This window comes from Nocardiopsis synnemataformans, from assembly GCF_965343085.1.
GTDB lineage: Bacteria > Actinomycetota > Actinomycetes > Streptosporangiales > Streptosporangiaceae > Nocardiopsis > Nocardiopsis alborubida.
Genome location: NZ_CBDRFA010000001.1, coordinates 114384 through 229726, shown reverse-complemented (window position 1 = coordinate 229726; position 115343 = coordinate 114384). Strand labels below are relative to the sequence as shown.

Annotated in this window: 100 protein-coding genes, 3 tRNA genes, 2 CRISPR repeat arrays and 1 riboswitch (2 of these 106 cut by a window edge); of the genes, 65 read left to right on the top strand and 38 right to left on the bottom strand. The window is 71.5% G+C overall.

Annotated features, from left to right (window positions below):
* Together ACSIH6_RS00975 and ACSIH6_RS00970 are read left to right on the top strand one after the other, a co-directional pair.
* Positions 1-531 carry the 3' portion of an ABC transporter permease gene (locus ACSIH6_RS00975; protein ID WP_435105550.1) on the top strand. It extends 147 nt beyond the left edge of the window, so the window shows 531 of its 678 coding nt (coding positions 148-678); its start codon lies beyond the left edge, outside the window; it ends in the stop codon at positions 529-531.
* Between the two features lie 86 nt (positions 532-617).
* Positions 618-1517 (top strand): ABC transporter substrate-binding protein, encoded by a 900-nt coding sequence (locus tag ACSIH6_RS00970; protein WP_435105548.1) that lies wholly within the window; start codon positions 618-620, stop codon positions 1515-1517.
* Positions 1518-1645: 128 nt separating this feature from the next.
* Here ACSIH6_RS00970 and ACSIH6_RS00965 read toward each other — a convergent pair whose 3' ends face one another.
* Positions 1646-2104 carry a flavin reductase family protein gene (locus tag ACSIH6_RS00965; RefSeq protein ID WP_435105593.1) on the bottom strand — a complete coding sequence of 153 codons (459 nt, stop codon included), beginning with the start codon at positions 2102-2104 and terminating at the stop codon, positions 1646-1648.
* Positions 2105-2118: 14 nt separating this feature from the next.
* On the bottom strand, positions 2119-3828 hold the full coding sequence (sppA, locus tag ACSIH6_RS00960) for a signal peptide peptidase SppA (protein WP_435105546.1): 1710 nt from the start codon (positions 3826-3828) through the stop codon (positions 2119-2121).
* A gap of 126 nt (positions 3829-3954) precedes the next feature.
* Between sppA and ACSIH6_RS00955 the strand changes: the two genes are divergently transcribed.
* The 4 genes from ACSIH6_RS00955 to ACSIH6_RS00940 all read left to right on the top strand — a co-directional run bounded on the left by ACSIH6_RS00955 (position 3955) and on the right by ACSIH6_RS00940 (position 8995).
* Entirely contained in the window at positions 3955-4623 is a 669-nt protein-coding gene (locus ACSIH6_RS00955) for a hypothetical protein (RefSeq protein WP_150250659.1), read from the top strand.
* Positions 4624-4765: 142 nt separating this feature from the next.
* Positions 4766-6094 carry a M16 family metallopeptidase gene (locus ACSIH6_RS00950; RefSeq protein WP_435105543.1) on the top strand — a complete coding sequence of 443 codons (1329 nt, stop codon included), beginning with the start codon at positions 4766-4768 and terminating at the stop codon, positions 6092-6094.
* Positions 6095-6136: 42 nt separating this feature from the next.
* Positions 6137-7486 carry a M16 family metallopeptidase gene (locus ACSIH6_RS00945; protein ID WP_435105541.1) on the top strand — a complete coding sequence of 450 codons (1350 nt, stop codon included), beginning with the start codon at positions 6137-6139 and terminating at the stop codon, positions 7484-7486.
* 252 nt (positions 7487-7738) lie between these two features.
* Complete coding sequence (locus ACSIH6_RS00940) at positions 7739-8995, top strand: serine/threonine-protein kinase (protein WP_233458903.1); 1257 nt, start codon at positions 7739-7741, stop codon at positions 8993-8995.
* 285 nt (positions 8996-9280) lie between these two features.
* Here ACSIH6_RS00940 and ACSIH6_RS00935 read toward each other — a convergent pair.
* Positions 9281-9355 (bottom strand) — tRNA-Leu (locus tag ACSIH6_RS00935).
* 90 nt (positions 9356-9445) lie between these two features.
* Positions 9446-9928, bottom strand: a complete 483-nt coding sequence (gene bcp / locus ACSIH6_RS00930) for a thioredoxin-dependent thiol peroxidase (protein ID WP_435105539.1) — start codon at positions 9926-9928, stop codon at positions 9446-9448.
* A 316-nt stretch (positions 9929-10244) separates the two neighbouring features.
* Between bcp and ACSIH6_RS00925 the strand changes: the two genes are divergently transcribed.
* The 3 genes from ACSIH6_RS00925 to ACSIH6_RS00915 all read left to right on the top strand — a co-directional run bounded on the left by ACSIH6_RS00925 (position 10245) and on the right by ACSIH6_RS00915 (position 12552).
* Complete coding sequence (locus tag ACSIH6_RS00925) at positions 10245-11363, top strand: CDP-alcohol phosphatidyltransferase family protein (RefSeq protein WP_061080595.1); 1119 nt, start codon at positions 10245-10247, stop codon at positions 11361-11363.
* A gap of 15 nt (positions 11364-11378) precedes the next feature.
* The gene (locus tag ACSIH6_RS00920) at positions 11379-11777 is read left to right on the top strand and encodes a DUF3618 domain-containing protein (RefSeq protein ID WP_435105536.1); all 399 of its coding nucleotides are present in this window, start codon (positions 11379-11381) and stop codon (positions 11775-11777) included.
* A gap of 325 nt (positions 11778-12102) precedes the next feature.
* Positions 12103-12552 (top strand): zinc ribbon domain-containing protein, encoded by a 450-nt coding sequence (locus tag ACSIH6_RS00915; RefSeq protein ID WP_435105534.1) that lies wholly within the window; start codon positions 12103-12105, stop codon positions 12550-12552.
* Positions 12553-12615: 63 nt separating this feature from the next.
* On the opposite strand, the gene ACSIH6_RS00910 is transcribed toward ACSIH6_RS00915, so the two are convergent.
* On the bottom strand, positions 12616-13842 hold the full coding sequence (locus tag ACSIH6_RS00910; protein ID WP_435105532.1) for an amino acid deaminase/aldolase: 1227 nt from the start codon (positions 13840-13842) through the stop codon (positions 12616-12618).
* 178 nt (positions 13843-14020) lie between these two features.
* Between ACSIH6_RS00910 and purU the strand changes: the two genes are divergently transcribed.
* From purU to ACSIH6_RS00870, 8 genes are all read left to right on the top strand, one after another.
* Entirely contained in the window at positions 14021-14908 is an 888-nt protein-coding gene (gene purU, locus ACSIH6_RS00905) for a formyltetrahydrofolate deformylase (RefSeq protein WP_435105530.1), read from the top strand.
* Between the two features lie 358 nt (positions 14909-15266).
* The gene (locus tag ACSIH6_RS00900) at positions 15267-15740 is read left to right on the top strand and encodes an Asp23/Gls24 family envelope stress response protein (RefSeq protein WP_435105528.1); all 474 of its coding nucleotides are present in this window, start codon (positions 15267-15269) and stop codon (positions 15738-15740) included.
* Positions 15740-16060, top strand: coding sequence for a hypothetical protein (locus tag ACSIH6_RS00895; RefSeq protein WP_017568087.1), 321 nt, complete (start codon positions 15740-15742; stop codon positions 16058-16060). Before ACSIH6_RS00900 ends, ACSIH6_RS00895 begins: the two co-directional genes overlap by 1 nt.
* Before the next feature lie 37 nt (positions 16061-16097).
* A complete protein-coding gene (locus tag ACSIH6_RS00890) occupies positions 16098-16271 on the top strand; it encodes a hypothetical protein (RefSeq protein WP_013151469.1) in 174 nt (57 codons plus the stop codon).
* Between the two features lie 17 nt (positions 16272-16288).
* Positions 16289-16663 (top strand): Asp23/Gls24 family envelope stress response protein, encoded by a 375-nt coding sequence (locus tag ACSIH6_RS00885; protein WP_435105526.1) that lies wholly within the window; start codon positions 16289-16291, stop codon positions 16661-16663.
* 1 nt (position 16664) lies between these two features.
* A complete protein-coding gene (locus ACSIH6_RS00880; protein WP_435105524.1) occupies positions 16665-17270 on the top strand; it encodes a DUF6286 domain-containing protein in 606 nt (201 codons plus the stop codon).
* A 2-nt stretch (positions 17271-17272) separates the two neighbouring features.
* Entirely contained in the window at positions 17273-17863 is a 591-nt protein-coding gene (locus ACSIH6_RS00875) for an Asp23/Gls24 family envelope stress response protein (protein ID WP_435105522.1), read from the top strand.
* Positions 17864-17906: 43 nt separating this feature from the next.
* Positions 17907-18308: a VOC family protein gene (locus ACSIH6_RS00870; protein WP_435105520.1), complete on the top strand. Its 402-nt coding sequence runs from the start codon at positions 17907-17909 to the stop codon at positions 18306-18308.
* A 43-nt stretch (positions 18309-18351) separates the two neighbouring features.
* On the opposite strand, the gene ACSIH6_RS00865 is transcribed toward ACSIH6_RS00870, so the two are convergent.
* Complete coding sequence (locus tag ACSIH6_RS00865) at positions 18352-19608, bottom strand: metal-dependent hydrolase family protein (RefSeq protein WP_435105518.1); 1257 nt, start codon at positions 19606-19608, stop codon at positions 18352-18354.
* Between the two features lie 122 nt (positions 19609-19730).
* Between ACSIH6_RS00865 and ACSIH6_RS00860 the strand changes: the two genes are divergently transcribed.
* Positions 19731-20564 (top strand): MurR/RpiR family transcriptional regulator, encoded by an 834-nt coding sequence (locus tag ACSIH6_RS00860; RefSeq protein ID WP_061080606.1) that lies wholly within the window; start codon positions 19731-19733, stop codon positions 20562-20564.
* Positions 20565-20753: 189 nt separating this feature from the next.
* Positions 20754-22184, top strand: coding sequence for a sodium:solute symporter family protein (locus tag ACSIH6_RS00855; RefSeq protein ID WP_435105516.1), 1431 nt, complete (start codon positions 20754-20756; stop codon positions 22182-22184).
* Between the two features lie 72 nt (positions 22185-22256).
* Here ACSIH6_RS00855 and ACSIH6_RS00850 read toward each other — a convergent pair whose 3' ends face one another.
* The 7 genes from ACSIH6_RS00850 to gcvT form a co-directional block, all read right to left on the bottom strand.
* Complete coding sequence (locus ACSIH6_RS00850) at positions 22257-22913, bottom strand: restriction endonuclease subunit S (protein ID WP_435105514.1); 657 nt, start codon at positions 22911-22913, stop codon at positions 22257-22259.
* Positions 22901-24604 carry an N-6 DNA methylase gene (locus ACSIH6_RS00845; protein ID WP_435105512.1) on the bottom strand — a complete coding sequence of 568 codons (1704 nt, stop codon included), beginning with the start codon at positions 24602-24604 and terminating at the stop codon, positions 22901-22903. The genes ACSIH6_RS00850 and ACSIH6_RS00845 overlap by 13 nt, the downstream gene beginning before the upstream one ends.
* 10 nt (positions 24605-24614) lie before the next feature.
* The gene (locus ACSIH6_RS00840) at positions 24615-25265 is read right to left on the bottom strand and encodes a hypothetical protein (RefSeq protein ID WP_435105510.1); all 651 of its coding nucleotides are present in this window, start codon (positions 25263-25265) and stop codon (positions 24615-24617) included.
* Between the two features lie 275 nt (positions 25266-25540).
* Positions 25541-26953, bottom strand: coding sequence for an L-serine ammonia-lyase (locus ACSIH6_RS00835; RefSeq protein WP_435105508.1), 1413 nt, complete (start codon positions 26951-26953; stop codon positions 25541-25543).
* Positions 26954-27030: 77 nt separating this feature from the next.
* On the bottom strand, positions 27031-28299 hold the full coding sequence (glyA, locus tag ACSIH6_RS00830; protein ID WP_435105506.1) for a serine hydroxymethyltransferase: 1269 nt from the start codon (positions 28297-28299) through the stop codon (positions 27031-27033).
* A gap of 7 nt (positions 28300-28306) precedes the next feature.
* A complete protein-coding gene (gene gcvH / locus ACSIH6_RS00825) occupies positions 28307-28687 on the bottom strand; it encodes a glycine cleavage system protein GcvH (protein WP_150250623.1) in 381 nt (126 codons plus the stop codon).
* Positions 28688-28844: 157 nt separating this feature from the next.
* Positions 28845-29957 carry a glycine cleavage system aminomethyltransferase GcvT gene (gene gcvT / locus ACSIH6_RS00820; protein ID WP_435105504.1) on the bottom strand — a complete coding sequence of 371 codons (1113 nt, stop codon included), beginning with the start codon at positions 29955-29957 and terminating at the stop codon, positions 28845-28847.
* Positions 29958-30101: 144 nt separating this feature from the next.
* A riboswitch (glycine riboswitch) is annotated at positions 30102-30203 on the bottom strand.
* 270 nt (positions 30204-30473) lie between these two features.
* On the opposite strand from gcvT, the gene ACSIH6_RS00815 reads away from it, so the two are divergent.
* The gene (locus ACSIH6_RS00815; RefSeq protein WP_435105502.1) at positions 30474-31403 is read left to right on the top strand and encodes a penicillin-binding transpeptidase domain-containing protein; all 930 of its coding nucleotides are present in this window, start codon (positions 30474-30476) and stop codon (positions 31401-31403) included.
* Positions 31404-31522: 119 nt separating this feature from the next.
* Here the strand turns inward: ACSIH6_RS00815 and ACSIH6_RS00810 are convergent, their stop codons facing one another.
* Positions 31523-32578 carry a 3-deoxy-7-phosphoheptulonate synthase gene (locus ACSIH6_RS00810; RefSeq protein WP_435105499.1) on the bottom strand — a complete coding sequence of 352 codons (1056 nt, stop codon included), beginning with the start codon at positions 32576-32578 and terminating at the stop codon, positions 31523-31525.
* Positions 32579-32811: 233 nt separating this feature from the next.
* Positions 32812-34530, bottom strand: a complete 1719-nt coding sequence (locus ACSIH6_RS00805) for an AMP-binding protein (RefSeq protein ID WP_435105498.1) — start codon at positions 34528-34530, stop codon at positions 32812-32814.
* A gap of 285 nt (positions 34531-34815) precedes the next feature.
* Here ACSIH6_RS00805 and ACSIH6_RS00800 point away from each other — a divergent pair, with 285 nt between their 5' ends.
* Complete coding sequence (locus ACSIH6_RS00800) at positions 34816-35700, top strand: DUF4429 domain-containing protein (protein WP_435105495.1); 885 nt, start codon at positions 34816-34818, stop codon at positions 35698-35700.
* A gap of 91 nt (positions 35701-35791) precedes the next feature.
* Positions 35792-36748, top strand: coding sequence for a prolyl aminopeptidase (gene pip, locus ACSIH6_RS00795; protein WP_435105493.1), 957 nt, complete (start codon positions 35792-35794; stop codon positions 36746-36748).
* A gap of 214 nt (positions 36749-36962) precedes the next feature.
* Here pip and ACSIH6_RS00790 read toward each other — a convergent pair whose 3' ends face one another.
* The gene (locus ACSIH6_RS00790; protein WP_435105491.1) at positions 36963-39383 is read right to left on the bottom strand and encodes a DUF4153 domain-containing protein; all 2421 of its coding nucleotides are present in this window, start codon (positions 39381-39383) and stop codon (positions 36963-36965) included.
* A 494-nt stretch (positions 39384-39877) separates the two neighbouring features.
* On the opposite strand from ACSIH6_RS00790, the gene ACSIH6_RS00785 reads away from it, so the two are divergent.
* On the top strand, positions 39878-40069 hold the full coding sequence (locus ACSIH6_RS00785; protein ID WP_130396673.1) for a ferredoxin: 192 nt from the start codon (positions 39878-39880) through the stop codon (positions 40067-40069).
* Here ACSIH6_RS00785 and ACSIH6_RS00780 read toward each other — a convergent pair.
* Positions 40053-41324: an NAD(P)/FAD-dependent oxidoreductase gene (locus ACSIH6_RS00780; RefSeq protein ID WP_435105489.1), complete on the bottom strand. Its 1272-nt coding sequence runs from the start codon at positions 41322-41324 to the stop codon at positions 40053-40055. The genes ACSIH6_RS00785 and ACSIH6_RS00780 overlap by 17 nt on opposite strands.
* Positions 41325-41367: 43 nt before the next feature.
* Positions 41368-42330, bottom strand: a complete 963-nt coding sequence (locus ACSIH6_RS00775) for an asparaginase (RefSeq protein WP_435105487.1) — start codon at positions 42328-42330, stop codon at positions 41368-41370.
* Between the two features lie 317 nt (positions 42331-42647).
* On the opposite strand from ACSIH6_RS00775, the gene ACSIH6_RS00770 reads away from it, so the two are divergent.
* Positions 42648-43667 (top strand): 3'-5' exonuclease, encoded by a 1020-nt coding sequence (locus tag ACSIH6_RS00770; RefSeq protein ID WP_435105485.1) that lies wholly within the window; start codon positions 42648-42650, stop codon positions 43665-43667.
* On the opposite strand, the gene ACSIH6_RS00765 is transcribed toward ACSIH6_RS00770, so the two are convergent.
* The 3 genes from ACSIH6_RS00765 to ACSIH6_RS00755 all read right to left on the bottom strand — a co-directional run bounded on the left by ACSIH6_RS00765 (position 43648) and on the right by ACSIH6_RS00755 (position 45764).
* Complete coding sequence (locus tag ACSIH6_RS00765; protein ID WP_435105483.1) at positions 43648-43911, bottom strand: hypothetical protein; 264 nt, start codon at positions 43909-43911, stop codon at positions 43648-43650. The genes ACSIH6_RS00770 and ACSIH6_RS00765 overlap by 20 nt on opposite strands.
* A 154-nt stretch (positions 43912-44065) precedes the next feature.
* Positions 44066-44725, bottom strand: coding sequence for a TetR/AcrR family transcriptional regulator (locus ACSIH6_RS00760; protein ID WP_435105481.1), 660 nt, complete (start codon positions 44723-44725; stop codon positions 44066-44068).
* Positions 44726-44882: 157 nt separating this feature from the next.
* Positions 44883-45764, bottom strand: a complete 882-nt coding sequence (locus ACSIH6_RS00755) for an alpha/beta fold hydrolase (RefSeq protein WP_435105478.1) — start codon at positions 45762-45764, stop codon at positions 44883-44885.
* A 107-nt stretch (positions 45765-45871) separates the two neighbouring features.
* On the opposite strand from ACSIH6_RS00755, the gene ACSIH6_RS00750 reads away from it, so the two are divergent.
* A complete protein-coding gene (locus ACSIH6_RS00750; protein WP_435105476.1) occupies positions 45872-46375 on the top strand; it encodes a CGNR zinc finger domain-containing protein in 504 nt (167 codons plus the stop codon).
* 20 nt (positions 46376-46395) lie between these two features.
* Here ACSIH6_RS00750 and ACSIH6_RS00745 read toward each other — a convergent pair whose 3' ends face one another.
* Positions 46396-47115, bottom strand: a complete 720-nt coding sequence (locus ACSIH6_RS00745) for a biliverdin-producing heme oxygenase (protein WP_435105474.1) — start codon at positions 47113-47115, stop codon at positions 46396-46398.
* Between the two features lie 615 nt (positions 47116-47730).
* Between ACSIH6_RS00745 and ACSIH6_RS00740 the strand changes: the two genes are divergently transcribed.
* The 10 genes from ACSIH6_RS00740 to ACSIH6_RS00695 all read left to right on the top strand — a co-directional run bounded on the left by ACSIH6_RS00740 (position 47731) and on the right by ACSIH6_RS00695 (position 58279).
* Positions 47731-48996, top strand: coding sequence for a PP2C family protein-serine/threonine phosphatase (locus ACSIH6_RS00740; RefSeq protein WP_435105472.1), 1266 nt, complete (start codon positions 47731-47733; stop codon positions 48994-48996).
* Positions 48997-49022: 26 nt separating this feature from the next.
* A complete protein-coding gene (locus tag ACSIH6_RS00735; protein ID WP_435105470.1) occupies positions 49023-50948 on the top strand; it encodes a sensor histidine kinase in 1926 nt (641 codons plus the stop codon).
* A 28-nt stretch (positions 50949-50976) separates the two neighbouring features.
* Positions 50977-51411: a response regulator gene (locus tag ACSIH6_RS00730; protein WP_150250593.1), complete on the top strand. Its 435-nt coding sequence runs from the start codon at positions 50977-50979 to the stop codon at positions 51409-51411.
* A 366-nt stretch (positions 51412-51777) separates the two neighbouring features.
* Positions 51778-52188 carry a VOC family protein gene (locus ACSIH6_RS00725; protein ID WP_435105467.1) on the top strand — a complete coding sequence of 137 codons (411 nt, stop codon included), beginning with the start codon at positions 51778-51780 and terminating at the stop codon, positions 52186-52188.
* Positions 52189-52382: 194 nt separating this feature from the next.
* The gene (locus tag ACSIH6_RS00720) at positions 52383-52910 is read left to right on the top strand and encodes a low molecular weight protein-tyrosine-phosphatase (RefSeq protein WP_061080631.1); all 528 of its coding nucleotides are present in this window, start codon (positions 52383-52385) and stop codon (positions 52908-52910) included.
* A gap of 23 nt (positions 52911-52933) precedes the next feature.
* A complete protein-coding gene (locus ACSIH6_RS00715) occupies positions 52934-53860 on the top strand; it encodes a fructosamine kinase family protein (protein ID WP_435105464.1) in 927 nt (308 codons plus the stop codon).
* 164 nt (positions 53861-54024) lie between these two features.
* Complete coding sequence (locus ACSIH6_RS00710; RefSeq protein WP_435105462.1) at positions 54025-54717, top strand: haloacid dehalogenase type II; 693 nt, start codon at positions 54025-54027, stop codon at positions 54715-54717.
* Between the two features lie 410 nt (positions 54718-55127).
* On the top strand, positions 55128-55508 hold the full coding sequence (locus ACSIH6_RS00705; protein ID WP_435105460.1) for a VOC family protein: 381 nt from the start codon (positions 55128-55130) through the stop codon (positions 55506-55508).
* Positions 55509-55638: 130 nt separating this feature from the next.
* Positions 55639-56730 (top strand): Gfo/Idh/MocA family protein, encoded by a 1092-nt coding sequence (locus ACSIH6_RS00700; RefSeq protein WP_435105458.1) that lies wholly within the window; start codon positions 55639-55641, stop codon positions 56728-56730.
* Positions 56731-56911: 181 nt separating this feature from the next.
* On the top strand, positions 56912-58279 hold the full coding sequence (locus ACSIH6_RS00695) for a four-carbon acid sugar kinase family protein (protein ID WP_435105456.1): 1368 nt from the start codon (positions 56912-56914) through the stop codon (positions 58277-58279).
* A gap of 188 nt (positions 58280-58467) precedes the next feature.
* Here ACSIH6_RS00695 and ACSIH6_RS00690 read toward each other — a convergent pair whose 3' ends face one another.
* Both ACSIH6_RS00690 and ACSIH6_RS00685 read right to left on the bottom strand, forming a co-directional pair.
* Entirely contained in the window at positions 58468-58710 is a 243-nt protein-coding gene (locus ACSIH6_RS00690; RefSeq protein WP_435105454.1) for a DUF397 domain-containing protein, read from the bottom strand.
* Between the two features lie 5 nt (positions 58711-58715).
* Positions 58716-59570, bottom strand: a complete 855-nt coding sequence (locus ACSIH6_RS00685; RefSeq protein WP_435105452.1) for a helix-turn-helix domain-containing protein — start codon at positions 59568-59570, stop codon at positions 58716-58718.
* A 226-nt stretch (positions 59571-59796) separates the two neighbouring features.
* On the opposite strand from ACSIH6_RS00685, the gene ACSIH6_RS00680 reads away from it, so the two are divergent.
* The 3 genes from ACSIH6_RS00680 (at position 59797) to ACSIH6_RS00670 (ending at position 65819) form a co-directional block, all read left to right on the top strand.
* Complete coding sequence (locus ACSIH6_RS00680) at positions 59797-60360, top strand: ATP-binding protein (protein WP_435105450.1); 564 nt, start codon at positions 59797-59799, stop codon at positions 60358-60360.
* Between the two features lie 594 nt (positions 60361-60954).
* A CRISPR array of direct repeats spans positions 60955-62940; the repeat unit is 29 nt; unit sequence GTGCTCCCCGCGCACGCGGGGATGGTCCC.
* 245 nt (positions 62941-63185) lie between these two features.
* Positions 63186-64376 (top strand): methyltransferase domain-containing protein, encoded by a 1191-nt coding sequence (locus ACSIH6_RS00675; RefSeq protein ID WP_435105448.1) that lies wholly within the window; start codon positions 63186-63188, stop codon positions 64374-64376.
* Between the two features lie 122 nt (positions 64377-64498).
* Positions 64499-64954: direct repeats of the CRISPR family, unit length 29 nt; unit sequence GTGCTCCCCACGCACGCGGGGATGGTCCC.
* Positions 64955-65093: 139 nt separating this feature from the next.
* Positions 65094-65819 (top strand): Atu4866 domain-containing protein, encoded by a 726-nt coding sequence (locus ACSIH6_RS00670; protein WP_435105446.1) that lies wholly within the window; start codon positions 65094-65096, stop codon positions 65817-65819.
* 212 nt (positions 65820-66031) lie between these two features.
* On the opposite strand, the gene ACSIH6_RS00665 is transcribed toward ACSIH6_RS00670, so the two are convergent.
* Both ACSIH6_RS00665 and ACSIH6_RS00660 read right to left on the bottom strand, forming a co-directional pair.
* Positions 66032-67261 (bottom strand): serine hydrolase domain-containing protein, encoded by a 1230-nt coding sequence (locus ACSIH6_RS00665; protein ID WP_435105590.1) that lies wholly within the window; start codon positions 67259-67261, stop codon positions 66032-66034.
* Positions 67262-67310: 49 nt separating this feature from the next.
* Positions 67311-67976 (bottom strand): DUF4097 family beta strand repeat-containing protein, encoded by a 666-nt coding sequence (locus ACSIH6_RS00660; protein WP_435105444.1) that lies wholly within the window; start codon positions 67974-67976, stop codon positions 67311-67313.
* Positions 67977-68219: 243 nt separating this feature from the next.
* Between ACSIH6_RS00660 and ACSIH6_RS00655 the strand changes: the two genes are divergently transcribed.
* On the top strand, positions 68220-68975 hold the full coding sequence (locus tag ACSIH6_RS00655; RefSeq protein WP_435105442.1) for a GbsR/MarR family transcriptional regulator: 756 nt from the start codon (positions 68220-68222) through the stop codon (positions 68973-68975).
* A gap of 213 nt (positions 68976-69188) precedes the next feature.
* Positions 69189-69425: a hypothetical protein gene (locus tag ACSIH6_RS00650; protein WP_435105440.1), complete on the top strand. Its 237-nt coding sequence runs from the start codon at positions 69189-69191 to the stop codon at positions 69423-69425.
* A gap of 99 nt (positions 69426-69524) precedes the next feature.
* Here the strand turns inward: ACSIH6_RS00650 and ACSIH6_RS00645 are convergent, their stop codons facing one another.
* The 5 genes from ACSIH6_RS00645 to ACSIH6_RS00625 form a co-directional block, all read right to left on the bottom strand.
* Positions 69525-70424, bottom strand: a complete 900-nt coding sequence (locus tag ACSIH6_RS00645) for an alpha/beta fold hydrolase (RefSeq protein ID WP_435105438.1) — start codon at positions 70422-70424, stop codon at positions 69525-69527.
* A gap of 91 nt (positions 70425-70515) precedes the next feature.
* Complete coding sequence (locus tag ACSIH6_RS00640; RefSeq protein WP_435105436.1) at positions 70516-70830, bottom strand: DUF4873 domain-containing protein; 315 nt, start codon at positions 70828-70830, stop codon at positions 70516-70518.
* A gap of 253 nt (positions 70831-71083) precedes the next feature.
* Complete coding sequence (locus ACSIH6_RS00635; protein ID WP_435105434.1) at positions 71084-72646, bottom strand: flavin-containing monooxygenase; 1563 nt, start codon at positions 72644-72646, stop codon at positions 71084-71086.
* 402 nt (positions 72647-73048) lie between these two features.
* Positions 73049-73990 (bottom strand): AurF N-oxygenase family protein, encoded by a 942-nt coding sequence (locus ACSIH6_RS00630; protein ID WP_435105587.1) that lies wholly within the window; start codon positions 73988-73990, stop codon positions 73049-73051.
* 26 nt (positions 73991-74016) lie between these two features.
* Positions 74017-74871: an SDR family NAD(P)-dependent oxidoreductase gene (locus tag ACSIH6_RS00625; RefSeq protein ID WP_435105432.1), complete on the bottom strand. Its 855-nt coding sequence runs from the start codon at positions 74869-74871 to the stop codon at positions 74017-74019.
* Positions 74872-74987: 116 nt separating this feature from the next.
* Between ACSIH6_RS00625 and ACSIH6_RS00620 the strand changes: the two genes are divergently transcribed.
* Positions 74988-75845, top strand: coding sequence for a MerR family transcriptional regulator (locus ACSIH6_RS00620; RefSeq protein ID WP_435105429.1), 858 nt, complete (start codon positions 74988-74990; stop codon positions 75843-75845).
* Between the two features lie 164 nt (positions 75846-76009).
* On the opposite strand, the gene ACSIH6_RS00615 is transcribed toward ACSIH6_RS00620, so the two are convergent.
* A complete protein-coding gene (locus ACSIH6_RS00615) occupies positions 76010-77860 on the bottom strand; it encodes a GMC oxidoreductase (RefSeq protein ID WP_435105427.1) in 1851 nt (616 codons plus the stop codon).
* Positions 77861-78072: 212 nt separating this feature from the next.
* On the opposite strand from ACSIH6_RS00615, the gene ACSIH6_RS00610 reads away from it, so the two are divergent.
* Together ACSIH6_RS00610 and ACSIH6_RS00605 are read left to right on the top strand one after the other, a co-directional pair.
* Positions 78073-78720, top strand: coding sequence for a DUF6230 family protein (locus ACSIH6_RS00610; RefSeq protein WP_435105425.1), 648 nt, complete (start codon positions 78073-78075; stop codon positions 78718-78720).
* A gap of 4 nt (positions 78721-78724) precedes the next feature.
* A complete protein-coding gene (locus ACSIH6_RS00605) occupies positions 78725-80041 on the top strand; it encodes a DUF6114 domain-containing protein (protein ID WP_435105423.1) in 1317 nt (438 codons plus the stop codon).
* 60 nt (positions 80042-80101) lie between these two features.
* On the opposite strand, the gene ACSIH6_RS00600 is transcribed toward ACSIH6_RS00605, so the two are convergent.
* On the bottom strand, positions 80102-81913 hold the full coding sequence (locus ACSIH6_RS00600; protein ID WP_435105421.1) for a UvrD-helicase domain-containing protein: 1812 nt from the start codon (positions 81911-81913) through the stop codon (positions 80102-80104).
* A gap of 830 nt (positions 81914-82743) precedes the next feature.
* On the opposite strand from ACSIH6_RS00600, the gene ACSIH6_RS00595 reads away from it, so the two are divergent.
* Positions 82744-83352, top strand: a complete 609-nt coding sequence (locus ACSIH6_RS00595; protein WP_435105419.1) for a DUF1707 SHOCT-like domain-containing protein — start codon at positions 82744-82746, stop codon at positions 83350-83352.
* A 218-nt stretch (positions 83353-83570) separates the two neighbouring features.
* Complete coding sequence (locus tag ACSIH6_RS00590) at positions 83571-84176, top strand: SanA/YdcF family protein (protein ID WP_435105417.1); 606 nt, start codon at positions 83571-83573, stop codon at positions 84174-84176.
* A gap of 45 nt (positions 84177-84221) precedes the next feature.
* On the opposite strand, the gene ACSIH6_RS00585 is transcribed toward ACSIH6_RS00590, so the two are convergent.
* Positions 84222-85973 carry a serine/threonine-protein kinase gene (locus ACSIH6_RS00585; protein ID WP_435105415.1) on the bottom strand — a complete coding sequence of 584 codons (1752 nt, stop codon included), beginning with the start codon at positions 85971-85973 and terminating at the stop codon, positions 84222-84224.
* Positions 85974-86307: 334 nt separating this feature from the next.
* On the opposite strand from ACSIH6_RS00585, the gene ACSIH6_RS00580 reads away from it, so the two are divergent.
* Entirely contained in the window at positions 86308-87741 is a 1434-nt protein-coding gene (locus ACSIH6_RS00580) for a hypothetical protein (RefSeq protein ID WP_435105413.1), read from the top strand.
* Between the two features lie 113 nt (positions 87742-87854).
* Here ACSIH6_RS00580 and ACSIH6_RS00575 read toward each other — a convergent pair whose 3' ends face one another.
* Positions 87855-88742 carry a SanA/YdcF family protein gene (locus ACSIH6_RS00575; RefSeq protein WP_435105410.1) on the bottom strand — a complete coding sequence of 296 codons (888 nt, stop codon included), beginning with the start codon at positions 88740-88742 and terminating at the stop codon, positions 87855-87857.
* Between the two features lie 168 nt (positions 88743-88910).
* On the opposite strand from ACSIH6_RS00575, the gene ACSIH6_RS00570 reads away from it, so the two are divergent.
* Positions 88911-90479 (top strand): DUF885 family protein, encoded by a 1569-nt coding sequence (locus ACSIH6_RS00570; RefSeq protein WP_435105408.1) that lies wholly within the window; start codon positions 88911-88913, stop codon positions 90477-90479.
* A gap of 238 nt (positions 90480-90717) precedes the next feature.
* Here ACSIH6_RS00570 and ACSIH6_RS00565 read toward each other — a convergent pair whose 3' ends face one another.
* Both ACSIH6_RS00565 and ACSIH6_RS00560 read right to left on the bottom strand, forming a co-directional pair.
* The gene (locus ACSIH6_RS00565) at positions 90718-91755 is read right to left on the bottom strand and encodes an N-acetylmuramic acid 6-phosphate etherase (protein WP_435105406.1); all 1038 of its coding nucleotides are present in this window, start codon (positions 91753-91755) and stop codon (positions 90718-90720) included.
* A gap of 79 nt (positions 91756-91834) precedes the next feature.
* Positions 91835-92821 carry a MurR/RpiR family transcriptional regulator gene (locus tag ACSIH6_RS00560; protein WP_435105404.1) on the bottom strand — a complete coding sequence of 329 codons (987 nt, stop codon included), beginning with the start codon at positions 92819-92821 and terminating at the stop codon, positions 91835-91837.
* Between the two features lie 198 nt (positions 92822-93019).
* Here ACSIH6_RS00560 and ACSIH6_RS00555 point away from each other — a divergent pair, with 198 nt between their 5' ends.
* From ACSIH6_RS00555 to ACSIH6_RS00530, 6 genes are all read left to right on the top strand, one after another.
* Positions 93020-94945: an AfsR/SARP family transcriptional regulator gene (locus ACSIH6_RS00555; protein ID WP_435105402.1), complete on the top strand. Its 1926-nt coding sequence runs from the start codon at positions 93020-93022 to the stop codon at positions 94943-94945.
* A 158-nt stretch (positions 94946-95103) separates the two neighbouring features.
* Positions 95104-95289 (top strand): hypothetical protein, encoded by a 186-nt coding sequence (locus ACSIH6_RS00550; RefSeq protein WP_061083139.1) that lies wholly within the window; start codon positions 95104-95106, stop codon positions 95287-95289.
* Between the two features lie 135 nt (positions 95290-95424).
* Positions 95425-95498 (top strand) — tRNA-Lys (locus ACSIH6_RS00545).
* A gap of 204 nt (positions 95499-95702) precedes the next feature.
* Positions 95703-95776 (top strand) — tRNA-Lys (locus tag ACSIH6_RS00540).
* Positions 95777-96227: 451 nt separating this feature from the next.
* The gene (locus ACSIH6_RS00535) at positions 96228-96719 is read left to right on the top strand and encodes a septum formation family protein (protein ID WP_435105400.1); all 492 of its coding nucleotides are present in this window, start codon (positions 96228-96230) and stop codon (positions 96717-96719) included.
* A gap of 242 nt (positions 96720-96961) precedes the next feature.
* Positions 96962-97582, top strand: coding sequence for a septum formation family protein (locus ACSIH6_RS00530; protein ID WP_435105398.1), 621 nt, complete (start codon positions 96962-96964; stop codon positions 97580-97582).
* Between the two features lie 197 nt (positions 97583-97779).
* Here ACSIH6_RS00530 and ACSIH6_RS00525 read toward each other — a convergent pair whose 3' ends face one another.
* Positions 97780-99378 carry an alpha/beta fold hydrolase gene (locus tag ACSIH6_RS00525; RefSeq protein ID WP_435105396.1) on the bottom strand — a complete coding sequence of 533 codons (1599 nt, stop codon included), beginning with the start codon at positions 99376-99378 and terminating at the stop codon, positions 97780-97782.
* A gap of 382 nt (positions 99379-99760) precedes the next feature.
* Here ACSIH6_RS00525 and ACSIH6_RS00520 point away from each other — a divergent pair, with 382 nt between their 5' ends.
* The 12 genes from ACSIH6_RS00520 to ACSIH6_RS00465 all read left to right on the top strand — a co-directional run.
* A complete protein-coding gene (locus ACSIH6_RS00520; protein ID WP_435105394.1) occupies positions 99761-100852 on the top strand; it encodes an ABC transporter permease in 1092 nt (363 codons plus the stop codon).
* A gap of 12 nt (positions 100853-100864) precedes the next feature.
* On the top strand, positions 100865-101740 hold the full coding sequence (locus tag ACSIH6_RS00515; protein WP_435105391.1) for an ABC transporter permease: 876 nt from the start codon (positions 100865-100867) through the stop codon (positions 101738-101740).
* 6 nt (positions 101741-101746) lie between these two features.
* Positions 101747-102808 carry an ABC transporter ATP-binding protein gene (locus ACSIH6_RS00510; RefSeq protein ID WP_435105389.1) on the top strand — a complete coding sequence of 354 codons (1062 nt, stop codon included), beginning with the start codon at positions 101747-101749 and terminating at the stop codon, positions 102806-102808.
* Positions 102801-103847: an ABC transporter ATP-binding protein gene (locus ACSIH6_RS00505; RefSeq protein WP_435105387.1), complete on the top strand. Its 1047-nt coding sequence runs from the start codon at positions 102801-102803 to the stop codon at positions 103845-103847. The genes ACSIH6_RS00510 and ACSIH6_RS00505 overlap by 8 nt, the downstream gene beginning before the upstream one ends.
* A gap of 4 nt (positions 103848-103851) precedes the next feature.
* On the top strand, positions 103852-104040 hold the full coding sequence (locus tag ACSIH6_RS00500; protein ID WP_435105385.1) for a hypothetical protein: 189 nt from the start codon (positions 103852-103854) through the stop codon (positions 104038-104040).
* Between the two features lie 23 nt (positions 104041-104063).
* Positions 104064-105842 (top strand): ABC transporter substrate-binding protein, encoded by a 1779-nt coding sequence (locus tag ACSIH6_RS00495; RefSeq protein WP_435105585.1) that lies wholly within the window; start codon positions 104064-104066, stop codon positions 105840-105842.
* Positions 105843-107058: 1216 nt separating this feature from the next.
* Complete coding sequence (locus tag ACSIH6_RS00490; RefSeq protein ID WP_435105383.1) at positions 107059-109611, top strand: sensor histidine kinase; 2553 nt, start codon at positions 107059-107061, stop codon at positions 109609-109611.
* Positions 109612-109708: 97 nt separating this feature from the next.
* On the top strand, positions 109709-110134 hold the full coding sequence (locus tag ACSIH6_RS00485; protein WP_013151544.1) for a roadblock/LC7 domain-containing protein: 426 nt from the start codon (positions 109709-109711) through the stop codon (positions 110132-110134).
* A 37-nt stretch (positions 110135-110171) separates the two neighbouring features.
* On the top strand, positions 110172-110531 hold the full coding sequence (locus tag ACSIH6_RS00480; RefSeq protein ID WP_082768466.1) for a DUF742 domain-containing protein: 360 nt from the start codon (positions 110172-110174) through the stop codon (positions 110529-110531).
* Positions 110532-110553: 22 nt separating this feature from the next.
* Positions 110554-111111, top strand: a complete 558-nt coding sequence (locus ACSIH6_RS00475; RefSeq protein ID WP_017565342.1) for a GTP-binding protein — start codon at positions 110554-110556, stop codon at positions 111109-111111.
* A 60-nt stretch (positions 111112-111171) separates the two neighbouring features.
* Positions 111172-112434 (top strand): styrene monooxygenase/indole monooxygenase family protein, encoded by a 1263-nt coding sequence (locus ACSIH6_RS00470; protein ID WP_435105380.1) that lies wholly within the window; start codon positions 111172-111174, stop codon positions 112432-112434.
* A 501-nt stretch (positions 112435-112935) separates the two neighbouring features.
* Positions 112936-115343, top strand: partial view of an SDR family NAD(P)-dependent oxidoreductase gene (locus ACSIH6_RS00465; protein ID WP_435105378.1) — the start only. Its footprint extends 5671 nt past the window's final position; the window shows 2408 of its 8079 coding nt (coding positions 1-2408); the start codon lies at positions 112936-112938; its stop codon lies beyond the right edge, outside the window.

Below are 115343 nucleotides of genomic sequence, written 5' to 3'. Positions count from 1 at the left end.
CTGCTCACCGGACACACCGGTGTGGGCGGCTTCCTCACCACCAGCCTCGCCAACTTCGCCCGCGCCCTGCCCACCATCGGCGTCCTGTTCCTCATCGTGCTGGCCGCCGGGATCGGGATCGTGCCCGTGCTGTGCGCGCTGGTGGCGCTGGCCGTGCCCCCGATCCTGGTCAACACCCACGAGGGTGTGCGCGGCGTGGAGCCCAGGCTCAGGGACGCCGCCGTCGGGATGGGCATGCGCGGCCACCAGGTGCTGCTGCGCCTCGAACTGCCCGTGGCCACACCGCTCATCCTCATCGGGATGCGCACCGCCGCCGTCCAGGTGGTCGCGACCGCGACCATCGCCGCCTATGTGGGGGTCGGCGGCCTGGGACGCTACATCGTCGACGGCCAGGCACGCCAGGACCTGACGATGATGCTCGGCGGATCGGTGCTGGTGGTGCTGCTCGCGGTCCTGACCACGCTTCTGTTCGCCGGACTCCGGCGGCTCCTCGTCGCCCCCGGTCCGCGCCAGGCCGCACCGCAGAGTTAGGCCGCGCCGGGCCGCGCCGCGGAGCCGGGCCACACCACAGAGCCGGGCCGGGTCACAGGGCCAGGCCACTCCAGAGAGAAGGTTCCATGTACAAGAGAATCGCCCTGCCCCTGGCCGTGCTGCTCCTGACAGGGTGTGGCGCCAGCGACCCCTACGCGGAGGAGGGCGGCGGTGGGTCCGGCGGCTCCGGCGACGCGGTCGTCATCGGCTCCGCCGACTTCCCCGAGTCCACCCTGCTCGCCGAGATCTACGGCCGGGCCATGGAGGCGGAGGGCGTGGAGGTCGACTACCAGCTCGGCATCGGTAGCCGCGAGGTCTACTACTCGCAGATCGAGTCCGGCAACCTGTCGGTGTTCCCCGAGTACAACGGCGCGATCCTGGCCTACCTCGACGAGAACGCGCCCACCGGCAGCAGCGAGGAGACCAACCAGGGGGTCACCGAGGCGCTGCCCGAGGGCCTGGAGATCCTGGACTCCTCCAGCGCGGAGAACAAGGACTCGATCACCGTCACGAGCGAGGTCGCCGAGGAGCACGACCTGACCGGTCTGGAGGACCTGGCCGGCGTCGCGGGGGAGCTGACCCTGGGCGGCCCGCCGGAGTTCGAGACCCGCCAGCAGGGCGTGGTGGGCCTGGCCGACGTCTACGGGGTGGAGTTCGGCGAGTTCCGCTCCCTGGAGGTGGCGCTGCTGACCCAGGCGCTCCTGGACGGCGACATCCAGGCGGCCAACCTGTTCACCACCGACCCGCAGATCACCGCGAACGACTTCGTGATCCTGGAGGACCCGGAGAACCTGTTCGGCGCGCAGAACGTCACCCCGCTGGTCAACAGCGAGCAGGTGGACGAGACCGCCCGGGGCGCGTTGAACGCCGTCTCCGCCGCCCTGACCACCGAGGCCCTCACCCAGCTCAACGAGCGGGTGGTCATCGGCAACGAGAACGCCGCCGACGTCGCCCAGGAGTGGCTGGAGCAGGAGGGGCTGGTCTGAGCGGTCGGGACCTGGCGGCCGCGGGGGCCGGGGCGGCGGAAGGGTCGCGCGCCCCGGCCCCGCGGGGGTGAGCCGCTGGCGCGCGCTCACCCCCGGGGCCTCTGCTCCCGCCTGCTCCACGGGTCCGCCTATTCGACGACCCGGTACCGGCCGGAACGGCGGGCCAGGGCCGGGCCCCGGCCCCGGACTCCCGGCAGGTTGGTGACGTCGGCGAAGAAGACCACGTGGTCGCCGACCGGCACCTGTTGGCGCACGGAGCACTCCAGCGCGGCCAGGGCCTCGTCCAGCACGATCGCGCGGGTGTGCTCGCCCCGGTGGTGGGGCTGGTCCGTCACCAGCAGGCGCGCGCTGGGACGGCCCTCGGCGGAGAAGCGCCCGGCCACGGCCCGCTGGTCGCCGCCCAGCACGTTGACGGCGAAGGCGCCGACCTCCTCGATCACCTCGGCCATGTAGCCGCTGGCGTCGACGCTGACCGACACCACGGGCGGGTCGGCCGAGACCGACCCGAAGGCGCTGACGGTGGCTCCCACGTCGTCGCGGCCGTCGGCGACGGTCACCACCGTGACGCCGACGGGCAGCAGGGCCATCGCGTCCAGGTACGTCAACGGATCTCCCAGAGCCCCGGCATCATCAGCGGGCCGCCGACGGGCAGCCCCATCGCCACGGCCACGTGCTCCAGGGGACCCCAGGCGCTGACCACGGTCTGCGGTCCGGAGGCCGCCACGTCCTCGCTGGACTCGTGCTGGCGGATCCGGTCGAGCGGGTGCGGCCGGGGGAAGGCCCGCACCGGGAGCGGTCCCGAGTCCGCCTTCTCCCGGGCCAGTCGAACGGCCGTCTCCAGGCCGCCGAGCTCGTCCACCAGACCGCGCTCGTGGGCGTCGCGGCCGGTCCACACCCGGCCCCGGGCCACCTCGTGCACCTGCTCTCGGGTCATCCTGCGCGCGGTGGCGACCTTGCCGGTGAAGTCCTCGTAGATCTCGTCCAGGAGCGCGTTGACCCGCTCCCACTCCGACTCGGTGAAGGGCCGGTCGGTGTCGAACATGCCCGCGTGCTCGCCGGTGCGCACGGAGTCGCTGGTCACGCCGTACTGCTTCTTCAGCGCGCCGAGGACCGGCTTTCCGGTGATCACGCCGATGGAGCCGGTCAGGGTGCCCGGCTGCGCGACGACCGCGTCGGAGCCCAGGGTCACGTAGTAGCCGCCGGACGCGGCGACGTCGCCCATCACGGCCACCACGGGGATGCCCGCCTGACTGGTCAGCTCGCTCTCGCGGCGGATCGCGTCGGAGGCGGTGGGGGAGCCTCCCCGGCTGTCCACCCGGAACACGACCGCCTTGACCCGGGGGTCCTTGCGAGCGGCGCGGAAGGCCGCGGCCACGGTGTCCGAACCCATGACGGTTCCGCCGCCCAGCGGCGAGCGCCGGGTCCGGCCCAGGCTGATCGTCCCGGTGGCCGAGATCAGCGCGATGTAGCCCTTGGTGTCACGGGACAGCTGCGGCGGCGTGTGCTTGCGGTGGTAGCGGGTGACGAACTGTAGTTGCGGTCCGCTGTCGCCCTGCTTACCGCGTGCCTCCTGGGCCTCGGCCCGCACCTGCGCGTACACCTCGTCCCGGTGGGCGAGCCCGTCGACCAGGTTCTTGCCGACCGCCTCGCGGGCCAGGAACGGGCCCTGCGAGACCAGCGCGCGCACCTCCTCCCGGGGCAGCCCCCGGGCCTGCGAGACCGCCTCGACGATCTGGTCGCCCAGCGAGGTGACGATCCGGTCGCTGGCCTCGCGCTGGGCGGCGGTGTAACCGGTCTCGGTGACGCTGTTCATCGCGTTCTTGTACTCGTGGCGCGCGCCCACCTCGTAGGACACGTCCAGCCTGTCCAGGGCGCCCTTGACGAACGTCGTGCGCATCATCAGGCCGGTCAGGCCGAGCACGCCGGTGGGCGCCATGAACACGCGCGAGAACGCGCAGGCCAGGTAGTAGGGCAGGTTCCCCTCGCCGGTCTCGCCGAAGGAGTCGGCCCAGGCCACCGCGGGCTTGCCCGCCGCGCGGAAGTCGGCGACGGTGTGGCGCAGCTCCTGGACCTTGGCGAACCCCAGGGAGCGGGCGTCCACCCGGACCAGGAGGGCCGCCACCCGCGGGTCGCGCGCGCCGCGGCGGATCCCCTCCAGGACGTCCAGGTACTGCTGCCTGCGCCGGTTCATGATCTGGCTGACCGGATCCCCGGGGGCCTGGTCGGCGACCCCCTCCGTCAGGTCCAGCTCCAGCACCAGCGGCCCCTGGGGGCGCTGTCGGGTCTTCATGATCTTCGCGAGGTCCACCATGGGCCCAGCGTAGTGCTCCGGGGTGTGGAACGCCGTCCGGAACGTGCCGAATCGGGCGATGCGGTCGGTGGGCGCGCTAAGGTCAACGGTGTCTTCGAGCACGGGATCCACGAGAGGGACGACGGCATGGCGGGCATCCACGGGCGACGGCGGCGGGTACGCGCCGCACGCGTCGGCACGGGAACGGTCGCGGCTGCCGCGGCGCTGCTGCTCCTGGCGGCCTGCTCCGGCGGGAGCGAGGCCGAACTACAGCTCGGCGAGAGCGGCCCCCTGCCCGCGGCCGAGCCCCCGGCGCCGGAGGAGTTCGCCACCGAGAGCATCGAGGGCGTGTCCGTCAAGGTCCCCGAGGGCTGGCAGACCCAGAACGAGGGCGGTGTGCTCTGCGTGAGCCCGCCGGGACAGGAGCCCTGCGGGTACGGCTCGGTGCAGCTGACCCCGCACGCGGCCGAGAAGCACCCCCAGAGCTGGCCGGGCGAGGGCGAGGCCTTCACCGAGGACGACGGCTGGGCGGCCGACACCGGCAGCTGCCGCAGCCTCAACACCGCCGCGTCCGGGGGCATCGGCGTGGAGGGGGCCGAGCTCGCGGTCTCCGACTTCACCGACCACGCCGACGGCCTCACCTCGCACCACTCGGTGTGGAACGTGTCGTGTGTCAACGGCGACACCTTCGAGGTGCGCATGTGGTTCCTGCCGGTCAGCGACGTCCTGCTCTACGTGTGGTCGGCCGACTCCCAGTACTCCGCCGTGTACGACGAGATCGCCCTGTCCATGGACACCAGCGAGTACCAGAGCTGACCGTCGCGGTTTCGGTTCGACCGATTACCCGATCGGGTGTCCCCGCGGTCCGATGAGGCCGTAGGGTCGTACTCGTTACGACGACGACGGCCGCCCGCGCGGGCGGCGCGGTCGCAGGCGACGTGAATCGGGGGCAGCACTGGTGACCACCATCGGAGCGGCGGGACGTGTCGTTCAGTACACGCTCGACAACGGATTGCGCCTGGTGACCGCTGCGGCCTCCACAGGACAGGTCGCCTCCGTGAACCTGTGGTACGGCGTGGGGTCCCGGCACGAGGTCCCAGGGCGCACGGGGTTCGCGCACCTCTTCGAGCACCTGATGTTCCAGGGCAGCGGCGGCGTCGCCAAGGGCGAGCACTTCGAGGAGGTCGAGCGGCTCGGCGGCGACATCAACGCCTCCACCTCGACCGACCGCACCAACTACTACGAGACGGTCCCCGAGCACGCCCTGGACCGGATCCTGTGGCTGGAGACCGACCGGCTGGCGACCCTGCGCGAGGGCATGACCCAGGAGGTCCTGGACAACCAGCGCGACGTCGTCAAGAACGAGCGCCGCCAGCGCTACGACAACCAGCCCTACGGCACCGCCCTGGAGCGCATCCTGCGCCTGGCCTACCCCGAGGGCCACCCCTACCACCACCCGACCATCGGCTCCATGGCCGACCTGGACGCCGCCGACCTCGACTACGTCAAGTCGTTCCACAAGGTCCACTACGGCCCGGACAACTGCGTGCTCACCGTGGTCAGCGACCTCGACCCCGAGGACGTCCGGGACCGAGTCGAGAAGTTCTTCGGTTCCGTCCCGGCCCGCGAGACCGTCCCCGAGGCGCCCGACGCCACGCTGGACGCCCCGCTGGGCGGCCCGGTCCGCGACTCGGTCACCGAGACCGTGCCCGCCGCCGGGGTGTTCGTCGGTTTCCGCGTCGACCCCTACGGCGAGCGCGGGTTCGACGTCATGCACCTGGCCTCGGCCGTCCTGGGCCAGGGGCAGGGCAGCCGCCTGTACCGCTCCCTGGTGGTGGACCGCCCCATCGCCGCCGACGACGGCGGGGGCGCCGCCGACATCCTGCCGTTCCGCTACACCGACAGCCTGATGCTGGTGAACATGCTCGCCCGCGAGGGCGTCAGCGGTGACACGCTGGAGGCGGCCATGCGCGAGGAGATCGCCAAGCTGGCCGCCGGGATCACCGAGGAGGAGCTGGACCGGGCCCGCGCCGTCCTGGAGCGCGACCACCTTCAGGCCATCTCCAGCCCTTCCGGGCTCGCCGACAGCATCAGCAGCTGCACCCAGCTGTTCGACGACCCCGAGCTGGCCTACACCTGGCCCCGGCGCTGGGACGACATCACCGCCGAGGAGGTGCGGGCCGCCGCCGAGCGCGTGCTGGTCGACGACAACCTGCTCGTCGTCCGATTCGACCCCGAGGAGTCCGCGGCCGCCGAGGCGGCCGGGGCCGACACCGTCGACGCCTGACCCGGGTTCCGTTACCGCAAGCCGCAGAAAGAGCCGCAGAGCATGCCGCAGAAGTCGCGCCCGGACCTCGGTGCCGTAGCGTCCTACACCTTTCCCAAGCCCCGCCGCCTCACCGTGGGCGGCGGCACGGTCGTCGCCATCGACGTACCCGGCCAACAGCTCGTCTCCCTCCGCCTCGTGCACCCCCACGGCGGCGCCGCCGAGCCGCTCGACGCCATGGGCGTCAGCGCGCTGACCAGCGAGGTCCTGGAGGACGGCCCCGACGGCAACAGCTCCCTGGCGCCCGCCCTGGAGCGCCACGGCGCCGAGTGGGTCTCCCGCGTCAACTGGGACGCCTTCATCACCGGGCTGGACGCCCCCGCGGGCCGCCTGCCCGAGGCGGTCCGCCTGTTCGCCGACGCGGTGCGCCGCCCCGCGCTGGCCCCCGACGACGTCGTCCGCCGCCGCGACCAGCTGCTGGAGCGGTTCTGGTTGGAGGCGGCCTCGGCCGGGACCCTGGCCATGCGCAGCCTGGGCGGGCAGCTGTTCACCGGCCGCTACGCCACGCCGCTCGCGGGTGGCCCGGTGCGGCTGGCCGACGTCACCCCCGAGACCGTGGCGGCCTTCCACGCCGACTCCGTCGCCTCGGTGGCCGGGACCCTCGTGGTCGTCGGCGACCTCACCGGGATCGACCTGGAGGACCTGGGCAAGACCGTGTTCGGCGACGCCGCGGCCGTGCGGACGAGCGAGCCGACCGCGCCCGCGCCGCCGCCCGGGGAGCTGCCCCGCGTCCTGATCGTGGACCGGCCCGGCTCCGTGCAGTCCGCCCTGGTCATCGCGCACCGCGCCCCCTCCCGCTCGCAGGTGGACCTGCCGCGCGCCGAGGGCGTCAGCGAGATCCTGGGCGGCATGTTCACCTCCCGGCTCAACCTGGAGCTGCGCGAGCGCCTGGGCTACACCTACGGCGCCGGGTCCCGCTTCGACCTGCGCCGCGACAGCGGGGTGTTCTTCATGTCCACCCAGGTCGAGGCCGACACCACCGCCCACTCGGTCACCTCCTCGCTGGAGCAGGTCGCCAAGCTGCGCGAGTCGGGGGTCACCGAGGAGGAGTTGTCCGCCGTGCGCGACTCCAACACGGTGGGCCTGCCGGTCACCTACGCCACGGCGCGCGCCATGGCCGGGGCCCTGGTCGACATGGTGGTGCACGACCTGCCCGAGGACCACGTGGACCGCGTCCGGGCCGGGTACGAGAGGCTCACCAAGGAGTCCCTGGACAGCGCCGCCACCGAGTACCTGCGCCCCGAGGAGTCGGTCGTGGTGGTCGTCGGCGACGCCGAGCGCCTGCGTCAGCCGCTCACCGACACCGGGATCGGCCCGGTCGAGGTGCGCACCCCCGACTCGCTCTGGACCTGAGGCCGCCGGGTGCGCGGGAGGCCCGCCCGCGCACCCGCGCCGCCCCCGCCAGCAGGCACGGGAGCGTCGGAGTGAGAGCTACGTCACTGCATGTTGGGGTTGTCGCCGGACATAACGAAAGCGAACCTATGTGTCCGTGATGTGGCAACCACCAGCATGGATCCGGCGTCCTGCTGGTATAACGAGTGATCCGTGCACCTACGTGGTGACAGCGACCGCAATGCTCCCGCAGGAGGCCACCATGGCCGGTGAATGGACCCGTGGATAACCGTGTCCTCCCTAGAGAACCCCCACACGCAGCGCCCTGAGGCGTCGCGCTCCTCCGCACGACAGGAGGCGGCCGACACGGCCGAACCCCGTCCGGAGGGACGTCTGCTCAAGGGGCGCTACCAGTTGGTGTCGGAGATCGCCCGGGGCGGTGTCGGCACCGTCTGGCGCGCCACCGACCTGGTCATCGACCGCGAGGTGGCCGTCAAGGAGCTGCGCCTGCCCGCGGACCTGAGCCGCTCCGAACGCGAGTCGCTCCTACAGCGCACCACCCGTGAGGCCCGTGTAGCCGGACGCCTCACCCACCCTGGCCTGGTCACCGTCCTGGACGTCGTGGACGAGGACGACCGCCCCTGGATCGTCATGGAGCTGGTGGAGGCCTCCACCCTGGAGGAGCTCATCCAGGTGGGCGGTCCGCTGCCCTACCAGCGCGTGGCCGAGATCGGCCTCCAGCTCATCGACGCCCTCAAGGTCGCGCACGCCGAGGGCATCGTGCACCGCGACGTCAAGCCCGAGAACGTGATGATCAGCCAGGCGGGGCGGGTCGTGCTCACCGACTTCGGGCTGGCCGCCTGGAACGGCGAGTCGGCGCTGAGCGCGTCCGGGCGCATCATCGGCTCCCCGGCCTACATCCCGCCGGAGCGGGCCAAGGCGGGGCCGGTGGGACCCGAGTCCGACCTGTGGTCCCTGGGCGCCACCCTGTACGCGGCGGTGGAGGGGCACCCTCCCTACGACCGCAAGGGCTACATCAAGATCCTGCGCCAGGAGCAGCTGGACGAGCCCGCCGAGGCCGCCAGCGCGGGCCCGCTGGCGCCGGTGCTGGCCGGACTGCTCCGGGTGGAGCCCTCGGAGCGGCTGACCGCCGAGAACGCCACCAAGATGCTGCGGATCGCGGCCCTGGCGCCGTGGGCGCCCGAGACGAGTCCGGAGACGGCGGCCCAGGGCACCGCCACACCCGCTGACCCCCGTCCCGGGGGCGAGGAGCGCGAGTCGGCCCGCGAGCACTTCAAGGCGGGCGCGCACGTGCTGGCCGAGTCCATCAACGAGCGGCTGCGCAACAGCCCCGAGGCGATGAACTCGGTCATGACCTCGATCCGCGAGTCCACGGACACGCTGGGACTGACCAGTTCGGGCAAGCACGCCGAGCGCAGTCGCCTGCCCGCGGTGGCCACCATCGCCGCGGTCTCCCTCGGTGTCCTGGTGCTGCTCGCGGTCATGCTCTGGGCGCTGCTCGGCCGCTAGCCGAAACCGTTACTGGTGTGACACGAGGGTTCTGACCTGCGGTGATCTTGTACTTATAGCGAGGTTGGGCACTCGAACCTCGCTATAAGTACAAGATCGCGGCGGATGAAGCGGGTCTGTGGACCTTTCCGGTCGCCGCACGAGACGGCCGCCCTGCGGGATGTGCCCGGCGCCGGGGCGCGAACACGCGAAAGCCCGCGGCCGGGAGTCCGGGCGCGGGCTGGCCGGTGCCGCCTCCGACATCCCGGGCGGGGCGGTCCGGCGGACAGGGTGTGCTGAACCGAGTGGGGCCGGCGGGATTCGAACCCGCACTGTACAGCACCTAAAGCTGCCGTCTCCTGCCAGTTGGACTACGGCCCCTTCCGGACAACTGTACCGGTGCCGGGCGCGGGACCCGGCCGCCTGGGAGCCCGGACCCCCAGTGACCGGGGGCCGTCCCCGGCACCCGTGTCACAGGCCCAGTTCCCTCTTGATCCGGTCGACGTGGCCGGTGGCCTTCACGTTGTAGAAGGCCTTCTCCACGCGGCCGTCGGTGCCCACGACGACGGTGGAGCGGATGACGCCCTGCACGACGCGGCCGTAGTTCTTCTTCTCACCGAAGGCGCCGTAGGCGCGCAGGGTGTCCTTGTCCGGGTCGCCCAGCAGCGGGAAGGTCAGCCCCTCCTTCTCGCGGAACTTGGCCAGCTTGTCGCTCGTGTCCGGGGACACGCCCAGGACGGTCAGGCCCGCGGAGTCGAAGTCGCGCAGGTTGTCGCGGAAGTCGCAGGCCTGCGTGGTGCACCCGGGGGTCATGGCCGCCGGGTAGAAGTACAGGACGACGCGCTTGCCGGTGGAGGCCAGCACCTCGCTCAGGGTGACGGGCTTGCCGTCGGCGTCGTCGAGGGTGAAGTCGGGTGCCTGGTCGCCGGGCTCCAGGCGGATCGGGTCGCTCACGTGGTGTCCCCCTTGGGTTCGCGGGCGGGGCGGCACCGCCCCGCCGTCTCTCGCTTTCACCCTAGCCATTCCTCGCCTTCCGGTGCCCCGCGAGCTGGCGCTTCGTCGGCTGTGCCAGGCTGGGGGTACGGTCTTCGGTTGCGATTCCGGTTCGGTTCGCCCGCATCCGGAGTGACCAGCGGTGCGATCACCTATTGTTGACCGCACTCGTCCTGTCGTTCGGCCCCGGCGACGTCCGCCGCGCACCGGGGACGCCGCGTCGGCGGCGCCCGGCGGGCCGGAACACACCCGCTTCGCTTGGAGAGTATTGGCGACGATGCCTGGATTCACACTCGACGAGGTCAGGGCCCGGACCCTCAAGGAGCGCGACTCCTGGTGGACGGTCTACCTCGTGGACCCCATCGCGGTCCGGCTCGTGCGCCTGGTGGCCAACCGCACCTCGATCACACCCAACCAGCTGACGGTGGTCGCGCTCTTCCTCGGGCTCGGCGCGGCCGTCTGCTTCTCGCTGGGCTACCGCCACTTCCTGGCGCTGGGCGCGCTGCTGTACCTGCTGTCCTTCCTCATGGACTGCACGGACGGCAAGCTGGCCCGGCTCACCGGCTCGGAGTCGCTGTTCGGGTCGTGGATGGACTACGTCTCCGACCGGTTCCGGGTGCTGGTGTGCGTGGTCGCCCTGATGGGCGGACAGTACGTCGTCGCCGAGGACGCCGAGGGCAACGGGCCGGTGTGGTTCGTGTGGCTGGCCCTGGCCGTGGTCTTCCTGGACATGCTGCGCTACCTCAACGCGCTCCAGGTGTACAAGGTCCGCAGGGAGATGCGCTCGCACCTGGCCGCCGCCCTGGAGCGGGCCCGCGCCACCCTGTCGATGCTGGAGCCGGAGGAGGACGACACCGGCTCGGCCACCGGCGCGGGCGGGCGGACGATGAGCGACGGCGGCGAGCAGGCGGTGCTGCGCCACGGCATCGGCGTGTTGGAGCAGATCCTGCACAGCCAGAACGAGCGCGAGGCCCGCAACCAGCGCACGGCGGGCAAGCAGCCCGACCTCACCCTGCCCAAGGTGGACCTGCACCAGGAGTTCCGCAACCGCTTCCCGTGGTACCAGCGGTTCTGGTCGGCCCTCAACGCCAGGCGGATCAGAACGCACCTGGTGGGCGGCATCGAGTTCCAGATGTCGGTGTTCGTGATCGCTCCGCTGGCGGCCGCCGCGTTCGGCGCGCCGTCCCTTATCGGGTGGATCACCGCCGTGGCGGGTGTTTTGCTCCTCGCCTTCGAGATCGCCATCATCTATAAACTGTGGTTGTCCACGCGGGACTTCTTCCGCGTGGTCGACGGAATCGACAGCGCGCTGAGATTCTCCGGTCCGTCCGACGGCGCGGAGGAAGGGAGCCGGGACACCGGCTCGGACACGGGTTCTCAGACGACCCTGCGCTAGTGGAGAGAGGCACCCATGACGGGACGTGACACCGAACCGCGCCTGACCCCGGCGGACGTCGTCGCCGAGATCAACCGCGAACAGCGCCAGCTCGCCGAGACCCTGGACGAGCTGAGCGTGCAGGCCCGGCCCGCCAACATCGCCCGCAGGCAGATGGAGAGGGTCCGCGAACGCGGCGCCCGGATCGTGGACGAGGCGCGCGCCCTGGTGGTCGGGGGCGGCGCGGTGCGCGTGGAGAGCCACCCGGTGGAGCCCGAGGAGGGCAGCATCGTCGTCAAGGGTGACGGCCACGTCGTCACCACCTACCAGTCGCGCGGCCAACTCCCCCCGGAGGCGCTGCTGCTCGCGGTCGGCGTCGGCGCGGTCGTCGCCGTGGGCGTGGTGGCCTGGGCGGTGCACCGCAGGAGGAAGTAGTGCCGGACCGGCACACGGTCGGAGGGGTCCGCGGACGCGGGCCCCTCCTCGTGTGCGCGGCGTCCGTCGGGCCGGGTGTCCAAGGGCCGCTGGGGCGGCTGAGGCGGTGTCCGGTGCGGGCCGCGGATCACGCGCGGGCCCCGGGTGGCGCCGCCTATTTCCTTCGCGAGAGTGCCACCGGCTTCAACCGGTGGGTGAACCGCCAGTCACGAAACGTCACACCCCCGCGCTGGGGTCGACCCAGACCAGTCAGGGGAGGTGACACATCAAGCGCGAACGCGGCCACAAAGCCCGCCTGTACCCCACCAAGGACCAACTCCGTGAGTTGGAAACCCAGGGCCACGCCGCGGATTTCGGTGTGGTGGGGGTCGAGGACCTGCACATCACCGGCATGGTCCGCTCGGCCCGGGGAACGGTGGACGCCCCGGGCACCAACGTCAAGCAGAAGGCCGGGTTGAACCGTGCGATCGCGGGTCAGGCGTGGGGGCGCACGGTCGCGTTGTTGGCGTACAAGCTCGCCGAGCGGGGCGGGCACCTGGTGCGGGCGCCCGCCCCGTACACCTCGCGGCGCTGCCCGCGGTGCCAGGTCATCACCGAGGGCAGCCGCGAGTCGCGGGACCGGTTCGTGTGCAGGGCACCCGGGTGCGGGCACACCGCGCACGCCGACACCGACGCCACGCGCAACGTCGAGCACGCGGTGAGGCGGCAAGCGCCCCAGGACATGGTGGGTGCCAGGACGTGGAGCCCTCGTCGTCAGGCGGGCTTCGAAGCGTAGACCACCAGCGGACGTGCAGGGTTCCGTTGGCTGGGTTCTCCCGCCTTCAGGCGGGAGGGGATGTCAAAGGAAGGTCTGGCCCTCGCCCCGGTAGGTGGGCACGGCGCCCGCGTACTCGCCGGTGTCGGAGTCCACCAGGTGCAGGGTGTCGAAGCGCTCGCACAGCTCTCCGGCCTTGGCGTGGCGCATCCACACCCGGTCGCCGACGGACAGGCCGTCGGCCGCGGCGCCGAGCAGGGGCGTCTGCACCTCGCCCGCGCCCTCGTTGGCGCTGTAGGAGAGCCCGGCGGGCAGGTGGGGGAGCGGTGCGCGGTGGGCGTTCACGGGCCCCGAGGCGGGGTAGCCGCCGCCGAGGGCGGTGGCCACGCCCGGTCCGGGGCGGCGCACGACGGGGAGCGCGAACAGGGCGGCGGGGCGTCCACCGAAGGAGCGGTAGTGGTCGAACAGGTGCGGGTGGTAGAGCCCCGAGCCCGCGGCCAGCTCGGTCACGGCCCTCTCCCGGCCGGTGGTGTGCAGGCTGCCGGTGCCCCCGCCGTTGACGAAGCGCAGGTCGGCGACCTCCCTGACGGCGTGCACGATGGCGGCCCGGCGCTTGGCCAGCTCCACGGCCGAGCGGCGCTGGACGGCGCGCAGGAGGCGGCCGTAGAGCGGCCTGCCGGGCGGGGCGTCGCCCACTCCGGCGATCTGGCCCTCGTAGGCCATGATCCCGTCCAGCTCCAGTTCGGGGCGGACCGCGACGGCGCGGGCGAACGCGGCGGCCTGGGCCGGGGTGCGCACAGGGGAGCGGTAGGTGCCCACGCGCAGGCGCGGCCCGACGGGCTGCCAGCTGGTGTCGACGTCCAGGCACACCCGGACCGGCGGGGCGTCGGGGCCGCGGGTTTCGGCGGCGTCGGCGACGGCGGCGCTGATCAGGTCCAGGTGCGCGGTGTCGTCCACCATCAGGGTGATCGCGCGGGCGGCGCGGGGGTCGCGCACGAGCCTGGCCAGGGCCTGGCGGTCGACGGTGGGGTAGGCGACGAGGACGTCGTCGCTGAGGGGGCGGTCGCCGGTGGCCAGCCAGAGGGCCTCGGGCAGGGTGAAGGCCATGACGCCCGCGTAGCCGGGCAGGGCGAGGACGGTGCGCAGCAGCTCGCGGCTGCGCACGGACTTGCTGGCGATCCGGATGGGCCTGCCGTGGGCGCGGCGGGTGAGGTCGGCCGCGTTGGCGCGCAGGGCGGCGAGGTCGACGAGGGCGAAGGGGGCTTCGAGTCCGCGTGTGGCGGTCTCGTATGTTTCGCGCAGACTTGTCATGTCCTGAGCATGCCAGAACATGAATGTCTTTCATATTTTCCGTGGGAAAGGGGACGTGGTACCCGTGCGGCGGGCGGTCCGTGGACGGCTTCGCGGTAACCGGCCCCCGGTACAGCGGGGGCGATACCCTGGGATGTCACGGCTGATCAGCCGTCCGACCCCGGGAGTGGTTCTTTCCATGAGTGAGCGTGAGTACGTTCTGACCCTTTCGTGCCCCGACAGCCGGGGCATCGTCGCGGCTGTGGCCAACCTGCTGTCCGACCACGGTTGCAACATCACCGAGAGTCAGCAGTACGGCGACCACTACACGGGACGCTTCTTCCTGCGGATGCAGTTCGTGGCCGAGCGGGGCGGCGACGGCGTGGTGGGGGAGGACGTCCTGCGCAGCGCCTTCGCGGCGCTCGCGGGCGACTTCGGCGGAGACGGCGGTGACGCGTTCGTGGAGTGGACCCTCAGTCCCCGCGACGTGCGCCCGCGCATGATCGTGATGGTGTCCAAGTTCGGCCACTGCCTCAACGACCTGCTCTACCGCCAGCGCAGCGGCCTGCTGGACGCGGACATCGCCGCCGTGGTCTCCAACCACCCCGACCTGGGGTTCCTGGCCGACTCCTACGGCGTGGACTTCCACCACCTGCCGGTCACGGCCGGGAGCAAGAAGGAGCAGGAGGCGCGCCTTCTGGAGCTGGTCGACTCCTACGACGTGGACCTGGTGGTCCTGGCGCGCTACATGCAGGTGCTCTCCGAGCAGCTGTGCACCAAGATGTCCGGCCGGATCATCAACATCCACCACTCCTTCCTGCCCAGCTTCAAGGGCGCCCGGCCCTACCACCAGGCCCACGCACGCGGTGTGAAGCTGATCGGCGCGACCGCCCACTACGTCACCGCTGACCTCGACGAGGGCCCGATCATCGAGCAGGAGGTGTCCCGGGTGGACCACACGCACAGCCCGGAGCAGCTCACGGCGATCGGCCGGGACCTGGAGTCGGTGGCGCTGGCGCGCGCGGTCAACTGGCACGCGCAGCGCCGCGTGCTGCTCAACGGGGACAAGACGGTCATCTTCGGCTGAACCGGATGCCCGCCGCAGGTCGGCGGGGAGTGGCTTCCGCACGGGGGCGCCCGCGTGCGCCCCCGTGCGTTTTCCTGCCCCGGTCAGGTCCTCGACGCTGTTTTGGGTCGGGGATGGGGCTGACGTTGCCCGTTCCGACCAGGAAAAATTACTCACGGTACTTTGTCGGCTACAGTGTGTATGTATATGGTGTGATCAGTTCGACATCCTTCCGGCCATGACACGGGCCCGGGTTTCGGTCCGGCCCTCTGGGAGGGCACATCCGCCGGGAAGGCGCGGGGAACGGTCCGGGGGCGCCCCGGGGCGCCGAGACCGCCCGTGCGGCCCGCACACTGCGTAGGGGGACCCAGTGACGGACATGAGGACCGAGACCAAGGTGCCGGGAGCCCGCGAGTCGGGCCGGACGAACCGGGGGGACTCCTCACGCGAGGAGGGCGGGCGCACCCAGATCGCGGACGGCGTGGTCGCCAAGATCGCCGGAATGGCCGCGCGCGAGATCGGCGGCGTGCACGCCATGGGCGGCGGGACCGCGCGTGCCGTCGGCGCCGTCAGGGACGCGGTGACCCGGGGGAGCGGCGAGAGCGGTTCGGTCTCGCGGGGCGTCTCGGTCGAGGTGGGCGAGCGCCAGGCCGCCGTCGACATCGACCTGGTCGTCGAGTACGGCGTCGCCATCCAGGACCTGGCCGCGGCCGTGCGCCGCAACGTCACCTCGGCGGTGGAGCGCATGACCGGGCTGGAGGTCACCGAGATCAACATCAAAGTGGACGACATCCACCTGCCCGACGACGACCGCGGCGAGGACGACGGCGAGTCCGCGCCCCGGGTCCAGTGATGGCGGCCGCCGACGAGGACCCGGGCGAGGTCGCCCGGCGCCTGGTGGAGGAGGCCGAGCGCTTTCCGGACGTGGTGGAGCTGTCCTCGGGGGGTTTCGGCACGCTGACCACGCCCGTTCCCGGAGGGCGGGTCCTCGGGGTGGCGGTACGCGCCGACAGCGTCGAGGTCGGCGTCGTGGTCCGGTTCGGGCGGCCCCTGCCGGAGATCGCCGCCGAGCTGCGCCGCGACCTGACCCCGATCGCCGGGGGCCGTACCGTCCACGTGTCCGTGGAGGACGTGGTCGCGGGGCTGCGGGACGGCGCACGGACGGGCGGTTGAGCAGGCAGCATCGGGTGCTGGACAAGAGGGGGAAGCCATGTGGCCCATCGTCGGACTGTCCTACGGGACGGTACTGGGTCTGGCCGCCGCGTTCGGCGGGTTCACGGCCTTCGCGCTGGTCCTGATCCTGGGGCTCGCGGGGTTCGTCGCCGGTCGGGCGATGGAGGGCGAGATCGACCTCACCGCGATGTTCTCGCGGCGCTCCGCCTGAGATGTGAGGGAGCGGACGTGGCCGGAGTGCGGACCAGTACGGTTCCCCGACAGAGGGAACGCCCGGGCGACGAGGTCGCCCGGGAGCGGACCGGGGGCGGGGGAGACCGCGACCCGGGCGGCCGCACCGTCATAGAACCCGGTGTGGTCGAGAAGGCGGCCGCGCGGGCGGTCCGCGAGGTCCCCGGCGCCCTCCCCGCCCGGTCGCGCACGGCGCGGGCCCGGGTGAGCGGCGAGGTCGTACTGCTCAGGCTGCGGATCGGCGTCCACTACCCGCACCCCGTGCGCGAGGTCGCCGCACGGGTGCGCGGGCACGTGGGGCAGCGGATCGAGCGGATCACCGGGAAGCGGGTCCACCACATCGACATCGAGATCGTGGAGTTGGTGCGCTGACATGACCACCGTGGAAGAGGTGCTCGGACGCCCCGACCAGGGCGTCGACCGCCGGGCCAGGCGGGTGGCCGTCCACACGTTCCGTCCGCGGCGGTCCTGGCCCGCGGTGATCACGGGCCTCGTGATCCTCCTCGTGGCCATCGTGGCCGCCGCCGAGGTGATCTCGGCCCTGGCGGGGAGCCCGCTGGGGCTGATCCCGGTCGGCGCGGCCAGCGGGTACGCGGCGACCACGACCTGGTCGATGCCGTCGGTGCAGATCGCCTCGGCGGTCCTGGCGCTGATCGGGCTAGCCCTGATCGTGGCCGCCCTGGCCCCCGGCCGGGGGCGCTGGACGGCGCTGCGCACCGACGACCCCGCCCTGGTGGTGGGGCTGACCCGGCCCGCGCTGCGCCGGGCGGTGGCCGCCGCGGCCGAGGGCGTCAGCGGCGTCGACGGCGTGCACGTGACGGTGCGCGGCAACAGGATCCGGGTGCACGCGCGCACCGGGATGCGCAGGTCGGCGGGGCTTCCCGCCGAGGTGACCGCGGCCGTGGAGCGGCGGTTGGAGGAGCTGGCGCCGCTGCGCAGCATGCGGATCGCCACCCACGTGCGGTACGCGGAGGGTTGACCATGGCTAGTGACAGGTCGCGCAGGTCGGCACGGGGGAACCGGTGGGGGCTGGTGGTCGTGGGCGCGGTGCTGCTCGTCGCCGGGCTGGTGTCGCTGGCCGCGGGACGCGGCCTGTTCGGCGGGGGAGCGGCCGACAGCGCCCTGCTCGGCCCCGGGGCCAGGGAGGCGCTCGGCCAGCAGTGGGTGCCCTACGCGGTGGTCGCGGTGGCCTTCGTCGCCGGTTTCCTGGCCCTGCGCTGGCTGATGGTGCAGGGGCTCAACGACACGGTGGGGCGCCTGGTCCTGGAGCGCGGAGACCAGGGACGGTTGGAGATGTCCGAGAACGTGGCGCGCGGGGCCCTGGAGCAGGAGGTCGCCGACTACCCGGGTGTGCGCCGCGCCCGCGCACGGCTGACCGAGTCCGCCGAGGCGCCGCACCTGCGGTTGGCGCTGACCCTGGACGACGACGCGGACGTGGCCGGGGTGTGGCGGCGGGTGAGCTCGGAGGCGCTGGCGAACCTGCGCCGGGCGCTGGATCTGGAGCAGGTGCCGGCCGTCGTGCGGATGTCGATGACGGCACCGGCCAAGAACCCGCGGCGCAGCCTGGCCTGAGCCGGTGCCGCGGATTGTCGGCACCCGCTGTTAGCTTCGCCACATGACTCGAATGACCTTCGTGAACCTGCCCGTCAAGAGCGTCGACGCCACCCGCGAGTTCTTCAGCGCGCTGGGTTTCGGCTACGACGAGACCTTCTCCGACGACAAGGCGCTGTGCATGGTCGTCAGCGACCAATCGCGCGTCCTGTTCCTGTCCGAACCCTTCTTCGCGGAGTTCACGCCCTCGGGGATAGCCGACACCTCCGCGGGCGCGGAGGTGATCACCTGCCTGAGCGCCGACAGCCGCGAGGACGTCGACCGGATCGCGGAGGCCGCCGCCGTGGCCGGGGCGACCCACGCCAGGACCACCGAGCACACCGGCATGTACTCGCGCTCCTTCGCCGACCCCGACGGCCACCTGTGGGAGTTCCTGTACATGGACGCGACCGCCACCATCTCCTGAACGGCGGTGGGCGCGGGCTCCGGGCCCGCGCCCACCGGTCGCGTCAGCGCACGGTGTCGCGCTCGTGGCGGACCCGGCCGTCGCGCAGCACGGTGCGCACGTTCACCTCCGGCGAGGCCAGGACCCCGATGTCGGCGAGCGGGTCGCCGTCGACCACCACGAGGTCGGCCCGCGCCCCGTCGCGCAGGGTGCCGACGACCCCCTCCAACCCCAGGAGCCGGGCGGCGTTGACGGTGGCGGCGCGCAGCACGTCCGCGGCGGGCTGGACCCGGCCGCGGATGGCGAACTCCTGGCTCTGGCGGTCCTGCATTCCGCCGAGCAGGTCGCTGCCGAAGACCAGGTTCACCCCGGCCTCGTGGGCCATGCGCAGGGCGTCCAGCCCCCGGCTGAGCACGGTGTCCACCTTGGCCTGGCTGGCCGCGGGCAGCCCGTTGGCGGCCCCCTGGAGGGAGAGCTCCTGGTAGGTGACGAGGGTGGGCACCAGGTAGGCGTCGTGCTCCAGGAACAGCTCGATGCTGCTCTCGTCGATGAGGTTGCCGTGCTCGATGCAGCGCACGCCGAGCCGGAGCCCGCGGTTGACGGCGCGGGCGGTGTAGGCGTGGCCGGTCACGTAGCGGTTGGCCGCCTCGGCCTCCTCCACCACGGCCCGGATCTCGTCCTCGGAGGACTGGGTGGAGTCGATGCGGTCGGTGGGGGAGGCCACGCCGCCCGAGAGCATGATCTTGAGGTGGTGGGCGCCGGTGCGCAGCTGCTCGCGGGCCGCGCGGCGGAACTCCACGGGCCCGTCGCAGACGATGCCCGCACCGGGGCAGCAGGCGTGGGTGTCGTTGCCCTGGCGTCCGGGCGCGCGGAAGTCGCCGTGGCCGCCGGTCTGGGACAGCGCCTTGCCGCCGAACATGAGCCGGGGGCCGTCGACGAGCCCCTCCTCGACCGCCCTGGCCAGACCCCAGTCGCCCCCGGCGACGTCGCGGACGGTGGTGAAGCCGCGCCTGAGCATGGCGCCCAGGGAACGGCCCGCGTAGCTGGCGACGTAGGAGGGCGACTCGTCCATCGCGGCGCCGAGGTCGGCGCTGAAGGCGGTCGGGTGCACGTGGGCGTCGATCAGGCCCGGCATGAGGGTGGCCCCCGCCAGGTCCACGGTCGGCACCTGCGGGCCCACCTCAGGCGGGGTTCCCGGGCCGCTGCCCGCGATGAGGCCGTCCCGCACCAGGAGCCAGGAGCCGGGGGTCCGCGTCCCCGCCTCGGGGTCGAGCAGTCCGGCGCCCGTGAAGAGGATGTGCGGTTCTGACTGGCGGGTCATGGATACCTCCGTCGGGGTTCGCGTTGTTGCAATATATGTTGCATCACGGCGGGGAGGCCACCCCGCGGGGGTGGTATCGCTTGGGGGTGCGGCGCGGTCCGGGGCGCCGGGACGGAGGGGTGATGGCGGACTGGATCGAGGCCGCGCTCGGCGGCGGACGCCTGGGACGCGCGGCCGAGCGCGTGGTCAGGGTGCTGCGGGACGAGCCGAGGTTCGCCTCCTACGCGAGCACCGCCGAGCTCGCCGAACGGGCCGGGGTCAACGTCGCCACGGTCGTGCGGGCCGCGCAGGCCCTCGGGTTCACCGGCTGGCCCGCCCTGCGCGTCGAGCTGCGCTCGCGCTACCTGGCCTCGCTCAGCGCCGGAGAGGTCCTGGCCGAGCACGCCGGGGCCGACGCCGACCCCGTGCGCGAGGCCTTCCGCGCCGACCGCGAGGGGCTGCGCGACCTGGAGCGGACCCTGGACCCCGCCCGGGTGCGCGCCCTGGCGGGCGCGGTGCACGGGGCGCGCCGGACGCGGGTGGTGGGCTCGGGGACCTTCGCGGCGCCGGGCGTGCAGCTCGCGCACGCCGCGGGGATCATGGGCTACGACGTGGAGCGTCTGGAGTTGGGGGGCACCGGCCTGGTCAGCGCGCTGGCGCGGATGGGCCCCGGCGACCTGCTGCTGGCGTGCGACCTGTGGCGGCTGCCGGTCGCGCTGCGGTCTGCGGCGCGGGTGGCCCGTGAGCGGTCGGTGCCGGTCGCGGTGATCACCGACCGCAGGGACTCCCCGCTGGTGGAGGGGGCGGACCACGTGTTGCTGGTGCCCAGCGAGGGCGTGGGCATGTTCCCCTCGCTCACCCCGGCGATGGCGGTCGTCCACGCGGTGCTGGCCGAGCTGGCCCGCGTCGGCGGGGACGCGGTGCTGGCGGCCGTGCGCGACACCGAGCGGCTATGGGAGAGCTCGGAACTCTTCTGAGCGTCGCCGGGGGAAACGACCTGGGACGACGCGGTGACACCACTGTGACGTGATCAGGGTCACGTTCAATGCAATAAGTGTTGCATTTCACGCGGTGGGGCTGCTTACATGGCCCGGTCGGACCGCCTCCGCTGGCCGGTCCCTCCCGTGCACGTCCCCCGATCCCGAACCTCGCCGCGAAGGTGGCCCATGCAGACGACCCATCTCGTGATTCTCGCCGTGTACATCCTGGCCATGCTCGGGATCGCCCTCTACTTCGTGCGCTCGGGCAGGCTGCGCGGCGGCGACGACTTCCTGTTCGCCGGGCGCAGCCTCCCCCGCCCCGTCATGATCGCCACCATGCTGGTCACCTGGGTCGGCTCGGGGACCATCATCGGCGGAGCCAACTTCGCCTACACCTACGGCCCCATGGCGGGCATGGTCTTCTTCGCCGGAACGCCGCTGGGCATCCTGGTCCTGCTCCTGGCGGCCCGCCGGATCCGCCGGGCGTCCCGGCACACCATCCCCGAACTGCTGGAGGTGCGCTTCGGCATCGGTGTGCGCACCGTCGCCGCCGTGGTCACCACCATCGCCTTCCTGGGGCTGACCGCCTCGCAGTTCGTCGGCGGCGGGTACGTCGTCAGCCTGGTCACACCGCTGTCCGCCACCCAGGGGACGCTGTTCGTGGCGGCCGTCGTGACGCTGCTGACCGTCACCGGCGGCCTGTTCTCGGTCGCCTACACCGACTTCGTCTCTGCCATCCTCATCGTGCTCGGCCTGTTCGTGTCGCTGCCACTGGTGTTCGCCGCGGTCGGCGGCCCCGGCGCCTACTGGGACGGCCTGCCCGAGCAGGCGACCACCTTCAGCGGTGGGCTCACCGCCCTCCAGCTCCTCGGCTACTTCCTCCCGCTCTTCCTGCTGCTGCTCGCCGACCAGAACATGTACCAGCGCCTGGCCGCGGCCAAGGACGAGCGCGAGGCCCGATCCTCGACCGCAGGCATGCTCGTGGGCAGCTTCTTCGTCTTCGTCCCCGTCGTGCTCCTCGCCACCGCCGCCGCGGTCCTCATGCCCGGCATCAACGGTGACATGGCGGTCCTGAGCCTGGCCTCCGAGGGCTACCTCCCGGCGGTGCTGGGCGGCCTGATCCTGGCCGGGGCGGTCGCCTTCGTCATCACGACCGGGTCCTCGTACATGCTCTCCTGCGCCTCCAACGTCGCCTACGACCTGTACGCCCGCTTCGCCGGGGACAGCGCGGACGAGCGCCGCAAGCTCGTGGTCCAGCGCCTCTCGGTCCTGGGCATCGCCCTCGCGGGCCTCGCGCTGAGCCTGTTCTTCCCGACCGTGCTGGAGTTGCAGATGTACTCCTACACGGTCTACGGCGCCGCGATCACCCCGGTGGTCCTGTCGGTGCTGTTCTGGAAGCGCGCGACCACGGCGGGCGCCGTCGCCGCGCTGGTGGTCGGCGCCGCCACCACCATCGGGTGGCAGGTCACCGGGACCCCGGGCGGTATCAACGCGGTCATCGTCGCCCTGCCCGCCGCTCTGGTCGCGCTCGTCGTGGCCAGCCTGGTCACCAGGGCCCCCGACCCCGCGCGGGTGGCCGCGGCCGAGGCGCCCGCACCCACCGGAACCGACGCCTGACACGCACGGGGACCGCTCCCGGACGGGAGCGGCCCCCGCCCGTCCTCCCGTACCGAGGAACGGATTGCCAGCTCAGGGTGTCGGTGGAAGAGGAGTCTCCTCCCCCGGAGCCGGGACCTGGCCGGAGAACAGCATGGGCGCGAGAGCCTCGCGCAGGTCGTTCGTGGTGCGACTGATCTCGGCGTGCAGATGGGCCTTGTCGTCCAGGGCGTGGAGCGCCGCCCCTATGGCACGCTGGATGGGCAGGGGCGGCAGGGCGGTCGGAAGTGAGCGCAGGGTGCGTTGCGTGATGGACCTGACAGTGCTTCCGGAGGCGTGTCTGTCGATCCATTTCTGGACTGGAAACAGATCCAGGTAGTGCACCAGGTAGGTCGGATCGACCTCTGGAGAGGGACGCAGTCGCAGCATCTGCGTACTGTAGAGCCAGCCCTGCTGCTCGGGCGCGACGAGAGCGAACCTGCCCAGGGTTCCCGTCCTCGCTCCGACGACGTCCCCGGCTTCGAGCAGGTAGCGGTCCAGGCGTGCGGCTACCCCGCCGGTCACACACACCTGTCCGCTCGCGGCGACCCGTCGGGCGATGATGTCCCTCGGCCGTACCACGGGGGTCCCCTGGTCGGAGAAATCCCGCGAGGACGTGCCCGCGCCGGAGGGTCCCGCCTGGATTTCGCACACCTCATGGAGGGGCCGCTCGCGCCAGTCAGCGGGGAGCGGGCCGATCAGGGAATCCATCGGTGTATCTCCTGGAGCATGCGATGGGCTCTGGTATCGGTCTCGGGGACGTGGCTCTCCAGGGCGTTGAGCTGCCTTGTCAGTTGTTCGAACCGCTCGGCCGCCTGCGCTGCTCTGGTGCCTTCGGCACCGTGGCCCGCCACGATGTAGGACGGAGGGTGGAGGGAGTAGTCCTGCTCGCGGATCTTCTCGATTCCTACGGCGCGGCTGATGTCAGACCTTCCGTGGTCGGCCTCCTGCCTCCAGACACGGTAGGCGGCGTGGATAGCTGCGACGTCCTGGGGGAGGAGTGCCCGGCGGGTTCGGGAGACCATCGAGCCCAGGTCGCTCGCGTCGATGAACAGCATCTCGGAACAGTGCCCTGTAGGACTGCGCAGTAGCCAGAGGCTCACGGGGATGCTCGTGTTCGGGAAGAGGCGGTCGGGGAACGCCACCACGCCCTCCACGGCCCCGGCTTCGATCATGGCCGAGCGGATCATCCGTTCGTCCTGATGATCGGAGAACGCGGCGTTGGTCGGCATCAGGACACCAGCTCTGCCGTTCGGGGCGAGCATGGTCACGACGTGTTGGAGCCAGGCGAAGTTCGCATTCGACTCCGGAGGGCGTCCGTAGGGGAAGCGGCGCTCATCCCAGCGGGTGAGCGTGGGCCTGTTGAGTGGCGGAGCGTCTGGAGGGCCGAACGCTGTCAGAGGTCGCGCGTTGAACGGTGGGTTGGTGATGACGAGGTCGGCCCGGGGGAGGTTCGGGAGCAGCCCGGGCTCGACAGCCCCTTCCAGGAGATGGGCTTCCACACCGTGGATCCGGAGGTTCATCTTCGCAGTGTGCGTCTCCCCGATGGTCTTCCCCGCACCGCTGAGCCGGTGACGTGAGGAAGGCGAGAGGTTTCTCAGGCGCCGGTCCGCGGCGATCAGGAACTCCCCGGTGCGGCAGAACGGATCGTGGACCCGGGCGAGGGGGCTGTCGTCGGTGACGAGCAGTCCGACGATCGCCTCCACCAGGCTGCCGGGGGTGCGCACGATCCCTGCGCGCCTGTCCTCCTCCCAGGTTGAGAGCAAGAGGTCGAAGGCGGTGACCAGTTTCTTTCCGCCCTCGTCACCGGAGCTGAGGAGTGCGATCTCCGTGAGGGTCCGGTGCAGGTGTTCCGCGCCCAGCGCGTACAGGACGTAGGACGACCTTGGCGAGACGCAAGCCGTGACGGACTCCGGGAGCGTATCGGAACCGTTGGGGAGTTCGACGTGCGACAGCAGTTCCCGCCAAGCTTCCGTGTGCTCGGCACACATGTACACGAGGTCGAGGAGTGCGCGGTAGCCGTCCGTGGAGATTCCGTTGTCCCGGAGCCTGTACAGGGCACGCGTGACGGTCTTCTCGAAGGTTCTGCCAGTTTCTTCCTTCACTGAACGGACCGTTTTCCGGCCGGTGCCCCGGCCGGAGGTCTCCTCCCCCGCGCTGGTGCGCACACGGTCGGCGTAGGTGGTACCTGTGGCCTCGTGCGGACTGCGGGCGTTGGCGGGTATGGCGCGTGAGGACAGCCAGTCGGTGACCTGGTCGAGGTCGAACAGCTCCCGTTCGGCGTCCGCCGGTTCGGGGAAGTCGGGCCCGCGCTTGTGCCAGTTGGTGACAGCCGCCCGGCTGACTCCCGCGTACCGGGCGAGCTGCGCGCGTGACACCAGTCTCGGTTCGTTCTGGTTCACGGAGACCTCCTCAGAAGCTCGGCGGAAGTTCGCCCCGGCACACCTGCTCCTTGACCAGGAGCACCTCGGGGACACGGTCGAAGGGCTTGATGCCGGAGGCGGCCTCGGGGCTGACGTACGAGAGCACAAGGTAGAGCTTGGCGTGGTCCGCCTCCAGGTGGCGGTGGTGGATCGGCTCGTGGTGCATGATGCGGTTGCGCAGCAGCCGCAGGGAGTAGAGCTGGTCCTGGAGGGTGCGGCGCGGTCCCCGGTAGCCGGGGAACGCGCGGTGGAGGGCGGGAACCCAGAGGTCCCGGTCATACCTGCGAGCGACCAGCGAGGACCAGAACCCCAGGGACAGTTCGGTGACGATGTCGTCCGGCATGGCCGAACGGCGGCAGCGGGCCCGCGCCTGGCGAACGAGGCGCTGGCCCTCGTTGTCCAGCGGAGCCCTGTTCCACCAGTCCTCCTGCCCGAAGTGGGCGCTCAGGCGGTTATGGAGGGAGTTGCGCAGAGCCAGTTCGAACGTGTGGAGCGGACCGTAGAAGGCCGCGGAGACCATGACGTTCCAGTGGTACAGGTTGACGGCTCGGGCCGCGTCGCCCCCACTGTGCCGGAGGTAGGGCGCGAGGCGGGGTGAGGAGTACGCGGAGACCATCCATTCCGGGACGCCGGTGCTCACGATGACCTTCGTTCTATCTCGGCTGAGGGCACGAGAGGACAGGGGGCGAGGACGTTTGGTATCGTTGCCTGCGTAAGCCCCGGGTTCGCCTCTGCTCAGCACGCCACCCGGGGCACGGCTTTTTCCGGGGCGGGTACTGCCCAGGCCCCGACGGCCAGCTCATCGCGAACGCGGCCGTGTGCACCGTCTTCCAGTAACAACTGGTACACAGGACGGCCGCACCATGCAAGCGCACTCCAGTGCGCGCTTTTGTTAACACCCCCTGGAGTGGGTCCTCAGCACTCGATGACGTTGACGGCCAGGCCGCCGCGCGAGGTCTCCTTGTACTTGTCCATCATGTCGCGGCCGGTGTCGCGCATGGTCCGGATGACCTTGTCCAGCGACACGAAGTGGCTGCCGTCACCGCGCAGCGCGATGCGTGCGGCGCTGATCGCCTTGACCGAGGCCAGCGCGTTGCGCTCGATGCACGGCACCTGCACCAGGCCGCCGATGGGGTCGCAGGTCAGCCCCAGGTTGTGCTCCATGGCGATCTCGGCGGCGTTCTCCACCTGGGCGGGGGTGCCGCCCAGCACCTCGGCCAGCCCGGCGGCGGCCATCGAGGAGGCCGAGCCCACCTCGCCCTGACAGCCCACCTCGGCGCCCGAGATCGACGCGTTCTGCTTGAACAGGATGCCCACGGCCCCCGCGGTCAGCAGGAAGCGCACCACGCCCTCGTCGCCCGCGCCCGGACTGAAGTGCAGGTAGTAGTGCAGCACGGCGGGCACGATGCCCGCGGCCCCGTTGGTCGGCGCGGTCACCACGCGGCCGCCCGCGGCGTTCTCCTCGTTCACGGCCAGCGCGTAGAGCGTGATCCAGTCGCTGCCGCGCATGGGGTCGGAGTCCACCCCCGTCGGCGCCAGCAGGCCCGACTCGTCGCAGTTGCCGCCCAGCTGCCGGTACAGGCGGTGCGCCCGCCGGGGCACCTTCAGCCCGCCGGGCAGGCTGCCCTCGGTGGTCACCCCGCGGCGCACGCACTGGCGCATCGCCTCCCACAGCACGAGCAGCTCGGCGCGCACCTGCGCGGGGGAGCGCCCGAACGCCCGCTCGTTGGCGAGCATCACCGCGCTGATCGACATTCCGGTGTCGGCGCAGATCTTGAGCAGTTCCTCGGCGCTGTCGAAGGGGTGGGGCACCTCGGTGTCGTCGGCCTTGATCCGGTCCGCGCCCGCCGCGCGCTCGTCCACGACGAACCCGCCGCCCACCGAGTAGTACACCTTCGCCGCCAGCTCGGCGCCGGAGGAGTCCAGCGCCACGAACCGCATCCCGTTGGGGTGGTCGGGCAGGCTCTCCCTGCGGCGGAAGTCCACGTCCACGGCCGGGTCGAAGGCCACCGGCGGCCCCTCGGGCCCGCCCAGGTACAGGGTCCGCTCCTCGCGCACCCGCTCCACCAGCTCGGGTACCGCGTCCACGTCCACGTGCTCGGGGGTGTGCCCCATCAGTCCCAGGACCACCGCCCGGTCACTGCCGTGCCCCTTGCCGGTGAGCGCCAGGGAACCGTACAGCTCCGCGCGCACGTGGGCCACGCCGTCGAGCAGGCCCTCCTCGCGCAGTCCGGCCACGAACGTGCGCGCGGCTTTCATCGGACCGACCGTGTGCGAGCTGGACGGTCCGATTCCGATCTTGAACAGGTCGAACACGCTGATGGCCATGGCTGTCCTCCTCGTTGAGTACAGGGCCCGGGGCATGAGGGTGCCGTGCGGGGCCGCCGGCCCCGCACGGCGGGGCTCTACAGGTTCGGGTAGAGCGGGTACCTGGCGGTCAGTGCCTGGACCCGGCCGCGCAGCGCGGCCTCGTCGAACTCCGGCTTGAGCGCCTCGGCGATGACGTCCGCGACCTCGGCGAAGTCCTCGTCGCCCAGACCGCGGGTGGCCAGCGCCGGGGTGCCGATCCGCAGGCCGGAGGTGACCATCGGCGGACGCGGGTCGTTGGGCACCGCGTTGCGGTTGACCGTGATCCCGATCGAGTGCAGGCGGTCCTCGGCCTCCTGGCCGTTGAGCTCGGAGTTCACCAGGTCCACCAGGACCAGGTGCACGTCCGTGCCCCCCGAGAGCACCTTCACGCCGACCTCGGCGGCGTCCGGCCGCGTCAGCCGCTCGGCGAGCAGTCTGGCGCCCGAGATCGTGCGGCGCTGCCGGTCGGCGAACTCCTCGCCCGCGGCGACCTTGAGGGCCACCGCCTTGGCCGCGATCACGTGCTCCAGCGGCCCGCCCTGCATGCCGGGAAACACCGCGGAGTTGATCTTCTTGCCCAGCTCCGCCTTGGCCAGGATCATGCCGCCGCGCGGGCCGCCCAGGGTCTTGTGCGTGGTCGTGGTGACCACGTCGGCGTGCGGCACCGGGTTGGGGTGCAGCCCCGCCGCGACCAGACCGGCGAAGTGCGCCATGTCCACCATCAGGAGCGCGCCGACCGAGTCGGCGATCTTGCGGAAGCGGGCGAAGTCCAGCTGGCGCGGGTAGGCCGACCACCCGGCGACGATCATCTTGGGCCGGTGCTCCTCGGCGAGCGCCTCGACCTCGTCGTAGTCGACGGTGCCGTCCTCGTCGCGCACGTGGTAGGCCACCGCGTTGAGGATCTTGCCGGAGTAGTTGATCTTCATGCCGTGGGTCAGGTGGCCGCCGTGGGCCAGGTCCAGGCCCAGGATGGTGTCACCCGGCTTGAGCAGCGCGAAGTACACGGCCGTGTTGGCCTGCGCGCCCGAGTGCGGCTGCACGTTCGCGTGCTCGGCGCCGAACAGTGCCTTGGCGCGGTCGATGGCGAGCTGCTCGACGACGTCGACGTGCTCGCACCCGCCGTAGTAGCGGCGGCCCGGGTACCCTTCCGCGTACTTGTTGGTCAGGACGGTGCCCTGCGCCTCGATCACCGCCTGGGGGGCGAAGTTCTCCGAGGCGATCATCTCCAGGGTGTCGCGCTGGCGGGCCAGCTCCGCGTCGACCGCGGCCGCCACCTCGGGGTCCAGTTCGCCCAGCGTCTGGTTGAGCGTGTTGTCAGTAGCCATCGGGGGCCTACTCCTCGCCTTCGGTCAGCTTGGTGTACTCCTCGGCGGAGAGAAGGTCGGAGGGCTCCTCGGAGATCCGGGCCCTGAACAGCCAACCGTCCTCGAAGGGCGAGGAGTTGATGGTCTCGGGCTCGTTCTCCAGGGTCGCGTTGACCTCGACGACCTCACCGCTCACGGGCGAGTAGACGTCGCTGACGGACTTGGTGGACTCCACCTCGCCGCACGGCTCGTCCGCGGACACCTCGCTGCCGACCTCGGGCACCTCGACGTAGACGATGTCGCCCAGGGACTCGGCGGCGAACGAGGTGATCCCGACGGTGGCGATCCCGTCCTCGACCACGACCCACTCGTGTTTGGCGGTGTAACCCAGCTCCGTGGGAACGCTCACTTCAACTCTCCTTGGAGGTGTTCCATTTTCCTGCCGCGCGCCCGTACGGCTGCTCGGCCCGGCCTACGCCCGGTCGCGCCCCGTGCGTGCGGGTCCCCTGTGGGGGGATCCCGCCGCGAGGGGCGTGCGGGCCTTCGGGGTGTGAAGGCCCCTGCTCCTACGACTGCCGCTTGTAGAACGGCAGTTCGACCACGTCGACGTCCTCGCCCCGTCCGCGCACGTCCACGGTGAACGCGCCGGTCGAGGTGTCGAGGTCGCCGTCCACGTAGGCCATGGCGATGGGGCGGCCCAGGGTGGGCGAGGGCGCGCCGCTGGTGATGGTTCCGACGGAGGTGCCGTCGCGCAGGACCTCCTGGCCCTGGCGCAGCGGGCGGCGCCCGCGCGCGACGAGGCCGATGAGGCGGCGGGGACGGGAGGAGCGGGAGGCCTCCTCCAGGGCCGCACGGCCCACGAAGTCGCCCTTGTCGAACTTCACGACCCGGCCCAGACCGGCGTCGAAGGGGGTGAGGTCGGCGGTCAGCTCCTGCCCGTACAGCGGCATCCCGGCCTCCATGCGCAGGGTGTCGCGTGCGGAGAGCCCGGCGGGGACGAGGCCGTGCCGCTCGCCCTCGGCCATGAGGGCCTCCCACACCTGGGGAGCCTTCTCCGCGGGGCTGACGAAGATCTCGAAGCCGTCCTCGCCGGTGTAGCCGGTGCGGGCGAGCAGGACGGGCTCACCGGCGACGGTGTGCTCGTACCCGGCGTAGTAGCGGATGCCGTCCAGGTCGGCGTCGGTCAGCGGCGCCAGGACGTCGACGGCGCGCGGCCCCTGGACGGCGATCAGCGCGTACTCGGCCGACTCGTCGTGGACCTCGACGTCGAAGCCCGCGGCCCGCTCGGCCAGGGCCGGGGCGACGACCGCGGTGTTGGCGGCGTTGGCCACGACGAGGTACTCGTCCTCGCGCAGCCGGTAGACGATGAGGTCGTCCAGGACACCGCCGTCCTCGGCGGTGATCATGGAGTACCGGGCGCGTCCCACCTTGACCTGGGACAGGTGGCCGACCAGCGCGTGGTCGAGGGCCTGGGCGGCCTGCGGGCCGGTCAGCCGGATCTCGCCCATGTGGGAGAGGTCGAACAGGCCCGCGGCCTCGCGTACCGCCCGGTGCTCGGCGGTCTCGCTGCCGTAGCGCAGCGGCATGAGCCATCCGGCGAAGTCGACGAGGGTGGCGCCGGCCTTCTCGTGGACATCGCGCAGCGCTGTCGCGCGCGGCGCGGATGCGGCATCTGACATGGGCACTCCCGAGAGGATGGGCGTCGTGACGTGCGTGGCGTTGCCATCCTCCCCCTCTGTCATCTGTGCCTGAGAGCTTCGCCGCGCGCTCGGCGCGGCTTGCACCTTCGGCGAGGGACGGCTGTCCCTGCTTTCCAGAGTGGTCTCGCCCGTACGGTCCGCTGTGCCTGAGAGGTTGTCTTCGGGGAGGGATTGCTCCTTCGGCGGCCCGCGCTGGATACGCGGGCACTCTCCCGTACGGGGTCAGCAACACGTTCAGCCTAGCAGCGGCCGTGAACGGCGCCCAAGGGTGCCCGGTGCGGCGTCGGTGCTCCCGCCGGAGCCCGTGAGCGGCCCCGTCGCGCGCCGTCCGCTTCGTGCCCGCCCTCCGCCGCCGGGCTGCCCGTGCCCGTCGTCCGCGCCCGCCGCCGTGCCCGCCGTGTCCTTGGGTCTTCGACACTCCGTCCGCCTCCATCCTGGAGCGGGGAGGCGGGGATTAGCGTGTGCGGGAGGTACCGACCGGGGGGAGGGAGACGGATGCGAACCGACACCGGGAGGGCGGCGCGCGGAGCGCGCTCGCTCGCGGCCGGATGCGTTCTGTCCCTGGCCGCGGGCACGGGGTGCGCCGGGGCCGTGGACGGACCGCGGGAGCCGGACGGGCCCGCCAGGGAGGGGGCGGAGGCCGGGCCCCCGCCCCTGACGCGGGGCGACGTGGCCGCCGTCGAGCGCGAGGACCTGGAGTCGGTGTTCGCCGACGCGGGCGTCGGGGGCACCTTCGTGCTCCACGACGTGATGGAGCGGGAGGCGACCGTGGTGGAGCCGGAGGAGGCCCGCGAGCGCACGGCCCCCGCGTCCACCTTCGACCTGGTCAACACCCTGGTCGGGCTCCAGACGGGCGCGGTCGGGGACGTGGGCGAGGTGGTGCCCCACGGGGGCGGGCCCCAGCCCGTCGACCGGTGGGAGCGGGACATGGCACTGCGCGAGGCCTTCCCCGCCTCGAACCTCCCCGTCTACCAGGAGGTGGCCCACAGGGTCGGGCACAAGCGGATGGCGGCCTGGGTGGACCGGCTGGACTACGGCAACCGTTCGGTGGGCGACGCGGACGCGCTGGACCGGTTCTGGGTGGAGGGGCCGCTGGAGATCTCCGCGATGGAGCAGACCGCCTTCCTGGCGAGGCTGGCCCGCGACGAGCTGCCCGTGGACGACGCGCACCAGGAGGCGGTGCGCGAACTCGCCGCCCTGGGGGAGGGCGACGGCTACGCCCTCCACGGAAAGACGGGGTGGAGCGGGGAGGCCGACCCCGCGCCGGGCTGGTGGGTCGGCTGGGTCGAGCGCGGCGACGACCTGTACACGTTCGCGCTGCGCATCGACCTGGAGGAGGACGGGGACGCCGAGCTGTGCGAGTCGCTGGGGCGGGAGATGCTCGTGGAGCTGGAGGTCCTGCCCGAGGAGGAGCGCACCGCCTGAACGGGGCGTGCGTCCCGAAACGCGCGTCGGCCCGCCCCCGACGCGGGAGCGGGCCGGTGTACGGAAGAGGGTCTGTTCTTGGGCGGGCCTCAGCTCGCGGGGGCCCGAGGAGACACCGGCTAGGCCTTGCGGCGCTGGCGCACGGCCTCGGCCAGCTGGGCCAGCACGTCGCCGGTGGTCTCCCAGCCCATGCACTTGTCGGTGATCGACTGGCCGTAGGTCAGGGCGGCGGGGTCGCCCAGCTTCTGGGCCCCCTCGACGATGAAGCTCTCCAGCATCACGCCGATGACGCCCCTCTGGCCCTCGGCGACCTGGGCGGCGATCGCGGCGGCCACACCGGGCTGGCGGGTGTGGTCCTTGCCGCTGTTGGCGTGGCTGGCGTCGATCATCAGGCGGCGGGGCAGCCCGGCGCCCTCGATGACGTCCAGGGCGGTGTTGACCGGCCCGGCGTCGAAGTTGGGGCCGCTGCGGCCGCCGCGCAGGATGACGTGGCAGTCCGGGTTGCCCTCGGTGACGACCACCGAACCGGCGCCGGCCGGGTCGATCCCGAAGAAGGTGTGCGAGGCGGCGGCGGCGCCGACCGCGTCCACGGCCACCTGGACGTCGCCGTCGGTGCCGTTCTTGAAGCCCACGGGTGTGCTCAGACCGCTGCTCAGCTGGCGGTGCACCTGGCTCTCGGTGGTGCGCGCCCCGATCGCGCCCCAGGAGACGACGTCGGCGATGTACTGCGGGGTGATGGGGTCGAGGAACTCGGTCCCGGCGGGCAGCCCGAGCGCGTTGATGTCCAGCAGCAGCTTGCGCGCGGTGCGCAGGCCGCGGTGCACGTCGTAGGTGTCGTCCAGGCCGGGGTCGTTGATCAGGCCCTTCCAGCCGACGGTGGTGCGCGGCTTCTCGAAGTACACGCGCATCACGACGCAGAGCTCGTCGCGCAGGGAGGGCACCAGCTCCTTCAGGCGGCGGGCGTAGTCCATGGCGGACTCGGGGTCGTGCACCGAGCAGGGGCCCACGACGACCAGCAGGCGGTCGTCGTCACCGTCCAGCACCCGCTTGACCTCGGCGCGTGACTCCTCGACCAGGGCGCTGCGCTCGGGGCCCAGCGGAAGCTCGGCCAGCAGGTCCCGGGGGGCGATGAGCGGCTTGTAACTGGCCACCCGTGTGTCGTTCGTGCTCGGCATGGTGTTCCCCTCGGGTCCCGTCTGTCGTGTTTTCCGCTGTCGCCACGAAAACCGTCTTATGAAAACAGTAGCGCGGGCGGTTCGGCACTCCGCTGCCGCGTCGGCCGGCACGGTTCACGTGACAGAAAACACCACACCGGTTTCGGACGCCGAAAAGCGTCTCATTTCGTGAGACGGTATTTTCCCGGTTCCCGCGGCCATTTCCGCCGGGGGCGGCTCCGGCACCCGCTCGGTCACTGCCCCGACCCCGGGAGGTCCTCCTCCCAGTACTCGCGCGGGTTGCGCGCGCCGTCGGTGACCGTGCCGCGCTCGGCCTCGGCCCGACGCAGCTGCACGCGACGGATCTTACCGGAGACGGTCTTGGGCAGCTCGCCGAACTCCAGGCGGCGCACCCTCTGGTGCGGCGACAGGCGCTCGCGCGCGTGGGCCAGGATCGACCGCGCGGTCTCGGCGTCCGGGGCCACCCCCGCGGCCAGGGTCACGTACGCCTTGGCCACCGCCAGCCGCAGCGGGTCGGGCGAGGGAACCACGGCCGCCTCGACCACGTATTCGTGCTCGACCAGAACGCTTTCGAGTTCGAATGGTGAGATGCGGTAATCTGAGGCCTTGAACACATCGTCGGATCGACCGATATAGGTAATGTAACCGTTCGAATCCCGGCTGGCGATGTCACCGGTGCGGTAGCGGCCCCCGCGGATCACCTCGCGGCTGAGGTCGGGGTTGTCGGCGTAGCCTTTCATCACCCCCACCGGTTCCCGGGCCAGGTCCACGCAGATCTGCCCGGTGTCGGCGGGTTCGTCGGTGGCCGGGTCCGCCAGCACCACGTCGTAGCCCGGCATCTCGCGCCCCATCGAACCGCGCACCACCTCCTGGCCGGGGCCGTTGCCCAGCAGCACGGTCGTCTCGGTCTGCCCGAAACCGTCGCGCACGGTCACGCCCCACGCCTCGCGCACGCGGTCCACCACCTCGGGGTTGAGCGGCTCCCCGGCGGCCACCGCCTCGCGCAGTCCCACGTCCCACGCGGCGGGGTCGGCCTGTGCCAGCATCCGCCACACCGTCGGCGGCGCGCACAGCGTGTCCACCCCGCAGCGCACGACCGCGTCCAGCAGCCCCGCCGCGTCGAAGCGCTCCTGGTTGACGACCAGCACCGTCGCCTCGGCGTTCCACGGGGCGAACACGCTGCCGTAGGCGTGCTTGGCCCACCCCGGCTCGGACACGTTGAGGTGGACGTCGCCCGGCCGCACGCCCAGCCAGTACATGGTCGACAGGTGCCCCACCGGGTACGAGCGCTGGGTGTGCACGACCAGTTTGGGCAGGGCGGCGGTGCCGGAGGTGAAGTACAGCAGCAGGGGGTCGTCGGGGCGGGTGGGGCGCGGAGGGTGGAAGTCCAGACCGGCGTGCTCGGAGTCGGCGTAGTTCAGCCACCCCTCCATGTAGCCCGTGCAGATCCGCGTCCAGTGCCCCCGCAGCGGCGCGAACTTCTCGGTCTCGGCGGCCGAGCACACCACGTGCGCGATCTCGCCGCGCTCCAGCCGGTCCAGCAGGTCGCTCTCGGAGAGGGAAGTGGGGGTCGGGCAGACCACGGCGCCGAGCTTGGCCGCGGCGAGCAGGGTCTCCCACAGTTCCACCTGGTTGCCGAGCATCAGCAGGATCCGGTCGCCCGGGTGCACGCCCTGGTTGTTCAGCCAGTTGGCCACCTGGCCGGAGCGCTCCGACATCTGCCGGTAGGTGTACCTGGCCTGGCCGCCGTCCTCCTCCACGATCCACAGCGCCGTCCGGTCCGGACGCCGCTCGGCCACCTCGTCGAAGTAGTCCAGCGCCCAGTTGAACCGGTCCGACCGGGGCCAAATGAACTCCCGGTGCGCCCTCTCCTGGTCCTCGCGCAGGTCCAGGAGCAGGTCCCGGGCGGCACGGAACTCGGCCGCGCCCGCGGCTGCCGTCTCTCTCGACATGTGGCGACCTCCGGTTCAGGGACAGGGCGCCGACCGCACTGTCCGCCGGTCCCGCCCGGGCGGGGCGGTGCAACGGGTGTGCCCCGCTGGTCCTACCCGGGATGCGCTGCCGTGACGCCCCACCCGCGGTGGAGGTCGCGCCGCCGCGGCGGACGGGGATCCGAGGCGGTGCCGCGTCCCCGGGCGGGCGGCGTCCGGTTCCGGATCACCCTCCCCTCACACCCGGTCCGGCCGACCGTCCCGCGCCCCCTCATGCGGAGCCCGCTGGCTCTAGGATGTGTGGACATGGAGGAACTTCGCGGACACCACGGAACCTGGCGGATCGACGACGAGACGATCCGTATCCGCTTCGACTCCGGCCGCAAGGTGCCCACCCTGTTCCGGTCGCTGGGCAGCTGCGCGGTTCCGATGGCCGCCGTCCGCGAGGTCGACTTCGACCGGGGCAGTCGCAAGCACGGCTGGCGGCTCCGGCTGAGGCTGGTGGAGGACACCGATCCCTACGCGCTCCTGGGCGTCCCCGGCCGGGACGCGCTCACCCCGCTGCTGATCACCGGCCCGCACGAGGGCGAACTCCTCGCCGAGTACTACTCCGAGCAGATCGCCGCCTCGGCCCGCTTCGCCCGCGAGACCCTGACCGAGGAACTCGACCCGCGCGAGGTGGCCAGAGGGCTGGTGGCCCGGCCCCCGCTCCAGGTCCGCACCGCCGAGGGGTCGGCCTCCTTCGACGGCACCCGCGTGCGCTTCCAGTGGGACGGCTGGCTGGCCAGCACGGCCAAGGAGAAGGAGAAGTCCCGCGACTACCAGCTCTCCGAGATCGAGACCGCCCACTGGCATCCGCCGGTCGACGTCACCGAGGGCTACCTGCGCATCGTGCTGCGCGGGGTGACCATCCCCGAGGCCACGGCCCTGGAAAACGACTTCTTCACGCTCGCCTCGCACGGGACCAAGGGCAGCGAGGAGACCCTGCTGATGGCCGCCACCGTCAACGCCCACGTCGCGGCGGCGCGGGAGGCCCAGACGGGGCCCGCGGAGCTCACCGCGGCGGCGGCCGACGACGGCAGCGAGGCGGTCTTCGCCAAGATCCGCGAACTCGGGCGGCTGCACGCCGAGGGGCTGCTCACCGACGAGGAGTTCAGCGTCAAGAAGGCCGAACTCCTCGACCGGCTCTGACCGGTCGGCCCCCACCGGGTGCCCCGGCCGCGGCGCCCGACTCCGCCGGGGTCCCCCGGGGAGGAACCACGTCCACGAAAGGGCTCACGCTTTGCGTACCTTGTACCCGCCCATCGAGCCGTACGACTCGGGGATGCTCGACGTCGGCGACGGACACCGCGTCTACTGGGAGCTGTGCGGCAACCCCGCGGGCAAGCCCGTGGTGTTCCTGCACGGCGGCCCCGGCGGCGGATGCGTGCCCGACCACCGCAGGCTCTTCGACCCGGAGCGGTACCGGATCCTGCTGTTCGACCAGCGCAACTGCGGCCGCTCCACCCCGCACGCCAGCCAGATGGACACCGACCTGTCCACCAACACCACCTGGACGCTGGTGCGGGACATGGAGCGGCTGCGCGAGATGATCGGCGCGGAGTCCTGGCAGGTCTTCGGCGGGTCCTGGGGCAGCTGCCTGGCGCTGGCCTACGCCCAGCGCCACCCCGAGCGCGTCAGCGAGCTGGTCGTGCGCGGCATCTTCACCCTGCGCGAGAGCGAGCTGCGCTGGTTCTACCAGGAGGGCGCCTCCCAGCTCTTTCCGGACCTGTGGGAGTCCTACCTGGCGCCCATCCCCGAGGAGGAGCGCGGTGATCTCATCGCCGCCTACGCGCGCCGCCTGAACTCGCCGGACCGGGAGGAGCGCCTGGCCGCCGCGCGCTCGTGGAGCGTGTGGGAGGGGTCCACGGTCACCCTGCTGCCCAACCACGAGCTGCGCGAGCACCACGCGGACGAGGACTACGCGCTGGCCTTCGCGCGGATCGAGAACCACTACTTCGTCAACCGCGGGTTCCTCGCACCGAACCAGCTCATCGACGGGGCGGAGGCGATCCGGCACATCCCCGGCGTGATCGTGCAGGGCCGCTACGACGTGTGCACCCCGGCCCGCACCGCCTACGACCTGCACAAGGCGTGGCCGGAGGCGGACTTCCACATCGTGGACGACGCCGGGCACGCGTTCAGCGAGCCCGGCATCCTGGACCACCTGATCGAGGCGACCGACCGCTTCGCGAAGTAACCCGGGGCGCGGGCGGCCCGGCCCCGGGGCGGACGGGAGGGCCGCCCCGGGTCTTCGGGAGAGGCGTGGGGTGCGGGGGGAGCCCCCGCGCCCCACGTTCCCCGGCCGTTCCGGTGGTCCACGAACGCGGCGGGAGCCGTGCGCGGGAGGAACCGCGCGAGGCGTCCACCGGGGGCGGGCGGAGGGCGGCGGGGGTGTGCGCCCGACACGCTTCCTAGTGGCCGCGCTCGTAGGAGCAGCTCGTCCCGACCTGGCCGCCGATCTCGAACAGGCCGAGCTCGTCCAGCTGCTGGAGCCCCCGGTGGCGGGACAGGTTCCATGACGCGAACCCGGTGTCGTCGGACTCCTCCACGAGGTTCTGGAATCCCACCAGGGCGCAGTCGCGGTCGTTGCCCTCCAGTTCGATCAGACCAGGGATCGCGTCGGTGGACAGGTCGCGCAGGTACCAGGTGTCGACCGTGGTCAGGTCCAGGTCCTGGTGGCTCTCGGCGATACGCAGGTCCGGGTTGCCGTAGGCGAACACGGCCAGGGCCGCTCCGGCCAGGGCGGCCGTGGCGCGGGGCAGCCAGGCCGCCGACCGGCCCAGGGTGTTGAGCGCGCCCGCCACGAGCAGCAGGCCGAACACCCCCGCGCTCCACATGATCCACGCCTCGGCGCTGGCCCGCATCCGGGTCAGCCCGTAGGTGTCGATGTACAGCTGTAGGCGCATCATCGCCGAGGCGAGGATGACCAGGGTGAGCGTGCACAGCAGCCCGAGCAGGGCGTTGCGCAGGACGCGGGTGGTGCTGGAGGGCAGGACGCGCACGACCACCGCGATGACGCACAGGACGAGCAGGCTGACCACGACCAGCTGGAAGAAGCCCTGGCGTGCGTACTCGGCGTAGGTGACCCCGGCGACGCGCTGGACGTACTCGTCACCGCCGAACATGGCGACGGCCTGGACCGCGAGGAACGCGGTGAACAGGAGGACCAGGGCGCTGATCGGGATCGTCCACACCCACACCGGCAGGGGAGTCCGCTCGGGGGAGGGGCCCACGGGGGCGGTGTGGGGAGGGGGCCCCGGCGTGTGGCGGCGGCGCGCGGTCAGCACGGCGGAGCCGGTGAGGAGCACGGCCGTCGTCATGGCGAACAGGTCGCCGAACGGGTTGAGGTCGCTCTCCAGGAGCAGGTCGGTGAACATCCGGCTCAGGTAGCTGCCGAACACCGGGTCGGCGAAGGCGAAGAGCAGGCCGAAGACGAGCAGCAGGCCGACCGTGGTCACCGTGGTGACCAGGACCGGACCGACCAGGCGGCGGGACCGCTTGCCCTGTAGCGGCGCGGTCAGGAACCGCGGTGTGGAGGGCAGGTTGCGGAACAGGGCGAGCGAGCCGGTGACGACGCCCACCGCGCCCTGGCGGGAGGCGGGGTTGCGCGCGGCGAAGGCCATCGAGGCGAGGAGGAAGGACGCGGTCAGGGTCCAGAAGAGCACCCAGCCCGCGTCGCGGAACACCGCCGTGAACAGCAGGACGGCGGCGAGCACGCCGTAGACCGCCGACCAGGTGTAGGCGTGGCGGTCGGGTGCGGGTGCGGGTGCGGGTGCGGGTGCGGGTGCGGGGGCGCGGTCGGGGTCAGGGGTGTGGGTGGGAGCAGGGGCGGGCGTGGCCTGAGAGGCAGAGGCGGATTGGGGGGCGGGGGCGTGTGCGGCTGTGGGGTGGGAGGGGGACAGAGGTGAGGGTGCGACGCTTGGAGCTGCCTCAGCGGCCTCAGCGGCCTCAGCGGTTTCGCCAGCACCGGTGGGCCCTGTCCTGGTGGCCTCGTCAGTCCCAGTGGCCTTGGTGGCCTCTTCGTTCCCGGCTGTACCGTCGGACGCGACCGGCTCAGTGAACTCGGGGACGGAGGCGGTTCTGGTGTCCTCCTCGCTCCCGGTCGGCTCAGCTGCCTCAGCGGCGCTGGATGCGGAGCCCTCATCAGCCTCTGGGGCACCCGTGTCCCCAGAGGTCACACTCCCAGGCGTACCTGTTCCGCTGCTGTCGGACGCGCTGCCCTCTGCGGCCTCGGATGGCCCTCCCGCCTCAGTCGAGGGATTGGCCCCGGAACCCTCATGGGCCTCCGTGGTCTCGGAGGCCGCGTTTTCGGCCCCGGAGACAGCTCCGACGTTCTCCGCGTCCTCCACGGTGCCGGAGGGGTTCTCGGGCCGCGGTTCCCCGTCGTCTCCGGCCGGATCGCTCTTCGTTTCTGGACCGGTTTCACCGGAACCCTCGGTCAGGTGGGCCCCCGGGCTCCCCACGGTGTCGGAAGCCTCCCCGGACCCCGGTTCCCCGCTTCGGTCCTCCTCGTCCTCCGCATCGCTCTCGGGGACGGCGGGGCGCACCATCAGCGCGGCGACCGCGGTCAGGCCCGCGACCACACCGGTGATGACCAGGCCGATCCCGGGCTGGTCGAACGTGGCCAACAGTGCGGCCACCACACCGACGCCGAACACGGCGACCGGCAGCCACGCGGGCGCCTGGGGCAGGGGCACCCGCGTCCGCTCCCGGTACCGGTAGGCCGGGTCGTGGTACGCCTGCTGGTACTGCTGCGGGTGTGACAGGTGCGCGAACGTCGTGCCGTACTGCTGCGGCCCCTGGTGGGCACCCTGCTGCCTCACCTGCTCCATGTGCTGCGGATACCCCGTCTGCCCCGGAGGGCTCGGATACCCCGTCTGTCCTGGCGGGCCCGGCTGTCCTGGGTTTCCGGGCGGACTCGGTTGACCGCCCTGTCCCGGCGGACTCTCCTGCCCTGCCTGTCCTGACGGACTCGGCCGCCCCACCTGCCCCGGTTGCCCGACCTTCCCCGGCGGACCCGGTGCCGCGGGGGTCCCGTACGGCCCCGGCGCGGGAGCGGCCTCCACGGTCGCCCGGCGGTCCTCGGGATTCCCGGCGGTCTCGTCCTCGCTCACCCGTGTGCCCCTTTCACGACGGCACCGGACGGCCCGGTGCTGTCGGCAGTGGGACAGCGCGCGCACGCTGACGGTTCACACAGCATCCGTTTTATGGACAAAAGCGAAGTTCTGGACGCGCGCCCGTACACCCGTCCAGGCCCGTGCACCACGCCCGCCCCCGGCTAGAGTCGGGGGTCACACCGCCTTCCGCGCGAGGAGTACCAGTGACGATGCGAGTCGAGGTCGACTACGACCAGTGCGAGAGCAACGCCCTGTGCATGGCCGCCGCACCGGAGGTCTTCGAGGTCCGCGACGACGACTTCCTCTACCTGCTCACCGAGGAACCCGCCGCCGCGTCGCACGAACGCGTCCGCCAGGCCGAGCGCATGTGCCCCAAGAGGGCCATCACCGTGCGGGAGTGACCCCCGCGGCCGCCAACGCCTCGTCCCACGTCGTCGGCTTCTCCAGCAAACTCCGGTAGCGCATGGTCTTGGGGGTGGAGCGCAGTCCCAGCACACCGGTGAGCATCCCGCCCCGGCCGAGGAAGGCCACGAACTTTCGGTCCTCCGGGGAGCCGTGCACGAAGGTGACCTGATCTGCGGGCGCGCCCTGTCCCAGCAGTTGGACCTTCATCTTGTATTGGTCGGACCAGAAGTAGGGCACCGGAGTGAAGGGCGTTCGCCCGTCGCCGCCCGCCAGCAGGTTGTGCGCCGCGGCCTCGCCCTGCTCGCCCGCGTTGGTCCAGTGCTCCAGGCGGATCCGCCCGCCGTAGCGCGGGTGCGGCCAGTTCGCCAGGTCGCCGACCGCGTACACGTTCGGCACCGAGGCCGCGGAGTACTCGTCGCACGCCACCGAGCCGTCGGCCAGCAGCTCCACCCCGGACCCGCGCAGCCACTCGGTGTTCAGGCGCACGCCGATCCCGGCGACCACGAGGGAGGCCTCCACCGCCGAGCCGTCGGCGAGCCGGACCCGCTCCACCCGGCCCCGGCCCTCGAAACCGGCCACGCCCACGCCCAGGCGCACGTCGACGCCGTTCTCCCGGTGCAGCTCCGTGAGGACCTCGCCGATCCGCGGGTCCACGACCCGGGTCAGCGGTGTGGGCGCCGCCTCCACCAGGGTCACGTCCATGCCCACCGCGCGGGCGCTGGCGGCCACCTCGGCGCCGACGAAACCGGCCCCGACCACCACCAGACGGCCGCCGGAGTCGAACTCCGACCGCACCGCCTCGGCGTCGTCCAGGGTGCGCAGCACGTACACGCCCGCCAGGTCGGTGGCGGGGCGGCGCGCCCGCGCGCCCGTGGCGATCACCAGGCCGTCGTAGCGCACCGTTTCGAGAGCGCCGCCCGGACCGGACACGTTCACCTCGCGGGCGGCGGTGTCCAGCCCCACGGCCCGACTGCCGGGACGGAAGTCCAGGTCCAGCGCGTCCACGGCCTCGTCCTCGCGCAGGCGCAGCGCCCGGTGGCCCACCAGCCAGCCCGGGCCGCCGCCCGCGGGATCCATGCCCACCCCGGTCAGGACCTCCTTGGACAGCGGAGGCCGCGAGTAGGGCCGGTGCGCCTCCTCGCCCAGGAGCGTCAGCCGCCCCTCGTATCCGCGTTCGCGCAGCGCCTCGGCCGTGTGCAGCCCGGCCATCCCCGCGCCGACGACGACGATGTCGTTGAGGGTGTCCCGCACGGTGGTGTCCCTTCCGGTGGTGGTTCCCCGAGGACGGGGTTCGTCAGAGTGGGCGGACCTCGCCGACGGGGGCGCCACCTCCGAGGACGTCGGCGCGCAACCGGTCCTGGACGGGGGAGACGTCCACACCGAGGGTCCGCAGCGCGTCGAGTGCGACCAGGGTACGCGCCCGCTCCTCGGCGTCCCCGTCGCTGATCTTGACGGCGACGGTCTCGCCGGTGGCGGCGCTGATCACCAGGACCCCGTCGGCGCCGCCCTTGGCGACCAGGCCGGGCATCCGCGTCATGAGGTCGGTGTCGATCCGGTCGCTGCCCGCCACGTACAGGGGGTGTGCGCTCATCGCCTCGACCACGGCCCGCTCCGGGCCTCCCTCGGGGGCGGTGCGCATGCGCCACAGGCCGCGGGCCAGGCCGGTCAGGGACACCGCCATCTGGGGCGCCCCGCAGCCGTCCACGGCGGTGTGCGCGACCGGCTCCCCGCACATCTCCTCGATGGTCTCGCGGACCAGGACCTGGAAGGGGTGCTCGGCTTCGAGGTAGTCCCCGGTGCTCCACCCCCGGGCGACGCAGGCGGCGAGCATGCCCGCGTGCTTGCCGGAGCAGTTCATCAGCACGCGCTCGGGCTCGCGTCCGGCGCGGACGAACGCGGTGCGCGCGTCCTTGCCGCCGGGGGCGGCCGGGGGGCAGCCCAGGGCGTCGGCGGTGAGCCCGGCCGCGGCCAGGATGCGCTCGGTCTCGGCGGTGTGCGCGTCCTCACCGGAGTGGCTGCCCGCGGCGATGGCCAGCGAGGGACCCTCCAGGGGCGCGCCCGCCCGCAGCATCGCCAGCGCCTGGAAGGGCTTGGCCGAGGAGCGCGGGAACATGGGCTGGTGCACGGGGCCGCGCGCGTAGGCGATCCGGCCGTCCGCGGCCAGTCCGACGACCGCGCCGTAGTGGACGCTCTCCAGCATTCCGGACCGGATGACCTGCGCCAGGGGGACGTACTCGGGCAGCGGGTTCTGGGGCATGCGGGCTTCTCCTCGCCGTTGAGGTCGGGTCAGGGTGCGCGTGGAGTGTCCGCCTGTGGGTGGACACGACTGAGAACGTTACATAACCCCCCTTTCTTCCGGTCGCCCCGCGGTCGCGGAACCGGCCCCGCCGGAGCCGCTCCCGGGGCCGTCCCCCGGGCCGCGGACCCGGCCGGGGCGGTCGGCCGTCCCGTCGGCGGGAACGGCCCTCCCACGTGCGCGGGGTCCGCTGTCGGACGCGGGGAGTAAGGTCGTTGCCGGTACGCGACAAGGTGGAACAGCCGTTCGGCACGACGGACGAAGGAGTGGGGCACACGATGGGAACGCTGCGGATGGGCGCGCTGACCCGGCGCAGGGTCGGCATGCGGGCGGCGGACCTGGAGTACGCGGTGCTCGACATGGAGACCACCGGCCTCGACCCCCGCGAGGGCGCGCGCATCGTGGAGATCGCCGTGGTGCGCGTGCGCGGCGACGGCAAGCTCGTCGAGGAGTTCAGCACCCTGGTCGACCCGCGCGCGCCGGTGGGCGGCCGGGAGTTCCACGGCATCGGCGAGGGCGACACCGTGGGCGCCCCGACCGCGGCGCAGGTGGCGCCAAGGCTCACCGAACTGCTCTCCGGGGCGGTCGTGGTCGGCCACAACCTCGACTTCGAACAGCGCTTCCTCGCCTCGGAACTGGTGCCCGCCGGGCTGCCCACGGGCCAGGCCGGGCTGTGCACGCTGCGCGCGCTGCGCTCCCAGGTGGAGCTGGAGCGGTACTCGCTGCCCAAGGCCTCCCACCGGCTCAGCGGTGACTGGCCGACCGGACAGCACACCGCGCTGGGCGACGCCCGTGCCTGCGCCAAACTGCTCGCGGAGATGCTCGCCAATGCCCCCGGCGAGCTGCGCTACGGCGGTCCCGCGCCCAAGCGGCTCGCCGTGCCGGACCCGGTCCCCGGCCCGGGAGGTGCGGCGGAGCCCGTCCGCTGGAAGCCGCGCACGTCGTCGGTGCCCGGCGGGCTTCCGCCGCTGGGCCCCTGGCAGGCGCGGTGGCGGCCCCACGAACTGGACCCGCTGCTGTGCGGCGGGGCCTTCGGGGCCACGGACCGCGCCATCGCGGAGATGGCCGCGCACCGCGACACCCGCTTCCGCGAGCGGCTGGCCGCGGCCGCCGCGGTGACGGGTGGGCTCGCGGCCACGGCCGCGGGCGGCCTGCTGCTGCGCATGGCCGGTGGCGGGAGCACGCGCGACCTCGGTTACCCGACCGGACGCGGTGACGGTTCCCCGGCGCGGCTGCTCGGCCGGATCGGCCGGTCCGTGCTCGGGGACCGGCCGGGGCTCACAGACCCGAGAGCGTGAGGAAGAACGCCACGATCAGCGCGCTTCCACCGAGTGTGGTGAGCAGCGCCTTGCCCGGTTCGGTGAGCCGGGCCGACACCAGACGCACGCGGGGACGGACCATCTCCGGACTCCGCGCGGTGGCCACGGAGCCGCCGCGGCCGGGGCGGGGCGTCGGGATCCGTCCGGGGACGTAGCTGGGGACCTTGTTGAACATGGCGACCGTCACCAGGACGGCGCCGAGGAGGATCAGTACGAGGGACACGTCGGAGAGGGCCTCACACTCGGTCGAAGGGGCGACCGCCCCGAAGGGCGGGCGGGGCCACCGATTCTGACCGATGTCGCCGTACCGTTGCGACTTGATATCGCCTCGCCAACGTTGTGGCGCAGGTTACGGGCCAGCCTTTATGACTGTCTGATCATGTCTCGCCACGGCGGGTGTTCAAGGCGGCGGTTTGCGGAAGAACGGTGTCCACGGTTTCGGTCGCCACGCCGAGGGCGCGGAGCACGAACCGGGTGACCAGGGCGTGGGTCTCGTCGAGGTCGATCTCGCCACTGACGAGGGGCAGGCGCTGGGAGCCGACCATCGACAGGGTCAGCCGGGAGACGGGTTCGGCGGGCAGGGGGTCGAACTCGCCCGCGGCGGTGCCCTCCTCCAGGATCTCGGTCAGCAGGCGCTGCATGGGCGCCACGTGGGCGGCGAGCGCCTGGTAGGCGTCAGGGCCGAGACTGGCCCCGAGTTCGGCGGCGGGCGGGTGCGGATGCGCCATGATGCCCTCCAACTGGAGGCGGACGAACGCCGAGAGCCGCCGCGCCGCCGAGACGCCCGAGGGGAGTTCGCGCCTGTACCGCTCGACGAACGCGCTGTTGACCTGCTCGGTGAAGGCCAGGAGCAGCGCGGGCTTGTCGGGGAAGTAGTTGTACAGGGCGGTACGGGTGATCCCCGCGGAGTTGGCCACGTCGGTCATGGAGATGCGGTCGATCCCCTGGGTCCGGATCAGCTCGTCGACGGCGTCCATGATGCGATCCCGTGTGCGGGCACGGTGGGCGGCGATGGTCGGCGCCGTGATCTTGGGCATCCTCCTATGGTGTCACGCCCGGGAGCGGGCCGGGGCGGTGTTCGGTGACCGTGCGCAGCGGTGGTGCCAGGGGCTCCGGGCTCGGGTCGGCCACCGGCTCCGCCCGCGCGACGCGGCGTCGTCCCGAAGCCGTCGGCTCCGGCGGCGCGGACGGACGTCAGCCCCGGGCCGCCAGCAGCGTACGGGTCAGGAAGTCCCGGATGTGGTCGGCCGTGCCGTCCAGGTGACTCTCCAGCAGGAAGTGGCCTCCTCCGGGCACCAGGCGGATCTCGGCGTCCGGCAGGTCCCGCGCGAAGGCGCGCGCGCCTTCGGGGCCGAAGATGCGGTCCTCCGCTCCCCACACGGCCAGGAGCGGTACGCGGCTCTCCCGGAAGTACGCGTGTACCCGCGGGTAGAGGGGCGGGTTGGTGGCGTAGTCACGGAAGAGGGCGAGCTGTACGAGGTCGTTGCCGGGGCGGCTGATGTCACGGTGGTCGGCCGTCCAGGTGTCGGGGTCGACCAGTTCGGGGCGGTCCACCCCGTGCAGGTACTGCCAGCGGACGGCGTCCAGGCCGAGGGCGGCGCGGACCGCCGGTTCCGTCGCGGGCCCCGGGTCCTCGGCGTAGGCCCACACGGGCGCCCAGAACTCGGGGACGAAGCCGTCCTCGTAGGCGTTGCCGTTCTGGGTGACCACCGCGGTGACCGCCTTCGGGGCGCGCAGCGCGAGCCGCCACCCGACGGGCGCGCCGTAGTCCTGCACGTAGACGGCGTAGCTGGTGACGCCGAGCCCGGCCAGTAGTGCCTCCGTGACGTCGGTGAGCGCGTCGAACGTGTACGCGAACGCGTCGGCGGGCGGGGCGTCGGATCGGCCGAAGCCGAGGTGGTCGGGGGCGATGACGCGGAACCGGTCGGCGAGCTCCGGGATCAGTCGGCGGAACATGCGCGAGCTGGTGGGGAATCCGTGCAGGAGCACCAGGGCTGGCGCGTCGCGGGGCCCGGCCTCCCGGTAGAAGACGCGGTGTCCGCGCACGGTGGCGTACTGGTGGTGGATCTCCGTCATGACTAACCCTCCAAAGCCACTTTGATGGTTATCTGCGCCCTCAGTGGAGCGGATACGAGGTAACCTGTCAAGTCGACGAAGAGGGTTAGTCCGTGAGGTGGGCGGTCATGATCGACGAGGGAGCGCTGCTCGAAGCGCTGAACAGCACCCCGGTGGTGGACGGCCGACCGCGGGACCTGTGGGCCGATGACGCCGCGCTGCGGCGGTGGGCGCGGGAGCACGGCGGTCCCGGTGACGTGTCGGCGATCGGCTGGCTGCGGACGGCGAGGGGCGTGCTCCAGGCCGCCACGCGCGGCTCCGTGCCGGAGCCGGAGATGCGGCGCGTCCTCGCCGGGGTCTCCCGGCTTCCCGAGGTCGGCGGGTCGGACCTGCGGTGGCGTCTGCACGCGCCGCCCGAGCGGATGCTCGCGGTGGAGCTGGTGCTCGCCTGGTACGACGTCCAAGAGCGCAGGCCCGGTCGGCTGCGCCCCTGCGGCAACGGCGAGTGCCGCCTCTTCCTCCTCGACCGCAGCCGCGCCAACACCGCCCGCTGGTGTTCGATGAGGACCTGCGGCAACCGCCTGAAGGCCCGCCGCCACCAGGAGCGCGCCCGTCAGACCCCGGCGCCCTGACGGGCGCACGCGGTCAGCGTTCAGGCGGCGTCGGCGTCCGCCCCTGCCTCCGGCTCGGCCTCGGGAGCGTACAGCCGGCCCAGATCGGCGAACACCTCGGTGTTGAACTGGTAGGCCAGCCGTGTCTCGGCCACCAGACGGGCGGCGGCGGCCCCGTCCAGGTCCAGGGAGTCGAGCCGTTCCCGGTACCCGGCGCGGAAGCGGGGCAGGCTGCCCAGTGCGTCGAAGACGTAGAAGGAGACACCGGCCGCGTCGCTCAGGCCGTAGGTCCTGGCGGCCACGCGGCGGATGAACTGGCCGCCGGACACGTCGCCCATGTAGCGGGTGTAGTGGTGCGCGACGAACCCCTCGGGGTGGTCGGCCATCTGCTCGATGCGCGCCGCGTAGGTGCGGGTGGCCGGGGTGGGGGCGATCCTGTCGCGCCAGTCGGCGCCGAGCAGGTGCTCCAGGTCGCGGACCAGCGCGGGGACCCGCTCCAGCTCCGGGTGGTGGAACCTTCCGGCGACGGGGTCGCCAGCCAGCCGCCGACCGGTCTCCTCCAACGCGACGTAGGCGAAGTAGTGCTGGGCGACCATGCCGGTGTACCCGTCCAGGGGGAGCGTGCCGTTCATGAGGGCCCGGGTGAACCCGTGGTCCTCGGCGGCCTGGTGGTCGCTCCAGGTCGCCGCGCGGAGCCGTTCGGAGAACGCCTCGGGTGCGTCGGGGGCGGTCGTCGCGGGAACCTCGGCCGTTGTGCTCATCGGTGCTCTCCGCCTTCGGTCCGGCATCTTTATGACATCATGTCATTTAGGCGGAGGCTGCTGTCAAGAGGGATATGACACCCTGTCATGAAAACTTGCCCGCCACGCCCGCCACGCCCGGCCGCCGCCGCCCCGGAATCCGCCTCCGGTCCGACCGGCGGACCGTTCGGCGATCCGCCCCGACCTCCGTCCCGAAGTCCGCCGCCCCGCTCCCGGGCACGTCTCCCGCGGGGGCGCCCGCCTCTCCAGGGAGGTCTCGGGTACGCTCGAAGAAATCCGAGGAGTGTCCCCCGTCACACCCTGCATGTGCTCGTGCATGGGCACATGCCCGTTCCGTCCATACATCGGGGCGAAGCGCCAGCGGGTTCTCCACCGCGGGCCAACAGGCCCTCACACAGGGAGAACAGGACTGTGATCCCGGTCTCCGGCATCGGATGTGTCTCGTCACGGCCGCTGGTCAACAGGTCACCGGGGCGATTATCGTTTGGGTGTCGTGCGGTCCGGACCGCCGGGAGAACCCGGGGCGCTTCCCGGGTTCACGCGGCGCGACACGGCACCCACGAACCGGCAGACCAAGGGCGATGAGTGGATACCAGGAGAACAGGGCACGATCCCGTGACGGTGATCGGCGGGGAGGCGGCACGGGCCGCCTCCGCCAACGATGCTGCCTCGCACGACGGGGCCTTCCTGGGCGACGACACCGTCCTGAACGAGCGGGTGGAGGCTGCTGTCGAACCGGTTGACGTCCTACTCATAGAAGACGACCCCGGGGACGCCTTCCTCGCCGAGGAACTGCTCGACGAGACGGCCCTGCCCACGCACATCACCTGGGTCCCCACCCTCGCCGAGGCGCGCCGACACCTGGAGGACTTCCGGGGCTGCGTGCTGCTCGACCTCAACCTCCCCGACGCCCACGGGCTGGACCTGCTCCGCGAGGTCCTGGAGGGCGCGCCCGCGGCCGCCGTCGTCGTCCTCACCGGACTCGACGACGAGCACGAGGGCGTCGCCGCCGTGGCCGCGGGCGCCCAGGACTACCTCGTCAAGGGCCAGGTCGACGGCTCGCTGCTCGGCCGCAGCCTGCGCTACTCCCTGGAGCGGCGCCGCGCCGACGAGAACGCCCGCCAGCTGCGCGAGGCCCGCATGAGCGCCCGCGAGAACATGCGCCTCGAACGCGGACTCCTGCCACAGGTCCTCCTCCAGCGCTCGCCCCTGGACCACCTCGCCTACTACCGACCCGGCCGCAAGCGCGCCCTGGTCGGCGGGGACTTCTACGACGCGGTCGAGAAGGACGGCACCACCCACGTCATCATCGGCGACGTCAGCGGGCACGGCCCCGACGAGGCGGCGCTCGGCGTCAGCCTGCGCATCGCCTGGCGCGCCCTGATCATGGGCGGCGTCGACGAGCACAGGGTGCTGCCCAACCTGGAGGACATCCTGGTCACCGAGCGGGCCCAGGAGGAGATGTACGCCACCCTGTGCATGGCCAGCCTGGACACCGGCGACGACCGGGTCAGGCTCCGCGTGCTGGGCCACCCGCCGCCCATGGTCCTGCGCGACGGCGCCGTCGAGGAGACCCGCGTCACCCCGCAGCCGCCCCTGGGCGTCTTCCCGGTCGAGCAGACCGACACCGACACGGTCGTGCTCCCCACCGGGGCGACCATGCTCTTCTACACCGACGGCCTCGTGGACGCCTACGACGGGGCCCCGCCCGCGCGCCTGGAGGTGGCGGGCCTGCGCCGGATGGTCTCCGGCGTGCTGGAACGGGGCACCTCCCTGGCCGGACTGCCCGAACGCCTGGTGGACGAGGCCGAGCGCAGCAACGGGGGGCCGCTCCAGGACGACGTGGCGATGCTGCTCATCACCCACGGAGAGCCCGAGTGACACCGACGACCGGAGAGGGGACGGCCATGGAGACCGAGAAATCCGGGCCGACCCCGGACGCCGGCGTGCTCGGCGGAGCCTCGATCGGCGGCACGCACTTCGTCAACGGCACCAACCACGAGGGGAAGCGCTCGGCCCACCAGTCGTGGAGCCTGCGGCGGCGCGTCACGAGCCTGCTGGCCGTGGTCGCCGTCGTCCTGGTCGTGGCGGTGTCCGTCATCACCCTGGCGGCGTTCCAGGCCCGCGAGTCCCTGGCACTCCAGGTCGACTCCCTGACGCCCGCCGTGAGCGCGGTCGAGCAGACGCACTCGGCCTACCTCACCCAGGACCACGCCCTGCGCGGCTACATCCTCACCCAGGACCGCGAGTTCCTCCAGCCCTACGTCGAGAGCCAGCTGACACTGACGGAGAACCAGGCCGTCCTGGCCCAGCTGGCCGAGGACAACCCCGAGGTGGCCACCAACGTCGACGAGCTGCTCACCGCGGGCCGGGTGTGGACCGAGGATTTCGCCGAGCCCGCCCTGGAGCAGGTCAGCAGAGGGCAGGAGGTCACCCAGGAGGAACTGCGGCGCGGCCGGATCCTCTTCCTGGAGCTCAGCCGGATCAGCGACGCCACCACCAGCCAGTTGGAGGCGGAGATCAAGGAGGCCCGCGAGGGCCTGACCCTGGCCACCCAGCAGGTCGTGGCCCTGCTGGTCCTGGTCGGCCTGGTCGTGGTGTTCCTGTCGGTGTTCCTGTGGGTGATGCTCCAGCAGTGGGTGCTGCGTCCCCTGGAGGAACTCGCCGGGCACATGCGCCAGGTGTCGGAGGGCTACTACGCCCACCGGATCTCCCTGCACGGTCCGCCGGAGATCGTCCGGCTCGGCCGGGACGTGGACGCCATGCGCGAGCGCATCGTGCAGGACCTGGACGAGGTCGCCTCCGCGCGGCGCAAGCTCCAGGAGCAGTCCGTGCTCATGGAGAACCAGACCGAGGAGCTGCGCCGCTCCAACCTGGAGCTGGAGCAGTTCGCCTACGTCGCCTCCCACGACCTCCAGGAGCCGCTGCGCAAGGTGGCGAGCTTCTGCCAGCTGCTCCAGCGCCGCTACCAGGGGCAGCTGGACGAGCGCGCCGACTCCTACATCGACTTCGCGGTCGAGGGCGCCAAGCGCATGCAGACCCTCATCAACGACCTGCTGGCCTTCTCCCGGGTCGGCCGGGTCAGGAACTTCGCGCCGGTCGCCCTCGACGACGCGCTGGACGACGCCCTGAGCAGCCTGTCCACCCGTCTGGAGGAGGCCGACGCCGAGGTCACCCGGGACCCGATGCCGACCGTGCGGGGCGACCGCACCCTCCTGACCCAGGTGTTCTTCAACCTCGTGGGCAACGCCGTGAAGTTCCGCGGCGAGGAGGTCCCCCGGGTCCACATCAGCGCCGAGCGGCGCGGTGACGAGTGGGTGTTCTGCTGCTCCGACAACGGGATCGGAATCGAACCGCAGTACGCCGAGCGCATCTTCGTGATCTTCCAGCGGTTGCATACCAGGGACAAGTACACGGGGACCGGCATCGGCCTGGCGATGTGCAAAAAGATCGTGGAGTTCCACGGGGGACGGATCTGGCTGGAAACCGACCCCCCGGCCCCTGAGGAATCCGAAACCTCAGGTGACCAAGACTCTGGCCGAACCGGAACACGCATATGCTGGTCCTTGCCCGCCGACCCCGCGGAGGACGAGGACCCGGCCCCCGACAGGGGAACCGCCGAGCCCATCGCCGTCGATAGTGGGGACGAGGGCACCGAGGACGCCGAGACCACCCCCGAGGACTCGGCTCCGACGGCCGCACGACAGCCCACGGGTACGGACAACCCTGGGGAGGACGGCGCCGAACCGGGTGACAGGCCCGGCGGCGTCCGCTCCGCCCAGCCCGACACCGGTGGCGGTACGGTTCCCCCCGGTCACGGGGCGGGACCCTGAGCAGGGGTCTGGAAGCTTGAGCGAGGTCATGTTGGTGCATCCCATCGAGGTGCTGCTGGTCGAGGACGACCCCGGCGACGTCCTGATGACCAGGGAGGCGTTCGAGGAACACAAGCTGGGCAACCGCCTGCACGTGGTCTCCGACGGCGTCGAGGCGCTGCGCTTCCTGCGTCGCGAGGGCGAGTTCGCCGACGCGCCCCGTCCCCACCTGATCCTGCTCGACCTCAACCTGCCCCGAAAGGACGGCAGGGAGGTGCTGGAGGAGGTCAAGAACGACGAGGACCTCGCGCACATCCCCGTCGTGGTGCTCACCACCTCCGAGGCCGAGGAGGACGTGCTGCGCAGCTACCGCCTGCACGCCAACGCCTACGTGCCCAAGCCGGTGGACTTCGACCAGTTCATACGGGTGGTCCGGCAGATCGACGACTTCTTCGTCAGCGTGGTGCGCCTGCCCAAGGGCTAGGGTGCGCCTGCCCGAGGGCTAGGGTGCGCCTGCCCGAGGGCTGGGCGGCGCCCCCGCCCCACGGGGCTGTGCCGGTCCTGCGGGGCCGTACTCGTCCCACGAGGCCGCGCCCGTCCCGCGGGATGGTGCGGGGAGCGGCAGGGGAGGCCCGCGCGGTCGCGGCGGGCCCTCCGCGGAGGTTTTCCACAGCCGCGCACAGGGACTACCGCGGCGCGTCCGCCCGCGGTTCCATGGATACAGGGGGGCCACCCACCCCCCCGCCTCGCGCTGCCCTGCGCGCCGCTCCGGTCGCACCCGATGAGTTTCACCCCCGTCCGCGGTCGGTACGGGTGACCGTGTCATGTACCCCGACAGGACGGAGCGGCCGTGTCCGCCAAGGCCCGTGGCCTCCACATCAGTCTGCCGATCGCCGAGCGTATGCGTGCGATGCTCTTCTACCGCGACGCCCTCGGTTTCGAGCCCGTTGGCGAACCCACCGAGGACGGCGTGCCCGAACCCCTGATGTTCCGCGTCGACCAGCGCACCCTGTTGGCCCTCATCCCCGCCGGAGGTTTGGGCTGGGTCCTCGGTGACAGCCGCCAACTGGCCCCCGCCGGAACCAGCGAGTGCCTCATGGGCGTGGAGATGGCCACCGAACAGGAGGTCACCGGTCTGGTCGAGCGGGTCCGTGGCGCGGGGGGAGAGGTGCTGGCCGAACCCGAGCACAAGCCCTGGGGGTACACGGCCCTGTGCGCCGACCCGGACGGACATGTCTGGCAGGTCGGCGTCACACCCTGACCGGGAGCGTTCACCAGCTCCCCACGCCCCCGGTGCCCGCGCCGGTCCCGGGGGCGAGCCGGTGGTCCGCCCGCTCCGCCGTTCCCGCCCGTCCCCGTCCCAGGGCGTTCCCCGCCGCCGTGTTCCCGCTCCGACGGGCGAACGCGCGGGAGCCACAGCACGTGGCCGCAACGGTTTTTCGTTACGGTAAGGGCATGAGCTTGCCGGAACCGCGTGATCCCGCTGGTCCCTACCGCGTCAGTGTGGTGTGCCTGGGCAACATCTGCCGCTCGCCCATGGCGGAGAAGATCCTCGCCGCCGACCTCGAACGGGCAGGGATGAGCGAACTCGTGGCGGTGGACAGCTTCGGCACGGGCGACTGGCACGTGGGCGGCGGCATGGACCCGCGCGCGGCCTCCACCCTGCGCGTGCACGGATACCTCACCAGTCACACCGCCCGCCAGTTCGCCCACGACGTCCTGGCCGACCGGGACCTCCTCCTCGCCATGGACCTGGACAACGTCGACGAGATCCGGCGCGTCGTCGACGAGTACGGTGAGGAGTACGGGTTCGACATGTCGCGGGTCCGCCTCTTCCGCTCCTTCGCGCCCGGCACCGGACCCAACCCGGAGGTCCCCGATCCCTACTACGGCGGCGACGACGGGTTCACCGCCGTTCTGAACATGGTGGAGTCCGCGGCCAAGGGCCTCACCGGCGAGCTCGTCACCCGGTTGAGGCGGTAGCGCGGGTGAGGGGGGAGCGGATCGTGCGGGACTTCGGAGGCGACGACGGCGACGGGCCCGGGGAGGGCCGCCGCAGGGACCCGGTCGACGGGACCATGGCCGAGCGCCTCACCGTCCTGCTCGGCCGCGACGTCAGGCGCGCCGCCCGCGCAGGCAGCAGCCACGACTGGGACATCTACTACGCCGAACTCACCGACGGCACCCGCCTGTTCGTCAAGTCCCTGGTGCGGGGCGCCCCGCCCAACGGGGTGCTCACCGCCGAGGCGCGCGGCCTGGACTGGCTGGGCCGGACCTTCGGCTCACCCGCCGTCGACGTCGTGGCCTGGGACGACCGCATCCTCGTCCTGCCGTGGATCGAGGAGCGCGAACCCACCGTGCAGGCCGCCGAACGCCTCGGCCGCCAGCTCGCCGGGATGCACCTGACCGGCGCCGACCACTTCGGCGCCGACTGGCCCGGCTACGTCGGCCCCCTGACCATGGACAACACCCCCTCCCGGAACTGGCCGCGCTTCTACGCCGAGCAGCGGCTGCGCCCCTACCTGCGCCAGGCCCTGGACCAGGGCTCCCTCACCCCGTCCGACGGCCGCGTGGTCGAGAAGGTGGTCGACGCCGTCGCGGACCTGGCCGGGGAGCCCGAGGAGCCCGCGCGCGTCCACGGCGACCTGTGGAGCGGCAACGTCCTCTGGCGGGCGCAGGACGCGGTGGTCATCGACCCGGCCGCGCACGGCGGACACCGCGAGGCCGACCTGGCCATGCTGGCCCTGTTCGGACTGCCCCACCTGGAACGGGTGCGCGACTCCTACAACGAGGTGGCGCCGCTGGCCTCCGGGTGGCGGTCGCGGGTCGCCCTGCACCAGCTGCACCCGCTGCTGGTCCACGTGTGCCTGTTCGGCGCCGCCTACCGCACCACGACCCTGGAGGCCGCGCGCACCGCCCTGCGCGGCGGCTGACCGTCCGGGCCGCCCGGTGCCGCCAGTGCCGCTGACCCCCTCCGTTGGAGACGGAGCACGCGCACTATGCTCACCAACGTGCCCGGCGGATCGCTGAACCCTCCTGTAACTGAGCCCACGCACACCCCGGGCGGCGCGGCGGAGGAACCTAGGGAGCGCTTCTCGTGACTTCACCCCCCGACACAGACGTGATCGTCTTCGACGTCCTCGGGACCATGGTCGATGAGCCCGGTGGGATCGGGCGCGGTATCCGAACACTGCTCCCGGGCATCGACGACGCGAGGACGCGCGAGCTTGTCGAGGTGTGGAACAGGCATGTCGACGAGCAGCAGCGGGAAATGCTCGCGGGCCGCCGCCCCTACGCCAGCAGCACGGTGATCGACCTCGAAGCGGCCACACGCGTCGCAGCCGAGGCCGACGTCGGCGACGCGGACGCGATTCGCTCGCTGGCGGCCTCTGCGCAGCGGCTGGAACCGTGGCCGGACTCCGCCCCGGCGCTGGGACGGATCGCCTCGTACTTCCCGGTGATCGGTTTGTCGAACGCCAGCCACTCAGCGCTCACCCGTATCAGCGCGCACGCCGGGCTCCGCTGGCACCAGGTGCTCTCCGCCGAGGACGCGCACAGCTACAAACCCCATCCCGACGTGTACCGGCTCGCGATCGCGAACGCGGACTGCGCGCCGGACCGCATGCTCATGGTCGCCGCCCATGCCTGGGACCTGCGGGGTGCGCAGGCCCTGGGAATGAGGACCGCCTATGTCGAACGCCCCGTCGGGGACCCTCCGCGCGCGGCGGACCGCTTCGACCTGGAGGCGAAGAGCCTCGGCGACCTGGCCATAAGGCTCAACGCGATCTGACGACCCGAGGCTCCCGTACCTGGAAACGAGGGTCTGGAGCCCGGAGTCTGGAACCTGAAGCCTGGGACTCCGAATCGAGAGCTGGGGGTCTGGAGCTCGGAGCCTGGGACCTCGAACCTGGAACCGAGAGCCTGGAACCAAAGGTCTGGAATCCGAAGTCTGGAACTCCGGGCCGAGAGCCGGGGGTCTGAAGCCTGGAGACCCGAACCGAGAACTGAGGGTCCGGAGCCCGGAGCCCGGAGCCTGTGATCCTCGCCTGAGAGGCCCGGCCAGACAGACACCGGAAATTCCCTCGCCCCAGCTCGCCTCGCCCGGTACGGTCTCGGAGTGTTGCCGCTGCGGAGTCCACGAGACCCGCGTGGCCACGCCCATGGTTCCCATGGTTCCCACGAGGAGAGCAGGTTTCGTCCATGGCATGTCGTATCAGTGAGCTCGTGCTTTCCTGCCGCGACCCCGAGGTACTGGCGCGGTTCTGGTGCGAGGTCCTGGACTTCGTCGTGCTCGACCGCGAGGAGGAGGGCTGCATCGAGATCGGGCCGCGTGAGGGGTTCGGCGGCCCGCAGCCGACGATCATCCTCAGCCGCACGGAAGAGCCGGAGAGGGCCAAACCCCGGCTGCACATCGACGTCAACGCCACCGACCGCGACCAGGACGCCGAACTCGAACGCCTCCTGGCCGCCGGGGCCGTACTCGCCGACATCGGACAGACCGGGGAGGAGCCCTGGCACGTCCTGACCGATCCCGAGGGCAACGAGTTCTGCCTGCTCAAGGCACGCCTCGACCAGCTCTGACGGCCCCCGTCGGCAACGGCGGCCTCACCGTGTCCGCCCCCGCGCGCTGACGGAGTCCGGACGCCACGAGGGAGCGGGGCGTACTGCCCGTCACCACCGGACCGGGGGCGGTACGCCCTAGATTGGTGGCATGGCTGACGCATCCGAGGCACAGAGCACACCCGAACACGACGGCCCCGAACTGCACGTCGCCCTCATCGGTTACGGCAAGGGCGGCGAGGTCTTCCACGCGCCGCTGATCGACGCGGTCCCGGGACTGCGCCTGTCCGCGGTGGTCACGGGAAACCCCGACCGCCGCCGGGCCGCCGAGGCGCGCTACCCCGGCGTCACCGTGTACCCGAACGTCGCCGAACTGTGGGCCGACGCCGAGCGTTACGAGATCGCGGTCGTCACCACGCCCAACGACACCCACGCCCCGCTCGCCCAGGCCGCCCTGGAGGCGGGCATGGCCGTGGTGGTGGACAAGCCCTTCGCGCTCACCGCCCTCCAGGCCCGGGAGCTCACCGACCTCGCGGACAAGCTGGGCAGGGTGCTCACCGTGTACCAGAACCGCCGCTGGGACGCCGACTTCCTCACCCTGTGGGACATCATCGAGGAGGGCACTCTGGGCCGCGTGCACCGGTTCGAGTCGCGGTTCGAGCGCTGGCGTCCCGAGTCCAAGGGCACCTGGCGCGAGAACGGCGGGGTCGAGGCCGGGGCCGGACTGCTCTACGACCTGGGTCCCCACCTGATCGACCAGGCGGTCAACCTGTTCGGTCCGGTCTCCTCCGTCTACGCCGAGATCGACGCCCGGCGCGAGGGCGTCAACGCCGACGACGACGTCTTCCTCGCCCTCGACCACGCCCGGGGCACCCGTTCCCACCTGTGGATGAGCGCGCTCACCGCCCAGGGCGGGCCGCGCTTCCGGGTGCTGGGGGACGAGGGGGCGTTCACCAGCCACGGCATGGACCGCCAGGAGGCCCGGCTGACGGCGGGGGAGCGGGCCGACGCCGCCGACTGGGGCGTGATCCCCGAGGCGGACTGGGGCGTGCTCGGGGTGGACGGCCACACCCGGCCGGTGCCCAGTGCGCGCGGCGCCTACCCGGAGTTCTACGCCGGGGTGCGCGACGCGGTCGGCGAGGGCGAGCCCCTGCCGGTGGACCCGCACGAGGTGATCCACGGGCTGGAGGTCATCGAGGCCGCCCGGCGCAGCGCCCGCACGCGGTCGGTGGTCGACGTCTGAGGTCCCGGCTCCCGCGGGAGGTCCGGGTGCCTCCGTGCTCGGGCCTCCCGGTCTCCCGGCGTTCCGGGAGGCCCGGGCGCTCCCCGGACCGCCCGCATGGGCCTATGTTGGAAGGACTCACCCCAGCTCGCCCCGGGGTTTTCGCCGAACACCGAACGCCGAACGCCGAAGGAGACGCGCCGTGGCCCAGGTCCTCGTGGTCGCCGACGAACTCACCGGTGCCAACGCCACCGGTGCCCGGTTCGCCCGTACCGGGATGCGTGTGGCCACGGTGACTCCTGAACACGTGAGCCGGGTCGTCGGGGACTACGACGTGGTCGTGGCCAACCTGGACAGCCGCCACGTTCCCCCCGAGCACGCCGCCGACCTGGTCACGGACGTGGTCGAAGCCGTGTGGCCGGTGGGGCTGGTGGTCAAGCGGACCGACTCCACGCTGCGCGGCAACATCGGCGCCGAACTGGAGGCCACCTACGACGCCGTGCGCGAGCGCGTGCCCGCCGGAACGCGGGTGCGGGTGCTGTTCGTTCCGGCCTTCCCGAGTTCGGGGCGCATCACCGAGGACGGGTTGCAGCTGCTCAACGGGCTGCCGCTGGAGCGCACCGAGCTGGCCGAGGACCCGCTGTGCCCGATGACCACCAGTTCCGTCGCCGACATCCTCGCCGCCCAGACCGACCTTCCGGTGCGCCACGTGCCCGTGCGGCAGGTGACGCAGACGATGCTCACCGCCGAGCTGCTCGCCGGTGACGAGCCCGTGGTCGTGTGCGATGCCAGTACCGAGCAGCACCTGAACGACATCGCCGAGGCCGCGGCCGCCGCGCACCACGACACGGGAATCGTGTGGCTGGCGGCCGACCCCGGGCCCACGGGTGCGCTGCTGGCCTACGCGCTGCGGCTGCGCGGTCAGGCGGGTTCGCGCGGGCCGCTGCTGGGGGTGGTGGGCAGTACCACCGAGCTGACCCGGCGGCAGTTGGCCACCGTCGCGCGCACGGGCGCGGTGCGGTTCGTGGACCTGGACGCGGTGGAGTTCAGCGTGGGGGAGCGCGCGGACGAGGTCGCCGAGCGGGCCGCGCGGGAGTTGTCCGAGCAGCTGACCTCGTCGGGCTTTCCGGAACTGTGCGTGCTGCGGGTGGTGACACCCTCCGAACGGGTGCGCGAGCTGCCCGCCCAGGTCCGCGCGGAGCTGCCCGGCCGGATCGCGCGGCTGGTGGCGGACGTGGTCAACGAGGTCGCCGACACCACGGGTGCGCAGGCTCTGCCCAGCGGGCTGTACCTGACCGGCGGGGACCTGGTGGCGAGTCTGCTGGACGAGCTGGACGTGCACGCGTTCGACGTGGGGGGCGAGATCGTTCCGCTGACGGTGCACGGGCACCTGAGCGGGGGGCCGCTGGACGGAACGCCGGTGGTGGCCAAGGGAGGGCTGGTCGGTGACGACATCACCCTGGTCGAGTGCCTGACGAAGCTCCGGCGGGCGGTGCAGACCCGGTTGCACCAGGTGCACTCGGAGGTGTCGGAGCACGTGGTGCCGACGCTGTTGCGCGACACGGTCTGATCGACGCGGTCTGGCCCGGCTCGATTCCCAGCACACGGCGGGGCCCTGGTGACGGAAGTGGTTGAAGGCCGTCACCAGGGCACCGCGCTGTCGCTTGTGGTGCTTCCGTGGTGCTCCTGCCGGGGATTCCCTCTGGGGGGAGTGGCGGAAGAGGTGGTAGGGGCGGGAGAGGTGGACGCGGAAGCGGGCTAACCGCGCGCGATGGCGAGGAAGGCGTCCCACTCGGCGGCGGGGAAGGGGAGGTGGCCCTTGGCCGGGTTCTTGGAGTCCCGGACGGCCGCGCCGCAGGGCAGGTCGGCGACCTCTACGCAGTTCTGGTCGTGGCCGCTGTGGCTGCTCTTCCGGAAGCCGGTGGGGATGTGGGCGACCTCTAGGCATTCCCCGTTGACGCCGCTGTAGCTGCTCTTCCGCCAAGACAACTGATCAGTCACTGCACTCACTCTTCTAGGTTCGCCAGGAGTTGCTTGATGAACGCTAGGGATTGAACAGGAGTCAACGAGCACCCCTGCGCATTTCCGAACATGTCGTTGAACATCCTGATCTGATGGTCTTCTTCGAGGTACAGGCTAGTCGCCGGGTTCTCCAGGTAGGCGATGCTGGAGTCCCGTGGGTCCGGAAAGTCCATGACGATGAAGGTGCCCTCGGTCGCAGGATGTGCCCCAGCGGCGAACGGTAGGACATGGATGTCAATGTTGTGCCGGGAAGCCATATGTGTGAGGTGCTGGAGCTGAGTCCGCATCACCTCGGTTGAGCCAACTGTCCGTTGCAAGGCGCCTTCATCGATGATCGCTGAGTAGGTCGGCGGGTTCACCCGGTTCAGGATCTCCTGACGTCTAATCCGAGCACTGACGCGGTCTGCGATCTCATCGTCTTCGCGGACTTTGTTGGCACGAAAGACAGCACCTGCGTACTCGGGGGTTTGAAGCATGCCTGGCACCACCTGTGCGTGGTAGGTCCTGAAGGCGCAGGCCTCGGCCTCGAAGTCCGGCAGCATCTGTGGGAGTACGTCTTTGTATCGCGCCCACCAGCCGCGTTCACCAGCCAAGCGGGAAAGCTCGTGCATGGAGATCCGTACCTCGGTGTCCTCAACCTTGTAGAGGTCCAGGAGCTTGTTCAGGGTCGCTGCTGGGACGGTCTTGGACTCAGCCTGCTCGATCTTGCTGAGGTTCGACTTGCCCATGCCAGCTTGCTTAGCTGCCTCAAAGAGGGTCATTCCGGACTCATCACGAAGTCTCCGGAGTTCGGCTGACAATCGTCGGCGGCGAATGCTGGGGCTGTAGGGAGGTGCCATGTCTCAACTCTAACGGAATCTTTAGCGGATGTGAGGAGTTCACTTGACGCTAGTGGATTCCACTAGCATGATGGAAAACGTAGTCAGTGATCAGAGTCTCACAGAGGGTTCACGTGATCAGGCTATGCCGTGCCCCTTCCCCGTACTGGGGAAACGCGAAGGTCCTACTCCTGCGGGCACGTCGAACCCCCGTTGTCACTCCACGCACGCAAGGAGTCTGTTCGTCATGCCCGCAACCGCATCCATGCCCGCCCTGCCCGAGGTGACCGTTCCGCTTGGTGAGCTGGTGCCACCGCGCTGTCGCCACTACTTCACCGGCCGCTCCGACCGCGCCCACTACAAGACCCGCCGCTACGACTTCGGCGGCTCAATCCAGTACATGCCGCTGGTCCGCGCGTTCCTGGACACCTGCGCCGCCGAACGCGACCGCGACTACCGCTACCTGTTCACCCTGCTGGGCAGCGAACTTGCCAACAACGCCCTGCGCCACTCACGCTCCGGGCAGCCCTTCGGCGTCTACACCCTCACCTGTCAGCGCACCCGCACCGGTCTGCGCCTCACCTGCCGCGACCAGGGCTCCCGCGACGGCAGGAAGGCCGTTCTCGGCCAGCGCTGCCACCTGGCACCCAACCCCAATGGCCTGAACCTGGCTGCTGAATCCGGGCGCGGTCTGGCCATGCTCGACGCCTTCGCTTCCTCCTGGGGCGACAACGGCATCTGTGACTACCGCCAGGTGTGGTTCTTCCTGGCCTACGACCTGACTGACAGCCTCTGGAACACCCAGCAGTAGATGTCGCGCCCCAGACGCGAAACGGGCCCAGAAAGCGCGCCAACGCTTTCCGGGCCCTCAGATCCCAAAATCCACACTGCGAGATGTAAGAAAGCAGGATCAGTGACGCATCCTATCCCCGCGCCCCGACCTTCCAGCGACCCACTGCACCGACCGCTTCCGCCGCTGCCTCGTCGTCGCCCGCTGGTTGGCCCGTTCTGTCCGGCCTGTGAGCACCCTTCGTGCCGTCGGCGTCGGGCCGCGCGCCTGCCCCGCCTGGGTGGGCACCGCTCCGAGTTCGCCCGCGAGCATGTCCGAGCTGCCGCTCTCCAGCGGCATCACCCGCACCTGCTCATCTGGTTCGGTGAGCAGACTCTGTCGTACTGGGTGGCCTCGCCCGCTGGCCTGACCGAGGTCTCTGGCGCTGAGGTTCTGTTGCTCCTCGCAGAGCCGGTTTCCGTCAGCTGATGGATTACCGGCAGGGGCGTGATGTGCTCTTGCCGGTATTCTGCGGCCATGGTCTTCCCAGGGCTGAGTCCGTCGTCCGTTTTGTCTGTTTCTCAAGAAGTTGGAAAAACGGCTGCTTGTCACTGGTAAGTTCGCAGGTCGTTGACTGTGCTCCCCGCGCACGCGGGGATGGTCCCACAGTTCTCGGTGCGCCCCTGGCTGTACGACGGTGCTCCCCGCGCACGCGGGGATGGTCCCTTCAATGCGTGCACCAATGGGCAGTGGGGAAACGTGCTCCCCGCGCACGCGGGGATGGTCCCGTGTCCCCCCAGGGTCGTACCGTGAATGTACGGTGCTCCCCGCGCACGCGGGGATGGTCCCCGGGCCACAGGTGACGACCTGTGGCCCTCTTCGTGCTCCCCGCGCACGCGGGGATGGTCCCCGCGACCATCGCCGTATGGAATTCCATTAAGGGTGCTCCCCGCGCACGCGGGGATGGTCCCAGGGTGATCTCGCGGACCAGGTCCCCCCGGGTGTGCTCCCCGCGCACGCGGGGATGGTCCCTGACGTGCCTACGTCGCCTCGCTATCGGGTGAGTGCTCCCCGCGCACGCGGGGATGGTCCTTGCAAGAGCTGTCAATTCAGCAGTGGGCAAAGGTGCTCCCCGCGCACGCGGGGATGGTCCCGGTAGCGGGCCACGGGTCCTCCTACGGCTTGAGTGCTCCCCGCGCACGCGGGGATGGTCCCGTCCGCGCTCAGATGCGAGCGGGGGCCGACGAGTGCTCCCCGCGCACGCGGGGATGGTCCCGGAGCGCGACTATCAAAGTCGCGCTCTGTAGTGTGCTCCCCGCGCACGCGGGGATGGTCCCCCAACCCCCGACCCCCGCCGGACCCCGCCGGAGTGCTCCCCGCGCACGCGGGGATGGTCCCCCCAGCAACGTGGTCATGGCCGGGCTGGTGGTGTGCTCCCCGCGCACGCGGGGATGGTCCCGAGCGCACCAACGGCGACCCGTACACCCGAACGTGCTCCCCGCGCACGCGGGGATGGTCCCGAGGTCTACGCCGAAGCCGCGAACCGGGTCGGGGTGCTCCCCGCGCACGCGGGGATGGTCCCCCCCACCCGAAGGACCCCAACGCCGGCCTCCGGTGCTCCCCGCGCACGCGGGGATGGTCCCGAGGTCTACGCCGAAGCCGCGAACCGGGTCGGGGTGCTCCCCGCGCACGCGGGGATGGTCCCCCCCCACCCGAAGGACCCCAACGCCGGCCTCCGGTGCTCCCCGCGCACGCGGGGATGGTCCCCGGGCTGAACTGGGACACCCGCCTGTGCCACGGTGCTCCCCGCGCACGCGGGGATGGTCCCAGGCCCCGGAACAACCTCGGGTTCTCGGCCGCCGTGCTCCCCGCGCACGCGGGGATGGTCCCCGGACCCGGCCGCGCCGGACCCGGGGGTGGTCGTGCTCCCCGCGCACGCGGGGATGGTCCCCCGGCGCCGGACCCTGGCCCCTCGTGGGCGGGGTGCTCCCCGCGCACGCGGGGATGGTCCCTGTGGCGCCGATGGCGGGGAGCGCGACCAGGGGTGCTCCCCGCGCACGCGGGGATGGTCCCATTGGCACGCGCTTGCAGCCGGGCGGCCTGGCGTGCTCCCCGCGCACGCGGGGATGGTCCCGCCTGGTCGCGAACCTCCGCCAGGAGATCGCCGTGCTCCCCGCGCACGCGGGGATGGTCCCGCGCCGCCATCGTGGCCGACCTCAACGAAGGCGTGCTCCCCGCGCACGCGGGGATGGTCCCGCGCCCACCCTGATCGCCACCTCCACACGGCTGTGCTCCCCGCGCACGCGGGGATGGTCCGGGGCCGCTGAAAGTGGTCCGCTGCTGAGCGGTGTGCTCCCCGCGCACGCGGGGATGGTCCCCCCGCCACGCTCTTTCCCCGCAGGCCCTGACCGTGCTCCCCGCGCACGCGGGGATGGTCCCGGGAGAAGGGACTCGGCGAGGTGAGCGTGTTGGTGCTCCCCGCGCACGCGGGGATGGTCCCGCGCCGTATGACGCGCTGGTGTTCGACCGACAGTGCTCCCCGCGCACGCGGGGATGGTCCCCCCTCCGTGGGGGTGTCGGTGTCGTCTCCGGCGTGCTCCCCGCGCACGCGGGGATGGGCCAGTCCATGTTCGGTACGGACGCCGCAGAACCTGGAATTCCAGGAATGACCGAGTCCGGCCAACGTTGGTGACCCACAGCGAATGTCGCGTTACGGTCCTTCTTGGAACGGATCCCGAGGAGGAACCCCCGATGGGCAGTCACGGCAAGCCGGACAGCGAGGACAAGAAGTCCGACCCGAAGTGGCAGCAGGACGGCCAGAAGCCGAGCCCTCACGGAGGCGGAGGGAAAGAGGGCGGCGGCAAGTAGTGGGCTCTCCTGACACCAACGCCCGTTTGGTCGCCCTGGTGGACGGCCTCCAGACGGCGGGCGCGCTCACCGATCCCCGGTGGCGGGACGCTTTTCTTCAGGTGCCCCGCCACCTCTTCGTTCCCGACCCCATCTGGGCCGACGACGGTGCCCGTGCCGACGGATGGATGGTCCCCGTCGGCCGGGACGACCCGTACTGGTGGGAGAACGTCTACGCCGACTACGCCCTGCCCACACAGGTCGACGACGGCACCCCGGCCGGGGCTGACGGCCGGGGCCGCTACACCACCAGCTCCGCCTCACAGCCCTCCCTGGTCGCCAGCATGCTGGAGGCCCTTCACGTAACCGACGGCATGCGGGTGCTGGAGATTGGTACCGCCACCGGATACAACGCGGCACTGCTGTGCGCCAGGTTGGGTTCGCACAACGTCACCAGCATCGAAGTGGACCCGGCCTTGGTCGAGCTGGGCAGCACCGCTCTGGAGGCCGCCGGTTGGAAGCCGACCGTGGTGTGCGGCGACGGCGCACAGGGTGTCCCCGAGGCCGCTCCGTTCGACCGTGTGCTCGCCACCGTCGCCGCCAAGCAGATCCCCTACGCGTGGGTGGAGCAGACCAGGCCGGGCGGAATCATCCTGACCCCGTGGGGGAACGACTACGCGGCGACCGCGCTGTTGCGCCTAGTGGTGGGCGCGGACGGCACCGCGACCGGCCGACCCATCGGCGACGCTCCGTTCATGTGGTTGCGCGACCAACGCGCTCACCGGGGCCGTTGGTCGGACTACGTTGATTTCGACGCTCCGGTGCTTACCTCCCACACTGACGTGGACCCGCACCACGTGGTCGCCCACGGCTCCGGCGCGGAGTTCACCGTTGGTGCGGCGGTTCCGGGCCTGTGCCGGGCCTGGTTCGACGCGGACGACGACTCAGGGGAGGGAACACTGTGGCTGTACGACACCGCGGGCTCATGGGCGTCGGTGGACTACGTGCCCGGTGCCGAGGAGTACGCGGTTGAGCAGGCCGGACCCCGCAGCCTGTGGGCGGAGGTCGAGGCCGCTTACCGGTGGTGGGAGACGCACGGAGGCCCGGCTCGGGACCTGTTCGAGGTCACCGTGGGAGCCGAAGGCCAGCGAATACGTCTCGCGCCCTCAGACGACCGGACACGCCCCGCCGACCTTCCGAGCGCCTCCTGACCGATTGCCCAGCCGATGTTGTCATGATTGCTCGAGAGCTGCGCGCTTCGTTCGTTTTGTCTTCTTTTTGGGAAGTTGGAAAAACGGCTGCTTGCCACTGGTAAGTTCGCAGGTCGCTGACTGTGCTCCCCACGCACGCGGGGATGGTCCCCTTGACGCCCTGGAGCCCACGGAGGAGGAGATGTGCTCCCCACGCACGCGGGGATGGTCCCCGCCCTGGCCGACCCCGAACCGGGCGTCCACGGTGCTCCCCACGCACGCGGGGATGGTCCCCACCTCGGCGTGATCATGGCGCACCTGCGCCCGTGCTCCCCACGCACGCGGGGATGGTCCCCGCCGCCCCGGCCGACCGCCGGGGCTTTCCCAGTGCTCCCCACGCACGCGGGGATGGTCCCAGGGCGGCGCCGAGGTCGACCGCCTCGACGTCGTGCTCCCCACGCACGCGGGGATGGTCCCTGAGTGCCTACAGTTCGGGTGGTGCAAGCCGAGTGCTCCCCACGCACGCGGGGATGGTCCCGTGAACGCGACCGGCCATCCGTCCAGTCCTACGTGCTCCCCACGCACGCGGGGATGGTCCGCCGACGTCGTCCAGACAGGCGAGCCATGGCCAGCCAGGGTGTGCCGCACCCCGGTGGAGCGCGGCCTGGTCACCCGGTCTTCCAGCACCGAGGGTGGAGAGCGTTCCCGAGACGCACACACACCCTTCGGAAGTGGACCATGAGCGCCAAGTTGTTCGACGAGGACCTGCTGAGGACCATCGCCGCCGAGCCGCACCGCCCGCTGCTGTTCGTCAACGCCACCGTGTACACGTTCGACCCGCTGATCGGCGACCTGACCGGCGCCGACCTTCTCCTGGCCGGGAAGGAGATAGCCGGAGTCGGCACCGGCCTGCACACCGCCGCCGAGGACGACGGCGCGGTCGTCGTGGACTGCACGGGGCTGACCGTCGTCCCGGGCGTGGTCGAGAACGACACCGTCGCCGGACTGCGCAGGCATCCCTCCGACCGGGTCGGCACACTGGCACCCGGAAACCCGGCGACCTTCGTCGTGATCTCCGGTCACCACCCCGAGGCCACCGCGCTGGAGCAGGTGATCTGGCGCCCGGAGCAGGCCGCCGCGGTCGTCATCGACGGCGAGTTCGCCCTGTTCAACGGCCGACGCCTGACCGAACCCCGGACCGAGCGGTTCCCGGGACCGGCGCGGACACCGGCGGACAGCCCGTACCTGGGTATGTGGATCGACGAGACGGGCTTCATCCACCAGGAACTGACCGCCGACGGCCGCTACGACGAGACGCGCGGCGGACGCCCCCACGCTTACCAGGGATCGTTCTGGATCGAGGGTGACCGCATCGTCTACCGCGACGACCTGGGGTTCTGGGCCTACGGCCGCTTCTTCGACGGTGTGCTCCACCACGCGGGCTACGTCTTCCACCGCGGCTGAGCGCGCACCCGCCGGACACCGACCGCACCCTCCGGACGTCCACCGCAGCCCGCGGAACGGCGGGGAGAAGCCGCGCACCGCTCACCGGCGGGGCCGTCGCCACGACGGCCCCCGAGACCCAACCCCCGAGCGGAGACGTCGGGGGCTGGGCCGTCAGGGGCCGATGGGCCTTGTGGGACAGGGGCGGGCGTACCGGGACCCGGGGCCCGGCCTCAGTCGTCGATCGCCTGGTAGAGCGTGGTCCAGAAGTCGTGGATGAGCCGCGCCGAGTCCGGGACGGACATCCCGACCTGGGTGAGCACGATTCCGGTGAGCTGGTTCTCCGGGTCGGCGTAGGTCGAGGTACCGGCTCCGCCGTCCCAGCCGAACTGGCCGACGGGCGCGTAGTCACCCCGGTAGGTGCGCACCGCCATCCCGAAGCCCCAACCGCCGTGCTGCCCCTGGCCGAACGACACGTGGACGTTCTCGGTGGCCATGGTGTTGCGAGCGGCCTGCTGCTCGGGCGTGAGGCGGTTGGTGGTCATCAGCTGGACGGCGGGCCGGGACAGAATCCGCTCAGACCCGTGCATCCCCTGGTTCAGCAGCATTTGGAAGTAGGCGTGGTAGTCGTCGACGGTGGAGACCAGCCCACCGCCGCCGCCCTGGAACGCCGGAGGCTGGCTGTGCCGTCCCCCCTCGGCCGGGTCCCACACGTGGAACTCCCCGGTCTGCGCGTCGGGTGCGTAGAGGGGCGGCAGCCGGTCCATCCTGTCGGCGGGCACGTGGAAACCGGTGTCCCTCATGCCCAGGGGCTCGAAGACGCGTTCGCGCAGGAACGTCTCGAACGACTGCCCCGTGACCCTGGAGACGAGCACGCCGAGCAGGTCGTTGCTGATGTGGTACTGCCACTGCTCTCCGGGCTGGTGCATCAGCGGAAGCGTGCCCAGGCGGCGCATCCACTCGTCCGGCTCGGGCATCGGCTCCGGCAGGTCGGGCGTGAGCCCCTGCCCGAAGACCGCGTTCATGATCGGAGTGCCCAGCGCGCTCCGGTCGATGCCGAGCCCGAACGTGGAGGTCAGCACGTCCCGTACGGTGATCGGCCGCCGCGCCGGCACGGTGTCGTCCAGCGGGCCGTCGATCCGCCTCAGCACCTGCCGGTCGGCGAGTTCGGGCAGCCACTGCTCCACCAGGTCGTCCAGCCGCAGCCGACACTCGTCGAGCAGGACCATCGCCGCCGCCATCGAGACCGGCTTGGACGTCGAGGCCATCCGGAAGATCGTGTCTCGGCGCATCGGCGCGCCACCGTCGTGGCGCATCGTCCCGAGCGCTTCGACGTGCGTCTCACCGCCCCGGCTGACCAGGGCGACGAGCCCGGGAATCCTCCCGCTCCCGACATGGCGTGCCAGCACGTCGCGCATTCTGTGCAGCCCCGCCTTGGAGAAGCGGCCGTTGTCGTTTTCCATCATGGATCTCCGTAAGTCGTCAGGTGGTCGGGGGGTGGGAAATGGCTGCTCAGAGGCTGCGGGCGGTGATGTCGCCGTGGGAGGTGGTGGCGTGGATGTCGAGGGTGGTGGCGCCGTCGTTCTTGAGGGCGTTGTGGATGCGGCCGTCGGGGGTCGCGGCGTCCAGGGAGGCGGAGGCGCCGGGGGCGGCGCTGATGGTGATGTCGCCGGATTCGGTGCGCAGTTCGACGGTGCCGTGGGTGGCCTGGGCGATGTCGATGTCGCCCTTCTGGGTGCGGATCTGGGCGGGGCCGCCCAGGCGGCCGATGGAGACGTCGCCGTCCAGGAGGGTGAGGTGGGCGTTGGCGGTCTCGTCGAGCTTGACGGGGCCCTGGGCGGCTTCGAAGGTGACGTTTCCGAGGCGGCCGACGCCGCGCAGTTCGGCGCTGGCGGCCTTGGCCTGGAGGTGGGAGCCGGTGGGCAGTTGGATGGTGATCTCGATGGAGCCGGAGGGGCCGAAGGCCTGGTTCTTGGGGGTGGGGGCCTGGATGCGCAGGACGTCGTCGTCGTGGGTGATGGTGGTCTGTTCGGCGGCCTTGACGTCGCGGTTCTTGGAGGGGTTGGCGGGTTGGATCTGAACGGTGGTGTCGGTGCGGTCGGCGGCGATGAGCTGGATGCGTGCGGCGGGGATGTCCAGGACGGTGGTGATGGGGGCGGGGGTGGGGAGGGTGTGCATCGTGTTTTCCTTCGTCTTGGGCGGCGCTGGTGCGGCTCGCTGTTTCTGATGATGGAAAAGCTACGTTGCGTTTAGAGTTGTGGCAACAGGGACTTTGCGGAGAAGTTCCGTATTCGCAGGTAGTGGCTGGGGAATTGTTGCAATGGTTCTGGATCTAATGCAACAAACTCCATCCCGAGCGTTGCAATGGAGAGAAAGTAAACGCTAGGGTGGGCGCACCCACGCACCCTGAAGGAGACCGCGATGCCCGGAGGCAGGCTCACCCAGTCCGAACGCCAACAGATCGAGATGGGACTGGCCCAGGGACTGGCCTACGCGCGGATCGCCAAAGACCTGGACCGCCCCACCTCGACCATCACGCGCGAGGTGACGCGCAACGGCGGCCCCACCGGCTACCGCGCCGACCTGGCCCACCGCGCCACCCAGCACCGCACCCGCCGCCGCACCAAGACCGCGACCCGTGCGACACAGGCGCCCCCGCAGGCCTACGGACGCGACGCCGAGGCCGTGCGCGAGTACGAGGAGGCGTTCGCCGCCGTCTTCATGCAGTCGGGCCTGCCCAAGATGACGTCCCGGGTCCTGGTCTCCCTCTACACCACCGACACGGGCAGCCTCACCGCGGCCGAACTCGTCCAGCGCCTCCAGGTCAGTCCGGCCTCGGTCTCCAAGGCGATCACGTTCCTGGAGGGCCAGGGCCTGGTGCGCCGCGAACGCGACGAACGCCGCCGTGAGCGCTACGTCGTCGACGACGACGTCTGGTACCAGTCGATGCTGGCCAACGCCCAGGCCGAGGCCCACCTCGTCGAAACCGCACGTCAGGGCGTCCAGGTTCTGGGGCCTGGGACCCCGGCCGCCGTGCGCCTGGAGAACATCGCCCGCTTCGTCGACTTCGTCCGCGAGAGCATCATCCGCGCCTCGGAGCAGGCCCGCGAGGTCCTGCACACCAAACCCGAACCCGTCCCGGACGGCACCGACGAGCCAGCACCGGAACGTCAGTAGGCAGCCGTTTCGACGGCTACGGCCACGGCCACGGGCGAAGGCGGCTGTGGCCCCGACCCCTCGCGCCCCCGACCCCTCGCGCCCCCGATCTCTCGCGCCTCCGGCCCGCCGCCGGGGAACGTGCGGTGAGCCCCGTGCCCGTGGGGACGGTTCCGCGATCCCTTGGCAGTAAGAGGTCGCTCGTCTATCGTGAGGCGCGGACGGAGGTTGCCGGTGGCTCGCTTGGACAAGGACGGCGTAACCGTGCTCGTGCCCTTCTCCGTCACACTGGAGGACGGCACCAGGGGCTGCGGTGCCCGGCGGCTGAGTCCGGGAACCGAGGGCTATGAGGAGGCCCTCGCCCATGCCCGGCTCAGGGAACGCCTGCGATCCTCCTCCCCGTCACCACCGCCACCGTCAGAGGAAGCCCTCGACGAGTTCATCGCGTCCCTGAACCGCGAACACGAGTAGCCACACGTTCCCTGGCGGCTGCGCTCGCGGGCTCCGGGAATCGTCGCGCACGCGGGTGCCCCCGGCCGGGGAGCCGGGGGCGTCAGTACAGGGCCCGGGTCAGGCGGCCTGCGTCCGCGGCTCCAGGTGCTCGGCGGCGAGCTTGTCCACCATCTCGGCCAGGGCCCTCGGGTACTCCAGCGGCCCCATGTGACCGGCGCCGGGGATCTCCCGCACCTCCCGGCAGTCCTTCAGCAGCGACCCGATGTGGTGCGCGTGCCAGGGCGGGGTCAGCTTGTCGTCGGTTCCCACCATCACCACCGTGGGCACCGAGACCTGCCGGGCGGTCTCCTCCGCCTCCAGCGTGCAGATCACCCGCCCCCACGAGCCCCGGGACACACCGCCGCACGCGTGCACCATCCTCATGCACAGCCGCACCATGCGCGGATCGGCCTTCTTCCCCATCACCATGGACTTCAGCACCGCCGTGGTCAGTGCGTTGCGCGGACCCAGCGGTACCGGGGCCTTGAGGAAGACCTGCGCGCCCAGCGTGCCCAGGGGGCCGGGCAGCGGGATCGCGGTCGACCGCACCGGCAGTTCCTTGCAGCCGGTGTTGGTGAGCAGCACCGCGGCGGCCCTCTCCCGGAACACCGGGTGCGCACCGGCCGACATGATGGTCATCCCGCCCATGCTGTGCCCGGCCACCACGGCCTTCTCACCCTCGGGAACGGTCGCCTCCAGGACCGCGCACAGGTCCTCGGCCAGCTTCTGCGCGCCGTAGCCCGCCCTGGTCAGCGGTGCCTGGGTGCGGCCGTGACCGCGCTGGTCGTAGAGCACCACCCGCAGGGACGGGTCCAGTTCGCGCACCACCGGCCCCCACGAGGCCAGCGAGGTCGCCCAGCAGTGCGCGAGGACCACGGTCGGTCCTTCCTTTGGGCCGCGCACCTCGACGTGCAGCCGTGTGCCGTCGGCGGAGCGCACCTGGAGTTCTCGGACCTGACCCACGTGTCGGGTTGCCATCGGGGATACCTCTCACTTCGGGGGAAGGCTGCGCCGGGGGAGTAAGGGGGCGCCCCGGGTCGGCGCGGTCCCGGGGCGTGCGCGGAAGCGTTCAGTCGTCGGATTCGTCGATGTCCACGTGGGGCACGGCGAAGGGCGGGGAACCGGCCCCGTTGACCGGATGGCCGCCCCACAGGTTGGGCTCGTCCAGGACCCCGGTGCCCTCGAACCCGTCGGGGGTGCGCACCACGACCGTACGCACGCCGCCGCGGAAGGCCTCGGTCACCTCCGGGCTGGGGGACAGCCGCCCCCGCCAACGGTAGTCACCGGTCAGGGGGGAGAAGTGGCCCGCCAGGTGGGCCTGGACCTGCACGGCGACGCCCTCGTCCGCCGCACCCTCAGTACCTGCCGCACCTTGCGTACCCACCGCGTTCTCAACACTCGGCGAACCCGACGCGTTCGGCGCACCTTCAGCACCCGGCGCACCCTCGGTATCTGCCGTCACTTTGGTACCCGCCGCATCCGATGAACCCAGCGTTTCCGGTGCACCTGTTTCCGGTGCACCTTCAGCACCTGCCGCACTCCTCGTACCGGACGCCCGCTGCGCGCCGCCGCCGTCGGCCGCGCCGCCGGCGCCGGGCAGCACGACCGTCACCGTGCCCCGGTACTCCTCCTCCTCGTCACCGAACCCGCTCATACCGCTTCCCTCCCGGGGCCGTTCCGCCGCGGACCGCGGACCGCCGGGAACCGCGGTCGCGGGAGCGATCCACCCGCAGGTCGTAGTTGTGGGGGTCGAACCAGCGCGTGCGTAGCGCGAAGTCCCAGGTGAAGGTCGGCCACAGCGTGGTGTTGCGACCCTGCTCGTTGAGGTACCAGCTGTCGCAGCCGCCGGTCACCCAGACCGTGCCCTCCATGGCTTTGGCGACCATCTCGTTGTAGTCGTGCTGGGCCTTCGGACGCACGTCCATGCGGTCCAGGCCGTTGCGGCACAGGTACTTCAGCGCCTGCATCGTGTACCGGATCTGGGCCTCGATCATGAACAGCTGCGAGGTGTGACCCAGCCCGGTGTTCGGCCCCGCCAGCACGAAGGCGTTGGGGAACCCGGCCACGGTGGTGCCGCGGAAGGCCTGCACGTCCGCGCCCCAGTGGTCGGAGAGCGAGCGCCCCTCGGCGTTGAGGATCCGCTGTGCCACGGGCGGGTCGCTCACGTGGAACCCGGTGCCGAGGATGATCGTGTCGACCTCGTGCTCGGTCTCGCGGCCCGAGGCGTCGCGGGTGACCACGGCGTGGGGGCGCACCTCCACGATCCCGTCGGTGACCACGTCCACGTTGGGCCGGGCCAGCGCCGGATAGTAGTCGTTGGACATCAGGATGCGCTTGCAGCCCGCCCGGAAGCTCGGCGTGAGCTTGGCCCGCAGTTCGGGGTCCTTCACGCTGCGGCGGATGTTGGCCCGGCCCAGCCTCTCCACGACCGAGAGCAGCCGGGGGTTCTTGGCGAAGCCGAGGATGTAGCTCTCCCGGCCCCAGTAGATGCTCTTGCGGGCGATCTGCTGGGTGAGCGGCACGTTGCGGTACAGCCAGCTCTCCAACCGGGTGATGTCGCGGTCGTGCCGGAACATCACCCACGGGGCCGTGCGCTGGAACAGCGTCAGCCTCCCGGCCTTGGGCTGGATCCTGGGCACGAACTGGATCGCGGACGCCCCGGTGCCGATCACCGCGATCCTGCGGCCGGTGAGGTCGTGGTCGTGGTCCCAGGTCGCCGAGTGGAACATCGTCCCCTCGAAGGTGTCCAGGCCCTTGATGTCGGGATAGGAGGGGTCCGCGAGCGGTCCCGCCGCGCTGACGAGGAACTGGGCGGTGACGGTCCCCTGGCTGGTCTCGATCCGCCACCGGTTGCCCCCGGGCTCCCATCGCGCGGACCTCATGTCGTGGTCGGGGCGGACGTGCTCCTCCACCCCGTACTCCCCGGCGACCCGCTTCATGTAGTCGTAGATCTCGGGCTGGGGGGAGAAGCTGCGGCTCCAGTGCGGGTTGGGCGCGAAGGAGAACGAGTACAGGTGGGAGGGGACGTCGCAGGCGGCGCCCGGGTAGGAGTTGTCACGCCAGGTGCCGCCGACCCCGCCGGCGCGCTCCAGAACCACGAAGTCCTTCAGACCGGCCTGCTTGAGGCGGACGGCCATCCCGATCCCGGCGAAGCCGGAGCCGATGACGGCCACCCGGAAGTGGGGTGGTGCTTCGGTCACGTCTTGGTCCCTTCGTGCGGACCGGCCCGGACGTGTCGCCGTCCGGATCGGCGGGTGTGCCCCCGGGAGCGCGGCGCGTTTCGCCCCTGGGGGAGTTGTCACCCCGTGAGGCGCGGCGTGTTTCGCCTCCGGGGGTTTTGTCACCCCGTGAGGTGTGGCGCGTACGCCTCCGGGGGGAGGGCTCCCGGGGACGTGGCGCGTTACGCCCCCGGGAGGTGGGGCCACCGCCGGAGGACGTGGCGCGTTTCGTCCTCCGGCGATGGGGTCTGGGGCCCGCAGGCCGCGGTGTCCGGACCGGAGTCCGCGGCCTGCGGGTTCGGGGGTTGCCGGGGAGCAGCCCGGTCCCCGAGGGGGCCCGGTTCCGAGGCGTCGACAGGAGAGACGTCCGGAGTCGGGGAGGGGTCAGCCGAGCAGTCCGGCCTTCTTCCAGAAGTAGCGGCCCAGGCCGGTGATGGCACCGGCGGTGTCCAGGGTGCTCACCACCTTGCGGGCGGCCCAGGTCTTGGTGCCGATCCAGTGGGGGTTGTTCCGGGCGACCCGGGAGGCCTCGCGGGGGTCGAGCCCGACCTGCGCGTACACCTTGGGGTTGATCAGCCGGGTGGCCGAGTAGTAGGTGACCAGGCCGAGGATGATCCGGCTGTAGGCCCGGTTGAGCGGGCCGCGCGTGGCCCAGTCGCGCTGGAACTCCTCGCGGGCGTAGCGCATGTGCCGTGCCTCCTCCACCACGTGGATGCGCGAGACCGAGCGCACCAGCGGCAGGATCTGCTCGTCGGGCACCGCCTCGCGCTGGAGCTGGTCGAGGACCTCCTCGACGAACAGCGCTCCGGCGAAGATCAGCGGGCCGTGCGCGATGGTCTTGAAGAGGTTGCCGAGGTGGAAGGCGATGGGGTCGAGCTTGTGCGTCTGCCAGCCGAGCTTGCCCACCATCTTCGCGAACATCACCGTGTGGCGGCACTCGTCGGCGATCTCGGTGTAGGCGTACTGGACGTGGTTGGTGCTGGGGTCGTGGTGGTAGGCGTGGCGGACCAGCATCTGCATGAGGATGGTCTCGAACCAGATGCCGATGGTGGCGACGCTGGCGATCTCCAGCCGGGAGAGCTCCTTGCGCTGCTCCTCGGTGAGCCGGTCCCACAGGTAGGTGCCGTACAGCGAGAGGCGCTCGGGGCGGATCGCCCACATGTCCTTGTCCACGGGGGCGTCCCAGTCGATCTCGACGAGCGGATCGAAGGAGGCCTTGGCCGAGCCGCGCAGCAGACGCTTGGCGATGTCCTCGCGGTCGGTGGTCTTGGGCTTGGCGGTGGTCTTGGGCTTGGCGGTGGTCTCTGCGGTGATCTCTGCGGTCATCCGTGTGGTCATCTGTGTGTTCCTCCTCAGGACGCGTCCGACCGGACCAGGGGGTTGGCGTGCCGAGAGTGGAGCCCCCGGGCGATCTCCGCGTCGCCGAAGGCGCCGTCCGACAGGAGCAGGCCCACCTGGAGCGACACGATCTGTTCGGTGGTGCCGGGGAAGTGCCGGAACAGGTGGAGTCCGGCGGTGCCGAGCGCGGTGGAGGCCGTGTCGCGGCGGGCGTACCTGGCCCCGGCCGCGCGGACCACCGCCATGACGGTGTCGCGCTCGCTCTCGGCGGGGACGAGGCCGTCGAGCGCGACCCCGGTGGCCCGGGAGCTGTTGTGGATCGGGGTGTCGACGTAGCCGGGGTGGACGGTGGTGACGCCGATGTGCGAGCCGTACTCGGCGCGCAGGCAGTCGGCGTAGGCGGTCAGCGCCCTCTTGGACACCGTGTAGGCCCCGGCGAAGGGCAGCGACAGGTTCGCCAGGAGCGAGGCGGTGACGACGACGCGGCCCCTGCTGCGCAGCAGCGCGGGCATCGCGGCGGCGGTGACCCGCCAGGTGCCCAGCAGGTTGACCTCCAGCGCCTGGTGCACGTGGACGTCCGGGGCCTGGCCGATGTCCACGGCCGGTCCGACACCCGCGTAGTGGATCAGCAGGTCCAGGCGTCCGTCGAGCCGGTCCAGGGCCTCGGCGACACCCTCGCGCACCTGGTCGTCGTCGGTGATGTCGCAGCCGACGACTCCGGGGGCGGGCTTGCGGTCGATGCCGACCACGTTCACGCCGAGGTGGCGGAGGACGGCCACCGTGGCGCTGCCGAACGCGCCGGAGGCTCCGGTGACGAGGGCGTTCTGGCCGGGCAGCCGTCGCAGGTGACGCGGCGGGGGGGTCGTCATGTGATCTCCTCCACAGTTCCTGCCGGAACGTTACAACGGGCATTGTCACAATGCAATGGGGTGGAGCCGGGAATTTACTGACGAGTAGGGTTCGCGGTTGTCTCTAGGCTGGACCCATGGCCGAATACCGCATTGACGAACTCGCCCGGCTCGCCGACACGACGGTGCGCAACGTCCGGGTGTACCAGGACCGCGGCCTGCTCGCCCCTCCCCGCAGGGAGGGTCGCGTGGGCATCTACTCCGAGGCGCACCTGGCGCGTCTGCGGCTGATCGGCCAACTGCTCCGGCGCGGCTACACCTTCGCCAATATCGGCGAGATGTTTCGGGTCTGGGAGCGCGGCGGCGACCTCTCCGACATCCTGGGCTTCGAGTCGGCGATAGGGGACGCCTGGAGTGACGAGATCGCCGGCTACCTGACCATGGGCGACCTGCGCACACTCTTCGGCCACGGCGTCACGCCCCGCACGGTGAAGCGCTCCCTGGACCTGGGCGTGCTCGAACGCGACGGACTGCGCTTCCGGGTGCCCAGCCCGCGGCTGCTGCACGCCGGGGTGGAGCTGGTGAAGCTGGGCATGACCGTGGACTCGGTGCTCGACATAGCCGAGAACCTGCGCGACAAGGTCGGCCACGTCGCCGAGCACATGGTCCGCCTGGTCGCGGACCACATCATCGCCGAGTACGCGCCCGGCACGGTGGTGCGGAGCGAGGAGACCGCCGAAATGGCCGAGCTGATCCGCCGGGTGCGCCCGCTCGCGCAGCAGGCCGTGGACGCGGTCCTGGCGCAGGCGATGGCGGAGAACCTCACCAACGTCATGGGGGAGCACTTCGCCCTGGCGATGGAGTACCTGGAGAAGGAGGGCCCGGGCAAGGAGGGCGTGGGTGGAAGGGGTGGCGCGGGGAGGAACGGTGCGGGTGGGGAGGGTGGCGGCGGGGAGCGCGGCGGGGCGGCCGGGGGGCTGGCGGGCTCCGCCTGAGGGGGTCCGCCGGCGTCAGCCCGGGCTCTACGGGTGCGTGGTTGCTGACGCCGGTCCGCTCTACGTCAACCCCGCTGTCTCCAGCCTCATCCCACGCTCTACGGGTGCTTGGTTGAGGTCGCCTGGAGAGGGTCACCCCCTGGGGCGGGGCGCCGCTGTGCGCTTTACGGGCGGGCTTCTCGCGCTGGGGCGGCGTCCCCTCTCGGTGAGTCGGAGTCCACCACCGACAGCGGGAGCGAGGCGGTGAACCGCAGTTCGGCGAAGGCACCGGCCGGGACCGCCGGGGATACCGGGAACACCGGCCTGACCCGCCGGTACCGCTCGCCCTGCTCCGGCCGGGTGTCCTCCTCGCCCCTGTTCGGCCACATCGACATCGCGCGCTCGGCCTGCGCGGTGATGGTCAGCGACGGGTTCACCCCCAGGTTCGCGGTGACCGCCGAGCCGTCCACCACGTGGACGCCCGGGTGGCCGTACAACCGGTGGTACGGGTCGATGACCCCGGTCTCCGCGCTGTCGCCGATCGGGCAGCCGCCCAGGAAGTGTGCGGTCATCGGGACGTTGAACACGTCGCCCCACGTGCCTCCCGGAAATCCGTCGATGCGCTCGGCCAGCCGGGTGGCCGTCTCCTGCCCCGCCGGGATCCACGTCGGGTTCGGCTCGCCGTGGCCCTGCCGGGAGGTCAGCTTCTTCCTTCTGCCCAGCAGTCCCCGCCGGACCGACGTCGTCAGCGAGTTGTCCAGCGACTGCATCACCAGGCCGATGATGGTCCGCTCCGACCAGCGGCGGTTGGAGAAGCTGCGGGCGAACACCGTCGGGTGGCGCGCCGCCAGCCCCAGGAACCGTAGCCAGCGCGGGATCCGCCCGCCGCCGGGCACCTGTATCGCGGTGAGCAGCCCCATCGCGTTGGAGCCCTTGCCGTAGCGGACCGGTTCGACGTGGGTGTTCTCGTCCGGGTGGAACGAGGACGTGATGGCCACGCCCTGGGTCAGGTCCTCCTGCGGTGGCACCTGGCGGCTCATCGCGCCGACGAGCGCCTCGGAGTTGGTGCGGGTGAGCGTGCCCAGCTTCGCCGACAGGCGGGGCAGCGCGCCCGAGTCGCGCATGCGGTGCAGCAGCGTCTGGGTGTTGTAGGTCCCGGCGGCCACGACGACCTGGCGTGCGGTGAACGTGCGGGCGTTCGACCGTCTCCGGGGCGCGTCGGTCCTGAGGGTGTCGGCGGCGAAGCCCCCGTCCGGCAGCTCGCGCAGGCGCTCGACGGTGGTCAGCGGGTGCACCTCGGCGCCGTCGCGCTCGGCGAAGTACAGGTAGTTCTCGGTCAGGGTGTTCTTGGCGCCGTGGCGGCAGCCGGTCATGCACTCCCCGCACTCCGTGCAGGCCCGCCGGTCGGGGCCCGCGCCGCCGAAGTAGGGGTCTCCCACGGACGCGCCGGGTCGGGCCCGGCTGCCGTCGCCGTCCTGACCGTCGCCGAAGCACACGCCCACCGGGGTGAGGCGGAAGGTGTGCCCCACGCCCATGTCCTCGGCGACCGCCTTCAGGTGCACGTCGGAGGGGGTGACGGTGGGGTTGGTGCGCACGCCGAGCATGCGGCGGGCCTGGTCGTAGAACGGCGCCAGCTCCGACTTCCAGTCGGTGATGTGCCGCCACTGCGGGTCCTCGAAGAACGGGTCCAGCGGGTGGTAGAGCGTGTTGGCGTAGTTGAGGGAACCGCCGCCGACACCGGCGCCCGCCAGGATCATCACGTCGCGCAGCAGGTGGATGCGCTGGATGCCGTACATGCCGAGCTGAGGTGCCCACAGGAAGTTGCGGACGTCCCACGACGAGGAGGGCAGCGTCTGGGGGGTGAAGCGGCGTCCCGCCTCCAGGACGCCGACGCGGTAGCCCTTCTCGGTGAGGCGCAGGGCGCTCACCGAACCGCCGAAACCCGAGCCCACGATGAGGACGTCGTAGTCGAAGCGGTCATCGGTCGGGGAGGCGGTGCTGGTGACGGCGGGGTCTGTTCTGCGCTCTGAGGGCACGGCTGGTCTCTCTCCAGGTCATGTGCGGTTGCCCGTAGTGCGCCGGATACGAGTCCGCGATATTGAATGCGCCATCTAGAAATGTGACAACAACTATTGTAATGTTCGTCACTACCGCCGAGTAGGGTGTGTGCCATGTAACACGCGTGGCGTGCCTCGGCGCAAGTTCGTCCCCCTCGCCGCCCACGGGCGGCGGAACACTGGAGGTACTCATGCCCAAGGCTTCCGGCGAGGCGTCCGAGGCGCCTCAGGGCGCGCCTGAGCAGCACGAAGCCAGCGGCGGAACGCGCTGGCGCAGGTTCGCCCTCGTGGCCGTCCCCGGGCTCGCGGCCGCCGCGGTCCTCGGGGGAATGACCACCCAGGGCCTGCTCGCCGCCTCCTTCGCGGTGTCCGGGGACAGTTTCAAGATGTCCGCCGACCAGCTCGTGGGCACCGGCTTCACCCAGTACGGCGACGCCGCCACCTCCGTCGACGGCTCCTCCCGCCCGGTCGGCCTGTCCTCGGTCGGCTCCGCCGAGCTGACCAACCTGTGCATGTCCTCCCTGTGGGATCTGCCCATAGGCCAGGCCACCCTCGTCATCACCGCGGGTGAGTCCACCCCCGTCGAGGGCACCAACCTCGTCCTCGACATCGAGCAGCTCCAGGGCGACGCCGAGTTCGGCTCCATCGAGATCGGCCGGGACGCCAGCACGCTGGACAGGGCCGAGGGCGGCCAGGGACCGGCGGGCGGCTTCGGCCTCCAGTCCGAGAACATCACCGTCTCCGACATGGAGCTGACCACCTGGGCGGTCACCTCCGGATCCCTGAAGCTGTCCGGTCTGAGCCTGGCCGTCAGGCCCGGCGAGCACGAGTGCTTCTGATCCCATGGCCCACGCACTGACCCTGCTCCGCGGGGGCCGGGAGCGCTTCCGGAACTGGCGGCGCGGCCGTCCGTTCTGGGGCGGACTCCTCCTCGTCATCGCCGGAGTCGAGCTGCTGGTCGCGCCGGCCGCGCAGAGCCTGATCCTGCCCATCGACCTGATCGCCTACACCGGCATCGCCGGTGTGTCGGGCCCGCTCATCGCGGTGCTGCTGATCACCCTGGGGGTGCTGAGCTGGTTCCAGACCGCGCAGCACCTCTTCTTCGGGGTGGTCGGGCTCATGCTCGCCCTGGTGTCCTTCGTGACCTCCAACTTCGGCGGCTTCGTCATCGGGATGCTGCTCGGCATCGTCGGCGGCTCCCTCGTCTTCGCGTGGGCGCCCCACGTGAACCGTCGCCCGAGGCGGGGTCGGGGACGCCGACGGGCCGCGGACGCCGACGTCACCGGTCCCGGAACGCCCGACGAGGCCGTCCGCGACCCCCGGCCGCTGGCCGCACTCGCCCTGCCCCTGGCGCTGGCCGTGACCCTGGTCAGCGCCGCCGCGCCCGCCGACTGGCCCTGGGACTGGTTCCTGCCCCCGGACGACGAGGAGGAACAGCCCGCCGACGAGCCCTCGTCCTCGCCCTCCGACGAACCCTCGGCGAGTCCCACCGACCGGCCCACCCCACCGGAGACCGAACCCGGTGCGGACGAAGGGGACGGTGCGGACGAGCAGCCCGAGGACGAGGAGACCGGGGAGGAGCCGGAGGAGAGCGAGGAGGACCAGGAAGCGAATCCGGACGAGTGCGAGATGGGCGCCGGTGAGTCCGCCCTGGCAGGGTCCGAGGAGGAGTTCCTGGACGCCGTCCGCGCCTGCCAGGCCGCCCAGGAGGAGGGGGAGCTCCCCGAGGTTCCGGTGGAGGGGTCCCACGACTGCTTCAGCGGCTCGGTCCGCACCTCCGGCCTGACCGCCGACCGGCTGACGATGAGCGGCGCACGCTACGACGGCGTGGTGGAGTGCCCCACCCTCGACGGCCCCCGGAGGTACATCCGGCTGACCATGAGCCGGGCCGACTTCGTCGACGCCGAACTGTGGTTCGAGGACGCCGGGACCCGGATGAGCCTGGGCCTGCCCACCATGACCATGGACGGATCCGTCCAGATGCACATCACCCGCATGCACGTGCGCATCCTGGGGATCCCGCTCACCTTCACACCGGACTTCCCGCCCCCGCTGCTGCTGCCGTACATGATCGTCACCGACGTGGACGTGGACAACCCGCTGGCCAGCACCGACGTCATGAACATCCCGAACCTCAACGGCCGCTACGGCGGCGCCTGACCCCACCGCCGCACGGGAGGGCGGGGGCGCCGCCACCGCGACGCCCCCGCCCTCCCGCTGTCACAGACCGGAGTCGATCAGACGGCTGGCCTGGCCCACGTGCGACACGTACAGCGCGTCACGGGCCCGGGTGCAGGCCACGAACAGCAGCGTCCGTTCCTGTTGGAAAGCGTGCTCCAGCGCCACCTGGTCGCCGTCGGCGGCCTCGATCGCGGCCTTGGGCGGCAGCAGGTGGTCGCTGACGCCGATCAGCGCCACGCAGCGGAACTCCTGGCCCTTGAGCCGGTGCATCGTTCCCACGCGCACCGCCTCGGCGGAGCCGCTGTCCTCCAGCTGGGCGGTGGGGATGCCCCTGGCCTCCAGCTCCTTGGCGATGCCGCGCACGATCCACTGGTTGCGCCCGGCCACCGCGATCTCCGCCGGGTTGACCCCGGCCTCCAGCCACACCCGCACCCAGTCGCCCAGCGCGGTGAGCTCCTCGGCGCGGTCCTCGCAGCCGCGCACCACCGGCGCCGGACCGCGCAGCAGCGAGCGGTATCCGGCCAGGGTGTCGGCGTTGTCGTCCATGCCCAGGGCCGAACGGCGGTCCAGGATCGGCATGCTCCAGTCCAGGATCTCCTGGGTCACCCGGTAGCTCACCCGCAGCCGCTGACCGCGCCCGCGCACGTTGATGCCGAGCGAGGCCAGCGACACCCGGTTGTCGGACACCCGCTGGTGCGGGTCGCCGACGATGAACAGGTCGTCCGGTCCCTCCGGGACGGCTGCGCGCAGCATCCGCCACTGCGTCGGGTGCAGGTCCTGGGCCTCGTCGACCACGGCGTGCCGGAACAGCGGCTCACCGCGGTCCAGGATCCGCGCGGCCTCGGCGGCCAGCTGGGGGTAGGACCACATCCCCTCCACCCGCATGGCGCCGACGTAGCGCCGCACGGTCTCCCACACCTGGCGGCGGTGCTCGGGGGCCAGGTGCTGCACCCGCCCGCTGCGCTCGCAGCGGATGTAGTCGGGCAGCAGCTCCAGGCCCTTGGCGAGGATGACCTGCTCCCACTCGTCCACCAGGAAGCGGCCGGAGAAGGGCAGGCCGTCGGCCACCGCCACCGCGCGCCAGCGCCGGGCCAGCTCGTCCTTGCCCATCAGGCGGGGCGCCATGCTGGTGTGGGCCTGCACGACCGAGCGAGCGAGGCTGTCGATGGTGGCCACGCGCACCCGGGCGCGCACGCCGGGGTCGGGCAGGAGCTGGTCCAGCCGCTCGGCCAGGGACTGCGCCAGCGCCCGGTTGTAGGTGGTCAGGAGCACCGACTCGCGGGTGTCCTCGGGCCGGGCGGCGGCGTCGCGCTCGGCCAGGTAGGCGGCGCGGTGCAGCGCGATCACGGTCTTGCCGGTCCCCGGGCCGCCGGTGACCTGCGTGGACCCGTTGTAGTGCGCCTCGGTGATCCGGTGCTGGTCGGGGTGCAGGGTCAGCTGCCACTGGTCGAAGGGAGCCCTCAGGGCTCCGGCGAGCTCGGGCGGACCGCTGGGCGTGGGATCGGCCTCAGCGGGGTCGATCCCGGCCGGCGCCTCGGGGCGCAGGTCGCGCGCGAAGCGCAGGGCTTCGTCGCGCGGGCGCACGGTGAGCAGGCGGTAGTGCGTGCCGTCGGCGAGGCGGCCGTCGCCGGTCCGGCCGTGACCCGCGGCGTCGGGGACGACGACGCCGGACCAGTCGGGGGCGATGCTGACGACCCGGACGCCCGGGTCGGCGGCGCCCGCGACGGACTCCAGGTCGGGCTCGTCGCCGACCTGGCAGGCGCGCATCACGGCCAGGGTGTTGAGCTGGACGTCGGGCGTGAGGCGGGTGAAGTCGCTGAGAAACGTCGGGGCGATCGCGAGGGCGGACACGTCGTGGTTTCCTCCGGTCTTCGACCAAGGTGGTGTCTGTGGTGCTCGGGGAGGTCGGAGCGGATGGTCTGGCCTGGGAGAACGGCCTGTGCGGCCGCGGCTCCCAAAGGAATGATGCTCGCCGCGGAATTCCGGCAAACGCCGCTCCCGGTGCGTTTGCCGTCAGGTTCCGGAGGAGTTGGGCGTCTCGTGTTTTTCCAGCTCAGAGGGGCGTTTGCGGAGCTGTGTTCGAGAGGTGCGCGAAGGTTTTTCGGAGCGGTCGGGAGGACTCCCCGTGACCTGCGGTTCTCCGGTCGAACTCAGTGTCCGGAATGGGGGTTATGTATCTGACCGAAATACGGTGAACGGCGTGGGGGGACACCGGCAGAGTGCCTGTTCCGCATGGGGTTGGCGGGGAGGATGAGGGTGCCCTGAACGCACGGAGAGGGCAGGACCGAAAACCGGAAGGGCGGAGGAGGCGCGCCGAGCCCGTACGGCGGGGGAGCGGTTCGCGGTGTGGCCGGTTGCGGACACGCGCTGTGCAGACGCGCGCCGACGCGAGATCGTGTACCAGGGAGAGACCAGGAACCACATGTGGTTCAGGACTCTGCCGGGGTCCGTCCTACCCCGGCAGAGTCCTCAACCACCCTAGAGAAGCGGTACCCAGTCCCCGACCTCCCCAAAGCGCGCGGGGCCGCGAACCTGGAGCGAACGGGGAGCGTGTGCCGGACACGGCCCCGCGGCCGTTCCCGCCCATGGAGAGGACCGTCACCCATGCTCTACCGTGGTGGTGACAAAAAGAGCGGGAAAGGACCGGGCGAGAGACAGTGGCCTCCAATGACATGAGCCGGATGCGGATCTCTGACGCCGAGAGGGACCAGGTGATGGAGGTCCTACGGGAGGCGGCGGCGCAGGGGCGCATCACCCTCGACGAACTCGACGAACGGCTCAACGCCGTCTACGCGGCCAAGACCTACGCCGACCTCGAACCGGTCACCGACGACCTGCCGACGGGCGCCGAGGCGCTGCCGGGCCCCCTTCCGGTGCCGGTGGAGGGCGCTCTCCCGGAGCGCCGCGACGGCGGCGACACCCTCGTCATCCGCTCCCAGGGCAGCGTCGTCGTCCGCAAGGGCGCGTGGCAGGTGCCGCGCCGCGTCGAGGTGTACAACAAGTACGGCTCCACCCGACTCGACTTCCGTGAGGCCTCCCTGACCAGTGCCGTCGTCGAGGTCCACATCGACGCCTCCTGGGGCGCGTGCGACGTGATCCTGCCCGAGGGCGCCACCGCCGATGTGGAGGCGGACTCCTCCTGGCTCGGCATGCTGCGCAACAGCGTCGACTCCCTTCGCCGGGCGTCCGCCCCGCACTTCGTCGTCACCGGTTCCTGCCAGGGCGGCTCCCTGACGATCCGGTACAAGCGGCCCTTCTCCTGGGGTGGTCGGGCGGGCACCGGGAGCTGAGTCCGGAGCCCTGCGCGGTCGCGGTACGGCTCCACGAGCCGGTTGCCGGTTTCGGCCGGGGGCCGGGGCCGGTTCCGGGTGCCCCGGGAAGGCAGACCGGGCACGAGAGTTCCGACGCGTCCCCGTTTCTTGTTCCTCGCGCGGGTCCGTGTGCCTTCGTTCGGATACCCGCGCTCCGCCGGTGCGCCATGATGGGTGACGACGGAAGGGGCGACAGGGTGGGCTTGTGGATCGCGGTGGTCGGAGCGGGCGCGTGCGCCCTGGCACTGGCTCCCTACGCCTGGACCTTCCTGGGCAGCGCCGGGTGCCGTGGTGAGGTCGACACCGTCCCGCACCGGCCCGTGGCCGTGGTCCTGGGTGCCGCCGCCTGGGACGAGGGCCCCTCACCGCTGCTGGCCCGCCGCCTGGACCTGGCCGTGCGCCTGTACGAGAACGGCCGGGTCGAGCGGATCATCGTCTCCGGCGACAACCGCGAGGTGTCCCGCCGCGAGACCGACACCATGACCGCGTACCTGGTCGGACAGGGCGTGCCCGCCGACCGGATCGACGCCGACCGCCACGGCTACCGCACCTGGGACACCTGCGTGAGGGTGCGCGACCTGTTCGGCGTGCGCGAGGCCACCATGGTCACCCAGTCCTTCCACCTGCCCCGCACGGTCGCCCTCGCCCGCGCCGCGGGGATCGACGCCGTCGGGGTGGGCGACTCCAGCATGGGCGCCCGCCGCCGCTCCACCGTGATCGGCTACGCCCGCGAGGTCGCAGCCGCGGTGAAGGCCCTGCGCGACGCCGTACTGCGCCCGGCACCCGCCCGAGCCGAGTTCTAGCGGGTTCCCGCCCGGACAGGGTCACCGTCACCGAAAGCGCGGACGTCACCGCGACCGCTCGACGTAGGAACCGCCGGCGAACCAGCGCAGCGCCGCCCTCAGCCGCCGCAGGTCCCGGGGAGCGCCCGCTCCGACGTGCCTGGCCCGGTACACGGCGATGCCGCCCCGGACACCTCTTCCCCGCAGCCCGAGGCCGTCCCTGCCAGGCCAGAGGACGATGTCGGCGTCGGGTCCGTCCCCGACCACGCTGATCCGCTCGATGTCGTCCCACCTGACCGTCTTCCGCTCGGTGTCGTGCAGGAGGAAAACCACACCCTGTGAGTCCAGGGTGAGGCGGACGGCGGGGCGGGCCCCGGACCAGGCCCGGGCGCCGAGGCCCAGACCGGCCGCCGAGGACAGGAGGACGGTCCACACCAGCGGCGGTGACCATCCCGGCTCGGTGAGCTGTCCGGCCAGCTCGAGCGGCACCAGTAGGACGAGTACGACGACGCACGCCCCCATGAACGCCACGCCCAGGGCCGGTGGGACCGCGCTCCATCCTCTGCCGCCGTCGAAGGTCACCCGCTGGACCGGTTCGGGCACGGAGCCGTCGCGGGGGACGTCGAAAGCCATCCTGGAGGTGGTCCCGGCTCGCAGACGGACGCCGCGCACCGCGCTGGTGCGCCCGGCGGCCCGCACCTGGACGGCGTTCTCACCCGCTGCCAGGGGAAAGGTGTCGCTGTGGCCCGGCGCGACCTCACCCAGGACGGAGCCGTCCACCAGGACCTCCATCCGCTCGACGCTGAGGTTCGCGACCACCAGACCACGCTGCTCCGGCCGCCCGCCGCCCGGGGCGTGCGGGCTCGGGGACTGCGCCACCTGGGAGGTGCCCGGGTCGGCGACCGACTCCCGCTTCGTCTCGGCCAGGGTCGCGGCCGTGCTCGTGCGTCGCGCGATGACCTCGGTGATGGCCTCGGGCAGCCACCGCCCATCGTCATGGGGCCGCGTGGAGTGCGTGGGGGCGGCCAGCTCCTCCAGCACCCGCTCCAGACCGGGGCGGGCGTCGGGGGCCTTGACCAGACAGTCTCCCACCAGACCGACCAGGGATCGGGGCAGCCCGGATAGATCCGGCTCCTCATGCACCACGCGGTAGATCATCGCGTGGACGGAGCCCTCCCCGAAGGGATTGCGGCCGGTGGCGGCGAAGGCCAGTACGCAACCCAGGGCGAACACGTCGCTGGGCGGGGCGACCTCGTGGCCCCGAGCCTGTTCGGGGGACATGAACCCGATGGTGCCGATCACCGGCTGGGCCGCGGTGTAGGTGGGTGAGTCCATGGCCCGTGCGATGCCGAAGTCGATCAGCCGAGGCCCGTCCTGGGCGAGGATGACGTTGTCGGGCTTGAGGTCGCGGTGCACCAGGTCCCGGGCGTGCACCGCCATCAGACCCTCGGCGAGACCCGCCCCGAGCACCGCCACCGACGCGGGCGGCAGCGGACCGTGCCGGCGGACGGCCTGGTGCAGCGAGGGGCCCGGAATGTAGGCGGTGGCCAACCAGGGCGGGTTCGCGTCGGTGTCGGCGTCCACGACCTGGGCGGTGTAGAACCCGCCCACCCTCCGCGCGGCAGCCACCTCGGTGGCGAACCGGTGCCGGAAGTCGGGGTCCTGGGCGAGCTCGGGACGCACGACCTTGACCGCAACCGTGCGCCCGCCCCGGGAACGGCCCAGGAACACCTGCCCCATGCCGCCGCCGCCCAGGCGCGCGTGGAGCCGGTAGGGGCCGATCTGGACGGGGTCGCCGTCGAGGAGGGGTTCGGTCATGGCACCGCTTCCGGGAGGGGGATCGGCTCGGTCGGGATCAGATGATCCCAAGAAACCCGCACCCGCGGACGTTCCTTGCCGGAACCGGCCACCCCCGTGGGCCCGTGCCGCCCGACCCCGGGGCGCGGCCCGTCGCACCGTTCTGGTCGTCCACAGGCGCGGACCGCCTCTGGCGCCACAACGCGGCGCGGTCCTAGCGTGGTAACAGGGGGGTCCCCGGGCTTCTCCGCCTCGTGCTGCCCGCCCCTCGGCCTCGGGGTCCGGGGCCGTCACACCATCCCGGTTGTACACAGGCTGATTCGCGCGCACCGGCTCAGGCGGGATAATCAGCACTATGAACGCGACCACCGACCCACACGACGGCGCGGAGAACGTGGACTGGGCAGCCCTGGCCCCCGAGGGCGGCGCCCGGATCCCCGAGCTCCTCGACCAGATCGCCGGGAGCGACAGCGCGCTCTCCGAACTCCACGACATCATCCACTTCCCCGCGCCCGGACACCTCGCCGCGCCCAAGGCGGTCGACTTCCTGGTCGACCTCGCCTGCGCCGAGTCCACCCCGGCCACCGACCGCTGGCGTCCCCTGAGCCTCCTCCTGGAGTTGGTGGCCGGGCACGCCGAGGACCGCTTCCCCGAGACCCGCGACCTGGACCAGTGGCGCGACGAGGTGGCCTGGGCTGCCTCCAACGACGCCGAGAAGGTCCGCCAGCAGTACCGGGACTGGGCCGAGGAGGCCCCGGACGAGCAGCACCACCACCGCATGCGCAACCGGCTCGCCGTGATGGAGCAGCCCGACGGCGCCGCGCTCCTCCAGGCCGAGCTGGACACCTACGAGGCCGTCCGCGCCCGCGTTCCCGACCTGGTCGCGCTGCTCAGCGGCGGCGCCAACCGCGGCGGCATGGACCGCGCGGGGGAGTGGGTGAGCTACCTGCTGGCCTTCCTGCCCGACGACGCCGAGCGCGTCACCGCCGAGATCACCGGTGCCTCCCAGGTCCTGCTCGCCAAGGACCTGCGCCCGACCCCGCAGGCGCCCACGAGCCTGCGCGACGTGATGAACGTGGTGGACAGCGGCGGCGACCCGCTCCCCGCGGAACTGTTCGCCCTCGGCCTGCTGGCCAGCCCGACCGATATCGACGTCTCCGTCGGCCTCACCCACCAGATGGCGGGCGGGAACCTGTACAACTCCTTCGCCGCCTCGGTGGCGATGCTGCTCATCCACGGCGAGAACACCCCGCGCGAGGCGCTGCGCCGCGTCGGCCGCGGCGGCGGCACCTCCATGGGCTACCAGGGCCTGTTCAACGAGTCCTGGCCGCACTGCGGCGGACACTCCCCGCAGGTCCTGGGCTTCCTGGCGCTGGGCCGCGCGGGCGACCGCGCCCGCCGCCTGCGCCTGGACATCCTCCCCGGCCTGATCAAGGGCGAGAAGGACTCGCGTGCCCTCGTGACGGGCGTCGGCCTGGAACTGGTGCTCGGCCCCCGGAGCAAGGGCCACACCGCCGAGGAGCACGCCGAGGCCGACTACGACGAGGAGACCCTCAAGGTCCTCTGGACGATCGCTGAACTGCCCGCCTCCGCCTGGGAGGACGAGGAGTTCACGCGGACCCTGAGCGCCTGGGCGCTGCCGGACAACGCCGAGGACTTCTGCGCGCTCGTGGGTGCGGAGCCCGAGCCCGAACCGGAGCCGGAGCAGACCGCGGCCCCGCAGCCGCAGCAGCCCGCCGCTCCCCAGCCCGGCGGACTGCTGGGACGCCTCTTCGGCGGCGGACGGTAGGGCGTGTCCGGTCCACCGGTGCGGCGGGGCTCCCGACACCGGCGGACCGGCCGGTCGCGACCGGCCGCCGCGGACCCCGGGCCGCCCCGTGCGGCTCCGGGGCCGGGGCGGGCTCAGCCGTCCGTCGAACCCGGTTCGCGCTCCAGCGCCAGGGCCTCGTCCACGCCGCTCTCGTAGTCGCCCAGGAACATCGGGTCGGGCCGCAGCACCACCGAGCCCAGTGCCGCCACCGCCGCCGGGACCTCCCGGAACCACCCGTACACGGTGGCGAAGGCGCGCTCCTCCATGCTGGAGTCGGCCACGCCCACCGCGTCGATGCCCGCCGAACGGCACAGCCGCACGGCGCGGGGCAGGTGGAAGTCCTGGGTGATGACGGTGGCCTCCCGCACCCCGAACACCTCGTGGGCACGCACGCACGAGTCCCAGGTGGAGAACCCGGCGTAGTCGCCGACGATGTGCTCTCCGGGAACCCCGGCGTCCACCAGGTACGCGCGCATCGTGTCGGTCTCGTTGTAGTGCTCGACGCTGTTGTCACCGGTCACCAGTACGACGTCGACCCTCCCGGCGAAGTAGAGGTCGGCGGCGGCGTCCAGGCGTCGGGCCAGCAGCAGGCTGGGCCGCCCGTCGGGGCGCACGCCGGCGCCCAGCACCAGCGCCACCGGGCGTTCCGGCACGGACGCGGCGGTGTGGCGGTGGTCGGAGGTGGAGGAGAGCACCCACAGGAACGGCACGCAGCCCGCCACCATCGCGAGCACGGCGAGCACGGCGAGGCGCCTCACCCACGTCCGGCGTCCGCGGCGGCCGGACCCCTCGGGCCCTCCGGAAGTGTCGGTGGTTCCGGTGCCGTCGATGGCTCCAGTGTCACCCGTGGTCTCGGCGCCGGGACCAGCAGTGGCGCCGCCTCCGGCGCCGTCGGAACCGGGGGAGGGCCGGTCGCGGAGGACGCCGGTGTCGTCGTCGGACGGGGGGCTCTGGGATGTGGCGGGATCTGGGATCGTCACGCTTGGGAAGACGCCCGGCCCCGCTCCGGAGTTCCGGTACGGCGCAGCGGATCCGCCCGGTTCGGCTCAGGCTCGTGGACGGGTTGGGACCACGGCCCTGGCTTCCGGCCCGGATCGGGCCCGCGAACCGGCTGTCCGCACGGTCCGCGCCGGGGCTAGAGTCACCGCATGTCCTTCCAGTCACAGCACGACGACCTGCCCGCGCGGCTCCGGCGCCTGGCCGACCTCAGGCCGGGGAACATGCGTGAGGGCTCCGGCATGCACGAGTACGACGGCAAGGTCGCCGACCTGTCGCCCGAAGGGGTCCGGGCCGCCCTGTCCGTCCTCGGCGGCGAACCCCTCGACGACCCCCACGACGAGGCCCACCTGGCCGCCTTCGAGAACGCCCTGCGCTACGAGCTGGGCGAACTCCAGCTGCACCGCGCCAACCCCCTGTACCACGTCAACGAGCTCGACCTGTCGGGCTACGACCGCGCGTACGCGCCCCGGGCCGAGCGCGACGCCGCCCGTACCGCCCACCTGGCCGAGTGGCCGCGCGTGGTCGACAACGCGATCGCGGCCCTGGACCGCCTGCCCGCTCCCCTCGCCGAGTCCCTTCTCGGCGCCGTCCGGGGGGTGGCCGACGGACTCCCCGAGGACCTGCCCGCCGACGTGCGCGACGCGGCCCTCGCCGCGCACGCGCGTCTGCTCGCCCACGTCGAGAAGGCGGTGCGGGAGGGGCCCCGCAGCGCCGGGCTCGGCGCCGAGCCGCTCGCCCGCCTCATGGGCAGCGGCGAGGCCGTCGAGGTCGACCTCGCGGACCTGGCCGCCCGTGCCGACGCCGAACGCGACCGCCTCCGCACGCGCCTGGCCGAGTCCGCCGGGCGCCTCGCACCCGGCCGCGACACCATGGAGTTCGTCCGCGAGCTCACCCGCCAGCACCCCGACACCGACGGCGTCCTGGACGCCGCCCGCCGCTGGACGGAACTGGCCGTGGCGTTCACCGCCGAACGCGGCCTGGCGCCCCACAACGACGGCGAGTGCCGCGTGGACGTCTCCCCGCCCTCCCAGCGCTGGGCCACCGCGATGATGGCGTGGTCGGGTCCGTGGGAGGCCGACACGCCCTCCTTCTACTTCATCACCCCGCCCGACGCCTCCTGGACCGCGGAGGAGGCCGACGAGTGGCTGGAGATGTTCAGCCACACCACCCTGCCCGCCGTGAGCGTGCACGAGGTGGCGCCCGGGCACTTCTCCCACGGCCGCGCCCTGCGCCGGGCGCCCGGGCCGGTGCGCCGCGCTCTGCACTCGATGACCTTCGCCGAGGGTTGGGCGCACTACGTGGAGGAGCTGTGCGTGGACGAGGGCTTCGGCGCCTACGCCGCCGAACGCCTGGGTGACCCCGACTGGACCGCCGACCACTTCGAGACCGGCGTGTGGGTGGAGGCGCTCATCCGCGTCACCCGCCTGTCCGTGGCGATCGGCATGCACAGCGGGACCATGACCGTGGAGGAGGCGGCCGCCCGCTTCGCCGAGGACACGCCGCTCCAGGGGCCCGCGGCCCTGGCCGAGGCGCGTCGCGCCACCTTCGACCCCACCTACGGCCGCTACACCTGGGGCAAGCTGGAGATCCTGCGGCTGAGGGAGCGTGCGCGCGAGCGCTGGAGCGACGGGTTCACCCTCGAGCGCTTCCACCGGGCCCTGCTGGACCTGGGATCTCCGCCGATCGGTCTGATCGGCACCGCCCTCGAACGCGGCTGAGTCGAGCCACAACCACAGTTGAGGCCGGCGGCCCATCCCAGGGGGTTGGGACCCTCCGCGAAGCGCAACCACGCACCCGTAGAGCCCGGGCCGCCGCTATGCGCTCTACGGGCGGGTGGTTGGGATTTGTGGAGGGTCCAACCCCCTTGCGGCGCACCACCAGCCCGTGTTCTACCGGTGGGCGGCTGAACTTTGCTGAGGGGGCACCCCCTACGGCGCCCCCCGACCGCCCCGCCGCCTACTCCGGGGCGACCGGACCCGGCAGGCCCAGCCCGGCCAGCGCGGGGCGGACCCGGCCCCGCGCCGCGCCCAGGGCCCGGGCCGCCGCGGCCGCGTCCACGTCGGCCAGCAGCGACACCAGCGCGACGCGGGTGTCGCCCTCCGCCGCGTTCAGCGCCTCCGCGCACACCCGCTCGCTCAGCCCGGTGGCCTGCGTCAGGATGGTCACCACGCGGCCGCGCAGCTTGCCGTTGGTGGCGTCCACCCCCACCATCAGGTTCGAGTACGTCCGTCCCATCCGCACCATCACCGCGGTGGAGAACGCGTTCAGCGCCAGCTTCTGCGCCGTGCCCGCCTTCATCCGGGTGGATCCGGCGATCACCTCCGCGCCGGTGGCCATGCCCACGTGCACGTCCGCGCCGCGCGCCAACGGCGCCTGCGGGTTCGCGCTGATCAGCACCGTCGCGGCCGAGCGCTCCCGGGCCGCCTCCAGCGCCCCGCCCACGTACGGGGTGCGCCCGCTGGCCGCCAGGCCCACCACCAGCGACCCCGGGGCGATCCCGGCGGCGTCGGCCCGACCCGAATCCCAGTCGTCCTCGATCCCCTCCACGGCCCGCGCCAGGGCCTCCCCGCCGCCCGCGTGGTGGGCCACCACCCACGCGGCGGGCACGCCGTAGGTCGGCGGCAGCTCGGCGGCGTCCTGGGCGGCGATCCGCCCCGAGGTGCCCGCGCCGAAGTAGTGGATGGCCGCCCCGCTCTCCAGGGCGGCCACCCCCAGCTCCACGGCCCGCGCCAGTTCCGGCAGGACCGCGCCCACCGCGCCGGGGACCGTGACGTCCTCGGCGTTGATCTGTCGCAGCACGTCCAGCGCCGGGAGCAGGTCGATGTCGTGGGTACCGGAGTTGCGGGCCTCCGTGGGCGCGCGCACGATCACGGCCGCCCCGCCCCCGGTCCCCCCGGAGGGCAGCGGGGCGCCGGCCTCCCGAAGGGCGTCCCCGCCTTCCGGCCGGGTTCCGCGCCCGTCGTCGTGCACAGCGCTCTCCTGTTCGGTCCGCACCGGTGCCGTTCCTTTCCCTCGGTCGATCGTCCCGTCCCGCCGCCGGTCGGAGCCGGGCGGCGGCACGGGACGCCTGCGGTCAGCCGTCGTTCTCGTCCGTGCTCCTGCCGCCGGGGGCCTCGCCCCTGCGACGTCTGCGGTCGTCGTTGATCCGCAGCCCCCGCACCGCCTCGAAGGTCGTCTCCAACGCGGTGCGGCTGTCGGTGTAGCGGCTCTGCGCCAGACCCACGAACAGGCAGTCCACCACGGTCAGCTGCGCGAGCCTGCTCGCGGTGGCCCCCGACCGGAACGTGGTCTCGCGGGCCGCCGTGGTCAGCACGTGGTCGGCGAACCCGATCGGCGAGCGGGGGAAGTTGGTGACGGCGACGGTCCGGGCGCCGCGCCGCCCCGCCTCCGTCAGCGCCTGCACCGTGTCTATGGTCGTCCCGGTGTGGGAGATGCCGATCGCCACGTCGCGCTCGTCCAGCAGCGCCGCGCTGGTGAGCATCACGTGCGCGTCCGACCACGCGAACGACGTGAGTCCGATCCGGTGCAGCTTCTGCTGGAGGTCGGCGCCGACGAACGCGCTCGCGCCCACCCCGTACACGTCGATGCGCCGCGCGCCCGCCATCGTGTCGATGACCGTGCGCAGCACCTCCACGTCCAGGGCGGCGCCGGTCTCCTCCACCGCGCGCGCGTCGGTGTAGGCGATCTTCTGGACCACCGTGACGAGGGTGTCGTCGGGGTTGATGTCGCTGGACAGCTCCGGAGCCGCCCCGCGGGCGCCCCGCGCCTGGCCGGCCTCGGTGGCCAGGGCCAGACGCAGCTCCCGGTAGCCGCTGAAGTCGATGGTGCGGCAGAACCGGATCACGGTGGCCTCGGACGTGGCGCAGTCCTTGGCGAGCTGGGTGATGGAGGAGGCGGCGGCCCGCTCGGGGTCGTCGACGACGTGCTGCGCGACCCGCCGCTCCGCGGGTGCGAGGGAGGGGAGGAGCGACCTGATGCGCAGGACCGTCGTGGGAACGGGCGGCGCGGAGACGTGTCCGGTCTCCGCCCGGCCGCCCGCAGGCTTCGGAATTTCCGCCATGGAGGAAAGTTTCTTTCGGTCGTGGTGAAGAGTCAACGAGGTGAGGGGAAAAAGCGGGAGAATCCAGGATTCCAAGGGACGGCCCCAGCGGCAAGTGCGGGGTGCGTGATTGCGATATCCCAGCTCAGGCGGCACCCTGGAGCCAGGGGCGCTGAGGTTCACCCGCTCGCACGCGCGCTCCGCAAGGGGGATGGTGCTGTGTCGCTGGGCGACTCGGCGAGGCGGTGGCACGACACGGCCGGGCAGGCCCGGCAGGGCGCGTCCGGACACACCGCCCGCGGGCTGCGCGTCGGACTGCTCGGGCAGTTCGGCGTCGAGATGGACGGGGTCCCGCTGCGCCTGCGCGGGGACAAGCGCCGTGCCCTGCTGGCCACACTCCTGCTCAACACCGGGCGCACCGTCCCCACCGCGCACCTCATCGAACGCGTCTGGGGGACTCCGGCCTCCCCGTCCGCACGCAGCGCCCTCCAGGTCCACGTCACCCGCGTGCGCGCCGTCCTCGACCAGCACTGCGGCACCCCGCTCATCACGGGCGGCGACGGCGGCTACCGGGTCGACCTCACCGAGGACCAGTGCGACCTGCTGCGCTTTCGCTCCCTGGTTCGCCGCGCCGACGGGGGCGCCGACCCCTCCGACCGCGCCGACCTGCTCATCAGCGCCCTGGGGCTGTGGCGGGGCCCCGTCCTGGCCGACGTCGTCAGCCCCGTCCTGCACGAGCGCGACGTCCCGCCCCTGAACGAGGAACTCCTCCGGGTCGCCGAGGAGGGGTTCGGCGCCGCCCTGGCCCGGGGCGACCACGAGCGGGTGGCCGACCAGATCGGCCCCATCGCCACCGACCACCCCGAGCGCGAACCCCTCATCCGCGTCCAGATGACCGCCCTCTACCGCTGCGGGCGGCCCAGCGAGGCCCTGCGCGTGTACGCCCGCACCCGCGACGCGCTGGCCGAGCACCTGGGCGCGGACCCGGGCCGCGAACTCCAGGAGACCTTCCACGGCGTCCTGCGCGGCGACCTCGACCGCGCTCCGCGCACCAGCGTCCCGCGCCAGCGTGCCTCCGTCGAGGAGCGCACCGGATCCCGGCACCCTTCCCCGGCCGCCGGGACCCGCTCCGGACCGGCCGACGAGCCGGACACCGGGCCAGCCGCCGAACCGGACACCGGGCCACGCACCGGACCGGCAGCCGGGCAGGACGCCCCGGCGGGGGAGGGGGGACACGACGGCCGCGGCGACGGCCCGGTCCACGCGCCCGACCGGGTGTCGGCCGCCCTCGCCCCGGCCGAGCTGCCCGCAGCGCCCTCCGTGCTGGTGGGGCGCGACGAGGCCCTGGCCGAGGTGGACCGGCTGGTGGACCCCTCCAGCACCGCCCCCGGCAGCGCGCTGGTGCGCGGCCCCGCGGGCGCCGGAGCCAGCGCCCTCGCCCTGAGCTGGGCCCACGCGGCCGCGCCGCACTTCCCCGACGGGCAGCTCTACGTCGACCTCCGCGGCGGCGACGGACACCCGCGCGACCCGGCCGAGGTGCTGCGCCGCCTGGTGCGCTCCCTGTCCACCGGTACCCGCGGCACCGAGGTCATGGACGCCGACGAGGCCGCCGCGAGGTTTCGTACGCTGCTGGCGCACCGGCGCGTCCTGCTGCTCCTGGACAACGCGGCCTCCGCGCGCCAGGTGCGCCCCCTGCTCCCCGGCGGCACCGGATGCGCGGCCCTCGTCACCAGCCGCTACTGGCTGACAGACCTGCTGGTGCGCGACGGCCTGCGGGCCCTCCCCGTGGGACAGCTCCCCCCGGACGCGGCGGTGGACCTGCTGCGCGCGCGGGAGGGGCGGGACCGGCGCGCCGAGTCGGTGCTGCGCCGCCTCGCCCACGTCCTGGGGTACCTGCCCCTGCCGTTGCGCATGGCGGCGGTCTGGCTCGACGACACCCGGCCGGACCGGTCCGCCGCGGAACTGGTGCGCCGGTTGGAGGGGGTGGACCCGGCACGCGGGAGCACGCCCACGGCCCGGATGGCCGCCGTGCTGCGTGCCGGGCCCCGGGAGGGGCGACACGGCCGCGGGGAAGTACCGGCCGAGCCCCATCCTCCCGACACCAGTGTCGACCAGGGATCTTACGTTCGGCTTTCACCCAGGTGAGAAGTGGCCGCCCGCGGGGGACACGGAGTACGCGCCGCGTCGCCCGGCGTGGTCCCCGCAGGTGTGCGACCGGGGGAGGACCAAGAGCGTGTAGCGAAAAGGGTTAGATATACCCACGGGGGTCCTCATCACTCCCATGAGTCGCTAGGGTCAACCCCATGACACAGAACAACGATCCCAACCTGGACCCGGCGGGAACCACGCAGCACTTCCGCCGCTTCGTCGACGAGAACCCGAACACCGAGGAGCCCGCGCGCCGCCCGGTCATGCCGATCGTGCTGGCGGTCGTCGGCGCGGTCCTGCTCATCGCCGTGATCGTCGCGCTGTTCCTGGCCTTCGCCTAGGCCTTTCGGGCAAGGGGCCGACGGAGGACCGTCACTCCCGCTGCTCCGTAACCGGTTCGCGGCCCTCCTGCGGTCCTGCTAGAGTTAACGACGTCGCCAGGGGCGGCCCACAGGGCCGGTACCATGGCACGACAGGCGCCATTAGCTCAGTTGGTCAGAGCAGCTGACTCTTAATCAGCGGGTCCGGGGTTCGAGTCCCTGATGGCGCACAGACAACGGCCCCGGGTCGAAGGCACCGCCTTCGGCCCGGGGCCTTCGTGTTCCGTCCGGACGGTCGGAGGGCGGACACGGCCTCCCGGGGGAGACGCTCGGTGGTGTGCCCCACATCGTGCGGTTCGCGGCCCGGGGCACTCCTCCGGTCGGGTAGAGTTGACCATGTCGCCGCGGCCGGGAGGCAGGGCGATGAACAACAGGCGTCATTAGCTCAGTTGGTTAGAGCAGCTGACTCTTAATCAGCGGGTCCGGGGTTCGAGTCCCTGATGACGCACCCGAGGCGAGGGCCCCGGTCGGAAACGACCGGGGCCCTCGCGCTTTCCACGGGAACCCCTGTCCTTTCCAGGGGAAGCCCTGCCGCGCTCTCGCGCTGGCCCTGCGTTTCCTCGAGCGCGGTCACTCCCCGCGTTTCACCGGAAGCTTTCCGTTCCCTTTCTGGAATCCCGTCCTGGGATTCGCGTGCGCACGCGTGTCACTTTCCGTGACCGCGCGAGCGGAGTCGTGGCTCCGAAAAATGTCATAGGTCTGTGATGTGCTGCTTCGCGTTTGCGGCATCCCATAGGGGTGAAGCGAAGGAAGGGCCGTGGACGCACAGCGTGACGAACCGCTGCCTTCCCATCGTTTTCGCAGATGAGATTGACATAAACCCCCAGGTAGTGAATTGTTACCTTCTCGCCGCCTCTCTCAGGACGGCGAGCCCTATGCACAACTTTCGGAGCATCCCCATGTCGAATTTCTCCCCCATCCTGCGTACCGCCGGTATCTCGGTCCTCGCCGCGGGCAGCGTGTTCGCCCTCAGCGGTTGCGGCGCCCTCATGTCCGTCATCGGCGGTGGCAACGTGATGGACCTCAACGTCGGCGAATGCTTCGTCGAGTCCGAGATGGACGCCGCGCTCGCCAGCGGCGAGGTCAGCAACATCCCGCTGGTGGACTGCGCCGAGGAGCACGACTCGGAGTTCTTCTTCGCCCACGACATGACCGAGGCCGAGTACCCCGGCACGGACGCGACGATGACCCAGGCCGATGAGCTCTGCACCGGCGAGAACTTCACCAACTTCATCGGCGTCTCCTACGCCGAGTCGGAGATCTACGTCGGCCACCTCTACCCCACCCAGGAGACCTGGGACCAGTTCGACGACCGCGAGATCATCTGCTACGCGACCACCTCCAACTCCGGCGAGATGGTCACCGGCACCCTTGAGGGCGCCAACCGCTGAACGTCCCCCGGCCAGCGCAGGCCCTGCCCCGCCTTCGCCTCCCCGACCGCCTGAGCGGCCCCTCCTTCACCCCGTCCCCCTCCCGCCTGCGGCAGTTCGCGTCACGCGGTGCCCAGAACGCAACAGAACCTGTTTCTTCCGGACCTGGGGCAAAACCTTCTTCACGTCCCAAGCATCTGGATATGTGTCGCCGATCCCGTCCCCCATCGGCATCAGTACCGAACGATCCAGTGGAGTTCCCCATGTTGTCCGAAACGCGCCGTCCCCTGTTCGGCCGTGTCGTCCTGGGAACCCTGGCCGTCGGCGCCACCCTGGTGGCCACGACGGCCTGCGGTTCGCTTCCCCTGCTGCCCCCCGCTCTCCAGGGCGGCGGGGAGACCGTTTCCCCCGCGCCCCAGGAGACCACGGAGCCGACCGCGTCCGAGGAGACCACCGAGCCGGTGGAGACCGAGACCACCGAGCCCGTCGCGCCGGGAGACAGCGACGTGTTCTCCCTCAACGTCGGTGACTGCTTCATCGAGGAGGAGATGAACACCGCGCTGTTCAGCGAGGGGATCAGCGAGGTTCCGCTGGTGGACTGCTCCCAGGAGCACGACTCGGAGTTCTTCTACTCCCACCAGATGACCGACGCCGAGTACCCCGGCGAGGACGAGACGATGAGCCAGGCCGAGGAGATCTGCACCGGCGAGGAGTTCACCAGCTTCATCGGTGTCGAGTACGCCTACTCGGAGATCTACGCGGGTCACCTCTACCCGACCCAGCAGAGCTGGGACATGATCGGTGACCGCGAGATCATCTGCTACGCGACCACCTCCAACACGGGCGAGATGGTCACCGACACCCTCGAGGGCGCCAACCGCTGAGCGCGGAGGACCGCGGAACCCCGTCCGGATCCGGCCCCTCCCGTCGTCCCCACCGGTAGGCGTCCCGCGGTGCGCGGAGCACCCCGAGAACCCGATTCATCCGGTCCTGGGATGAAAACTCCTCCGCGGCCGCGGTGAGAACGGCCCGCGCCACCCCTGGAACCCCAGGGGTGGCGCGGGCCGCCGTCGTCTCCGGGTCAGATCCCCAGATCGCCCAGGGTGGGTGCCTCCCTCAACGGCACCAGCTGTTCGGCGTCCAGTTCCGGCTCCGCGTCCATCTCCGCCGGGGGCAGGCCCTGGCAGGTGAGGCCCTCGGGGACCACGCCGTCGACCAGGTAGGCCTCCACGGGGTCGGCCACGCACCCCAGGCCCCCGGGCAGGTAGAACCCGTGTCCACCGTCACCCGCGACGGTGATCAGGGCACCGTCCAGCCGCTCGGCCATGGCCACCCCGGCCTCGTAGGGGGTGTTGGCGTCGAACTCGCCCGCGATGAGCAGGGGTTCGGGGTAGCCGTCGCGCTCCAGCGCCACCGGGGGCTCGGGCCGGTCGAGGGTGTTGAAGGTGCACGGGTGGGGAACGGACCAGTAGGCGCCGACCCCGTAGGGGTGCTCCTCCCGGTACTCGCGCGCGTCCGCGTGGTACATGCTGACGCGGTCGGGCCACTCGGCCTCGCACAGGACCGCCGTCTGTAGGTCGATGTTCGAGAGGCTGACGTCCTCCTCTTCCTCCTCGGCGAGGGCCGCCACCTCGGACGCGAGCTCCTCGGGGAAGGGCTCGCCGCGGACGAGGAAGCCCAAGTAGTACGAGTTCAGGTCCCAGGCCTGCTGGTAGCGGGCGGACTCGCCGAGATTGAAGTTGAAGGCGTGGTTGTCGTAGACGAGGCCGTCCTCGACGTACGGTTCCTCCCGAAGCCGCTCCGAGGTCGCGTCGAAGGTCGCGTAGACCTCCTCCTGGGTCGACCCGAAACCGAGGACGTCGTCGTGTCGGGCCGCCCACGCGGTGTACCGGTCCATGTTGGCGCTGTAGGCCGGGGCCTGCATCAGGAACATCTCCCGCCAGACGCCGTCGGGGTGCACCGGTGAGTCCAGCACGCTGCGGTCCAGCCGTTCGGGGAACATGCTGCCGTAGACGGCGCCCAGGTAGGTGCCGTAGGAGTAGCCCAGGTAGTTGGTCTTCTCCTCGCCCATCGCGGCACGGATGACGTCCATGTCCCGGGCGGTGTTGGCGGTGGTCATGTGCGGGCGCAGGTCGCCCTGGACTCGCTCGCACTCGCGCTGGTAGCGGATCGCCTCGCGCGTGGCGTCGGAGATCTCGGCGTCGGTCGGACTCGGGTAGATCGGCACGGGGTCGTTCCCGCAGTCCATCCGGGGCGAGGAGGCGCCGGTGCCGCGCGGGTCCATGCCGATCACGTCGTACACCTCGCTCACCCGGGTGCCCCCGTAGTAGGCGCCGAGAACACGACCGGGGCCGCCCGGCCCCCCGGGGTTGGTGAGCAGGATGCCGCGCCGCTGTTCGGGGTCGGTGGCGCGGGCCCGGCTGATGGCCACGGTGGCGCGCTCGCCTCCGGGGTCGGAGTAGTCGAGCGGGACCACGACGTCGGCGCACTCCAGTCCCTGGAGCACATCCTCGGTGCAGGGAGCCCACGTCAGCTCCTGGTCGTGGAACTCGGCGAGCGCGGTGTCGTCTGCGGTGGGGGCCAGGGGATCGGCCGCGGCGGGGGAGGCCGCTGCGAGGGATGCGGCCAGGGCCGTCACGAGGACGGTCGAGGCCAGTGTGGTTGCGCGTGCTGTGCGCACGGGGGTCGCCTCCGCGTTCTCGGCCCGTTGCTGGGCGCGCTCCGCGGACACACGCCCTGCTGCGAGGGGAACGACGTCCACAGAACACGCCCGCGAACGGGGTCGTGTGCTTCGAAGACGTAACCGTACGAACCACCCGAGAGATGACAACACCCACAAATGTCATGAGTGTGCGCATGTGGCCGGATTCGGCCAACCGGTGGGGCAGTCATATGTGGTGGTTTATCGATTTTTGTTCGTTTTGTGATGCCGATCGTGTCGCGCGCAAGACGCCGTTTGGTCACGAAGGTGGTCTGGACCACATCGGGCGGGTTACCGTGAACCCTCTATTAGGAAACTTTCCTAATAGAAACGGAGTCCCTGCGCCCCCTGAAGGAGCCCCGTGGCCACCGAAATCGCGGCCTCACCACCGCCGCCGCGCGCCGGAGGCGGAGCGTCGGCCCGCGCCGACGAGCCCGCCCCCCTGCCGCTGCGGATCTGGCGCCACCACGCCGTCGTCAAGGTCCGCAAGGCCGTCGTCGTGGTGTTCGTCGTCGCCAACGTGACCTTCTTCCTCGGCCGCGCCATGCCCGGCGACCCGATCGACGTGATGGCCGGGCGCCTCACCCAGGGCGGCATGTCGATGGAGGAGGCCCGGGCCATCGCCATGAACTCGCTGGCCTACGACCCCGACGCCCCCCTGCACCAGCAGTGGTGGGACTTCCTGGTCGGCCTGGTCACCCTCGACCTGGGCATGACCATCAACCGGCCGGGTCAGAGCGTCATGGAGGCCATCGGCGCCTACCTGCCCTGGACCCTGTTCAGCATCGGCGTCGGCACGGTCATCGCCGTCGTCCTCGGCCTGGCCCTGGGCATGGTGATGGCCTACTGGCGCAACCGCTTCCTGGACCACGTGCTCAGCGTCCTCGCCTCGGTCCTGGGCGCCGTCCCCAACTACCTCATCGCGATGGCCCTGGTCTTCGGCGGAGGCATGTACCTGGGGTGGTTCGACCCCATCGACCTGCGTGGCACGATCAGCCCCGGCGTTCAGGCGGGGTTCAACGCGGAGTTCCTCGGCGACGCCCTCTACCACGCGGCCCTGCCGATCGTCACCTACGTGCTCGCCATCATCGGCACCTGGATGCTCATCATGAAGGCCTCCACCACGGAGGTGCTCGGCGAGGACTACGTGACCGTCGCACGCGCCCGCGGACTGCGCGACCAGCGCATCGCCGTCTCCTACGTCGGGCGCAACGCGGTCCTGCCGCTGGTCGCCCAGATCGCCATCTCCTTCGGCACCCTCGTCGGCGGCGCGATCTTCGTCGAACAGGTCCTGGTCTACAAGGGCGTCGGCGGCCTGCTCCTGGACGCGGTCAACTACCGCGACTACCCGCTCCTCCAGGGGCTGCTCATCATCATCACGTCCTGCGTGGTGGTCGCCAACCTCGTCGCCGACCTGCTCTACAGCCGCCTCGACCCGCGTATCCGAGCGTAGGAGCCAACCGGAATGGCCGTCACCACCACCGCAGCCCCCGGGGTCTGGGGAACGATCTGGCAGGGCCTCACCCGCAGCACCAGCGGGTTCGTCGGTCTCTGCCTGGTCCTCAGCGTCCTGCTCTTCTCCTTCGTCGGGCCGCTGCTCATCGACCACCACAACCCCACGGACGTCACCGCGATCTGGGGCCCGATCACCGCCGAGCACTGGCTCGGCACCAACCACCAGGGCAAGGACACCTTCACCCAGCTCGTACTGGGCGGACGCGAACCCATCTGGGTCGGCTTCGTCGCGGCCGTGATCACCGTGGCCATCGCGGTCGTCCTCGGCGGCGTCGCCGGGTACGTGCGCGGACGGATCGACCACTTCCTGCTCCAGCTCACCGACATCACGATGACCATCCCGTTCATCGTCCTGATGCTGGTCATCGCGTCCTTCTACCGCACCGCCTCGCCGCTGGTGGTCTCCTTCATCATCGGCCTGGTCACCTGGCCCTATCTCATGCGCTCCATCCGCGCCCAGGTGCTCACCCTCAGGGAACGCGAGTTCGTCGAGGCCGCCCGGCTCCAGGACCTGGGCACCGCGCGCATCCTCTTCGTCGAGGTGCTGCCCAACATGGCGGGCTACATCTTCGTCAACTTCATCATCGCCGTCACCAACGCGATCTACGCGGTGGTCGGCATGTACCTGCTCGGCCTGCTGCCCAGCACCGCCGACAACTGGGGCCTGATGATCCAGCAGGCCTGGAACAACAACGCCTTCCTGCTGCCCCAGGCCGCACCCTTCCTCATCGCCCCGATGGTGATGATCATGCTCTTCCAGATCGGGCTGGTCACCATGACCCGGTCCCTGGAACAGGCCCTCAACCCACGACTCCGGGACAGGTGAGCCACAGTGACCGACCACACCGCCGCCCCGCCGTCCGCCGAGGGGCCCCTGCTCTCCGTCCGCGGCGTCGACGTGGCTTACCGCACCGGCCGCAGGAAACAGGTCACCGCGGTCCGCGACGTCTCCTTCGACCTCCACCCCGGCCAGTCCATGGCCCTGGTGGGGGAGTCCGGCTGCGGCAAGACCACCCTCGGCCTGGGCCTGCTCCGGCTGCTCCCGCGCACCGGCCTCCTCTCCGCGGGTGAGGTCCTCTTCCGCCGCAAGGACGGCCGCCTCGTCGACGTGCGCGCCCTCACCCGCGAGGACCTGCGCCGTTTCCGCTGGAACGAGGCGGCCATGGTCTTCCAGGGCGCCATGAACGCCTTCAACCCCGTGCTGCGGGTGCGCGACCACTTCCTCGACACCTTCCGCGCCCACGACCGGGGCCGCCGCCCGCGCGCCGAGGTCCTCGAACGCTCCGCCGAGCTGCTGCGGACGGTCCGGCTCGACCCCGCCCGGGTGTTGGACAGCTTCCCCCACGAACTCTCCGGCGGTATGCGCCAGCGCACCCTCATCGCGCTCGCCCTGGCCCTGGAGCCGCAGCTGCTCATCCTGGACGAGCCCACCACCGCCCTGGACATCCTCACCCAGCGCTCCATCGTCGAACGCCTCGCGGAGCTGCGCGAGGAACTGCGCTTCGCGATGGTCTTCATCACCCACGACCTGGGTCTGGCCGCCGAACTCGCCGACCGCGTCGGCACCATGTACGCGGGACGGATGATCGAGACCGGCACCACCCGCGACATCTTCCACCGGGCCCGGCACCCCTACACCTCGGCGCTGATCAACTCGGTGCCCCCGGTCACCGGCGACCTCCGGGTCCCCGAGTCGCTGCCCGGAGGCCCGCCCAGCCTTTCCGCGCTGCCCCCCGGATGCTCCTTCGCGCCGCGCTGCAAGCACGCCGTCGAGCGGTGCGCGTCCACCCGCCCCGTGCTCGACGTGCTCACGCACCGCCCCGACGGGCTGAGCCACGCCGCCGCCTGCCTGCGTTCGAACGAACTCTCCACCGAGGGGGCCACCCGTGATTGACCGGACCGTCCCAGCAGACCCGCGGCCCGAGCCCGGTGCCGTGCCCGACCGAGGCACCGGGGACGCCGCGCCGGTGCTCAGCCTGCGCGGCGTGCACCAGGTCTTCCCGACCCCGCGCGGCGACGTGCCCGCCGTCGCGGGGATCGACCTGGACGTGCGCCCCGGGCGGGTGCTGTGCCTGGTGGGGGAGTCCGGCTGCGGCAAGACCACCAGCGCTCGCATGGCCGCGGGACTGGCCGACCCCGTCCGGGGCTCCGTGCTCTTCCGGGGCAGGGACGTCGCCGGAATGGACCGGCGCGAACGGGCCCGTTTCCGCCGCTCGGTCCAGTTCATCCACCAGGACCCCTACGCCTCACTCAACCCCGTGCGCACCGTCTACTCGACCGTCTCGGCCGGACTGCGCCGCCACGGGCTGGTCAAGGACAGGCACGAGGCCCGCCGGGCCACCGTCGAACTCCTGGAACGGGTCGACCTCACCCCGGCCGAGGAGCACCTCGACAAGTACCCGCACCAGCTGTCCGGCGGCCAGCGCCAGCGGGTGGCCGTGGCCCGCGCCCTGGCGATGAACCCCGAGGTGATCATCGCCGACGAGTCCACCTCGATGCTGGACGTGTCCATCCGGGTCAGCCTGCTCAACACCCTCGGCGGGCTGCGCGACGACCTCGGCGTGGGCTTCCTGTTCATCACGCACGACCTGGCCGTGGCCAAGTACTTCGCCTGGGAGGGCGAGATCGCCGTCATGTACCTGGGCAGGGTCGTCGAGCACGGTCCCACCCCGCGCGTGGTCAACGACCCCCAGCACCCCTACACGAAGGCGCTCATCGACGCCGTCTGCGAGCCGGACCCCGACCTGGCGCACAACCGGGAGCGGATCAGGCTGCGCAGCTCCGACATCCCCGACCTGACCGACCTGCCGCCCGGATGCGACTTCCACCCGCGCTGCCCCCTCTACGAGGAGGGCGACTGCGACACCGTCCGGCCGCCGCTGTCCCCCGCGCACGACCGGCTGCTCGCCTGCCACGTCGTCAACAGGGGGTGAGGCCGTGCTCCCCGTCGTCGGCCGTTTCGGGCTCCTCGTCGGAGCCTTCCTCACCCTGACCAGCGCACTCATGGTCGTTCTCACACCCCCCGGCACAGCCGAGTCCGTCATCAGCGCCCTCACCGTCGTGATCGGCCTGGTCGTGCTCTCCCTCGGTCTGCTCGCCGTCCTACTGGAAAGGAAGCGTCATTGACCCCTCCCACCCCCCACCCCCTGATGAGTGACCTGTCCCGCAGGCGCCTGCTCCGGGCGATCGGCATCGGCACGGTCGGCGCGGCCGGCGCCGGCGTGCTCTCCTCCTGCGCGGGCGGCGACACGGCCTCGGGCGGAGCCGCGCAGTTCACGGGCGTCTTCGACTTCGACCTGGCCGCCCAGACGCGCAACGTCGCCGTGGAGGACGGCGCGCTGCTGATGAACTCCGTGTACGCCGACCTCTTCCTGCCCGCGGGCGCGTTCTACAACTGGGAGACCCACGAGTGGGACTACCTGCTCCTGGAGAACAGCGCCTGGGAGGGCGACGACCTCGTCGTGACCCTGCGCCCGGGCCTGAAGTGGAGCGACGGCACCGACCTGACCGCCGAGGACCTGCACCAGAACTACGCCATCCGGGTCCTGGAGGCGCCCGCCTGGTCGGTGGGCTTCCCGCAGATCACCGAGCTGGAGCAGCTGGACGACCTCAGCGTCCGCGCGCGCTTCGACAACCCCTTCCCGGGGATCGAGCTCCAGGTCGTCAAGCACCGGATCTTCTCCAAGTCGACCTACGGCGACTTCGGGGAGCGCGCGATCGCGATGGTGGCCGACGGCGTCCGCCAGGGCGACGACGAGCACACCGAGTTCAACGCCGAGTTCATCGAGTTCAACCCCGAGGAGATCATCACCAGCGGCCCCTACACCTTCGACCGGGCCCAGATGTCGGACGCGCGGATCACCCTGGTGCGCGAGAGCACCGGGTACCAGGGAGAGGAGGTCGCCTTCGAGGAGGTGGTCGTCCACAAGGGCGACAACCGCCAGGCCTCCCTGCTCATCCAGCAGGGCGAGGTCGACTACTCGACCCTGGCCACCTCCGCCGCCGACCAGCAGGCCTTCCGCGGTGTCGAGGGGTTCCGGTGGATCGAGCACCCCGGCTACGACGGCTGCGGGCTGATGTTCAACTACGCGGCCAAGCCCGAGCTCAAGGACGTGCGGGTGCGCAAGGCGCTCAAGCACCTGCTCGACAGCGACCAGATCGGCCAGGTGGCGCGGGGCGAGGCCTACGACCGGGTGCGGTACTACTCCGGGCTGGTCGACCTCCAGACCGAGCAGATCTTCACCGCCGAGGAGCTCGCGGAGTTCGCCGTCTACGACCAGGACCTGGACCGGGCCACCGAGCTGCTGGAGGAGGCGGGCTGGACCAAGGAGGACGGGGTCTGGCACACCGCGGACGGCGAGGAGGCCAGCTACGAGATCATCGGCGTCGCGGGCTGGGGCGACTTCGAGCTGACCGCCACCCAGGTGGAGGAGGCCTGGAACGCCTTCGGGATCAAGACGAGCGCGCGCAACGTGCCCGCGGACAACCCCTGGGGCATCTGGGCCGCCGGTGACTTCGAGGTGGCCGTGCGCCACTGGGGCAACCCGGAGATCCCGCAGTACTGGGGTGCCTTCCAGATGAACTTCCTGGTGGAGAACGCCCGTACCGGCGAGAACCCGGGACAGGACTTCGACCTGAAGGTGGACAGTCCCAGCCGGGGCGAGGTGGACCTGGAGGCGCTGGTCGAGGTCGCCAAGACCGCGCAGACCGAGGAGGAGCAGACCGAGGCCCTCAAGACGATGGCGATCGTCTTCAACGAGCTGCTGCCGCGCATCCCGATCTGGACCTACAAGTACCTGGCCCCGGCCCTGGAGGGCGTGCGGGTGGAGTCCTTCCCCGAGGACCACCCCGCCGCCCAGAACCAGATCTACCGGGACAACCACATCATCCTGTCGCTGATGCAGGGCGGCCTGGAGGCGGCCGGGTAGGGGGCGGGACGGGCCCGGGGGACCGGGCCGTGTTCGGGGGCGGGGCCGCACGGCCCCGCCCCCGCTGTGCGCACTCTCTCTTTTTTGTCGGAATGCTGGCCCTTGATGTGCATTCGTGGTGAGGGAAGGTAGTCTCCTGTACGTCGGGAGGACGGTGTCCGAACACCGCCCGTTTCCGGCGCCAACGCCTTCGGAAGGGCCGCCCCGGCATCCTCTCCGAAGGCGCGGAGAACCTTTCGGCGCTCTGCGTCCCCCGGTCGTGTCCCGTGCCCTCGTCGGCCCGGACGGCCCGCGAGGCGTCGCACTCCTCGTCCGGAGCCGTTTTCGGAGCAATTCCGGGAACGGCGCGGAACGGGGAAGGGGAATCGACAGGAGAGCCATGACCCCAGCTCCCCGCGGACCCGCGCCCCCGGGCTGCCCGTGTGCCACGTCCCCGCGCCCCGCGCCGGCGCGGTGTCCCGAGACCGTCGGCGGACGCGGACCCCGTGTGACGGGGATCCCCGCCGGTGCGGCGGGCGGTGTGGTCCCGCTCGGCGACCGGTCACAGGGCCGCGCGTCCGTGCTGTTCAAAGCGGGTGCGCGTCGTTTCGGGCCGCGGGTCCGCCGGTGCGGCGGACCGGTTGCTGACACCTGTCCGGAAACAGACATGGGTCCATAAATCTCACGAAAACATCTGGGGTCACAGCACCTTCAGGGCAGTGTTTGTGCACGTCAGAGACGTTGTCCCGCGTGCTTTTGTGATCCTTCCACGATTCGTCTGCCAAGGCTGTCGACCTTTGTTAGTCTGGCGAACCGAACGACGGTTCTCGGTGGAAGTACAGGAATTGTGCGGGGCATGGATACTTGTCTCCGGATGGGGTGTCGCACCCGTCTGGTCCCCGTTCACGCGGGGGCGCCCCAACCGAGGCCTTCTTCCGGCGCACGGGGCACCCGGCTGCCACGGGGACCCCGCGCGGGATCCCCGGGCGGCCACCCCCGGGCAGGGCGGTGGAGCGGCGCCGCCGCTGACCCGCCCCCACCGACGCGAGGAGACGAGATTGTGGCAGAGGCGCCGTCGCCGCGAGACAGCCCCGCTCCGCACCCGCGCGGGGGCGGGCCGATGACGTCAGCGGAGGACGGGCAAGGAGCCAGGCGGGAGGGACGGTTCCGACGGGCCATCTCCCGTATGGTCAGAGCCCAGGAACCCCCCTCACCGGAGACCCAGCAAGGAAATCCCGTGCATCATCCCGTGCATCCGCACTCGCAGAACTCCGGCCGCACGTCGGGCAGGGAAGGCGTCCAGCCCACGGCCGGATCCGCTCCCGAGTCGGGCGCGACGGAGCGCGGCGACGCCGCGCCCCCCGCGACCGGCCCCTTCTCCGGCTCCGCCGAGAACGGGTACCGGCCCTCCTCCAGGACCAGCGTCCCCAACCCCTACACCACACGGCGGGTGAACGTCGACGACGTGGACACCGGGGCCACCCCGGTCAACCAGTGGCGCGGCGTGGGCCTGGACGAGCCCGAGCCGCGTACCCCACCCATCACCGCCACCACGGACACCATGACTGACACCTCCTCATCGACAGAGCGCGCGGAGCGGCCTCAGGCCCCCGCGGCGCAGACGCAGGCGGCCCCCGCGGACACCACGCCGCAGCCGGCCCCGCGGCCCGAGCAGGCGGGGCAGCAGTGGGCCGAGGCGCCGCACGGCCAGACGCGGCACCCCGAGGAGCAGGGGCGCTCCTCCCGACCCGAGCAGCCGGACTCCCGGAGACAGGAACCGCCGCGGGCCGCCGACAGCCACCGCCAGCCGGAACAGCCGCAGGCCGCCGAGCCCCAGGCCCCCGACAGCCACCGCCAGAGCGAGCAGCCGCAGGCCGCCGCGCCTCCGGTCGCCGAGGGCTACCAGCAGCCTCCCCAGGGGTGGGCCGGTCCCGCGCCCCAGCCCTACCAGGTGTCTGGGGAGCGGACCGCGCCCCCGCAGGTACAGGGCCAGCACGGGTACGCCCAGCAGCCGGGCCCCGGCCCGGTCGGCCACGACCCCTACGCGGCCCCCGCCCCCTACCAGGCGGCCCCCGGCCCGCAGTACGGCACGCCCTACCACCCCGCCGGGCAGGAGCCCCACCACCCCTACCCGCCCCACCCGCAGGCCGCCCCGGCGCACTACCCCGCCGCGCCCCCGCAGCACGGCGGCTACGCGCCCCAGCCGCACGGCGGCTACGCGCCCCAACCACAGGGCCAGCACCCCTACCCCCCGCAGCCCGCGCACTACCCGGCGCAGTACCCGCCCCAGCCTCTGGTCACCTACCAGAGCGCCTACCCGGCGCCCTTTCAGCCCCCCGGCTACGTCATGCACGGTCAGCCGATGTTCTATCCGGGGCAGTACAACCCCTACGGCCAGCCGGTCCAGCACATCATCGTGCTCGCCGCCGGGCAGCAGCCGCAGGTGATCAGCGCCGAGTCGGCCAGCACGCTCTTCGCCGAGCACGCCGAGACCCGGACCGAGCCCGCCGAGCGTGAGGACCGGGCCCTGACCCGCGCGGGGTCCGACACGGACGCGGGCAAGGAGCAGCCGGAGCGGGAACAGGAGCGGGAGCAGAAGCGGGAACAGGAGCGGGAAGCCCCGGCCGAGCCCGCCGAGGCCGCCGCCCCCGAGGCGCCCGCCGAGACGCTCACCGAGCGCAGGGCCGCCCTCATGGACGCGATCGCCCCCGTCGACCCGGCCTCCTCCGCGCCGTCCGACGGCCGCGGCAATCTTCTCAACGAGGCCCTGGCGGGTCTGGCCATGCGCGACCTGTCGCTCGTGGACGCCCTGTTGGAGATGGTCGAGGAACTGGAGACCGACGCCCAGGACCCCGACCTGCTCGACAAGCTCTTCCAGATCGACAACTTCGCGACCCGTATGCGGCGCAACGGGGAAAACTTCTTGGTGCTCACCGGACATGACGGCGGCGAGTCCGACGCCCACGACGAGATCGTCCCCCTGCTCGACGTGGCCCGCGCCGCCACCTCCGAGATCAAGGACTACCCCCGCGTCCGGATGGGCAAGATCCCGCAGACCTCCATCACCGGTATGGCGGCCGACGACATCAGCCACCTGCTCGCCGAACTGCTGGACAACGCCACCGCCAACTCGCCCGAGCACTCCCAGGTCGTCATCAGCGCCCAGGAGTTGGCCGACGGGCGCCTCATGATCGTCGTCGAGGACGAGGGTGTGGGCATTCCCGAGGGCCAGCTCTCCGAACTCAACGGCCGCCTCGCGGGCGAACCCGTCCTGGACTCCGACGTGCCCCGCCACATGGGTCTGTACGTCGCCAGCCGGATCGCCAAGAAGCACGGGCTGGAAGCCAGGATCGAACCCCGCTCCTTCCGCGGGGTGAGCGCCTACGCGATCATCCCCAAGGAGCTGCTGCGCGTGGCCACGCCACGAACCCCCGGACAGGCCCGCACGTCGACCGTCCCGTCGAGCGCCCCGTCCGCCAAGCCCGTCACGCCCGCCCCGGCCTCCACCCGGTCCCCCGTCAACGGCACGGGCAAGCCCCCCGCGGCGGGCGGTTCGGCGGTGACCTCCGCCGGGCTCCCCCGGCGCAGCGCCACCCCGCACGGGTCGCCCCTGCGGACGATGTCCCGCCCCGGACAGAAACCGGACACCCCGCAGACCCGGGAGGACACTCCGCCCAGGCTGACCGGTGAGGCCAGGGCAGAGCAGATCCGCGACGAGCTCGGGGACTTCTTCGACGGCGAGCGCGAGGCCCGCCAGGGCGGCGACGAGCCCGGGGAAGACCAGAAGTGACGGCTCCCGACCCCGTTCAGGGCGCCCCTCCCGGTGCGCCCACGCAGACACCCAAGCAGCGAACACGACCCTCGGCCCAGGCAGGTAAGGCACAGCGATGACTGAATCCGTGAACGACAGTGTTGAGAACTTCTCCTGGCTCATCGACCGGTTCGTCCGCGACGTGCGCGGTGTCGAGCACGCCGTCGTGGTCTCCTCGGACGGCTTGGTCCTGACGCACTCCAGCGACTTCCCCGAGGAGCACGCCGAGCAGCTGGCGGCCATCGCCAGCGGCCTGCACAGCCTCGCCGTCGGCGGGGCCAACCTCTTCCAGAGGGGCGAGTGCGAACAGCTGCTGGTCCGCTTCAACCACGGCCACCTGTTCATCATGGCGATCAGCGACGGCTCCTGCATGGCGGTGCTCACCGCCCCGGGCACCGAGCTCAAGATCGTCGGCTTCCAGATGACCAAGCTCGTGGAGAACGTCGCCCACGTGCTCACGCCGCAGCTGCGCTCGCAGCTGCGCGAGGTCATCCAGAACTGACGACGGTGCCCGTTCGGGAGGAGAGGTTGCCTCGGCTATGAGCTTCCGCAGGCGAAGGAGTAACCGTGTCCGTCCGTTCACCTTCACGGGTGGGCGGACACGGTCGCGGCATCCGCTGATGGTGCAGACCCTGGTCTCGACGTCCGAGCCCGGGCAGGAGCCTCCTGGCACCCTCATGCCGGAGTCGATCAATATCTACAAGCTGTGCCGGGAGACCCGGTCGCTGGCCGAGGTATCGGCCGAGTTGAACATCCCCCTGGGCGTCACCCAGGTTCTGGTCAGTGACCTGGCCGAACAGGACCTGGTGTACATCCACCCGACCATCACCGGCAGCAGTCCATCGGAAAACCAGGTTCTGGAGAGGGCTCTTCGTGGTCTCGAACGACTTTTCCAGTGACAAGAGGTCGAATCGCAAGAAGATGTCGAGCAAGATCGTCATCGCCGGGGGCTTCGGCGCCGGCAAGACGACCTTGGTGCGCTCGGTGTCGGAGATTCCCCCTGTCACGACCGAGGCGATCATGACCGAGGCCAGCATCGGTCATGACGACACCTCGATCACACCCGACAAGACGACCACCACCGTCGCGATGGACTTCGGTCGCATCACCATCGACGACGAACTGGTCATGTACATGTTCGGCACACCGGGCCAGGCACGTTTCTGGTTCATGTGGGACGATCTGGTCCGGGGCGCCGTGGGCGCCGTCGTGGTGGTCGACTGCCGGAGGCTCGCGGACTCCTTCGACGCGGTCGACTACTTCGAGACGAACAAACGCATCCCCTACATCGTGGCGCTGAACAAGTTCGAGGGTCACCTCGACTACACCTCCGAACAGGTCCGCGAGGCACTGGAGGTCAGTCCTGAGGTACCGATCATCGACTTCGACGCCCGGAACCGGCTGTCCGGGGGTGAGGTGCTCAAGACGCTGCTCAGGTACGCGTTGGAGCACAACCGCGCCAGCGAGCCCGTCGCCTGACGGACGGGGGGACCCCGGTCTTCCCACCGCCCCGCAGATTCCCCAGGAAAGTTAGCGACAATGCGCAAGATCCTTATCGTCGGTGCGGGCCACGCCGGCCTGCACCTGGCCCATGGGCTCCTCACCCATGGATACGACGTCACGGTGATCACGGGGCAGTCCTCTCTGGAGATCCGGACGGGAAAGCCGTCGATCTCGCAGTTCACCTTCCCGACCGCCCTGAATTACGAGAGGGAGCACAACCTCGACCTCTGGAGTGCTCTGGCGCCCCAGATCAGGGACCAGACGATCCACCTCTATCCGGGCAAGGGCGAGCTGATGTCCTTGACCGGGAGGACCGGTACGGGCAACGACTACGCGGTGTCGGTCGACCGGCGTATCAAGATGGCCGACTGGTTGGAGTACTTCGAGGACCGTGGCGGGAAGGTCGTCATCCATGGTGTCACCGTCACCGACCTCGACTATTTCTCCCGTATGTTCGACCTGATCGTCGTGGCGGTCGGGCACGGGGAACTCGGGCAGCTCTTCGACTACGACGAGAGCCGGTTCTCCGGGGCCAGGCCCCGTTCGATCGCCCAGGCGCACATCTACGACGTCTGGCCAGTCGAGGGTGAGAACGAGAACATCGGCTGGTCCGCCACCGCGGCCGAGGCGGGGAACATCTTCTTCATCCCGATCCTCGGCCCGGAGGGGCCATGCCACAACCTGCTCATGGTGGACAAGCGTGGCGGGCCCATGGACGCCTGGCCCGACCGTCCGGCCCCCGAGGAGCAGCTGCGGCGGATGAAGGACCTGCTGCGCCGGTACGCCCCGGAGTACTTCGAGCGCGCCAAGGACGCGGTCCTGGTCGACGGCAAGAACAGCACCCTGATCGAGTACCTGACACCACAGGTCCGCAACCCGGTGGGCACGCTGCCCTCCGGCGGCAAGGTGCTGGGCATGGCCGACGTGGTCGTGACGATGGACCCTTACGTCGGCCAGAGCTGGAACAACTCGACGCGGTGTGCCAAGGCCTACCTGGAGAGCATCATCGAGCACGGGGACCGGCCCTTCGACGAGGAGTTTCTGGTCTCGGCCTTCGACCGCTTCTGGGAGTTCGGTCTGTACAACCAGCAGTGGTCGGAGATGTGCTCCACCTGGTGGGACCAGGGAGAGATGTCCCCGGGGATGCTGGAACTGCTGTCCGCCGCCACGAAGTACCGTGAGGTCTCCGACCGCTGGATCCAGGGGTGGGACTATTCGCCGGACTACGGCAAGTGGCTGCTGGACCCGCAGTTGGCCTCTGAATACGTGGCCGAAGTACGTGCACGCCACGGTGACTGACGTGTGCGTACTCCAGCGCTTGAGCCCGGTGTCCGGCGGACACCGGGCTCAAGCGCTTTTGTGGGAGTGGTCACTGATTACGAGCTCGTCCAGAATTCCGAGAATCAATGACCGAAAAGGAAGTTCTCATTGGCACACGCTGTGAACAGTGAGTACCATCCTTCGGGTTGATGTCCGAAAGCGTGGCATGGTGAGTGGTGGGTCAATTGTTCCTTGAGGGTGGACTGTCCATCTGTGGACGGGTTCGTTAGTGTCGTAGCCAGCCTTCCGGGGATGAGGCGCGTGCTATGGCCACTAGTGCCCTTCCTCTCTCCCCGGGACCTGACAGAAACCCCCGCTTCTCCAACAGTTGTGTACGGGGGCGGACCACTAATCGATCATTCCTGGCCTGTCCGAGCACACAGCGGTAGTTCGTGCATCTGCACCTGAAGCTCGCTGAGAGGCGGCTCTTTGGCACACCGCGCACGGAGCGGCGCCGGCGGCGTGAGATCGGAGACGACGATGGTAGAGGGTGCGCGGACGACTCCTGGGGCTGACGAACCGATCGCGGTGGTCGGACTCGCCCTCCGGCTCCCTGGCGCGTCGACTCCGGAGGCTTTCTGGCGCCTGCTGTGCGAGAGCCGGGAGTCGATCTCCGCTCCCCCTGAGAGGCTCGGCGTCACCTCTCCCACACGCGACTCCTACTGGGGCGGATACCTCGACCGGGCCGAGGACTTCGACGCCGGGTTCTTCGGGGTCTCGCCGCGCGAGGCATTGGCCATGGACCCGCAGCAGCGTCTCATGCTGGAGCTGAGCTGGGAGGCCGTGGAACGCGCCCGTATGGCGCCGGACCTCCTGCGGGGCAGCGACACCGGTGTGTTCACCGGTGCCATCGCCACCGACTACGGCCTCCTGCAACAGCGTGCCGTGCGTGGCGGCATCACCCACCACTCGCTCGCGGGAACCCAGCGCGGCATGATCGCCAACCGGGTCTCCTACGCCCTCGGTCTGTCCGGACCCAGCCTGACCGTGGACAGCGGACAGTCCTCGTCCCTCGTCAGCGTGCACGTGGCCATGGAAAGCCTGCGCCGGGGCGAGTGCGGTATGGCCCTGGCCGGCGGGGTCAACCTCATCCTCGTTCCGGAGAGCACCGAGAGCGTCGCCAGTTTCGGAGGGCTCTCCCCGGACGCGCACTGCTACACCTTCGACGCACGCGCCAACGGGTACGCGCGGGGCGAGGGCGGCGCCGTAGTGGTACTCAAGCCGCTCGATCGCGCCCTTGCCGACGGTGACCCGGTCCACGCGGTCCTGCGCGGCAGTGCGGTCAACAACTCGGGCCAGACCTCCTACCTCGCGCGCCCCGACTCCCGAGGACAGGAGGCCGTCCTGCGCGCGGCGCTGCGGCGGGCCCAGGCGGACCCGGCCCAGGTGGGCTATGTCGAACTGCACGGTACGGGCACCCCGGCCGGAGACCCGGTGGAGGCCGCGGCGCTCGGCGCGGTCTTCGCCCCCGGCAGGGAGGAGCCTCTGTGCGTGGGCTCGGCCAAGACCAACGTCGGCCACCTGGAGGGCGCCGCGGGCATCGTCGGCTTGGCCAAGACGGTGCTGAGCCTGGCCCACGGACAGCTGCCGCCCACCCGTAACTTCGCCGAACCCAACCCGAACATCGATCTGGAGGCGCTGCGGCTCAACCCGCAGACCCAGCGCGAGCCCTGGCCCACGGACGCCCCGCTGGCCGGCGTGTCCTCCTTCGGCATGGGCGGCACCAACTGCCACCTGGTTCTCGGCCCGCCGCCGCCGCTCAAGGCCGACCGGCCCGAACCGGCAGGAGGGGAGAGGACCCTCGATCCCGTCCCGTGGGTGCTGTCGGCCCGCTCCGAGGAGGCGCTGCGCGCCCAGGCCTCGGCGCTGCACTTCTTCGTTTCGGCCCGCCCTGGGCTGCGCGCGCACGATGTGGGACTCTCCTTGGCCACCACGCGTGCGGTGCTGGAACACCGCGCCGTCATCTTCGCCGCGGGCGGTGACGGCTCGCGCGAGATGGACTCCGTGCTGCCCGGGCCGGTGCCGGCCGGAACCGCGCGGTCCCGGCCGGTCCTGGTCTTCCCGGGGCAGGGAGGCCAGTGGGAGGGGATGGCCCGCGACCTGCTCGACGGTGACGGCGTCCTCGCCCACGGGTTCACCAAACGGCTGCTGGTGTGCGAACGGGCCCTGGAACCCTATGTGGACTGGTCACTGGTGCAGGTGCTGCGCGGCGAGCCCGGGGCCCCGGTGCTCACCGGACCCGACGCCAGGGTGGACGTGGTCCAGCCGGTGCTGTGGGCGGTGATGGTCTCCCTGGCCAAGGTGTGGGAGGACCTGGGAGTCGAGCCCGCTGCCGTGATCGGGCACTCCCAGGGGGAGATCGCCGCCGCGTGCGTGGCCGAGATCCTGTCGCTGGAGGACGCCGCGCGGATCGTGACCCTGCGCAGCGGTGCGCTGACCGCCCTGGCGGGGAGCGGCGGCATGGCCTCGCTCGGACTGACCCCCGAACGCGCCGAGCGGTTGGCCAAGAGCATCCCGGACCTGCACTTGGCCGCCGTCAACGGACCCGAGTCGGTCGTGGTTTCGGGTTCCCCGGAGGCGGTCCGCCGGGCTGTGGAGCACTGCGTCGACAACGGTGTTCACGGGGCCCTGGTGGACGTCGGCTACGCCTCTCACTCCGCGCACGTCGAGAGGATCCGCCGGAACCTGCTGGAGCGGCTCGGAGAGGTCGTCCCCAGGCCCGCGCGGGTGCCGTTCCTCTCCACCCTGACCGGGCAGCCGGTCGACCCGGATCGGCCCGGGCTGGACGCCGAGTACTGGTACCGGAACCTGCGCGGGACCGTCCGGTTCGCCGACGCGGTGCGCGCGGCCGCCGCGTCCGGACACACCACGTTCGTCGAGGTCGGGCC

Coding starts and splice junctions, on each gene's coding strand:
- ACSIH6_RS00970 (WP_435105548.1), top strand. CDS start 618: ATGTACAAGAGAATCGCCCTGCCCCTGGCCGTGCTGCTCCTGACAGGG.
- ACSIH6_RS00965 (WP_435105593.1), bottom strand. CDS start 2,104: ATGGCCCTGCTGCCCGTCGGCGTCACGGTGGTGACCGTCGCCGACGGC.
- sppA (WP_435105546.1), bottom strand. CDS start 3,828: ATGGTGGACCTCGCGAAGATCATGAAGACCCGACAGCGCCCCCAGGGG.
- ACSIH6_RS00955 (WP_150250659.1), top strand. CDS start 3,955: ATGGCGGGCATCCACGGGCGACGGCGGCGGGTACGCGCCGCACGCGTC.
- ACSIH6_RS00945 (WP_435105541.1), top strand. CDS start 6,137: ATGCCGCAGAAGTCGCGCCCGGACCTCGGTGCCGTAGCGTCCTACACC.
- ACSIH6_RS00940 (WP_233458903.1), top strand. CDS start 7,739: ATGGACCCGTGGATAACCGTGTCCTCCCTAGAGAACCCCCACACGCAG.
- ACSIH6_RS00925 (WP_061080595.1), top strand. CDS start 10,245: ATGCCTGGATTCACACTCGACGAGGTCAGGGCCCGGACCCTCAAGGAG.
- ACSIH6_RS00920 (WP_435105536.1), top strand. CDS start 11,379: ATGACGGGACGTGACACCGAACCGCGCCTGACCCCGGCGGACGTCGTC.
- ACSIH6_RS00910 (WP_435105532.1), bottom strand. CDS start 13,842: ATGACAAGTCTGCGCGAAACATACGAGACCGCCACACGCGGACTCGAA.
- purU (WP_435105530.1), top strand. CDS start 14,021: ATGAGTGAGCGTGAGTACGTTCTGACCCTTTCGTGCCCCGACAGCCGG.
- ACSIH6_RS00900 (WP_435105528.1), top strand. CDS start 15,267: ATGAGGACCGAGACCAAGGTGCCGGGAGCCCGCGAGTCGGGCCGGACG.
- ACSIH6_RS00895 (WP_017568087.1), top strand. CDS start 15,740: ATGGCGGCCGCCGACGAGGACCCGGGCGAGGTCGCCCGGCGCCTGGTG.
- ACSIH6_RS00890 (WP_013151469.1), top strand. CDS start 16,098: ATGTGGCCCATCGTCGGACTGTCCTACGGGACGGTACTGGGTCTGGCC.
- ACSIH6_RS00880 (WP_435105524.1), top strand. CDS start 16,665: ATGACCACCGTGGAAGAGGTGCTCGGACGCCCCGACCAGGGCGTCGAC.
- ACSIH6_RS00875 (WP_435105522.1), top strand. CDS start 17,273: ATGGCTAGTGACAGGTCGCGCAGGTCGGCACGGGGGAACCGGTGGGGG.
- ACSIH6_RS00870 (WP_435105520.1), top strand. CDS start 17,907: ATGACTCGAATGACCTTCGTGAACCTGCCCGTCAAGAGCGTCGACGCC.
- ACSIH6_RS00865 (WP_435105518.1), bottom strand. CDS start 19,608: ATGACCCGCCAGTCAGAACCGCACATCCTCTTCACGGGCGCCGGACTG.
- ACSIH6_RS00860 (WP_061080606.1), top strand. CDS start 19,731: ATGGCGGACTGGATCGAGGCCGCGCTCGGCGGCGGACGCCTGGGACGC.
- ACSIH6_RS00855 (WP_435105516.1), top strand. CDS start 20,754: ATGCAGACGACCCATCTCGTGATTCTCGCCGTGTACATCCTGGCCATG.
- ACSIH6_RS00850 (WP_435105514.1), bottom strand. CDS start 22,913: ATGGATTCCCTGATCGGCCCGCTCCCCGCTGACTGGCGCGAGCGGCCC.
- ACSIH6_RS00835 (WP_435105508.1), bottom strand. CDS start 26,953: ATGGCCATCAGCGTGTTCGACCTGTTCAAGATCGGAATCGGACCGTCC.
- glyA (WP_435105506.1), bottom strand. CDS start 28,299: ATGGCTACTGACAACACGCTCAACCAGACGCTGGGCGAACTGGACCCC.
- gcvT (WP_435105504.1), bottom strand. CDS start 29,957: ATGTCAGATGCCGCATCCGCGCCGCGCGCGACAGCGCTGCGCGATGTC.
- ACSIH6_RS00815 (WP_435105502.1), top strand. CDS start 30,474: ATGCGAACCGACACCGGGAGGGCGGCGCGCGGAGCGCGCTCGCTCGCG.
- ACSIH6_RS00810 (WP_435105499.1), bottom strand. CDS start 32,578: ATGCCGAGCACGAACGACACACGGGTGGCCAGTTACAAGCCGCTCATC.
- ACSIH6_RS00805 (WP_435105498.1), bottom strand. CDS start 34,530: ATGTCGAGAGAGACGGCAGCCGCGGGCGCGGCCGAGTTCCGTGCCGCC.
- ACSIH6_RS00800 (WP_435105495.1), top strand. CDS start 34,816: ATGGAGGAACTTCGCGGACACCACGGAACCTGGCGGATCGACGACGAG.
- ACSIH6_RS00790 (WP_435105491.1), bottom strand. CDS start 39,383: ATGGAGCAGGTGAGGCAGCAGGGTGCCCACCAGGGGCCGCAGCAGTAC.
- ACSIH6_RS00785 (WP_130396673.1), top strand. CDS start 39,878: ATGCGAGTCGAGGTCGACTACGACCAGTGCGAGAGCAACGCCCTGTGC.
- ACSIH6_RS00775 (WP_435105487.1), bottom strand. CDS start 42,330: ATGCCCCAGAACCCGCTGCCCGAGTACGTCCCCCTGGCGCAGGTCATC.
- ACSIH6_RS00770 (WP_435105485.1), top strand. CDS start 42,648: ATGGGAACGCTGCGGATGGGCGCGCTGACCCGGCGCAGGGTCGGCATG.
- ACSIH6_RS00760 (WP_435105481.1), bottom strand. CDS start 44,725: ATGCCCAAGATCACGGCGCCGACCATCGCCGCCCACCGTGCCCGCACA.
- ACSIH6_RS00755 (WP_435105478.1), bottom strand. CDS start 45,764: ATGACGGAGATCCACCACCAGTACGCCACCGTGCGCGGACACCGCGTC.
- ACSIH6_RS00750 (WP_435105476.1), top strand. CDS start 45,872: ATGATCGACGAGGGAGCGCTGCTCGAAGCGCTGAACAGCACCCCGGTG.
- ACSIH6_RS00745 (WP_435105474.1), bottom strand. CDS start 47,115: ATGAGCACAACGGCCGAGGTTCCCGCGACGACCGCCCCCGACGCACCC.
- ACSIH6_RS00735 (WP_435105470.1), top strand. CDS start 49,023: ATGGAGACCGAGAAATCCGGGCCGACCCCGGACGCCGGCGTGCTCGGC.
- ACSIH6_RS00730 (WP_150250593.1), top strand. CDS start 50,977: ATGTTGGTGCATCCCATCGAGGTGCTGCTGGTCGAGGACGACCCCGGC.
- ACSIH6_RS00720 (WP_061080631.1), top strand. CDS start 52,383: ATGAGCTTGCCGGAACCGCGTGATCCCGCTGGTCCCTACCGCGTCAGT.
- ACSIH6_RS00705 (WP_435105460.1), top strand. CDS start 55,128: ATGGCATGTCGTATCAGTGAGCTCGTGCTTTCCTGCCGCGACCCCGAG.
- ACSIH6_RS00700 (WP_435105458.1), top strand. CDS start 55,639: ATGGCTGACGCATCCGAGGCACAGAGCACACCCGAACACGACGGCCCC.
- ACSIH6_RS00685 (WP_435105452.1), bottom strand. CDS start 59,570: ATGGCACCTCCCTACAGCCCCAGCATTCGCCGCCGACGATTGTCAGCC.
- ACSIH6_RS00680 (WP_435105450.1), top strand. CDS start 59,797: ATGCCCGCAACCGCATCCATGCCCGCCCTGCCCGAGGTGACCGTTCCG.
- ACSIH6_RS00670 (WP_435105446.1), top strand. CDS start 65,094: ATGAGCGCCAAGTTGTTCGACGAGGACCTGCTGAGGACCATCGCCGCC.
- ACSIH6_RS00665 (WP_435105590.1), bottom strand. CDS start 67,261: ATGGAAAACGACAACGGCCGCTTCTCCAAGGCGGGGCTGCACAGAATG.
- ACSIH6_RS00660 (WP_435105444.1), bottom strand. CDS start 67,976: ATGCACACCCTCCCCACCCCCGCCCCCATCACCACCGTCCTGGACATC.
- ACSIH6_RS00655 (WP_435105442.1), top strand. CDS start 68,220: ATGCCCGGAGGCAGGCTCACCCAGTCCGAACGCCAACAGATCGAGATG.
- ACSIH6_RS00645 (WP_435105438.1), bottom strand. CDS start 70,424: ATGGCAACCCGACACGTGGGTCAGGTCCGAGAACTCCAGGTGCGCTCC.
- ACSIH6_RS00630 (WP_435105587.1), bottom strand. CDS start 73,990: ATGACCGCAGAGATCACCGCAGAGACCACCGCCAAGCCCAAGACCACC.
- ACSIH6_RS00625 (WP_435105432.1), bottom strand. CDS start 74,871: ATGACGACCCCCCCGCCGCGTCACCTGCGACGGCTGCCCGGCCAGAAC.
- ACSIH6_RS00620 (WP_435105429.1), top strand. CDS start 74,988: ATGGCCGAATACCGCATTGACGAACTCGCCCGGCTCGCCGACACGACG.
- ACSIH6_RS00610 (WP_435105425.1), top strand. CDS start 78,073: ATGCCCAAGGCTTCCGGCGAGGCGTCCGAGGCGCCTCAGGGCGCGCCT.
- ACSIH6_RS00605 (WP_435105423.1), top strand. CDS start 78,725: ATGGCCCACGCACTGACCCTGCTCCGCGGGGGCCGGGAGCGCTTCCGG.
- ACSIH6_RS00595 (WP_435105419.1), top strand. CDS start 82,744: ATGCGGATCTCTGACGCCGAGAGGGACCAGGTGATGGAGGTCCTACGG.
- ACSIH6_RS00585 (WP_435105415.1), bottom strand. CDS start 85,973: ATGACCGAACCCCTCCTCGACGGCGACCCCGTCCAGATCGGCCCCTAC.
- ACSIH6_RS00580 (WP_435105413.1), top strand. CDS start 86,308: ATGAACGCGACCACCGACCCACACGACGGCGCGGAGAACGTGGACTGG.
- ACSIH6_RS00570 (WP_435105408.1), top strand. CDS start 88,911: ATGTCCTTCCAGTCACAGCACGACGACCTGCCCGCGCGGCTCCGGCGC.
- ACSIH6_RS00560 (WP_435105404.1), bottom strand. CDS start 92,821: ATGGCGGAAATTCCGAAGCCTGCGGGCGGCCGGGCGGAGACCGGACAC.
- ACSIH6_RS00550 (WP_061083139.1), top strand. CDS start 95,104: ATGACACAGAACAACGATCCCAACCTGGACCCGGCGGGAACCACGCAG.
- ACSIH6_RS00535 (WP_435105400.1), top strand. CDS start 96,228: ATGTCGAATTTCTCCCCCATCCTGCGTACCGCCGGTATCTCGGTCCTC.
- ACSIH6_RS00530 (WP_435105398.1), top strand. CDS start 96,962: ATGTTGTCCGAAACGCGCCGTCCCCTGTTCGGCCGTGTCGTCCTGGGA.
- ACSIH6_RS00515 (WP_435105391.1), top strand. CDS start 100,865: ATGGCCGTCACCACCACCGCAGCCCCCGGGGTCTGGGGAACGATCTGG.
- ACSIH6_RS00495 (WP_435105585.1), top strand. CDS start 104,064: ATGAGTGACCTGTCCCGCAGGCGCCTGCTCCGGGCGATCGGCATCGGC.
- ACSIH6_RS00485 (WP_013151544.1), top strand. CDS start 109,709: ATGACTGAATCCGTGAACGACAGTGTTGAGAACTTCTCCTGGCTCATC.
- ACSIH6_RS00480 (WP_082768466.1), top strand. CDS start 110,172: ATGAGCTTCCGCAGGCGAAGGAGTAACCGTGTCCGTCCGTTCACCTTC.
- ACSIH6_RS00475 (WP_017565342.1), top strand. CDS start 110,554: ATGTCGAGCAAGATCGTCATCGCCGGGGGCTTCGGCGCCGGCAAGACG.
- ACSIH6_RS00470 (WP_435105380.1), top strand. CDS start 111,172: ATGCGCAAGATCCTTATCGTCGGTGCGGGCCACGCCGGCCTGCACCTG.